This window comes from Thioalkalivibrio sp. XN279 (assembly GCF_011089885.1).
GTDB lineage: Bacteria > Pseudomonadota > Gammaproteobacteria > Steroidobacterales > XN24 > XN24.
The window spans coordinates 1-113,556 of sequence record NZ_JAANBD010000006.1 but is presented as its reverse complement, the minus strand read 5'-3'; the positions used below and the strand labels follow the sequence as shown (position 1 = coordinate 113,556).

Annotated in this window: 99 protein-coding genes (1 of these 99 only partly in view); 45 read left to right on the top strand and 54 right to left on the bottom strand. The window is 69.3% G+C overall.

What is annotated here, in order from left to right:
• The 3 genes from G8346_RS00770 to G8346_RS00760 all read right to left on the bottom strand — a co-directional run.
• Positions 1-913, bottom strand: the 5' portion of a protein-coding gene (locus tag G8346_RS00770; protein WP_166047220.1) for an AarF/ABC1/UbiB kinase family protein. The gene continues 425 nt to the left of window position 1, outside the view; only the first 913 of its 1,338 coding nucleotides appear in the window; it begins with the start codon at positions 911-913; its stop codon lies beyond the left edge, outside the window.
• Positions 914-1,230: 317 nt separating this feature from the next.
• Positions 1,231-2,265, bottom strand: a complete 1,035-nt coding sequence (locus G8346_RS00765) for a TGS domain-containing protein (protein WP_166047218.1) — start codon at positions 2,263-2,265, stop codon at positions 1,231-1,233.
• A gap of 9 nt (positions 2,266-2,274) precedes the next feature.
• Positions 2,275-3,063: a DUF2189 domain-containing protein gene (locus tag G8346_RS00760; protein WP_370520506.1), complete on the bottom strand. Its 789-nt coding sequence runs from the start codon at positions 3,061-3,063 to the stop codon at positions 2,275-2,277.
• Between the two features lie 149 nt (positions 3,064-3,212).
• Between G8346_RS00760 and G8346_RS00755 the strand changes: the two genes are divergently transcribed.
• The 5 genes from G8346_RS00755 (at position 3,213) to G8346_RS15040 (ending at position 8,621) form a co-directional block, all read left to right on the top strand.
• A complete protein-coding gene (locus tag G8346_RS00755) occupies positions 3,213-5,474 on the top strand; it encodes a hypothetical protein (RefSeq protein ID WP_166047216.1) in 2,262 nt (753 codons plus the stop codon).
• A 73-nt stretch (positions 5,475-5,547) separates the two neighbouring features.
• Positions 5,548-6,132, top strand: coding sequence for a glycine zipper 2TM domain-containing protein (locus G8346_RS00750; RefSeq protein WP_166047214.1), 585 nt, complete (start codon positions 5,548-5,550; stop codon positions 6,130-6,132).
• A gap of 69 nt (positions 6,133-6,201) precedes the next feature.
• Complete coding sequence (locus G8346_RS00745) at positions 6,202-6,528, top strand: PepSY domain-containing protein (protein WP_166047213.1); 327 nt, start codon at positions 6,202-6,204, stop codon at positions 6,526-6,528.
• Positions 6,529-6,565: 37 nt separating this feature from the next.
• Positions 6,566-7,252: a response regulator transcription factor gene (locus tag G8346_RS00740; RefSeq protein WP_166047211.1), complete on the top strand. Its 687-nt coding sequence runs from the start codon at positions 6,566-6,568 to the stop codon at positions 7,250-7,252.
• 7 nt (positions 7,253-7,259) lie between these two features.
• A complete protein-coding gene (locus G8346_RS15040; RefSeq protein WP_166047209.1) occupies positions 7,260-8,621 on the top strand; it encodes an ATP-binding protein in 1,362 nt (453 codons plus the stop codon).
• 19 nt (positions 8,622-8,640) lie between these two features.
• Here G8346_RS15040 and G8346_RS00730 read toward each other — a convergent pair whose 3' ends face one another.
• The 5 genes from G8346_RS00730 to G8346_RS00710 all read right to left on the bottom strand — a co-directional run bounded on the left by G8346_RS00730 (position 8,641) and on the right by G8346_RS00710 (position 12,894).
• Positions 8,641-8,889 (bottom strand): hypothetical protein, encoded by a 249-nt coding sequence (locus G8346_RS00730; RefSeq protein WP_166047207.1) that lies wholly within the window; start codon positions 8,887-8,889, stop codon positions 8,641-8,643.
• A gap of 53 nt (positions 8,890-8,942) precedes the next feature.
• Complete coding sequence (locus G8346_RS00725) at positions 8,943-9,605, bottom strand: DUF2064 domain-containing protein (RefSeq protein WP_166047205.1); 663 nt, start codon at positions 9,603-9,605, stop codon at positions 8,943-8,945.
• The gene (locus tag G8346_RS00720) at positions 9,602-10,303 is read right to left on the bottom strand and encodes a glycosyl transferase family 2 (RefSeq protein WP_166047202.1); all 702 of its coding nucleotides are present in this window, start codon (positions 10,301-10,303) and stop codon (positions 9,602-9,604) included. The genes G8346_RS00725 and G8346_RS00720 overlap by 4 nt, the downstream gene beginning before the upstream one ends.
• On the bottom strand, positions 10,288-12,438 hold the full coding sequence (locus G8346_RS00715) for an FAD-dependent oxidoreductase (protein ID WP_166047200.1): 2,151 nt from the start codon (positions 12,436-12,438) through the stop codon (positions 10,288-10,290). Before G8346_RS00715 ends, G8346_RS00720 begins: the two co-directional genes overlap by 16 nt.
• Before the next feature lie 69 nt (positions 12,439-12,507).
• A complete protein-coding gene (locus tag G8346_RS00710; RefSeq protein ID WP_166047197.1) occupies positions 12,508-12,894 on the bottom strand; it encodes a hypothetical protein in 387 nt (128 codons plus the stop codon).
• A 94-nt stretch (positions 12,895-12,988) separates the two neighbouring features.
• Here G8346_RS00710 and G8346_RS00705 point away from each other — a divergent pair, with 94 nt between their 5' ends.
• A complete protein-coding gene (locus G8346_RS00705) occupies positions 12,989-13,975 on the top strand; it encodes a YafY family protein (protein ID WP_166047195.1) in 987 nt (328 codons plus the stop codon).
• Between the two features lie 101 nt (positions 13,976-14,076).
• Entirely contained in the window at positions 14,077-14,685 is a 609-nt protein-coding gene (gene msrA / locus G8346_RS00700) for a peptide-methionine (S)-S-oxide reductase MsrA (protein WP_206202519.1), read from the top strand.
• Between the two features lie 27 nt (positions 14,686-14,712).
• Here the strand turns inward: msrA and G8346_RS00695 are convergent, their stop codons facing one another.
• From G8346_RS00695 to G8346_RS00680, 4 genes are all read right to left on the bottom strand, one after another.
• Complete coding sequence (locus G8346_RS00695) at positions 14,713-15,396, bottom strand: hypothetical protein (protein WP_166047191.1); 684 nt, start codon at positions 15,394-15,396, stop codon at positions 14,713-14,715.
• Positions 15,397-15,456: 60 nt separating this feature from the next.
• Entirely contained in the window at positions 15,457-17,061 is a 1,605-nt protein-coding gene (locus G8346_RS00690; protein WP_240901208.1) for an ammonia-forming cytochrome c nitrite reductase subunit c552, read from the bottom strand.
• Positions 17,062-17,155: 94 nt separating this feature from the next.
• Complete coding sequence (nrfH, locus tag G8346_RS00685; RefSeq protein ID WP_166047189.1) at positions 17,156-17,647, bottom strand: cytochrome c nitrite reductase small subunit; 492 nt, start codon at positions 17,645-17,647, stop codon at positions 17,156-17,158.
• 148 nt (positions 17,648-17,795) lie between these two features.
• On the bottom strand, positions 17,796-19,172 hold the full coding sequence (locus G8346_RS00680) for a sodium-dependent transporter (protein WP_166047187.1): 1,377 nt from the start codon (positions 19,170-19,172) through the stop codon (positions 17,796-17,798).
• A 148-nt stretch (positions 19,173-19,320) separates the two neighbouring features.
• Here G8346_RS00680 and G8346_RS00675 point away from each other — a divergent pair, with 148 nt between their 5' ends.
• Positions 19,321-19,941: an FMN-dependent NADH-azoreductase gene (locus G8346_RS00675; protein WP_166047185.1), complete on the top strand. Its 621-nt coding sequence runs from the start codon at positions 19,321-19,323 to the stop codon at positions 19,939-19,941.
• Positions 19,942-19,962: 21 nt separating this feature from the next.
• Here G8346_RS00675 and G8346_RS00670 read toward each other — a convergent pair whose 3' ends face one another.
• On the bottom strand, positions 19,963-20,523 hold the full coding sequence (locus G8346_RS00670) for a DUF882 domain-containing protein (RefSeq protein ID WP_166047183.1): 561 nt from the start codon (positions 20,521-20,523) through the stop codon (positions 19,963-19,965).
• Positions 20,524-20,641: 118 nt separating this feature from the next.
• On the opposite strand from G8346_RS00670, the gene G8346_RS00665 reads away from it, so the two are divergent.
• Positions 20,642-22,201 carry a L,D-transpeptidase family protein gene (locus G8346_RS00665; RefSeq protein WP_166047181.1) on the top strand — a complete coding sequence of 520 codons (1,560 nt, stop codon included), beginning with the start codon at positions 20,642-20,644 and terminating at the stop codon, positions 22,199-22,201.
• On the opposite strand, the gene G8346_RS00660 is transcribed toward G8346_RS00665, so the two are convergent.
• From G8346_RS00660 to G8346_RS00625, 8 genes are all read right to left on the bottom strand, one after another.
• Entirely contained in the window at positions 22,198-22,383 is a 186-nt protein-coding gene (locus G8346_RS00660; RefSeq protein ID WP_166047179.1) for a CPXCG motif-containing cysteine-rich protein, read from the bottom strand. The genes G8346_RS00665 and G8346_RS00660 overlap by 4 nt on opposite strands.
• A 6-nt stretch (positions 22,384-22,389) precedes the next feature.
• On the bottom strand, positions 22,390-24,036 hold the full coding sequence (locus G8346_RS00655; RefSeq protein ID WP_206202517.1) for a bifunctional GNAT family N-acetyltransferase/carbon-nitrogen hydrolase family protein: 1,647 nt from the start codon (positions 24,034-24,036) through the stop codon (positions 22,390-22,392).
• A 103-nt stretch (positions 24,037-24,139) separates the two neighbouring features.
• Positions 24,140-24,550 carry a TrkA family potassium uptake protein gene (locus tag G8346_RS00650; RefSeq protein WP_166047175.1) on the bottom strand — a complete coding sequence of 137 codons (411 nt, stop codon included), beginning with the start codon at positions 24,548-24,550 and terminating at the stop codon, positions 24,140-24,142.
• On the bottom strand, positions 24,543-25,925 hold the full coding sequence (locus G8346_RS00645) for a TrkH family potassium uptake protein (protein WP_166047173.1): 1,383 nt from the start codon (positions 25,923-25,925) through the stop codon (positions 24,543-24,545). Before G8346_RS00645 ends, G8346_RS00650 begins: the two co-directional genes overlap by 8 nt.
• A gap of 59 nt (positions 25,926-25,984) precedes the next feature.
• A complete protein-coding gene (locus G8346_RS00640; protein WP_166047171.1) occupies positions 25,985-26,239 on the bottom strand; it encodes a Trm112 family protein in 255 nt (84 codons plus the stop codon).
• A 19-nt stretch (positions 26,240-26,258) separates the two neighbouring features.
• Positions 26,259-27,071 (bottom strand): metal ABC transporter permease, encoded by an 813-nt coding sequence (locus G8346_RS00635; RefSeq protein ID WP_166047169.1) that lies wholly within the window; start codon positions 27,069-27,071, stop codon positions 26,259-26,261.
• Positions 27,071-27,850, bottom strand: a complete 780-nt coding sequence (locus G8346_RS00630) for a metal ABC transporter ATP-binding protein (RefSeq protein WP_166047168.1) — start codon at positions 27,848-27,850, stop codon at positions 27,071-27,073. Before G8346_RS00630 ends, G8346_RS00635 begins: the two co-directional genes overlap by 1 nt.
• Positions 27,847-28,755: a metal ABC transporter solute-binding protein, Zn/Mn family gene (locus tag G8346_RS00625; protein ID WP_166047166.1), complete on the bottom strand. Its 909-nt coding sequence runs from the start codon at positions 28,753-28,755 to the stop codon at positions 27,847-27,849. The genes G8346_RS00630 and G8346_RS00625 overlap by 4 nt, the downstream gene beginning before the upstream one ends.
• A gap of 76 nt (positions 28,756-28,831) precedes the next feature.
• Between G8346_RS00625 and ttcA the strand changes: the two genes are divergently transcribed.
• Positions 28,832-29,635 (top strand): tRNA 2-thiocytidine(32) synthetase TtcA, encoded by an 804-nt coding sequence (gene ttcA, locus G8346_RS00620; protein ID WP_166047164.1) that lies wholly within the window; start codon positions 28,832-28,834, stop codon positions 29,633-29,635.
• Between the two features lie 109 nt (positions 29,636-29,744).
• Here the strand turns inward: ttcA and G8346_RS00615 are convergent, their stop codons facing one another.
• Both G8346_RS00615 and G8346_RS00610 read right to left on the bottom strand, forming a co-directional pair.
• Positions 29,745-30,008: an RNA-binding protein gene (locus G8346_RS00615; RefSeq protein ID WP_166047162.1), complete on the bottom strand. Its 264-nt coding sequence runs from the start codon at positions 30,006-30,008 to the stop codon at positions 29,745-29,747.
• A 107-nt stretch (positions 30,009-30,115) separates the two neighbouring features.
• Complete coding sequence (locus G8346_RS00610; protein ID WP_166047160.1) at positions 30,116-32,704, bottom strand: mechanosensitive ion channel family protein; 2,589 nt, start codon at positions 32,702-32,704, stop codon at positions 30,116-30,118.
• A 235-nt stretch (positions 32,705-32,939) separates the two neighbouring features.
• Between G8346_RS00610 and G8346_RS00605 the strand changes: the two genes are divergently transcribed.
• On the top strand, positions 32,940-33,752 hold the full coding sequence (locus G8346_RS00605; RefSeq protein WP_166047158.1) for an SDR family NAD(P)-dependent oxidoreductase: 813 nt from the start codon (positions 32,940-32,942) through the stop codon (positions 33,750-33,752).
• A 12-nt stretch (positions 33,753-33,764) separates the two neighbouring features.
• Here G8346_RS00605 and G8346_RS00600 read toward each other — a convergent pair whose 3' ends face one another.
• Positions 33,765-34,151 carry an Arm DNA-binding domain-containing protein gene (locus tag G8346_RS00600; protein ID WP_166047156.1) on the bottom strand — a complete coding sequence of 129 codons (387 nt, stop codon included), beginning with the start codon at positions 34,149-34,151 and terminating at the stop codon, positions 33,765-33,767.
• Positions 34,152-34,260: 109 nt separating this feature from the next.
• Between G8346_RS00600 and G8346_RS00595 the strand changes: the two genes are divergently transcribed.
• On the top strand, positions 34,261-35,664 hold the full coding sequence (locus G8346_RS00595; RefSeq protein WP_166047154.1) for a hypothetical protein: 1,404 nt from the start codon (positions 34,261-34,263) through the stop codon (positions 35,662-35,664).
• 13 nt (positions 35,665-35,677) lie between these two features.
• A complete protein-coding gene (locus G8346_RS00590) occupies positions 35,678-37,039 on the top strand; it encodes an AarF/ABC1/UbiB kinase family protein (protein WP_166047152.1) in 1,362 nt (453 codons plus the stop codon).
• A 69-nt stretch (positions 37,040-37,108) separates the two neighbouring features.
• On the opposite strand, the gene G8346_RS00585 is transcribed toward G8346_RS00590, so the two are convergent.
• Genes G8346_RS00585 through G8346_RS00570 form a run of 4 tightly spaced genes read right to left on the bottom strand, consistent with a single transcriptional unit; the run spans position 37,109 to position 40,274 of the window.
• Positions 37,109-37,609 carry a hypothetical protein gene (locus G8346_RS00585; protein WP_166047150.1) on the bottom strand — a complete coding sequence of 167 codons (501 nt, stop codon included), beginning with the start codon at positions 37,607-37,609 and terminating at the stop codon, positions 37,109-37,111.
• 17 nt (positions 37,610-37,626) lie between these two features.
• Positions 37,627-38,541, bottom strand: a complete 915-nt coding sequence (locus G8346_RS00580; protein ID WP_166047148.1) for a DMT family transporter — start codon at positions 38,539-38,541, stop codon at positions 37,627-37,629.
• 13 nt (positions 38,542-38,554) lie between these two features.
• On the bottom strand, positions 38,555-39,010 hold the full coding sequence (locus G8346_RS00575) for a DUF6231 family protein (RefSeq protein ID WP_166047146.1): 456 nt from the start codon (positions 39,008-39,010) through the stop codon (positions 38,555-38,557).
• A 13-nt stretch (positions 39,011-39,023) separates the two neighbouring features.
• A complete protein-coding gene (locus G8346_RS00570) occupies positions 39,024-40,274 on the bottom strand; it encodes a DUF819 domain-containing protein (RefSeq protein ID WP_166047144.1) in 1,251 nt (416 codons plus the stop codon).
• 102 nt (positions 40,275-40,376) lie between these two features.
• On the opposite strand from G8346_RS00570, the gene G8346_RS00565 reads away from it, so the two are divergent.
• On the top strand, positions 40,377-41,660 hold the full coding sequence (locus G8346_RS00565; RefSeq protein WP_166047142.1) for an NADH:flavin oxidoreductase/NADH oxidase family protein: 1,284 nt from the start codon (positions 40,377-40,379) through the stop codon (positions 41,658-41,660).
• Between the two features lie 36 nt (positions 41,661-41,696).
• Positions 41,697-42,137 (top strand): DUF3144 domain-containing protein, encoded by a 441-nt coding sequence (locus tag G8346_RS00560; RefSeq protein WP_166047140.1) that lies wholly within the window; start codon positions 41,697-41,699, stop codon positions 42,135-42,137.
• Positions 42,138-42,168: 31 nt separating this feature from the next.
• Here G8346_RS00560 and G8346_RS00555 read toward each other — a convergent pair whose 3' ends face one another.
• From G8346_RS00555 to G8346_RS00545, 3 genes are all read right to left on the bottom strand, one after another.
• A complete protein-coding gene (locus G8346_RS00555; protein ID WP_166047138.1) occupies positions 42,169-42,834 on the bottom strand; it encodes a class I SAM-dependent methyltransferase in 666 nt (221 codons plus the stop codon).
• Positions 42,812-45,553, bottom strand: a complete 2,742-nt coding sequence (locus G8346_RS00550) for a pitrilysin family protein (protein ID WP_166047137.1) — start codon at positions 45,551-45,553, stop codon at positions 42,812-42,814. Before G8346_RS00550 ends, G8346_RS00555 begins: the two co-directional genes overlap by 23 nt.
• A gap of 127 nt (positions 45,554-45,680) precedes the next feature.
• On the bottom strand, positions 45,681-47,831 hold the full coding sequence (locus tag G8346_RS00545) for a M3 family metallopeptidase (RefSeq protein WP_166047136.1): 2,151 nt from the start codon (positions 47,829-47,831) through the stop codon (positions 45,681-45,683).
• Between the two features lie 100 nt (positions 47,832-47,931).
• On the opposite strand from G8346_RS00545, the gene G8346_RS00540 reads away from it, so the two are divergent.
• The 3 genes from G8346_RS00540 to G8346_RS00530 are packed head-to-tail and all read left to right on the top strand — an operon-like array spanning position 47,932 to position 51,584.
• Entirely contained in the window at positions 47,932-50,004 is a 2,073-nt protein-coding gene (locus G8346_RS00540) for an ATP-dependent helicase (RefSeq protein WP_166047134.1), read from the top strand.
• Between the two features lie 10 nt (positions 50,005-50,014).
• A complete protein-coding gene (gene ppgK / locus G8346_RS00535) occupies positions 50,015-50,749 on the top strand; it encodes a polyphosphate--glucose phosphotransferase (protein ID WP_166047132.1) in 735 nt (244 codons plus the stop codon).
• 7 nt (positions 50,750-50,756) lie between these two features.
• Positions 50,757-51,584 (top strand): alpha/beta hydrolase, encoded by an 828-nt coding sequence (locus tag G8346_RS00530; protein ID WP_166047130.1) that lies wholly within the window; start codon positions 50,757-50,759, stop codon positions 51,582-51,584.
• A gap of 4 nt (positions 51,585-51,588) precedes the next feature.
• Here G8346_RS00530 and G8346_RS00525 read toward each other — a convergent pair whose 3' ends face one another.
• The 5 genes from G8346_RS00525 to G8346_RS00505 form a co-directional block, all read right to left on the bottom strand.
• Positions 51,589-53,736 carry a VTT domain-containing protein gene (locus G8346_RS00525; protein WP_166047128.1) on the bottom strand — a complete coding sequence of 716 codons (2,148 nt, stop codon included), beginning with the start codon at positions 53,734-53,736 and terminating at the stop codon, positions 51,589-51,591.
• A gap of 54 nt (positions 53,737-53,790) precedes the next feature.
• On the bottom strand, positions 53,791-55,917 hold the full coding sequence (locus G8346_RS00520) for a prolyl oligopeptidase family protein (RefSeq protein WP_166047126.1): 2,127 nt from the start codon (positions 55,915-55,917) through the stop codon (positions 53,791-53,793).
• A 14-nt stretch (positions 55,918-55,931) separates the two neighbouring features.
• Positions 55,932-57,089: an acyl-CoA dehydrogenase family protein gene (locus tag G8346_RS00515; RefSeq protein WP_166047124.1), complete on the bottom strand. Its 1,158-nt coding sequence runs from the start codon at positions 57,087-57,089 to the stop codon at positions 55,932-55,934.
• 298 nt (positions 57,090-57,387) lie between these two features.
• Positions 57,388-57,894 carry a transcription elongation factor GreB gene (gene greB, locus G8346_RS00510; protein ID WP_166047122.1) on the bottom strand — a complete coding sequence of 169 codons (507 nt, stop codon included), beginning with the start codon at positions 57,892-57,894 and terminating at the stop codon, positions 57,388-57,390.
• Entirely contained in the window at positions 57,891-58,136 is a 246-nt protein-coding gene (locus tag G8346_RS00505) for a winged helix-turn-helix domain-containing protein (protein ID WP_206202507.1), read from the bottom strand. Before G8346_RS00505 ends, greB begins: the two co-directional genes overlap by 4 nt.
• Before the next feature lie 132 nt (positions 58,137-58,268).
• Between G8346_RS00505 and G8346_RS00500 the strand changes: the two genes are divergently transcribed.
• Entirely contained in the window at positions 58,269-59,768 is a 1,500-nt protein-coding gene (locus G8346_RS00500) for an NADP-dependent isocitrate dehydrogenase (RefSeq protein ID WP_166047118.1), read from the top strand.
• A gap of 18 nt (positions 59,769-59,786) precedes the next feature.
• Here the strand turns inward: G8346_RS00500 and G8346_RS00495 are convergent, their stop codons facing one another.
• Complete coding sequence (locus G8346_RS00495; protein ID WP_166047117.1) at positions 59,787-61,844, bottom strand: toll/interleukin-1 receptor domain-containing protein; 2,058 nt, start codon at positions 61,842-61,844, stop codon at positions 59,787-59,789.
• 34 nt (positions 61,845-61,878) lie between these two features.
• A complete protein-coding gene (locus G8346_RS00490; protein ID WP_166047115.1) occupies positions 61,879-63,597 on the bottom strand; it encodes a hypothetical protein in 1,719 nt (572 codons plus the stop codon).
• A gap of 141 nt (positions 63,598-63,738) precedes the next feature.
• Between G8346_RS00490 and G8346_RS00485 the strand changes: the two genes are divergently transcribed.
• The 3 genes from G8346_RS00485 to G8346_RS00475 all read left to right on the top strand — a co-directional run bounded on the left by G8346_RS00485 (position 63,739) and on the right by G8346_RS00475 (position 66,115).
• Positions 63,739-64,791, top strand: coding sequence for an NAD(P)-dependent alcohol dehydrogenase (locus tag G8346_RS00485; RefSeq protein WP_166047112.1), 1,053 nt, complete (start codon positions 63,739-63,741; stop codon positions 64,789-64,791).
• A gap of 22 nt (positions 64,792-64,813) precedes the next feature.
• Entirely contained in the window at positions 64,814-65,500 is a 687-nt protein-coding gene (locus tag G8346_RS00480; RefSeq protein ID WP_166047110.1) for a zinc metallopeptidase, read from the top strand.
• A gap of 120 nt (positions 65,501-65,620) precedes the next feature.
• Positions 65,621-66,115 (top strand): carbonic anhydrase, encoded by a 495-nt coding sequence (locus tag G8346_RS00475; protein ID WP_166047108.1) that lies wholly within the window; start codon positions 65,621-65,623, stop codon positions 66,113-66,115.
• A 30-nt stretch (positions 66,116-66,145) separates the two neighbouring features.
• Here G8346_RS00475 and G8346_RS00470 read toward each other — a convergent pair whose 3' ends face one another.
• Positions 66,146-67,831: an iron ABC transporter permease gene (locus tag G8346_RS00470; protein ID WP_206202506.1), complete on the bottom strand. Its 1,686-nt coding sequence runs from the start codon at positions 67,829-67,831 to the stop codon at positions 66,146-66,148.
• Between the two features lie 27 nt (positions 67,832-67,858).
• The gene (locus G8346_RS00465) at positions 67,859-68,941 is read right to left on the bottom strand and encodes a Fe(3+) ABC transporter substrate-binding protein (RefSeq protein WP_206202505.1); all 1,083 of its coding nucleotides are present in this window, start codon (positions 68,939-68,941) and stop codon (positions 67,859-67,861) included.
• Between the two features lie 111 nt (positions 68,942-69,052).
• Here G8346_RS00465 and lipA point away from each other — a divergent pair, with 111 nt between their 5' ends.
• The gene (gene lipA, locus G8346_RS00460) at positions 69,053-70,057 is read left to right on the top strand and encodes a lipoyl synthase (RefSeq protein WP_166047106.1); all 1,005 of its coding nucleotides are present in this window, start codon (positions 69,053-69,055) and stop codon (positions 70,055-70,057) included.
• 164 nt (positions 70,058-70,221) lie between these two features.
• Positions 70,222-71,286 (top strand): PA0069 family radical SAM protein, encoded by a 1,065-nt coding sequence (locus G8346_RS00455; protein ID WP_166047343.1) that lies wholly within the window; start codon positions 70,222-70,224, stop codon positions 71,284-71,286.
• 248 nt (positions 71,287-71,534) lie between these two features.
• On the opposite strand, the gene G8346_RS00450 is transcribed toward G8346_RS00455, so the two are convergent.
• Positions 71,535-72,557, bottom strand: coding sequence for a histone deacetylase family protein (locus G8346_RS00450; RefSeq protein ID WP_166047105.1), 1,023 nt, complete (start codon positions 72,555-72,557; stop codon positions 71,535-71,537).
• A gap of 104 nt (positions 72,558-72,661) precedes the next feature.
• Between G8346_RS00450 and G8346_RS15035 the strand changes: the two genes are divergently transcribed.
• Entirely contained in the window at positions 72,662-75,028 is a 2,367-nt protein-coding gene (locus G8346_RS15035) for a tetratricopeptide repeat protein (protein WP_166047103.1), read from the top strand.
• Positions 75,029-75,104: 76 nt separating this feature from the next.
• Complete coding sequence (gene sohB, locus G8346_RS00440; RefSeq protein WP_166047101.1) at positions 75,105-76,094, top strand: protease SohB; 990 nt, start codon at positions 75,105-75,107, stop codon at positions 76,092-76,094.
• Between the two features lie 34 nt (positions 76,095-76,128).
• Here sohB and G8346_RS00435 read toward each other — a convergent pair whose 3' ends face one another.
• Complete coding sequence (locus G8346_RS00435) at positions 76,129-76,965, bottom strand: SDR family oxidoreductase (RefSeq protein WP_166047099.1); 837 nt, start codon at positions 76,963-76,965, stop codon at positions 76,129-76,131.
• Entirely contained in the window at positions 76,962-78,431 is a 1,470-nt protein-coding gene (locus tag G8346_RS00430; RefSeq protein WP_166047097.1) for a CFI-box-CTERM domain-containing protein, read from the bottom strand. Before G8346_RS00430 ends, G8346_RS00435 begins: the two co-directional genes overlap by 4 nt.
• A gap of 119 nt (positions 78,432-78,550) precedes the next feature.
• On the opposite strand from G8346_RS00430, the gene G8346_RS00425 reads away from it, so the two are divergent.
• From G8346_RS00425 to G8346_RS00410, 4 genes are read left to right on the top strand one after another with little or no spacing between them, the layout of a single operon-like run.
• The gene (locus G8346_RS00425; protein ID WP_166047096.1) at positions 78,551-79,399 is read left to right on the top strand and encodes a CHAD domain-containing protein; all 849 of its coding nucleotides are present in this window, start codon (positions 78,551-78,553) and stop codon (positions 79,397-79,399) included.
• A gap of 37 nt (positions 79,400-79,436) precedes the next feature.
• Positions 79,437-80,111 carry a rhomboid family intramembrane serine protease gene (locus G8346_RS00420; RefSeq protein ID WP_166047094.1) on the top strand — a complete coding sequence of 225 codons (675 nt, stop codon included), beginning with the start codon at positions 79,437-79,439 and terminating at the stop codon, positions 80,109-80,111.
• Positions 80,108-81,055, top strand: coding sequence for a DMT family transporter (locus G8346_RS00415; RefSeq protein WP_166047092.1), 948 nt, complete (start codon positions 80,108-80,110; stop codon positions 81,053-81,055). The genes G8346_RS00420 and G8346_RS00415 overlap by 4 nt, the downstream gene beginning before the upstream one ends.
• The gene (locus tag G8346_RS00410) at positions 81,052-82,149 is read left to right on the top strand and encodes an FAD-dependent oxidoreductase (RefSeq protein ID WP_166047090.1); all 1,098 of its coding nucleotides are present in this window, start codon (positions 81,052-81,054) and stop codon (positions 82,147-82,149) included. The genes G8346_RS00415 and G8346_RS00410 overlap by 4 nt, the downstream gene beginning before the upstream one ends.
• Before the next feature lie 3 nt (positions 82,150-82,152).
• Here G8346_RS00410 and G8346_RS00405 read toward each other — a convergent pair whose 3' ends face one another.
• Complete coding sequence (locus tag G8346_RS00405) at positions 82,153-83,244, bottom strand: pyridoxal-phosphate dependent enzyme (RefSeq protein WP_166047087.1); 1,092 nt, start codon at positions 83,242-83,244, stop codon at positions 82,153-82,155.
• Positions 83,241-83,456 (bottom strand): hypothetical protein, encoded by a 216-nt coding sequence (locus G8346_RS00400; RefSeq protein ID WP_166047085.1) that lies wholly within the window; start codon positions 83,454-83,456, stop codon positions 83,241-83,243. Before G8346_RS00400 ends, G8346_RS00405 begins: the two co-directional genes overlap by 4 nt.
• Positions 83,457-83,556: 100 nt before the next feature.
• Here G8346_RS00400 and G8346_RS00395 point away from each other — a divergent pair, with 100 nt between their 5' ends.
• The 3 genes from G8346_RS00395 to G8346_RS00385 are packed head-to-tail and all read left to right on the top strand — an operon-like array spanning position 83,557 to position 86,432.
• The gene (locus G8346_RS00395) at positions 83,557-84,267 is read left to right on the top strand and encodes a DUF3429 family protein (RefSeq protein WP_166047083.1); all 711 of its coding nucleotides are present in this window, start codon (positions 83,557-83,559) and stop codon (positions 84,265-84,267) included.
• Positions 84,268-84,324: 57 nt separating this feature from the next.
• Entirely contained in the window at positions 84,325-85,905 is a 1,581-nt protein-coding gene (locus tag G8346_RS00390) for a hypothetical protein (RefSeq protein WP_166047081.1), read from the top strand.
• Entirely contained in the window at positions 85,902-86,432 is a 531-nt protein-coding gene (locus tag G8346_RS00385) for a gamma-glutamylcyclotransferase family protein (RefSeq protein ID WP_166047079.1), read from the top strand. The genes G8346_RS00390 and G8346_RS00385 overlap by 4 nt, the downstream gene beginning before the upstream one ends.
• Here G8346_RS00385 and G8346_RS00380 read toward each other — a convergent pair.
• Positions 86,429-86,740 carry a hypothetical protein gene (locus G8346_RS00380; protein WP_166047077.1) on the bottom strand — a complete coding sequence of 104 codons (312 nt, stop codon included), beginning with the start codon at positions 86,738-86,740 and terminating at the stop codon, positions 86,429-86,431. The genes G8346_RS00385 and G8346_RS00380 overlap by 4 nt on opposite strands.
• A gap of 44 nt (positions 86,741-86,784) precedes the next feature.
• On the bottom strand, positions 86,785-90,372 hold the full coding sequence (locus tag G8346_RS00375; protein WP_166047075.1) for a hydantoinase B/oxoprolinase family protein: 3,588 nt from the start codon (positions 90,370-90,372) through the stop codon (positions 86,785-86,787).
• Between the two features lie 58 nt (positions 90,373-90,430).
• Between G8346_RS00375 and G8346_RS00370 the strand changes: the two genes are divergently transcribed.
• Genes G8346_RS00370 through G8346_RS00355 form a run of 4 tightly spaced genes read left to right on the top strand, consistent with a single transcriptional unit; the run spans position 90,431 to position 95,205 of the window.
• Complete coding sequence (locus G8346_RS00370; protein ID WP_166047073.1) at positions 90,431-91,831, top strand: sodium/proline symporter; 1,401 nt, start codon at positions 90,431-90,433, stop codon at positions 91,829-91,831.
• Entirely contained in the window at positions 91,828-93,318 is a 1,491-nt protein-coding gene (locus tag G8346_RS00365; protein ID WP_166047071.1) for a GTPase, read from the top strand. Before G8346_RS00370 ends, G8346_RS00365 begins: the two co-directional genes overlap by 4 nt.
• Positions 93,245-94,645, top strand: a complete 1,401-nt coding sequence (locus tag G8346_RS00360; protein ID WP_370520504.1) for a DUF697 domain-containing protein — start codon at positions 93,245-93,247, stop codon at positions 94,643-94,645. The genes G8346_RS00365 and G8346_RS00360 overlap by 74 nt, the downstream gene beginning before the upstream one ends.
• A 53-nt stretch (positions 94,646-94,698) precedes the next feature.
• Positions 94,699-95,205 (top strand): alpha/beta fold hydrolase, encoded by a 507-nt coding sequence (locus tag G8346_RS00355; protein WP_166047067.1) that lies wholly within the window; start codon positions 94,699-94,701, stop codon positions 95,203-95,205.
• 504 nt (positions 95,206-95,709) lie between these two features.
• On the opposite strand, the gene G8346_RS00350 is transcribed toward G8346_RS00355, so the two are convergent.
• On the bottom strand, positions 95,710-96,513 hold the full coding sequence (locus tag G8346_RS00350) for an SDR family oxidoreductase (protein ID WP_166047065.1): 804 nt from the start codon (positions 96,511-96,513) through the stop codon (positions 95,710-95,712).
• Positions 96,514-96,588: 75 nt separating this feature from the next.
• Between G8346_RS00350 and G8346_RS00345 the strand changes: the two genes are divergently transcribed.
• Together G8346_RS00345 and G8346_RS00340 are read left to right on the top strand one after the other, a co-directional pair.
• Entirely contained in the window at positions 96,589-96,795 is a 207-nt protein-coding gene (locus G8346_RS00345) for a hypothetical protein (RefSeq protein ID WP_166047063.1), read from the top strand.
• A complete protein-coding gene (locus G8346_RS00340) occupies positions 96,795-97,460 on the top strand; it encodes a trans-aconitate 2-methyltransferase (RefSeq protein ID WP_166047061.1) in 666 nt (221 codons plus the stop codon). The genes G8346_RS00345 and G8346_RS00340 overlap by 1 nt, the downstream gene beginning before the upstream one ends.
• 42 nt (positions 97,461-97,502) lie before the next feature.
• On the opposite strand, the gene G8346_RS00335 is transcribed toward G8346_RS00340, so the two are convergent.
• The 3 genes from G8346_RS00335 to otsB are packed head-to-tail and all read right to left on the bottom strand — an operon-like array spanning position 97,503 to position 101,417.
• Complete coding sequence (locus tag G8346_RS00335) at positions 97,503-98,873, bottom strand: trehalose-6-phosphate synthase (protein ID WP_166047059.1); 1,371 nt, start codon at positions 98,871-98,873, stop codon at positions 97,503-97,505.
• Positions 98,870-100,672, bottom strand: a complete 1,803-nt coding sequence (locus tag G8346_RS00330) for a glycoside hydrolase family 15 protein (RefSeq protein ID WP_166047057.1) — start codon at positions 100,670-100,672, stop codon at positions 98,870-98,872. Before G8346_RS00330 ends, G8346_RS00335 begins: the two co-directional genes overlap by 4 nt.
• A complete protein-coding gene (gene otsB / locus G8346_RS00325) occupies positions 100,656-101,417 on the bottom strand; it encodes a trehalose-phosphatase (RefSeq protein WP_166047055.1) in 762 nt (253 codons plus the stop codon). Before otsB ends, G8346_RS00330 begins: the two co-directional genes overlap by 17 nt.
• Before the next feature lie 98 nt (positions 101,418-101,515).
• On the opposite strand from otsB, the gene plsB reads away from it, so the two are divergent.
• The 5 genes from plsB (at position 101,516) to G8346_RS00300 (ending at position 111,277) form a co-directional block, all read left to right on the top strand.
• Entirely contained in the window at positions 101,516-103,972 is a 2,457-nt protein-coding gene (plsB, locus tag G8346_RS00320) for a glycerol-3-phosphate 1-O-acyltransferase PlsB (protein WP_166047053.1), read from the top strand.
• Positions 103,973-104,229: 257 nt separating this feature from the next.
• On the top strand, positions 104,230-106,311 hold the full coding sequence (locus G8346_RS00315) for a DUF1302 domain-containing protein (RefSeq protein ID WP_166047051.1): 2,082 nt from the start codon (positions 104,230-104,232) through the stop codon (positions 106,309-106,311).
• Between the two features lie 20 nt (positions 106,312-106,331).
• The gene (locus tag G8346_RS00310) at positions 106,332-107,711 is read left to right on the top strand and encodes a DUF1329 domain-containing protein (protein WP_206202504.1); all 1,380 of its coding nucleotides are present in this window, start codon (positions 106,332-106,334) and stop codon (positions 107,709-107,711) included.
• A gap of 89 nt (positions 107,712-107,800) precedes the next feature.
• Positions 107,801-108,916 (top strand): YCF48-related protein, encoded by a 1,116-nt coding sequence (locus tag G8346_RS00305; protein ID WP_166047049.1) that lies wholly within the window; start codon positions 107,801-107,803, stop codon positions 108,914-108,916.
• A gap of 3 nt (positions 108,917-108,919) precedes the next feature.
• Positions 108,920-111,277: an RND family transporter gene (locus tag G8346_RS00300; protein WP_166047047.1), complete on the top strand. Its 2,358-nt coding sequence runs from the start codon at positions 108,920-108,922 to the stop codon at positions 111,275-111,277.
• Between the two features lie 36 nt (positions 111,278-111,313).
• On the opposite strand, the gene G8346_RS00295 is transcribed toward G8346_RS00300, so the two are convergent.
• The 3 genes from G8346_RS00295 to cysQ are packed head-to-tail and all read right to left on the bottom strand — an operon-like array spanning position 111,314 to position 112,678.
• A complete protein-coding gene (locus tag G8346_RS00295; protein ID WP_166047045.1) occupies positions 111,314-111,532 on the bottom strand; it encodes a YdcH family protein in 219 nt (72 codons plus the stop codon).
• A gap of 28 nt (positions 111,533-111,560) precedes the next feature.
• The gene (locus G8346_RS00290) at positions 111,561-111,881 is read right to left on the bottom strand and encodes a DUF3301 domain-containing protein (protein ID WP_166047044.1); all 321 of its coding nucleotides are present in this window, start codon (positions 111,879-111,881) and stop codon (positions 111,561-111,563) included.
• Positions 111,878-112,678 carry a 3'(2'),5'-bisphosphate nucleotidase CysQ gene (gene cysQ, locus G8346_RS00285; RefSeq protein WP_370520503.1) on the bottom strand — a complete coding sequence of 267 codons (801 nt, stop codon included), beginning with the start codon at positions 112,676-112,678 and terminating at the stop codon, positions 111,878-111,880. Before cysQ ends, G8346_RS00290 begins: the two co-directional genes overlap by 4 nt.
• Before the next feature lie 42 nt (positions 112,679-112,720).
• On the opposite strand from cysQ, the gene yrfG reads away from it, so the two are divergent.
• Positions 112,721-113,416 carry a GMP/IMP nucleotidase gene (yrfG, locus tag G8346_RS00280; protein ID WP_166047042.1) on the top strand — a complete coding sequence of 232 codons (696 nt, stop codon included), beginning with the start codon at positions 112,721-112,723 and terminating at the stop codon, positions 113,414-113,416.
• Positions 113,417-113,556 lie beyond the last annotated feature (140 nt).

Here is a 113,556-nt window from a genome sequence, read left to right as displayed (position 1 = left end):
CATGACGGTACAGGTAGTTGGCGAAGTTCGGGTCCGTCTGCATGAAACGGAACACGTAGAGCTCTTTGAAAGTGAGGTCCTGGATCGCTTCCGCGATGTGGTTGCGGACATCCTGCGGCACGACGTCGTGCACCAGCTGGTCCAGCGATTCGCCCTCGACCCAGTCCATGGCGAGAATGCGCTGCGTGCTCAGTTCACGGTGCACCCGCGGAATGACGAAGCGATCGTCGTCGGCCAGCAGCTTGCCGTAGCGCTCCAGGTTCGCGGCTTCCGTGAGGTAGTCGGCCTCCTGGCGCAGCTGCTTCTTGGCTTCCTCCACGATGTCGGACACGTCCAGTTCGCGCGGCAACACGCGCGCCATGTTGAGGAACATGGCCAGGTTGTCCACGTCGCTGTCGATGCTCTTGGCGACGCCGGGATACTGGATCTTCAGCGCGATGTCCCTGCCCTTCGCGGTTCGCGCGCGGTGCACCTGCCCGATCGAGGCCGAAGCCGCCGGCTCGAACTCGAAATGCTCGAAGCGCGCCTCCCAGCCCTTGCCGTACTCCCGCCCCAGCAGCCGCTTCACCTGGGTCTGCGGCATGATGTCGGCGGACGCCCGGAGCACCGACAGCGCCTCGGCAAATTCCGGCGGCAGCACGTGGCTGCTTTCCATCGACAGCAGCTGGCCCAGTTTCATCGCCGCGCCGCGCATATGCGCCAGGCGTTTCGCCAGCCGGGTCGCATTCGCGCCCGACAAGAGCGCCGAGGCCGCCTTGTCCGAGGCGCCGCCCGTCGCCCGGCGCAGGCCTTCCGCCAGGCCGCCGACCGCCATGGTCCCGGCCGTCAGGCCCATGCGGAACAGGCGCCCGGTCCGGGTCACGGGGACGCGCGACTGGCGGCGGCGGGGCGGGGTCTTGGGCTTGTCGGTCACGGGCGGCAGATTACCACGCGCCGTCGCCCACATCCCGACCGCACCGGGACCCTTGCCTTGAAGACCTGACCGCGGGGCCGGGCCGTGCAAGGCGCCCTTCGTTCGGAAATCTTTATCTCACTCAGTGCGCCTTGCACGTCCCGACCCCGCTGCCGGGTTGCCTTCGTGGCCAGGGCGACGGCGGACCCGGCCGACACCGGGAAGACATGCCGCGCTGGGACCTTGGCGGCGCGCCGCGGCGGGAAGACCCGTGACTGGCGCAGCACCGGGTCCCGGTGTGGTCGGGGACGGAGCAACGGTCCGGCCCTGCGGTCGGGTCAGCGGGAGTGAAGTTCGACGACGTCGCCGTCGCTGACGGGCTGCTCCGCCCCGACCTGCTGGCCGTCGAACACCGCCGCGCCCCACATGCGCGCGAAGCGGAAACCCTCGGCGATGTCCTTGTGCACCAGCCGGGCGACGTCGAGGACCGTGTCGCCCTGGCGTACCGTGAACGGGCGGTCGCGCTCGACGTCCTTGCCCGGCGCCTTGGTGTAGACGCGGACCACGCCGAGGGCCTTGAACAACCAGGGCGCCAGCTCGCCCAGCCCCTGCCCGGTCTCGGCCGAGACGCGCAGCGTCGGGTAGTGCACGTCCAGCAGCTCTTCGAGCACCGCAACCTCTTCCGGGTCTGGCAGCAGGTCGCTCTTGTTCGCCACCAGCAGGGTCGGCAGTTCGATGCGGAAGGGGTCGTCGAGCGTGTCGCTCTCGCCCGGGCCCTCGTCTGCGCCGGATTCCAGCGCGGGCCAGTCGGCAACGAGGCTGACCTTTTTGCCTTCCAGGGTGTCGAGGATGAACTGCACGTTCTCCACGCAGGCCGGGTCGGCCAGGTCCACCACCAGCAGCGCGGCGTCGCAGCTCTGCAGGCTGGAGGCGATCCACGGCGGGCTGTGCTCCGGCGACATGGACGGGAGGTCGAGCAGCTGGAACGCGACGTCCTCGAAGGGCAGCATGCCCGGCTCCGGGAACTGGGTGATGAACGGTCCGGGTCCGGATTGCGCACGCGAGCCGGTGAGCCTCAGGTGCAACGCCGACTTGCCGCTGTTGGGCGGCCCGAGCAGGGCGAGCTGGGCGGCGCCCTCGGGTCGAATGGCAAGCGCCGGGCCGCTGCGCTTGCCGCCCTTCTTCGGGCCGGCGAGTTCCTCGGTGAGGTCCTTGATGCGACTCTTGATGTCCGCCTGCAGGTGCTCCGTGCCCTTGTGCTTGGGGATGGTCGAGAGCATCTGTTTCAGGCAATCGAGCCGATCCTTCGGCTCGCGCGCCTGGCGATAGGCTTCCTCCGCCTTCTTGTACTCCGGCGAGACGTTGGTGGGCATCCGGTGGACTCAGTTGTCGTGCTGCGGCCAGGCCGAGGCGTCGATGGTCTCACGATAGGCATGCCAGGTGGCATGGCCGAGCAGGGGAAACAGCACGAGCAGCCCGACGAAGGCGGTGGCGAAGCCGATGCCGGTGAGCACCACGATCAGCCCCAGCCAGACCGCCATGGCCGGCTTGTTGCGCAGGGCGGCGTTGGCGCTGCTGATCACGGCCGTGATGGTGTCCACCTCGCGGTCGACCAGCATGGGCAGGGAGAAGGCGCTGGCGGCGAATGCGATCGCGGCAAAGATGGAGCCGACCGCGGAGCCGATGGCGAGGAAGCGGACCAGCTGGATCATCTCGGGGCGGGACTCGATGGGGAAGAACACGTGCACCATGGAGCCGGCGCGTGCCCAGACGAGAAAAATCACCAGCAGCACCAGGGCGAACACCATGCTGTCGCCGAGGCGATCGCGCGCGGTGCGGACGCTGAGGTCGAAGGTCGGGACGCGGCCGAGCTCCAGCTGCCAGCTGATGGTGTAGAGCGCGATGGCGAGCAACGGGCCGATGAACACGAAACCCGACAGCAGCGACAGCATCATCACCCAGCTGCCGAGCCACAGGGCGAGCAGGCTGACGGCCCAGGACAAGGCGAGCACGATCAGTCCCCAGCCCAGGCTCTGTCCCGGCGCTGCGCGCATGTCGCGCCAGCCGGCCGCCAGCCAGCGCAGCGGGGCGCCCGGCGCGATGTCGCGGCAGGGCGCGACGAAAGGCCGTGCCGCAGCACCGTCATCTGCCGGCGGATCTTCCCGATTCACGGTGCAACCAACCTCCCTCTTGCCGCGTCTTCTATACCACAAGGCGCCGCAACCGTTCACGGCCGCGTTGGCGTTGGGCCGGTGACGCCTGTACGCTTGTGCGGAAATTCGACGGAGTGACAGGCCGCAAGCGGATCCGGGGTCGAGACATGAGTTCTTTCTTCGCCGAGCTGAAGCGCCGCAACGTCATCCGCATCGCCCTGTTCTACGGCGCCGGCGCCTGGCTCGTGTTGCAGGTGGCCGACGTCCTGCTCGGCATCATCGAGGCGCCCGAGGGTTCGTTGCGCTTGCTCGCCATCGTGCTGGCGCTGGGCTTTCCGTTCGCGCTGGTGTTGTCCTGGGCGTTCGAGATCACGCCGGAGGGCATCAAGCGCGACCGCGACCTGCCGGACGATGGCCGCGCATCTGCCGAGGCGGCGCGCAAGCTCAATATCGCCACCATCGTGCTGCTGCTGCTGGCCATCGCCCTGCTGTCCTGGAACATGTTCGGGAACCATGCCGCGCCCTCGGCGGAGCGGGCGGCTACGCCCGCCGTGTCGCCGCCGCCGCCGCCCCCGCCGGCTGGCACGCAGGACCTTTCCATCGCCGTGCTGCCCTTCGTCAACATGTCGCAGGACCTGGCCAACGAGTATTTTTCCGAGGGCCTGTCGGAGGAAGTCCTGAATGTGCTGGCCCGCATCGACAATTTCCGTGTTGCCGGGCGCACCTCCTCCTTTGCCTTCAAGGGCCAGAACCAGGACCTGCGCGCGATCGGTGAGCGGCTGGGCGTGGCGAACATCCTCGAGGGCAGCGTGCGGCGCCAGGGCGACCGCGTGCGGGTGACGGCGCAGCTGATCGATTCCCGCACCGGCTATCACCTCTGGTCGGACACTTACGACCGCCAGCTCGACGACATCTTCGCCATCCAGGACGACATCGCCACCGAGGTGGTGCGGGCACTGCGCCGTACCCTGCTGCCGGGGGACGAGGCGGTCATCAGCCAGAGCGCCAAGGGCGATGTCGAGGCCTACAACCTGTTCCTGCGCGGCCAGTTCCACGCCCGGCTGCGCACGCCGGAAGGGCTGCGCCGGGCACTGGAGGAATTCCAGCAGGCGGTGCTGGTCGACCCGGACTACGCGCCGCCCTACGCCGGCATCGCGATGGTGTATGCCCTGCTGGACAACTACAACTACCGCAGCCTGGAGGAGACCGGACCGCTGGCCAACCGGGCGCTGGAGCGGGCGCTCGAGATCGATCCCAACAGCGACGAGGCCTGGGCGGTGAAGGGCCTGCTGCTCAGCCAGGGGCCGGATGCGAAAGAGCGCAATAGCGAGGCGCGGGCCGCACTGGAGCGCGCGGTGGAGATCAACCCCAACAACGCTTTCGCGCACCTGTGGCTCAGCGGCACCCTGCTGCCGGACCTGGTGGCCGCCCGCAGCGCCCTGCAGCGCGCCTACGCCGTCGACCCCTTGTCGCCGGTGATCGTGTATCGCCAGGTGATGTGGTCTTTGCAGGGCGGGGAACAAGCGGATATCGAGCGCTACCTCGGCGAGTTGCGCGAGGTGGCGCCGGAATGGTTCATGACGTGGTTCGCCATCGGCACCGTGGCCATGCAGGAGGGCCGGGTCGCCGACGGCGCCGTGGCCTTCGGTCGCGTGCGGCGCCTGAACCCGGAATACCTGGGCGCGGTGAGCCAGGAAGCTTTTGCACTCGAGATGCTCGGCCAGGCCGACGCCGCCGGCCGCCTGCTGGCGGACGCGCTGGAACGCCGCGGCGGCGAGGAGCTCGGGATCGCGCTGGCGGGACACCGCGCGCGACGTGCGATCGCGGAGCAGGGACTGGAGGCGGGCCTGGCCGTGTACCGGGAGGAAGTCGAGCGACGGCAGATAAGCAACCTGGAGGCGCTCGGCGACCTGGCCTTGTTCGAAATATCCGCTGGTGAGCCCGAGGCCGCCGAGCGCCGCGTGCGCGACATCCTGGGCATCGGGCCGGAAGAGGTGCCGGATTGCCACTTCTCCGAGATGACGCCGTGCATCGCCCTGGTCATGGCGTTGAACAGCCAGGGCCGGCGTGACGAGGCGGTCGAGACGGGTGCGCGACTCAGGACGATGATCCAGACCTTGCGCGGCCAGGGTTTCCAGAACCCGGTGATGCTGCTGATCGAGAGCTACCTGGGACACCTCGCGGGGGAGGGCGGCAACCTGGAGACGGCCATGGCCGCGGCCATCGAGCAGGGCTGGCGGGTGCCGCTGCCGGTGATCAGCTGGCTCTTCGCCGGCCATGTCGACGCTGCCGAGTTGGAACGCCTCACAGGGTTGATGGACGCGGCACTGGCGCAGGAGCGCGTGCGCTACGAGGCGCTGCAGGCCGCGCCCGACGGCGGCATCGCCAGCTTGTTCTCGTTCAGCTTCGGTTCAGCCGTCCCCGCCTAGCCTGTACTCGAGGCTGCCGGACCACCCCGCGAGGGCGACGGCAGACACGACTACCAAGGCGAGGAGCATGGCCATGAAAACGAACCTGAAGCTGAAGCTGGCGCTGGCGGGATTGATGCTTGCGGTGGCCGGTACCGCCACGGCCGATCCGAGAGTCCGCTCCGGCGGCGTCGAGTACGCCCGCGTCGTGGACGTCACCCCGATCGTGCGCCAGGTCCGCATCGAGACCCCGGCGCGCGAGTGCTGGCAGGAAACCGAGTACCAGACCATCCGGCGCCATGACGACTATTATCGCGGCGGCCGTGTGGACTCCCCCGTGCCGACCATCGCCGGCGGGATCATCGGCGGTGTCATCGGCCGCCAGTTCGGCAGCGGCAGCGGCCGCGACGCCATGACCGCCGTGGGCGCGCTGGTCGGCGCCTCCATTGCCACCGAGGCGGCGCGAGACGATGGTTACCGGCGCGGCAGCTCGTACGAGCGTCGTCCGGTCACGGTGGAGCGCTGTGAAACCCGCGTGTCCTACCATGAGGAAGAGCGCATCGAGGGCTACCGCGTGACCTACGTCTACGCCGGTCGCGAGTACATGACCACGATGGCGTCGCCGCCGGGCAATCGTATCCCGGTGCGCGTGAGCGTGGTGCCGACGGGCCGGCGCTAAGCAGGTCCTTGCATTCGCGGGGCGGTGATTTCACCCTTGTGCACAGCACAGACAGGAAGTGAGCCGCCCATGTACCAGCCCACCAGCACGCGCCGCCGCCACGGCCACCGACTCGCCGGCCTGGCGGTGGCGCTTTTTTGCGCTCTCGCGCCCCTGGGCAGCGGGGCCGCGCCCGCGGTGACCTCGTCTCCGCAGGTGCTGCGCATGGCGCAGGCCGCGGAGAAGGTCAGCCTGGCCGAAGCCACCCGGATGGTGCAGGAACGCACCGGCGGGCAGGTCTTGCGCGCGGAGACCAAGCGCGACAAGGGCCGCGCCGTGCACCGCATCCGCGTGCTCACCGAAGACGGCCGCGTGCGCACCATGCACGTCGATGCCGAGACCGGGCGGATGTACTGATTCCCCGCGCCGCAGGGCGTGATGGCGGAGGAAAGAGATGCGTGCACTGCTGGTCGAGGACGACGAAACCCTGCGCCATGGCCTGGCCGCGGCCCTGCGCGCGGCGGGCTGGCAGGTCGACGAGGCGGCGGACGGGCGCGAGGGGCTGTACTTTGCCGAAGAGATGTCGCCCGACGTGGCGGTGGTGGACCTGGGCCTGCCGCAGATGTCCGGGATGGACCTCATCACCGCGCTGCGCGGGCACGGCCGCGACCTGCCGGTCCTGATCCTGACGGCGCGCGACCGCTGGCAGGACAAGGTGGCCGGCCTGAAGGCGGGCGCCGACGACTACATGGTCAAGCCGTTCCATACCGAGGAGCTGCTGGCGCGCCTGGAGGCGCTGGTACGGCGGGCCGCGGGATGGTCGCAGCCGGTGCTGGATTTCGGCGTCATCAGGTTCGAGCCGGGCGCGCAGCGCGTGGAACGTGCCGGCGAGCCGGTCGAGCTCACCAGCTTCGAGTACCGACTGCTGGAATGCCTGGTGCTGCGCGCCGGGCAGGTGGTGTCCCGCGCCGAGCTCATCGATCGCCTGTATGAACAGGACTACGATCGCGACAGCAACACGGTCGAAGTGTTCGTCGGCCGCCTGCGCCGCAAGCTCGACCCGGACGGCACGCTGAAGCCGATCGAGACGCTGCGCGGGCGCGGTTACCGCTTTGCCCTCAAACCGGTGAGCGGGGATTGACGGCGGCGTGACCAGGAACTCGCTGCGCTCGCGTGTGCTGTTGAGCCTGGCCGTGGCCCTGCTGGTTTTTTTCGGTGCCACGGTGGTCGTGCTGGAATGGAGCCTGGACGCGAGCCTGACCAGGGCGCGCGACCAGGTGCTCGAGGCCCAGCTGCTGGCGATGATTGCCGTGGCCGAGCCGGCGCCGGACGGGCCGGGCCTGGTGTTGCCGGAGCCCCCCGATGGGCGCATGTTGCGGCCGGGCTCCGGGCTCTATGCCGAGATCCGCGACGGGGCCGGGCAGCCGGTGTGGCGCTCGCCCTCGGCGCTCGGCCTGGAGCTGGAGCTGCCGCCGGCCGGCGCGCCCGGCGCGCGCGATGGCTGGGTGCAGGCGCAGCCGGACGGGCCCGGCCTGGCGCTGAGCAGCCTGGTGATCGAGTGGGAGTTCGACGACGGGCACACCGAGTCCTATCGCTTCGTCGTGGCCCAGGGCCTCGAGACCTGGCTGGCGCAACGCCGCGCGTTCCGTTTCGGCCTGGTGAGCTGGTTCGGTGCCCTGGCCGCCGCAACCCTGGCGCTGCTGGCATTCGTATTACGCCGCGTGATGCGTCCTCTTGGGCGCATCGAGCAGGAAATCCATGAAATGGAGACGGCACAACGCGACCAGCTCTCGGCCGGCTGGCCGGAGGAGCTCAGCGGTGTCGCGGACAACCTGAACACGCTGCTGCGCCACGAGCGGGAGCGCCAGCGACGCTACCAGGAAAGCCTGGGCAACCTGGCGCACAGCCTGAAGACGCCGCTGGCCGCGGTGCGGACGCTGCTGCCGGCACACGGCGCTGCCGCCGGTGGCGAGGTGGATGCCGTGCGAACGGAACTCGAGCGCATGGATCGCATCATCGGCTGGCAGTTGCGCCGCGCGGCGGCCGCCGGCAGCGCCGGGCGGGTGGGGCTCGCACCGGTGCCGGTCGCGCCGGTGGTGCGAGACCTCGCCGCGATTCTCGACAAGGTTTACCGGGAGCGCGTCACCCGCTGCGACATCGATGTGCCGGAAGGCTTGCGCTTCCGCGGCGAGGAAGGCGACCTGCAGGAAATCCTCGGCAACCTGCTCGACAACGCCTGGAAATACGGCCGCACCCGGGTGCGCGTGAGCGGCCATGCGGGCGCGCCGGGATCGATCCGGCTGCGGGTGGAGGACGACGGGCCCGGCATGGCGCCGGAGCGCGCGGAAGAAGCGCTCACCCGCGGCGCCCGCCTGGACGAGAGCCACCCCGGGCAGGGCATCGGGCTCGCCGTGGCGCGCGAACTGGTCAAGGCTTACGGCGGCGAGATCTCGGTGGAGCGCTCCGACCTCGGCGGAGCCGCCATCAGCCTGCGGCTGCCCGGCGCCTGAGGGCGGCCGGGCACTCGCCTCAGGCCTTGCCTTTGCGCGAGACGGCGCGCCGGGCGCCGGCCTTTTTCGCCGCGCCGCGCGCGGCCTCGTGCTCCTCGATCATCTCGATCAGCTGGCGCCAGGAGTAGCGCCGGGACGGCTCGCGCGCGCTCTTGCGGAAGTAGTACAGGCTGCCGGCGGAGATCAGAAAGCGGCCGCGCAGGTTTTCTTCGCTGTCGGTCACCTTGACCACGATGTCGAGGCCGGCCTTGCGTTGGGTCTTTGCCATCCCGCGCTCCTTCTTGTTCCGGGTGACTGCTTCGGTGCGTGCAACCTGGAAGACTAACCGATGTAGGCGCGCGAGGCATCGGCAAGCAGCTGCTGCGCCGGCAGCGGCGCCGCCAGTTGCGCCAGTTCCGCCAGCATCGGCGCCAGGTCCGCACGCTCGTCGACGTCGGTCAGGGGGGGGAGTTCCAGCCATGCGCCGGCGCCCGCCATGGCGGCGCGAAACCCGGCCGCCGTCTCGGCGGTGCCGCAAGGGGCTTCGGTCCATGCCGTCTCGTCGAGGAGACGATTGGCGCCGATGAGCCAGAAGCCGCCGTCGCGTGCCGGGCCCATGACGAGGTGCGGCGCGGGATCGTCGAGCCATGCGGCGGCGCGGGCCAGCACGGCCGGATCGAGTTGCGGCGTGTCGGCGCCGAGCAGCAGGCCGGCGCCGTGGCGCTCGACCAGCATCGTGTGTACGCGGCCCATGCGTGCGCCGAGATCACCCGCGCCCTGCGCCAGCAGCGGCAGCCCGGGCCAGGCGCTGCCGCTCGCCGCCGGATCCTCGGCCACGGCCCAGTACGGGGCGAGCGTCGCGACGCGCTGGGTCACGGCGCCCGTGGCTGCCGCGGCCGCGCGGTACCACGCGGTGGCGGCCGCCGTGCCGATGGCCGCCGCCAGCCGCGTCTTGAGCGGCGACAGTCCGGGCGTCTTGACGAAAATGGCGGCGCCGACGCTCATCGTCCAGCATGCTTGCGCACGGCCATGGCGCGGAAGCGCCGGGCCTGGGACAGCGTCAGCCCGGCATGCCGCAGGGTGGTGCGCAGCCAGCCCTGCTCGCGGTAGCGGCGCGCGCTGCTGTGGACAGGCTGGCCCAGGTCCACCAGCGCAATCCCCGCGACGCGCGCCGTCCATACCAGCGCATGGTCCTCGCCGGCAGGCAATGACTCGTCGAAGCCGCCCAGGCGCACAAAGGTGCTGCGCGACAGGATGAAGCCCTGGTCGCCGAAGGGCAGCCCCGCCCAGCGGCTGCGCACGCCGGCGCCGAAGCCATTGAGCCGGGCGGCCCACGGACCGTCGTCGAGATAGTGCAGGCGGAAGTAGCCCAGCGCGTCGTCGCGCGCGAAACCGAGTGCCGCGTCGAGGGTGCGCGCCGGCAGGCGGGAATCAGCGTGCAGGAACCAGAGTACGCCGCCGGCCGCAGCCGCGGCCCCCGCATTCTGCTGGCGCGCCCGGCCGGCCGGCGCCTCGAGCCAGCGCGCCGGAACGCGCAGGCCGTAGGCTCGTGCGTCGAAGCCGGGCGGCACAGCGCCGGTGGGCGCCACGAGGATGATTTCCGCGTCGGCCGCGAGCGCCGCGAGGTCGCGCAGCAGTCCCGTCCAGGCTCGGTCGCCGGGACCGACCGGGACGATGACGGACAGCTTCAGCCGCGCCGCCATGCGAAGAAACGCGCGGCGAAGCGCAATGCAGCGGCGGGCGCGTGCGCGCGTTTCCACGCCCCGGCAGCGTACTTGTTGGCTTCCATCAGGGTCGGATAGATATGGATGGTGCCGAGCAGCTTGTTGAGACCGAGCCCGTGCTTCATGGCGAGGACGAACTCCGCGACCAGGTTGCCCGCCTCCGGGCCGACAATGGTGGCGCCGAGAATCTTGTCCTTGCCGGGGGGCGTCAGCACCTTCACGAAACCCCGGGCCGTGCCGTCCGCGATGGCCCGGTCCAGGTCGCCGATGTCGTAACGCGTGACCTCGTGCGCCACGCCCTGCGCCCTGGCCTCGTCTTCCGAGAGCCCGACGCGCGCCACCTCGGGGTCGGTGAAGGTGGCCCAGGGAATCACGCGGTAGTCGGCACGGAAGGACCAGAAGGGCGACAGGAGGGCGTTGACCGCCGCATACCACGCCTGGTGCGACGCCACGTGCGTGAACTGGTAGGGGCCGGCGACGTCGCCACAGGCGTAGATGTTGGGGAAATTGCTGCGCAACAGGCGGTCGACGGCGACGGTGTTGCGCTCGCCCAGCGTCACACCCAGCGCCTCGAGGCCGAAGCCCTCGGTGTTCGGCCGCCGGCCCAGCGCGATGAGCAGGCGGTCGAAGGGCAGGGCGACTTCGCGGCCGTCATGCTCGCAAAGCAGTTGATGCGCCCCGTTCGCCGTCTCCACGCGCACCGCGCGGTGACCCGTCGCCAGCTTGAGCCCCTCGGCCTGCAGGGCCGTGGCGAGCAGCTGCGCGGCGTCCTCGTCCTCGCGCGGCAGCAGGCGCGGCGCCATCTCGACGATGGTCACCTCGCTGCCGAAGCGCTGGAAGCATTGCGCCAGCTCCGCGCCGATGGGCCCGCCGCCGAGCACCACCAGGCGCTGCGGTAACTCGCGTAACGCCCAGACGGTGTCGCTGGTGAGGTAGTCCACCTGGTCGAGGCCCGGCAGCGCCGGCACCAGCGGGCGCGCCCCGGTGGCGATGACGATGTTGCGCGCCGAGATGCGCCGGCCGTCGACCTCGATCTCCCACGGCGACACCAACCGGCCCGTGCCCTGCACCACGTCGACACCGAGTCCGGTGTAGCGCTCCACGGAGTCGTGCGGCTCGACCTGGCGCACCACGTCCTGCACCCGGTCCATGACGCGGGCGAAATCGAATTGCACTTCGGCCTTGTCGATGCCGTAGTGCCGTGCATCCCGGGCGTCCGCGACCAGGCGCGCCGAGCGGATCAGCGCCTTGGAGGGCACGCAGCCGGTGTTCAGGCAGTCGCCGCCCATGCGGTGCTTCTCGATCAGCGCGACCTTCGCCTTGACGGCCGCAGCGATGTAGGCCGTCACCAGCCCCGCGGAGCCGGCGCCGATCACGGCCAGGTTGTAATCGAAGCGTCGCGGGCGGCGGTGGCCGCGATAGACGCGGCGTCCCTGCAGCCAGCGCGCGAGCCACCGCGTCAGCAGCGGCATGACGCCGATGAGGGCGAAGGCGGCGACCAGCCCGGGCGAGAACACGTCGCCCGGGGACTCGATGCGCGCCAGCTGCGTGCCGGCGTAAACATAGACCGCGGTGCCCGGAAGCATGCCGACCTGGCTGACCCAGAAAAAAGTCCAGGTGCGCAGGCCGGTCAGTCCCGCGAGCAGGTTGATCATGAAAAAGGGAAACAGCGGCACCAGGCGCAGCGTGAACAGGTAGAAGGCGCCGTCGCGGTGAATGCCCGCGTCGATGGCCTCGAGCCGCTTGCCATAGCGCCGGCGCAGCGGTGCGCGCAGCAGGAAGCGGGCGACCAGGAACGCCAGCGTGGCGCCGAGGGTGCTGGCGAACGAGACCAGCACCAGGCCGTGCAGGAAGCCGAACACGGCGCCGCCGGCCAGGGTCATCACCGCGGCTCCGGGGATCGACAGCGCCACCACGGCGATGTAGAGCAGGCCGAACGCCAGCGAAGCCACCAGCGGTCGCGCCTCGGTCCAGTCCTGCAGGGCGACCTGTTGCGCCTTGAGTCGCTCCAGGGTGAGCGCGTCGCCCGCGCCGGAGGCCCACAGCACGATGAGCACGGCCGCAATCAGCCCCGCTGCGATCCAGCGCCAGTAACTCCTGCCGTTAGCTTTCATCTTGTCTCCGGACTGTCGGGTCGTACGTGTCATGAGACCCGGCAAAGTCGCGGAACATTACCGGAACGCTCAGCGCATGTGCGGCGGCTCGTTCCTGATCACCGGGTCGAAGACCCGCGGCGGCTCGCCCTTCTTGGCCTTCTTGAGCTTGTACAGCAGGCCGTATTGCCACGAGCCCTCAGTCTGGTTGCGGTCCGTGACCAGGATGCGGTCTTTTTCGTGCAGCCAGTCATGGAACTCGTCCGCCGGGGGCGTGCCGTCGCCGCACCAGCAGGTGCCCACCAGGCGCCACTTCTGCCGTGATTCCGCATCGAGCTTCCAGCGGATGCGCTGGTCGCTTTCCTGGACCGTCAGGCAGTCCGGTGTCACCTGCACGGCGCCGGCTGCGTTGATGCTGACGGTGACTTCCAGGGGCTTGTTGCTGGTCGCCTTCTTCGCGCTCTTCTTGTCAGGCATGTTCTCTCCTCCACGTGGCGTTCCGCTGCAGTGCACGGTACCCGTTACCGGCCGGGCCCGGCTATGATGCATCAAACGGCTGATGCACGGGGCCATGGATCGTTCCGAGCGCTTCCACAAGATCATCCGCCTGCTCAAGGAGCGGCGGGTGGTGTCGCGCGACGCCTTTCTCGAGGCGCTGCAGGTGTCGCGTGCGACCTTCAAGCGCGACCTCGAATACCTGCGCGATCGCATGGACGCCCCGATCCTCTGGGACGCCGAGGCCGGTGGCTACCGTCTCGCCGCCGACGACGGGGAACACCAGAACTACGAGCTGCCCGGCCTGTGGCTGAATGCCGGCGAGATCTATGCCCTGCTGGCGATGGAGCAGCTGCTCGACGGGCTGCAGCCCGGCTTGCTCGGGCCCCACGTGCGGCCCTTGCGGGACCGTATCCGGCGCCTCATCGAGGTCGGCGAGCATTCGGCCGAGGACGTGGGGCATCGCATCCGCGTCCTCGAGGTCGGCAGCCGTCCGGTGGAGCCGGAGTGCTTCCAGGTCCTGGCCTCGGCGGTGCTCTCCCGCAAGCGCCTGCGCATCCGCCACTACAGCCGGGTGCGCGATGAGACCACTGAGCGCACCCTCTCGCCGCAGCGGCTGGTGCACTATCGGGACAACTGGTACCTGGACGCCTGGTGTCATGAGCGGCAGGCGCTGCGCACGTTCTCGGCCGACGCCATCGTGGACGCCGAGATGCTGGAGCGCAGCGCGCGCGAGATCTCGGAGGCACGGCTCGACCGTCACCTCGGCTCCGGCTTCGGCATTTTTTCCGGGGCGCGTACCGAGACCGCGGTGCTGCAGTTCACGCCGGACCGCGCCCGCTGGGTGGCGCGCGAGAGCTGGCACCCGGAACAGGAAGGGCAGTTCCAGCTGGACGGTTCCTACCTGCTCAAGGTCCCGTACAGCGATCCGCGCGAACTGGTGATGGATATCCTGAAGTACGGCCCGGACGTCGAGGTCCTGGCCCCGGAACCCCTGGCGCGCCTGGTGTCCGACCGTCTCGCCGAGGCGCGCGCCCGCTACGAGGTGCGTGGCGGGTACTGAATCCCGCTGCAACCCCGCGGCGAAAATCTTGTCTGACGGTTCATCTACGCCTCGAGGAGCTACCGCACGTGCTCTCCGCCCTGCTGGAAAAAAAGACCCGCATGATCACGCCCGAGGAGGCGCTGCCCGGCCGCGCCGAGCCGCTGCCCGTACCGGCGAGCCATTTCGTCAACGGCCGCCCGATGCAGCCGCCTTATCCGCCCGGGATGGAGGTGGCGGAATTCGCGCTGGGCTGCTTCTGGGGCGCCGAGCGCCGCTTCTGGCAGGCCCCCGGCGCCTGGGTCACCGCGGTGGGCTATGCCGGCGGCTTCACGCCGAACCCCACCTACGAGGAAGTGTGCTCGGGTCGGACCGGCCACGCCGAGGTGGTGCGCGTGGTGTTCGATCCCCGCGAAACCAGCTACGCGGAGCTGCTGAAGGTGTTCTGGGAGGTGCACGACCCGACGCAGGGCATGCGCCAGGGCGGCGACGTGGGCACCCAGTACCGCTCGGCGATCTACACCCATGGTGAAAGCCAGCAGGCGCTGGCCGTAGCGTCCGCGGCGGCCTACCAGGAGGCGCTGGCAGCGGCGGGACGCGGCGCCATCACCACCGAGATCCGTTCCGCGCCGGCGTTTTATTTCGCCGAGGACTACCACCAGCAGTACCTCGCGAAGAACCCGGGTGGCTATTGCGGGCTGGGTGGCACCGGGGTGTCCTGCCCGGGCTGAGGCAAGCGTGCCGAGGGTGACTTCGGCCTAGCGGACCAGGCCGTCCTTGCGCAGGCGGTCTGCGATCGCTCCGGACACCTCGGCGAGCCCGCCGGCGCGCGATTCCAGGTCGTGCGCGGTCGTGACCAGTTCGTAGACCAGGGTGGCGCCGGCCGTCTCGTACAACCTGCTGGCGATCTCCACCGAGCCCTGCACGGTGGTGATCGGGGGCGCGGTGCGGAATTCGCCGTAAACGACCGGCACGCCATAGACGCCGTAGCTGCGGTAGGCGCCATAGCCGCCGTAGTAGCCGGTTTCGTAATCAAAGCCCGTGGGCTTGTAGTAGCCGTCGCCGCGGGTTTCGCTGCTGCCGCCTTCACTGGCTTCGACCTCGGCGGCGATCAGGAAGGTGGCAAGCACGGCATCCGCGTTGCGCTCAGCGATCGCGCGTTCGACATTCTCGCGCGTCAGCGGCTCCTTGCTGGAGAGCACTCGGCAGCTGGTGAATACGGTCGTGGCCTCGCTGCGCACCTGGTTGGCGACGAAGCCTTCGAAGGCGCAGCGCTGGTTGTAATCCGGGCTGACCCCGACCACGAGCACCCGCTCGAAGGACTGGTCGCGGGGCACTCCTTCCTGCCACTCGCCCTGCACCTTGACGGGCTGGGCGCAGCCGGAGAGCGTGGCGGCGCCCGCCAGCAGGAGCAGCACCGCAGGGGCAGCGCGCCGGGTCATCCTTCCATGTAACAGCCTGGCCCGCATGGCGCGCTCCCCAAAAGCGCAGATTACACCCGACTATTCTCCCGGCGTCACGCCCTGCACCGGCTCGGTGGGCAGGTCCTCGGTGCTGGGCGCCTCGGGCGCGCGCCAGCGCAGCGCGGCGGCCTGGGCCTGGCGGCTGAAGTCCATCGACTCCGCCAGGATCCGGGCTGCCTCCTGGTCGGCATGGAAGCCCTTCGAGTTCTCGCTGCTGATGTAGTCCAGCCGCCACATGGCCTTGCGCTGCAGGTCGAAGACTTCCTCCAGGTCGGCGTCGGTGGCGCCGGCGGCCTTGGCCTCCATGATGGCGTCGAGCATCTCGGTCACCGCCTCGCCGGCGCGGTTGGTCAGGGACACGGTGCGCGCCTGGATGGTCTCTACGCGGTTGCGCAGTTCGTCCTCGCTGACGTTGTGGCAGGTCTGGCAGGCGCCATTGATGTTTTCCATCGGGCTGCGCACGTTGTGGTTGCTGACCTTCATGGCGCCCTCGCGCTCATAAGGCATGTGGCAGTCCGCGCAGCTCACGCCGCTGCGGGCATGGATGCCCTGGCTCCACAGCTCGAACTCCGGGTGCTGCGCCTTGAAGGCGGGCGCGCCGGTTTCGCCGTGCTTGTAGTCGAAGAACGGCGTGCCGTCCGGGAATACCTTCTCGCTCCAGACCTGCTCGAGGTCCTCGACCGCCAGGCCCTCCCCCCAGGGGAAAGTCAGCGTGTCCTTGTTGGCGCAGTAGTACTCCACGTGGCACTGCCCGCAGGTGAAGGAGCGCATCTCCTGGCGCGTCGCCAGCTTGTTCGGGTCGTAGGGCTCGGCACGGCTGCCCGCGCGCCACTTCTCCACGCTCGGCAGGTGGGACGCATCGCCGTCGCCCGCGGCGAGGTCCGCGATGCCCTGCATGAAGCCGGGACGAGTGATGCGGATCGACATGGTCTCCGGGTCGTGGCAGTCGATGCAGGTCACGGGATGCGCCTCGCCGATCATCTCGTGGCCTTCCGGCAATTGCTGGCCGGCATATTCGCCGGTGAAGCCGCCCGTCGGGGCCATGGGGAACACCGGCTCGTTTTCGCCCGGCGTGCCGTCAGGCGTGGCGTAGAGCATCGCCAGCACTTCCTGGTAGGGCTTCCGGCTCAGTTCCTCGAAGCCGCGGATCACCGCGGGCATGTTGAAGTCTGCCGCCAGCTTCTCTTCGGTCACTTCCTCGCCCATCGCCTCGAGTCCGACGCGGCGATACAGCACCGTGGTCGAAGCATGGCAATGCAGGCAGGCGCCGGCCTGCGGCTTCTGCGTGACGCGCTCGGTCACGCCCTGGTCGTAAAGCATGTAGGCATGGCCGCGCGCCTCGCGGTAATCGATGCTGAAGGCATAGCCGGCATAGAGGCGCTTGAGCCAGGGCTGGTGGTCGAGCTTGCTTTCGGGCAGGGCGCTGCTGCCGCCGTAGAACTCGTCGCCTGCGGTCGACTTCCAGCCGTCGAACTGGCGCGGCCAGTTCTGGCCCCAGGGCTCCGGGTCCGTGCTGATCTCGCTGACCTCGGTCACGCGCACGAAAGGCTGGCGCGCGTCCTGCTTGTGGCTGAACATCGTGACCAGCACATAGGTCACCAGGATCGTGGCGACGATCGCGACCACGAACACAAGGCCGAGCAACAGGGTGTTCCCGCGTTGAGTGTCCGCCGTTCCATGGCTCGGTCGGCGGCTGTTCCCGGGTGCTGTCTTCATCATCATGGACCTCAAGGTGTGTCTAGCGCCGGCCCGCATGGCCGACGTCGCTATGGCAATGCACGCACAGCTGCATGTCGCCGCCGTGCTCTGCCGGGAGCAGGGCGTTGACCAGTTCGCCGTGGCAGGAGAGACACGCGTTCTGGGTTACGCGCCGGTTGCGTGCCTTGATCTGGATGGGTTCGTGGAAGTCACCGGTGGTGAACGCCAGCGCATGGAAGAACCCGTTGTCGGCCTTGGTGAACCACTTGCCGACGAAGTCGTGCGGCAGGTGGCAGTCGCCGCAAGCCGCCACGTCGTGGTGGCTCGATTGCACCCAGGAATCGAAGTGATCCTGCATGATGTGGCAATTGGCGCAGGCCGTCGGATCCTTGGTCAGGTACGACAGGCCGTCGCCGTAGCCGAGGGTGAATACGCCGAGCCCGCCCAGCACGCCGATGGCGATTGCGGTGGCGAAGGCAAGAACGCGGAATCCGGAAGTCTTGGAGGAAGCGGCGGGGGGAGGCACGCTCATAATTCACGCATATGAAATATATCTTTACTGCGCCCAGTTTTACGAAGAAGCGCCGGACCGGCAATACGCAGTATCCGAAGAATAGTTCATATTTCCCGGCTTGCCAGTCGCGCGAGTGGCGCAGGGACGCCGCGAGAAGTGTTTTCGATCAGGCCAGGCTGGCGAACAGCACCCAGCCGACGCCGAGCGGCGCGATGTAACGCAGCGCGAAGCGCCAGGCGCGAAAGCCCCAGCCTTCGTGCACACCCACTTCCTGGCGCGTGGTCTCGGCAGACAACACCCAGCCGACGAACACCGCGATCAGCACGCCGCCGAGCGGCAGCAGCAGGTTGGAAGTGAAGTAGTCGATCAGGTCGAACACCGTGGACTCGCGGAAGCGTTCGAAGCGGCCCAGAGGGAACCATCCGGCCCAGAGGTTGAATGAGAACACGGTGGCCAGGCCGACCACCCAGGCCAGCGCGCCGGCGGCTATGGCGGCCGGGCCGCGCTTCAGCCAGGCATGCTCTTCGGCCCAGGACACCATGGGCTCGAGGATGGCGATGGAAGAGGTCAGCGCAGAGACCAGCACCAGCAGGAAGAACAGGGCCCCGAACAAGGCGCCGGCCGGCATCTGGCCGAAGGCGATCGGCAGGGTGACGAAGATCAGGCCCGGGCCCTCGGCGGGATCGAGGGCATTGGCGAACACCAGGGGGAAAATGGCCAGGCCGGACATCAGGGCGACGAAGGTATCTGCCCCAGCGATGTAGATGGCGGAGGAACCGAGCCGCGTCTCCCGGTCGAGGTAGGCGCCATAAGTGATCAGAAGCCCCATGGCGACGCTGACCGAGAAAAATGCCTGGCCGATGGCCTGCAATACGACGCCCGAGTTGATCTTGGAGAAGTCCGCCTGGAACAGGAAGCGCACGGTTTGCGCCATGTCGCCCTCGATCGCCGCGTACAGCACCAGCGCGATCAGCATCAGCAGCAGTGCCGGCATGAGAAAGCGCACGGCGCGCTCGATGCCGCGTTTCAGGCCCACGGCCACGATGCTCACCGTCAGCGCCATGAACAGGCCGTGCAGCAGCGCCAGCGTGCCGGGCGAGCCGAGCAGTGCGGAGAACTCCGCCGCGACCTGGTCCGTTGAGGCGCCACGAAAATGCCCCAGCGCGAGCTTCGGCACATAAGCCAGCGCCCAGCCGGCGATGACGCTGTAGAAGGACAGGATGAGAAATACGGCGAGCAGGTTCATCCAGCCGACGAAGCGCCAGCCGGGACTGGCGCCGGCCTCGCGCGCCAGGGCGAGGAAGCTGTTGGGCGGGCTCATGCGGCCGCGCCGGCCGATCATCAGCTCGGCGATGACCACCGGCACGGCGACCGCGGCCACTGCCACCAGGTAGACCAGCACGAAGGCGGCCCCGCCGTTGACGCCGGCGGTGTAGGGAAACTTCCACAGGTTGCCCAGGCCGACGGCCGCCCCGACGGCCGCCATGAGGAACACCAGCCGCGATGACCAGTTCTCATGCGGTCCGCCGTTCCCCTGTTGCATCACCTTCTCCCCTCGCTCCCCGGGCCTGCGGCCGGTCTGGCGCCGGCTCCAAGCGCCGGATAATAGCGAATACGGGGCTGCATCGTCGCGCCCGAGGATTTACCCTAGTGCCCTGCCGGCCCCGCCCGGCCTGTTTCGTGAGCCTCCATTGCCCACCTTGTTGCACATCGATTCCAGCCCGCGGCTGGAAGAAAGCGTCACTCGCAGCCTGAGCGCGTACTTCGTGCAGCGCTGGTGCGAGCGCGTGCCCGCGGGCATCGTGGTCCGGCGCGATCTCGGCCTGTCGCCCCCGCCGCATCCGGATGCCTTCACGCTGGAGGCGGCAGCCGTGATCGAAGCAGCCCGGGATGCGCGCCAGCAGGCTGCGGCGGCGCTGTCCGACCGCTTGCTGGAGGAGCTCGAGGCCGCGGACGTCGTGCTCGTCGGCGCCCCCATGTACAACTTCTCCGTGACCTCGGGGCTCAAGGCCTGGTTCGACCTCGTGAGTCGCCCGGGCCGCACCTTTCGCTATGGTCCCAACGGCCAGGAGGGGCTGCTATCCGGGAAGATGGTGGTGGCGGTGACCGCGCGCGGCGGTTTCTACCGGCAGGGCGCCGGGAATACCACCGGTGAGGACCTGCAGGAGGCGCAGATCGACAGCTTCTTCCGCTTCATGGGCCTGGACGACATCCACTTCGTCCACGCCGAGGGCCAGGCCATCGATGCCGCCACGGCGGCTGCGCAGCAGGCGCAGGCCCGGACTGAGATCGACCGCCTGCTGGCGGCCTGAGCGCTGCGCCGCGAGGTGCGGCTACCAGTAGCGGACGCGGCCCGTGTCGACGTGCACGAAGTCGGAGTCGCGGTAGTAGCCCACGCCCCCTGCCTGCAGCCCGAGCGCCGCTTCGCGCAGCTGGCGGGTGTCGACGCCGCGCAGGCGCACGTCGATGGCCTTGCCTTCCATGTGCAGGCTGCGCTGCGCCACGCCGCTGCTGTTGTTCCTGAGCATCTGGTTGGTTTGCGGCGAGCGGTAGGCCGAGATGATCTCGTACGGACCGCGGCCGCCGGTCAGCTCCTGCACACGGTGCAGGATGTCGAGCACGCCAGGATCGATGGGATGCGCCTCCCCGCTGCGGAAATCGCGCAGGAAACGACTGATCTCCTCCAGCGCGTCGGGCAGGTGGTGATTGCCCTCGGCGTAGGTGACGCGAAGCTTCTCGCCCGTGTGCGTATGATAGAGCTCAAGAGCGCGCGGCCGTGCGGCCAGTGCCGCTGCCGGGGCCAGCAACAGCGCACCGGCGGCTGCGCCTCCGAACACGAGGCGACGGCGCGTGTGCCCGTGGCCGCCCAGGATGTCATCACACTGTTCACACATGGCTCTGTCTCCGTCACCGACTCCGCTGGCCCTGGTCGGCATAATCAGTCTTCGCGCCATCGCGGTGGCGTTGGGGGCGCTAATTTACCCCGGCATGGGGTCGGTAGCGCAAGCTTTTGTGGCGCCGCCCAGCCCCTCGATCGAGCTGCGCGCCGCGCTGGTGGACCTGGCCGCAGAACCCATGATCGCCGGGCAGCCGCTCTCGGACCTTGAACTGCTTGGCGTTTTTTACCAGCGCCGGGACTATCGCCCGGCATGGGATTCCGGCCCCAGGCTGGATGCACTGCTCGAGGCCATTCGCGCCAGCTTCGAGCACGGCCTGAGCCCGGAGGATTACCACCTCGAAGCCCTCGAGGCCCTGCGCGGGGCTTCCCTTGGCCGTGTCGATCACGTCCAGCTGGACCTGCTCGCCACCGCTGCCGTTGCGCGCCTGGCGGCGCACCTCCGGTTCGGCAAGGTGGATCCCGAAAAGTTCCACGCCAGCTGGAACTTCAATAACAGGCTCAATGACTTGCAGCGTGTCGCGCTGCTCGAGCAGGTGCTCGGGGCCGCGCACCCGGGGTCCGCCCTGGCGGCCCAGGCTCCTGACAGCGATTACTACCGCGGACTCATGCACCATCTCGCGCACTATCGTGAACTGGCTGCCCTGGGCGGCTGGCCGCCGGTCTCCCCGGGAGAGACGCTCCGCCCGGGCATGACCTCGCCGCAGGTACCGGAGCTGCGCGCGCGCCTCGCTGCCAGCGGCGACCTGGCCGTGGTGTCCACGCCCGCGGACCCTTTCCTGTTCGACGCGGAGCTCGAGGCTGCCGTCCGCCTGTTCCAGCTGCGCCACGAGCTGCAGGTCGACGGCGTGGTGGGGAAACGCACGCGCGCGGCCATGAACGTCCCGGTGGAGGCGCGCATCGACCAGCTGCGGGTGAACCTGGAGCGCGCACGCTGGGTTTTTCGCGATCTCGACGAGCGATTCCTGCTGGTCAACATCGCCCGCTTTCGCGTGCTGCTGCGCGAGGGCCATGAACTGCTCTGGACCACGCGTGCGGTGGTCGGGCGGCCTTACCGCCAGACGCCGATCTTTCGCGCCACCATGACGCACTTGGAGGTGAACCCGACCTGGACCGTGCCGCCGACCATTTTCCGGGAGGACCTGTTGCCGCAGATCCGCCGTGACCCGGGCGTGCTCGAGCGCCGCAACATGCAGGTGCTGGACTTCGGCGGGCAGATCATCGACCCCTGGACCGTGGACTGGCAGCGCGTGTCCGGCACGCGTCCGCCTTATTTCATCCGCCAGGCGCCCGGGCCGAACAACGCCCTGGGGAGGGTGAAGTTCATGTACCCGAACCCCCACCAGGTGTACATGCACGACACGCCGGAGCGCGAGTTGTTCTCGCGCGCCGAGCGCAGTTTCAGCTCGGGCTGCATTCGCATCCAGCGCCCGCTCGAGCTGGCAACGATCCTGCTGGACGGGAACGAGGTGGAGCAGCAGCGCATGGACGCGGCGCTAAGCAGCGGGAAGACGGTGACGATTGCCCTGCCGCGGCCGATTCCCGTGCTGACCCTGTACGGGACGGCCGTTCCGGAAGACGGCCGGATCCATTTCGCCAGTGACGTTTACGAGCGGGACCCGGCGGTTCTGGCGGCGCTCGACGCGCCTTTCCCTGGCGCGCGGCTGGCGGACTAGCCGTTCTCCGGCTCGGCAGCCACGCTGGGTTCCCCGTCGGGCGCAACTGCGACATGCAGCAGGATGGGCTGGCAGCACACCATGCAGTCCTCGACGTAGGACTGCTCTGCCACTGAGCAGTCGACCAGGATCTCGATCGCTTCCCCGCAGTAAGGGCAATCGATAGTGCAGGTCTCGAGCACGCCCCTTCAGTCCTCGTGCGAGGCCGCTTTCAGCGCCTCGGCGGCATCCACTGCAGCCTGTTCGTCGGCCTCGTCCTGGTCGGAAACGATTTGCGCTAGCTCTTCGCGGCGCCGCTCGGCCTCCAGGTCGCTGTCCGCCAGCGGCGCCTTGAGGACGATCTCGTACAGGTCCTTGCGCCGGTCCTTGAGGTTGGTGACGCTGCCGATCTCGTGCAACTCCTTGAGCAGGTCCATGTCGAGGTCGGCGATGATGGTCATCTCCGTGTTCGGCGTGGCCTCGGCCTTGATGGAGTTGGTGGGGAAGGCGAAGTCGGCGGGCGTGAAGATCGCCGACTGCCCGTATTGCACGTCCATGTTGTGGACCTGGGGCAGGTTGCCGACCGAGCCGGCGATGGCCACGTAGCACTCGTTCTCCACTGCGCGCGCCTGGGAGCACAGACGCACGCGCATGTAGGCGCTCTGCGTGTCGGTGAGGAAAGGCACGAACAGGATATGCATGTTCTGCTCGGCACAGATCCGCGCCAGCTCGGGAAACTCCGAGTCGTAGCAGATGAGGATGCCGATGCGCCCGCAGTCGGTGTCGAACACCGGGACCCGATCCCAGCCCGACATGCCCCAGATGGAAATCTCGTCCGGCGTGGGGTGGATCTTGCGCGACTGGTCCCAGGTACCGTCCCGGCGCAGCAGGAAGCTGACGTTGTAGAGCCGCTCGTGCTCCACCAGCGGCATGCTGCCGGCGATGATGTTGATGTTGTAGGACACGGCCAGCTCGAGGAAGCGCTGGCGGATCCAGTCGGTGTGCCTGGAGACCTCGCGGATGGCCTTGGGCTCGTCGAGGTTGTTGTACTCCGCCATCAAGGGCGCGTTGAAGAATTCCGGGAAGAGGATGAAGTCCGCCTTGTAGGCGGAGATGGCGTCGACGAAGAACTCCACCTGGTCCATCAGCGCCTCGCGGTCCTTGAACAGCCGCATCTGCCATTGCACCAGGCCGACGCGCACCACGCTGCGCGGACGGTTGATGAGCTTCGGCTTCTCCTCGTAATAAATGTTGTTCCATTCCAGCAGGGTGGCGTAACCGAGCGACTGGGTGTCGCGCGCCAGGTAGTTGCGCAGCAGCTTCTTGACGTGGAAACCGTTGGAGAGCTGGAAGGTCAGGGTCGGGTCATAGATGTTCTTCAGGTGGACCTGTTCGATGTACTCGCGCGGCGTCATGCGCTCGGCGTATTTCTCGTAGTTCGGGATGCGGCCGCCGGCCATGATGGCGCGCAGGTTGAGGTTCTCGCACAGCTCCTTGCGAGCGTCGTACAGCCGCCGCGCCAGGCGCATGCCACGGTATTCCGGGTGCACGAAGACCTCGATCCCGTAGAGCACGTCACCCTCGGGATCGTGGGTGTTGAAGCTGTAGTTGCCGGTGACGTCGCGAAAGGTGTGGCGATCACCGAACTCTTCATAATCGATGATGAGCGAGAGCGCCGAGGCCACGACCTTGCCGTTCACCTTCACGCACAGCTGGCCTTCCGGGAACAGGTCCAGCAGGCGGGCGATGGCCTCGTGCGGCCAGTAGTCCCCGCCGATGCCGGCGTAGGCCTCTTCCATCGCCTTGCGCAGTTCCTGGTAGTCCTCGAGCTTGAGATGCCCGAGTTCGATCTTCATGCCGGATTCTTCGCTCACGCGGTGGTTGCTCTTGTCGCAGAATAGCCCACAAGGGTACTGCCCGGGCGGACGGGCTGCCAGTTGGGTCGGTGCTGAACGAGATTCAGACGACGTGGTCGGCGATGTAGCGCGCCATGGCTTCCTCGGCGAAGAACACCTCCACCTTGCCCAGCTTGCGCAGGATCTTGGCGTGCAGCGCGTCGATGCCCTTCACCATCACGCGCTGCGCACCGAGCTCCAGCGCAAACATGGTGGCGACGATGCTGCGATTGGCATGGTCGCCCAGCGAGATGAATACCGCCGCGGCGTTGGGCAGGTCCAGCGTTTTCAGCACCTCCTCGTCGGCGCCGTCGGCGACCAGCGCGTTGGCGAGGCAGTCCTCGACGGCCTGCACTGCCTCCTCGTCGACGTCCACGCCGGTGACCCGGTGCCCGTTCTTCGCCAGCCGTTTTGCCAGGGCGGAGCCGAAGCGCCCCAACCCGATGACGACGAACCTGGAATGTTTCTCAGCCAACGATCACCTCGCTTTCCGGATAACGGATTTTCGGCCCCTGCGGCCGCTGCAGCAACATGGACGCCATGGCCAGCGGGCCCACGCGCCCGAGCAGCATCATGAGCACCAGCACGATGCGCGAGCCCTCGCCGAGCTCGGCAGTGATGCCGGTCGACAGCCCGACCGTGCCCAGCGCCGAGGTGGCCTCGAACATCAGGTCCATGAAATGCCCGCCGCCGCCGGAGTGCGCCAGGTTGTGTGACTCCAGGATCAGCAGCAGCATCAGGCCGGCCAGCAGTACCAGCGTGTAGACGGAGAGCACGGCCATCGCCGCGCCGATCATGCGGTCCGGCACGCGGCGGCCGAACGCAGCGGCCTGCCACTTGTGCCGCGCCAGGGCCAGCCCCTGCAGCGTCAGCACGCCAAAGGTGGACACCTTGATGCCGCCGGCGGTGGAGCAGGCGCCGCCGCCGACGAACATCAGCAGCAGCAGCGCAAACAGGGACGGATAGGCCAACGCCTCCATCGGCAGGGTGGAGAAACCCGCGGTGCGCGCCGTCACGCTCTGGAACAGGGCGGCGAGCGCGGTCTCGCCGGCCGACATGCCGGCAAAGGCGCCGTTGCGCTCCACCCCCCACAGGAACAGGGCCCCGCCGACGACCAGCACCGCAGAGACGACGAGCACCAGCTGGGTGTGGAAGCGCAGGCTGCGCCGGTCCTGCGCTTCACGGCGCAGGTGCAGCAGGTCCAGCAGCACCGGGAAGCCGAGGCCGCCCGCGACGATCAGCGCGGCCATGGTGAGAATCACCGCCGGGTCGCCCGACCACGGCGCCAGGCTGGCGTCCTGCAGTGAAATCCCGGCGTTGCAGAAACCCGAGACGGCATGGAACACGGCCCACCACAGGACTTCCGTCATCGGCCCGTCGCCGAGTCGTGCAAGGAACAGGGCCACGGTACCGACGGCCTCCATCACGAGCGTCACGGCAATCACCATGAGGATCAGCCGGCTGATGTCGGCGCCCAGCGGCGCGCCCAGCGTTTCCTTCGTCAGCACGTGGAAGCGCACCGGCTGGCGCCCGGTGATGCTGACGAACAGCAGCGTGCCGATGGACATGACGCCGAGCCCGCCGAGCTGGATGAGGCCCAGCACCACGGCCTGGCCGGTGAAGCTGAGCTGGGTCTCGGTGGAAATGACCATCAGGCCGGTCACCGATGCGGCGCTGGTGGCGGTGAACAACGCCTCGGTGAAGGTGAACGGGTCTGCGCCGGCCGCGCGGCATGCAGGCAACAGGAGCAACAGCGTGCCGGCCAGCATCAGCGCCCCGTACCAGGCGAACAGGGTGTGCGCCGGGTAGGCCGCCAGCGTGCCCGCGAACTTCACGAAATGGCGTTGCATGGCGGCCTAAGTGTAGTCCCTGCCGCGGGCGGTGTCGGCCGCCCCCCGCCCGGGCGAAGTCAGGCCTGCGGCCGCGTGATCGCCTCGTCGGCCAGCATGATGGGGATGCCGTCGCGCACCGGGTAGACGCGGGCGCCGTCTGCCGTTTCCAGACCTTCCTCCAGCGGCGCCTCGACCTTGCGGCCGTCGGCGTGCGCGAGCTCGCCGGCCTCGATGGCGGCGTTCAGCTGGCGCAGGCGGTCTTTCGGCAGGATGCTGAGCGCCTCGCGGCTCACCGGGCAGCGCAGGATGGCGACGAGCTTGGGATCGATCATGGTCAGGCTCCGTTCGGGTTCAGCGGGCGCCGCGGCGTAGGAAGGCGGCGACCAGGTAGCTCAAGCCGGCGAGCACGATGATAACCGGCCCGGAGGGCAGGTCGGGGGCGTAGGACAGCGCCAGCCCGCCGGCCGTGAAAGCCATGCCGAGCAGCACCGCCAGCCCCATCATGCCGGCCAGGGAATGGATGAAGCGCCCCGCGATGGCCGCCGGCAGGGTCATCAGCGCGATCACCAGGATCAGGCCCACCACCTGGATCAGCATCACCACGGTGAGCGCCACCAGCACCAGCAGCAGCAGGTAGTAACGCTCGACATGCAGCCCGCGCACGCGCGCGAACTCGGGGTCGAAGCACACGGCGAGGAACTGGCGGTAGAACAGCCCGACCAGACCGATAATCACGAGGTCCAGTGCGAGGATGAGCTTGATGTCGCTGCTCGACATCATCAGCAGGTTACCGAACAGGTAGCCCATGAGGTCGACGCTGTAGCCCGGCGTGCGCGCGATGAAGAGGATGCCGACCGCCATGCCCAGCGCCCAGATGGCGGAGATGGCGGTGTCCTCGCGCTCGGCAAAGCGCAGCTTCACCCAGCCGATGACCAGGGCGGCGATGACCGCCGCGATCAGCGCGCCGATGATCGGCTGGGCGCCGAAGTACCAGGCGATGCCCATGCCGCCCAGCACGGCGTGGGCAATGGCGCCCGCCAGCAGGCTGATCCGCTGCACCACCACGTAGCTGCCGACGATGCCGCAGCCGATCACGGCGAGCAGGCCGCCGGCCAGCGCGCGCTGCAGGAAGTCGTGCTCCAGCAGGGCAGTGAAGAACTCCATCACTTCACGTCCGGGCGTGGGTGGGCCTGGGCGTGCCCATGACCGTGTTCGTGGCCGTGCTCGTGTTGCACGGCGCGCACGGGATGGCCGTAGAGCTCGTTGATCACCTCCCCGCTCAACTCGGAGGTGCCGTGGCAGATGAGGGTGCGGCTGATGCAGGCGACGCGATGCACGAAGTCCGTGACGAAGCCGACGTCGTGGGAGACCAGCACGATCGCCATGCGGTCGCTGAGCCGTCCCAGCAGGGTGAACATGTCTTCCTCGGCGCGCTGGTCGAGGTTGGAGGTCGGCTCGTCCAGCAGCAGCAGGCGCGGCTCGGCCGCAAGAGCGCGCGCGATCAGCACCCGCTGCAACTCGCCGCCGGACAGGGCGCGGATCGGCCGTTCGGCGAGGGCGCCCAGCTCGGTCTCCTCGATGGCGCGGGTGGCGGCCGCCCGGTCCGCCGGACTCCAGCGCAGCCCGAAGCCGCTGCCGATGCGCCCGAGCAGCACGGATTGCGCCACGGTGATGGGAAAGTCGCGCGCGAAGTGCGCGAACTGCGGTACGTATCCGATCTCGTCGCGCGCCTCGTGTGGCGGGCGGCCGAACACGCGCACCTGTCCCTGGCGCGGTTTCAGCAGGCCGGCGGCGAGCTTCAGCAGCGTGCTCTTGCCGCCGCCGTTGGGACCGATGAGGCCGATGACCTCGTGCTCGCCGATCTCCAGGTCCACGTCCTGCACCACGTCGGGGCCGTCGCCGAAGGCGAAGCTGACCTTGCTGAAGGACAGCGCGACGGTCATGGCGCGGCGCCCTCGGGCGACAGCGCCTCGAGCATGCGCCGGGACACGGCACGCAGGTTGTCGATGTAGTCGAGCGCCAGCGGGTCGGCCTCGACCACCTCGGCGCCGATGGCCTCGGCCACGGCGCGGGCGCTGCGCTGGCTGAACTGCTGCTGCACGAAGACGACCCGGGCATCAGCCTCGCGGCCCCGCGTGATGAGCTCCGCCAGACCGCGCGGGCCGGGCTCGCGGCCGCCGATCTCGATGGGCAGCTGGCGCAGCCCGTAGGCGTCGGCGAAGTAACCCCAGGAAGGATGGAACACGATGAATGCTTCGCCCTGCACCGGCGCCAACCGCGCGGCAATCTCCTCGTGCAACTCGAGCAGCTCGGAGCGCAGCGCCTCGACGCGCGCATGGAACAAGTCCGCCCCGTCCGGATCGAGCCGCGCCAGGGTCTCGGCGATGCGCACGGCCATGCGCGCGGCGAGGCGTGGGTCGGTCCAGGTGTGCGGGTCGGGCAGGCCGGCATGGTCGTGGTCGTGGGTTTCGCCGTGCTCGGGGCGCCCGGCCGTCCAGCTCGCCTCCACCGCGCGCAGCGGCAGCCCCGCCGCCAGCGAGACCACCTCCAGCGCCGGGCGGTCGCGGGTGATTCGCTCCAGCCACACCTGCTCGAAATGCACGCCGAGAGTGAACCACAGCCGGGCCGCGTCCAGCGCGGCCAGGGTGGCCGGCCCGGGCGAGTAGGTGGCCTCGTTGTCGCCCGGCTGCACCAGCGTCAGCACCTCGACCCGGTCCCCGGCAATCCGCTCGACCAGGTATTGCTGCGGCAGGACGCTGACCACGATCTGCAAGGGCGAGGATTGCGCCGCGGCGGGGCCGGACACGAGCAGCAGGACGCAGAGCAGGAACAGGGGCTTGGCAGGCATCCCGCTATTCTACCCCCGTGCCCGGCTGCCGGGTGCCGCGTATCCGTTACAATGCGCGCCCTGCACAGGAGGCCCCATGAGCGCTTTGCCCGAGATCTCCGCCACCGCCCGTCGCCTGGAGTCGCGGCTGCGTACCCAGGTCGGCAAGGCGATCGAGGACTACGGCATGATCGTCGACGGCGATCGCGTCATGGTGTGCCTGTCCGGCGGCAAGGACAGCTACGCCATGCTCAGCCTGCTGCTGGCGCTGCAGCGCGCCGCGCCGGTGTCTTTCGAGCTGGTGGCCGTCAATCTCGACCAGAAGCAGCCCGGTTTCCCGGCCCACGTGCTGCCGGATTACCTGACGGCCCTGGGCGTTCCGTTCCACATCCTGGAACAGGACACTTACAGCGTGGTGAAGCGGGTGATCCCCGAGGGCAAGACCACCTGCGGACTGTGCTCCCGCCTGCGGCGCGGCGCGCTGTACACCTTCGCTGCGGAGAACGGCTTCACCAAGATCGCGCTCGGACACCATCTCGACGACATCATCGAGACGCTGTTCCTGAACCTGTTCTTCGGCGGTACGCTCAAGGCGATGCCGCCCAAGCTGAAGAGCGACGACGGGCGCAACGTGGTGATCCGGCCGCTCGCCTATTGCCGCGAGCGCGAGCTGGCGCGCTACGCAACGGCGAAGGAATTCCCGATCATCCCCTGCAACTTGTGCGGCAGCCAGGAAACGCTGCAGCGCAAGGAGATCAAGGCGATGCTGGCGGAGTGGGAGCGGGCGCACCCGCGCCGCATCGAGTCGATCGCCGCGGCGCTGGGCAACGTCGCGCCCTCGCAGTTGATGGATACCGGATTGTTCGATTTTGCTGCGCTGGCTCCGAGCCCCCGGCCATGACAGGACGGGATTCCACCGGCAGCGAGAGCTAAAAGAAACTGGCCGCCGGCGTGTGCGGCGGTGGCAGCATGAGGGCCGGAGCCGGAAGCCCTTGCGAGCTTCCGCCCGATCAGAACCGCGGGGCCCGAGGCGCCCGCGGACGAGCCTCGTTGATCTTCAGCGCACGACCACCCATCTGGTGGCCCTCCAGGGCCTTGATGGCGTTGTCGGCTCCATCGTCGGCCATGTCGACGAAGGCAAAGCCGCGCGGCCGCCCGGTCTCGCGGTCGGTGATGATCTTCACCGATTCCACTTCGCCAAAGGGAGAAAAGAGGCCGCGCACTTCGTCTTCAGTGGCGGAGAAGGGCAGGTTGCCCACGTAGATTGACTTCATCTCAACAGGCTCTCAGGGACTTCACGGATACCAGCCGTCAAGCGACGGCACGGCCAAAGCATACGACAGCCGGCGCGGCACGCAAAGCGCCGCGCGGCGACCGCGCTTCAGCCCGGCTTGGGCGGACTTTCTTGCTGCGTCGCGGCATCCGCGGCCTGCTGTTCGCCGCCGTTCCCATCTGCGCCGACCGGGGCCTTTTCCACGGGGCCGATGCGCGCGACGGCTGCGGGGTCGATGGAGCGCAGGTGAAGATCGCGTTGCGGGAAGGGGATCTCTATACCCGCAGCGTAGATGGCGTCGTGCACGGCCAGCGTCAGGTCGCTCTTGATGATGAGGTATTCGTTGAAGTCGTCGGTCCACGCGCGCAACGAGAAATCCAGCGAGCTGTCGCCGAAGCCGAGGAACAGCACTGTCGGCTCGGGATCCGCCAGGATCCGCTCGTCGCTCCGCGCCACCTTGAGCAGCAGTTCCAGCACCTTGTGCGGGTCCGTGCCGTAGGCCACGCCGACGAGGATCTCGATACGCCGGCGCATGTCCGACAACGTCCAGTTCGTCACCTCGTTGGAGATCAGGTTGGCATTGGGCACGATCACCTCGGCGCCGTCGAAGGTGCGCACCGTGCTGGAACGGACACCGATGCGCGAAACCTTGCCGAACATGGTGCCGAATTCCACCGTGTCGCCCGATTGCACCGGTCGCTCGAAGGCGAGGATCAGCCCGGAGACGAAGTTGTTGATCACGTTCGTGAGGCCGAAGCCGATGCCCACCGACAGCGCGCCGACGATGATGGCGAGGCGATCCAGCTGGATCCCCGCAGCGGCCACCGCCATCACGACGGCGATGCCGATCACGGTGTAGTTGACCAGCATCAGGATCGTGGCGGCGACGCCGCGCGGCAGCGTGATGCGCGGGAACACGTCGATCTCGAGCATGAAGCGGACGAAGCGCGACAACAGCAGACCGACCCAGATCGCGATGCCGAAACTGAGAACGTCTGCCAGGGAGATCTCGATGGTGCCGATGCGAGCGGAGCTGTGGAGCAGGGCGTCCAGCCAGCTGCCGAGGGTGGAATCGACACGGAAGACGCGGGCGACTGCGGTGATCCAGCCCACCAGCGCCGCCAGCGGCAGGATGCGCATGATCCAGCGTTCCAGGGTGGCCGCGTGCCAGCGGACCATGTTGAACCGCTGCAGCGCGCGCGTCTGGAACAGGGCCACGAACATCGAGCGGGCCACGACCACGCCCGCAAACAGGACGATGGCGATGAAGGCGCTGACAATGACCCCGTTGGTCAGCAGCCCGGACAGCGCGACGAGGCCGCCAACATTGGCAATGATTGCCGCCGCCAGGAGCAGCATGCTTAATCGTGCTGCCAGCCGCGCGGTGCTCCACCACCGCCCGGCATCGAGGCGGCCCCCGGGGCCCGAAGGCCTGAACACCCGGAATACCACCATCGCGCTCGCCGCAGCGAGGAGCAGCAGGGCGTAGCGCTGGAACTCCAGCCCGGGACTCAGCAGGCTGCTCATGCGAACCAGCAGGTAAAGCGCCGCAACGGCATACACCGGTTGCCGCAGGGAGGGTGTCACCACCAGCTGCATGACTCGCAGCAGCGGCAGCAGCAGCACCAGGCCCAGGGCCTCGTCGAGCGCCTGCGGCGCATCCGGATAGAACCACGGCGCCGCCAGGATGGTCAGCAGCAGCGCGGAAGCCAGGGGGTGTTGGAAAACCACCAGGTCCTGCGCAATCTGCGGCTTCTGTTCCACCCATCTGCGCAATTTGCCCGCCAGCAGCCAGAACCCGGCGAGCAGGAACACCAGCATGCCGATGTGCGCCCAGACAGCGCCGCTGTTGGCGTAGATGTATTGCTGCGCCGAGCGCCACTCGGCGAGCCAGGCATCGCGTGAAGCGGCGAAGTCCGGCATGCTGAACCCGACCCCCCAGATCGGCGGCAGCTCGGCATGGAACAGCGCGCTGCGTGCCTGGTCGAAGCGTTCCTGGATCGCCACCAGCCGTTCGTCCAGCAGCGACACCCAGCCGCTGAACTTGGCTTGCAGCGCCAGGACCGACTCCTGCTGCCGGGAGACGGACGTCCGCGCCCCCTCGAGGCTGTTCAGCACTTCCTCGATACTGCGCAGCACTTCGCCCGGCACCGCCTCGGCGTTGAACGACTGCTGCGTGAGACGCCACGATTCCTGGTGCCTGGCGATCTCGGCGGCGGCGCCGGCCAGCTGGCCGCTGCGACGGCTGAGTCTCGATTGCCAGTCACCGATCGTCCTGCGCATCGCGGTGACCTGTGCGAGTTCCGCCTCCAGGCTGCGCAGGTCGCGTGCGCTACGCAGCGTCTCCGGCTGGAGCGTGTCCACTGCCGCGATGCGTGCCGCCATCGCATCCGTTTGCCGGCGGATTTGCTCCACATCAGGGCGCGGACGCGCGGTTTCCAGCGTTCGCCGCACCAGGGCGCGCGAGCGGTCCAGCTCGGCCGGCAACTGCTCGATGGCGAAAGCGGCGGCGGCCGGCGCCGCCTCGGACGGGGCTGGATCCTGCTCTTCCGCGGCGGCAGCACTCCGCCCCGGCAGGAGTTGCGCCGCGGCCGGCGCGGCTGCAAGCAGCGCAAGACCGATCCACGCTACGCGCATGAGGTTGTGCCATGCGCCCGGCCCGGGGCGAAAGCGACGGCGCGAATCGGCTGCAGTCATGGCCTGTTCCTGGGACTCATGGTGTCACCCGCTGGTAACGATTGCCCGCTAGCGTAACGCCCCGGCCGATCTTTCTCACGCTGCGGCTCGCATGGTCCCGGCGGAGTTGGTCTTGCTGAAGTTCGCCCGGCCTCGTGCCGGGCGCTTTTTTACATGCCCGCGCCGGCGTGCAGGGCATCCGTCCCGGGCCCGCTCGCGAATACCAGGGCAACCCCAGCGATTGAATCCCCTGCCCATGCCGCCCAACCAGCCGCCAGCCAGAAACCACGACGGGGAGTCCGTCCTGTCGAGATTCCAGCGCCCGGTCACCGCACTGGTTACCGGCGCCAGTCGCGGGCTCGGACTCGCGTTCGTGCAGCGGCTGGCCGCAGAAGTCGGCGTGCGCCGGGTCTGGGCCGGGTGTCGCAACCCCTCCGCGGCCGCCGAGCTCGCCGCCATGGCAGGAGCCGACGGGCGCATCCGCCCGCTCGGCCTCGACGTGACCGACGAGGGACGGCTGGCCGGGGCGGCCCGGATCGTCGCCATGGAGGCCGAGCCGCTCGACATGGTGATCAACTGCGTCGGCGTCCTGCATGAACCCGAAGGCATGCAACCCGAGCGCCGCCTGGCCGAGGTAAGGGCGGACTGGTTGTTGCAATCCTTCGCCGTGAACGGCGCCGGCCCCCTGCTGCTGGCGAGGTATTTCGAGCCCCTGCTCCCGCGTCGCGAGCGCGCTGTGTTCGCCAGTCTCTCGGCGCGAGTCGGCAGCATCTCGGACAACCGTCTCGGTGGCTGGTACGCTTATCGCGGCGCCAAGGCGGCGCAGAACATGTTCATGAAAACGCTCTCGATCGAGCTGGCGCGGCGCGCCCGCGGCATCGTCTGCGTCGCCCTGCATCCCGGCACCACGCGCACCGGCCTGTCGCAGCCGTTCCGCGGCAGCGTGCCCGAGGACAGGCTCTTCAGCCCGGAACGCGCCGCGGAGCAGCTGCTGCGCGTGATCGACGGACTCGGCAGCAGCGAGAACGGCGGCTTCTTCGCGTGGAACGGTGAGAAGATTCCCTGGTAGCCGGGGCGTCGTTCAGCCGAACAGCCAGACCACCAGCAAGCCGAGGGCGGCGGCGAAGCCCATGCCCAGGGCGACGGCCAGGTAGGGACGCCCCTGCACCAGCGTCGCCAGCCAGCTGCGTCGTCCCGAGGCGGCAGTGGACTCGCCGTAGCGCGCCAGCTCGGACTCCGCCGCCAGGATGCGCTGTGCCTCGGCCGCGGCTTCCCGGGCACGGTCGAGCTTCATCTCGGGGAACAGTCCGAGGGTGCGCCGCCGCGCGAACCCGGCCACGGTATAGACGAGCACCCAGCACTTGGTGCCATTGGGGAACACCGAGAACACCAGGCCCTCTTCCACCGGCGTGTCGTAACGCCGCGGTTGCGGAGGAAGATCGCGGAAATGGTCGTCGCTGAGTCTCATGATCGCTGCGGTCCGCTGCGGCTGCCCGGGTGGCTTATTATGTTGGCATATACGGGCGCGCTGCGCGGAGGCGCGGGCGCTCGCGTCCCCAGGCAAAGGAGGCGGGCAAATGGACTATGAAATGGCGCGCCGCTTCGAGCCCTGGCTGCTGGCTGTCGCGGGGGTCGCATGGCTCGGCTACGGTGCCGACGCCGGATTCTTCGCGCTGGTTGCGGCGGCCGTTCCGGGCGCGCTGATGCTTGGCGCCGCGGTGGCGACGATGTTCTTCCCCGGCGACCGGCTGATCCCGCGCACCGGCGCCGCGGGCGCCCTGGTGGGCGTGCTGTATGCGCTGGCCATGTTCCTTTTTGCGCCGCTCGGCGCGCTGTTGCTGGGGGCGCTGTCTGCGCTCGCGGCGCTGGCCGCCGCCCGCCTGGCGGCCGACGACCTCGCGGTGCCGGAAGGCCAGGAGGTGCCGCCCAGGGACGACCTGCGGGTGCTGGCTGAAATCGCCGTGGACGAGGCGGTGCTCGGCAGCCTGACGACGGTGATGGGGGTCTACAGCGAGCCGGTCCAGCCGCGCGTCGGTCGCGAACTGGACGAGACGCTCGACTGGCTGCGGGCGAACGGGTGGCTCGACGCGCCGGCCTCGTTCCATGAAACACCGCCGCCCATCGGTCCCGCCGCGATCGGTCCGGCGCGCACCGCGGGCATCGACTACGAGGTCATGCGCTTCGACAGCGAATTCGAGCCGCGGCCCGGGGCACCGGGCCGCGAGCGCTGGCTCGGCTACCGCAACAACCGCACGGCCGAGGTGCGCATCGTGCGCACCGCCCGCAGCCGCGACTGGCTGATCTGTGTGCACGGGCTGGCCATGGGGCGTACCTGGCTCGACCTGCGCGCCATGGGCGCGGGCTGGCTGCATCGCCGCGGCCTGAACCTGGCCTTTCCCGTGCTGCCGCTGCACGGCCCGCGCGCCAACAACGCTGTCAGCGGCGCCGGTTTCATCAGCGGCGACGTGGCCAACACGCTGCATGCGCTGACGCAGACGGCGTGGGATATCCGTCGCCTGGTGGCCTGGCTGCGCGAGGAAGGGGCCGAGCGCATCGGCATCGCCGGCATGTCGCTGGGCGGCTATTCCACGGCGCTGGTGGCCTCGCTCGAGGACGGCCTTGACTGCGCCATCGCCGGCATTCCGCCCTCCGAGTTCGGCGCCATGACCTGTTACCACGCCAGCGCACGCGCCCTGGCGCTCGCCGCGGCCGAGGACATTACGCCCGAGCGCATCGGCACGGCGCTGCGCCCGGTCTCGCCGCTGGCGCTGCAGCCGCGCATCCCGCCGGAGCGGCGCTTCATTTTCGGCGCCCTCGCGGACCGCTTCGTTTCGACCGACCAGGTGGACATGTTGTGGCGGCACTGGGACGAGCCGCAGATCCTCTGGTACCCGGGCGCGCACCTCGGGTTCCGTTTCCATCAAGGCGTGCGGGATTTCGTGGACGGCGCACTGCGCCGCAGCTTGCTGGGGGATCGTTGAGGAGGATGCGGGAATGAACGCCGCAACCGAGGCGCTGGGCCTCACCGTCAAGGGCGCATTGCGCCTCGGGCAGACCGGTCGCGTGCTTGCCGGCACCGGCATCGGCTGGCTGCTGGGAGACCGCCCGCCGACGCCGAAGCTGGTGCGCCAGACTTTCGAGCGGCTCGGCGCGACCTACATCAAGCTGGGCCAGCTCATCGCCAGCTCCCCGTCGATGTTCCCCGAGGCGTGGGTGGAGGAGTTCCAGCACTGTCTCGACCAGACCAGTCCATTGCCCTGGCGCACCATCCGCCGCGCGCTCAGGGAGGAGCTCGGCGCCAGGCTCGAGTCCGAGTTCGAATGGGTGGACCCCGAGCCGCTGGCCTCCGCCTCCATCGCCCAGGTGCACGCGGCGCGGCTGAAGACCGGCGAGGACGTGGTGCTGAAGGTGCGCAAGCCGGGCGTGCAGACAGTGATTGTCACGGACCTCAACCTGCTGCACCTGGTGGCCAAGGTCGTCGAACGAGTCACGCCGGGCGCGGCGCACGCCTCGCTGGCGGCGATCGTGGAGGAGATCCAGGGCTCGATGATCGAGGAGTGCGACTTCATCCGCGAGGCCGCCAACATCGAGGCCTTCCGCCAGTACCTCGACGACACGCTGAACGAGCAGGCCGTGGCGCCGCGGGTCTACCCGGAGCTGAGCACGGCGCGGGTGCTGACCATGGAGCGGTTCTTCGGCGCCTCGCTCACCGACCCGGTGGGGCTCAAGCGCTGCACCGACGATCCCGAGGGCCTGCTGGTGAACGCGCTGAACACGTGGTTCGGCAGCCTGATGCACTGTCGGACCTTTCACGCCGACCTGCACGCCGGCAACCTCATGGCGCTGCGCGACGGCCGCATCGGCTTCATCGACTTCGGCATCGTCGGCCGCATCCGCGAGGAGACCTGGAAGGCCATGTTTGCGCTGGCCGACGGCCTGCCGCGCGGCGACTTCAAGGTGGTGGCCGAGGGGCTGGCAGTGATGGGCGCGACGAAGGAGGGCGTGGACACGGCGGCGCTGGCGGCCGACCTCGAGGACCTGTTCCGCCGCCTGGACCTGGTGCCGGGCGCGGCGGAGCAACCGGTCGGCGGCGCTGGGGTTGGCGGATATGCTGCGAGCCGGCCGGGCGACGGCTGGGGCGAGGTTTACCCGCCAGAGGCGCCGGACGACGACGACCTCAACCGTGCGCTGATGGACCTGGTGCGCGTCGGGCGTCGCCACGGCATCCGTTTCCCGCGCGAGTTCACCCTGCTATTGAAGCAGTTCCTCTATTTCGACCGCTACATCCGCATGCTGGCGCCGGGGATGACGCTGTTCGGCGACGAGCGGCTGACGGGGTTGCCCGGGCCCGGATAACGCCCCGACAATTTATCCCTGCAAATCTGGAGCGCTGCTCCACGATTCCGAGGCTGTTTTGACGCGGCTTTAGTTGCCCTCGGCTCCGCAATCGGGCGCGGCGTACTCGACGTACCAAAACAACGCTTCGCGGTCGACGATCAGGGCGCGGGCCTTCGGCTCGAGCTCCCTGGGACCGACGAAAAGAAAGCTCAGGTAGGGCAGGCGTTTCTCCTCCAGGCGGGCGGCAAGTCTCTCCAGCATGGGCTCGAGAACTTCACGAACGCCCGCGAGAGTGACGCTGACCGGATCATGAGCGCCTTTCTCGAGCGTAGTGGCAATGAGGTCGATCATCACGTCCGCTTCTCCGTCCTTGACGCCTTGGGCAAAGCGTTCGTCAAACTCCTTCCCCTTGGAAGAAAAATGGAACGTATGAAAGGTGCCCGGCAAGTGCTCGCGCGACAAATCGAAAACCCACATCTCCGAGCATGGCAAGGGCTTCCCGGCTTCCAGCCTCAACTCTGCGCCGGCCGCATTGGCCGCCGCCAAAGACAGTGCCAACGCGGTTGAGAGTCTGAGAGTCCTGCGCATGTCTCCCCTCCGTAGGATTAAAACTTGGCCCGCACCCGCGCCCCGGTGATCGGTCGCCGGCGGCTTTCGCGCCAGATGATGAGCGCGTTGGACGCGATCACGATGGCGGCGCCCGCCAGCACGTGCGGCAACGGCCAGTCGTTCCAGATCAGCCAGCCGAACAGCGTGGCCCAGACGATGCCGCTGTAGTTGAACACCGTGACCACCGCCGCCGGCGCATTGCGGAAGGCCGTGGACAGCAGCCATTGCGCCGCCGCTCCCGACAGCCCGACGCCGAACAGCAGCGGTATCTCGTCCAGCGTCGGCGTCACGGCGACGAAGGGCAGCGGCAGGGCGGTCACCAGCGTGCCGATCACCATGAAGTAGAACGTCACCGTCTCGGGGCTCTCATAGCGGCCGAGGTAGCGCAGCACGACCTGCAGCGAGGCATGCATCAGCGCGGCGACCAGCGCGATCGTCACGCCCAGCATGTTGACCGCACCCGTCGGACTGGCCATCACCGCCACGCCGGCGAAGCCGATCACCACTGCGGACCAGCGCCAGGGGCCGACCTTCTCGCCGAGCACGAACACGCCCAGCACCGGCAGGAACAGCGAGGCCGTGAACAGCAGCACCGTGGTCTCGGCCATCGGCATGAGCGAGAAGGCGAGGAAAGTGGTCATCAGCGAGACCGCGCCGAGCACCGCGCGCAGCCCGACCAGCGACGGCTTGCTGCGAATCACCAGGATCTCGCGCCGGCCGAGCACGAAGACCATGAACAGGAAGGGCAGGCTGGCGATCAGGTTCCGATAGAAGGCGATCTCTATGACGGAATGGTTTTCGCTCAACAGCTTGGCGAACACGTTCATCACCGTGAACATGAAGAAAGCGCCGAGCGCGGCCAGCATGCCGCGCACGATGTGTTCCCGGTGGGCGAGGGCTTCGGAATTCATGATTCCCGTTACGCTACCAGCGGAACCGGTCGAAGTTCTCCGGGTTGGCCCAGTCCTCGGGGTTGTTCCAGCGCCGCTCCGGGTTGTAGCGGTCGAGGTCGTAGCGCCAGGCGACACGGCCGTCGGCCAGGTGTTCGAACGGGGCCAGCGCCAGCGCCAGCAGGGCGTCGTGCCCAAGGCAGGCCCGCGCCGGGTCGGCCAGCAGCAGGAAGCGGCTGGTGTGCAGGTTCTTCAGCCGCCCGAGCACGGTCTCGGCGTCCGCGGCTTCCAGCGTCTCGAGCAGCCCTGACACGAGCGCAAAGTCGAAGCGCCCGAGCTCTTCCAGTTTCGCCGGCGCCTCGCTGGCCGCCACGCGTGTCACTTCGGCCACTGTCTCCGGCATCGGCACCGCATCCCCGATCACCAGCACGCTCCCCGGCGCATACTCGGCCAGCAGCGCGGCGATGCAATCCGCGGCGGAAACAGGCATCAGCCGGGCGTCCTCACCCGGCCGCGATCACGCGCAGGATCTGGCCGCACAGCCAGGCGCCGTAGGTGCCGACGGCATAACCCAGCACCGCCAGCAGCACGCCCACCGGCGCCAGCGAGGGATGGAAGGCCGAGGCCACCACCGGCGCCGAGGCCGCGCCGCCGACATTCGCCTGGCTGCCGACCGCGAGGTAGAACAGCGGCGCCTTGATCAGCTTGCCGACGATCAACAGCAGCGCGGCGTGGAAGCCGATCCAGATCATGCCCACGGCAAACAGGCCCGGGTTGGACAGCACGGCGGTGATGTCCATTTGCATGCCGATGCTGGCGACGAGGATATAGAGGAACGCAGAGCCCACGGTGGACGCGCCGGCGCCCTCGAGCTTGCGCGCCGGGGTGAAGGACAGTACCAGCCCGCCGGTGGTGGCGATCACCACCAGCCAGAAGAAGCCGCTGGTGAGGCTGAAGCGGTCCAGTCCCGGCGCCGTCGCGGCGATCCAGGGTGCAAGGGTGTCGGCGCCGAGGTGCGCCACGGCGGTGACGCCGAAACCGATGGCGGCGAGGAACATCAGGTCGGCGAGGCGCGGGATGCGCGCATGCTGGGCGTGGTACAGCTCGATGCGATGCTTGAGGTCCTCGATGGCCGTGGTGTCGGCGCCGGTGCGGGCGTCGATCTCCTTCGCCCGCGAGGCGAAGAACAGCAGGATGGCGAGCCAGACACTGGCGCACAGCACGTCCACCGCGATCATCTGGCCGAACAGGTTGTCGCCGACGTCGAACACTTCTTTCATCGCCGCCTGGTTGGCGCCGCCGCCGATCCAGCTCCCCGCGATGGTGGTCATGCCGCGCCACACGGCATCCGGGCCGTCGCCACCCACCGTCTCAGGGGAGATCGCGCCGACCACCAGCAGCGCCAGCGGGCCGCCGACGATGATGCCGAAGGTCCCGGTGAAGAACATGATCACGGCCTTGTTGCCGAGGCGCGCCACGGCCGGCAGGTCGATGGACAGCGTCAGCAGGACCAGGCAGGCGGGCAGCAGGTAGCGCGAGGCGACGAAGTACAGGTTCGAGGCCTTGCCGTCGATGATGCCGAAGGTGTTCAGCAGCGAGGGCAGGAAGTAGCACAACAGCAGCGCGGGGACATAGGTGTAGAAGCGCTGGAAGAAGGGGATACGGCTTTGCTGGGTCCAGAAAACGCCGCCGAGGATCAGGGCCAGCAGCCCGAGCACGACGGCGTCGTTGGTGATCAGTGGTCCGTCCGACATCGCTTCCCCCTCGAGCGCGTGGTCGGGCGATTCTACCTGAGCGATGCCACGGGAGCGCCCGGCGCGGTATGCTGCCGCGGCCCGAGCGACGAGACCGAACCCATGCCCGAACTCGCCGATCCCCTGCGCCTGCCGTGCGGCGCAACCCTGCCCAACCGCATTGCCAAGGCCGCCATGACCGAGGGCCTGGCGGCAGCCGACGACCAGGCCAACGAGCGCCACGCGCGCCTCTACCGCCGCTGGGCGTCCGGCGGCGTCGGACTCTCGATCACCGGCAACGTGATGGTGGACCGGCGCTGGCTGGAGCGGCCGGGCAATGTGGTCATCGAGGACCGCCAGGGCTGGGCGGCGTTGGCGGCCTGGGCGAAGGCGGGGACGGCGGCCGGCAACCACTTGTGGATGCAGATCAGCCATCCCGGACGCCAGTGCTCGAAGATGAGTTCCTCGCAGCCGGTCTCGGCCTCGACCGAGGGCCTGGACCTGCTCGGGCTGTTCGCGCGCCCGCGCGCGCTCACCGGCGCGGAGATCCAGGACGTCATCCAGCGCTTCGCCACCACCGCCGCCATTGCGCGCGAGACCGGCTTCACCGGCGTGCAGGTGCACTCCGCCCATGGTTATTTGCTGGCGCAGTTCCTCTCACCGGTCACCAACAAGCGCGAGGACGAGTGGGGCGGGCCGCTGGAGAACCGCGCCCGGCTGTTGCTCGAAATCGTGCGCGCCACGCGCCGCGCGGTTGGCGACGACTTCCCGGTGGGGGTGAAGCTCAACAGCGCCGACTTCCAGAAGGGCGGCTTCGACCTGCCGGATTGCGTGCAGGTGGCGCGCTGGCTGGCGGAGGAGAAGATCGACCTGCTGGAAGTCTCCGGCGGCACCTACGAGCAGCCCAAGCTGTTCGGTTACGAGGGCCGGGCCGAGACCGCGGCCGAGCCGCAGCGCGCCAGCACCCGCCGGCGCGAGGCCTACTTCCTCGACTACGCGCGCGAGATCCGCGCCGCCTATCCGCTACCCATGATGGTCACCGGCGGGTTCCGCACCCGCGCGGCCATGGCCGAAGCGCTGGCCGCGGATGAGCTGGACGTGGTGGGCCTGGGCCGGCCGGTCTGCATCGACCCGGATCTGCCGGGGCGCCTGGCCGCCGGCACGGTCGAGGCCGCCACGCCGCCGCCGTCGCTGCGTTTCGGCCAGTCCCGCTGGGCCGGGCCGGCCAGCCCGCTGATGCTGATGAAGTTCATGAACGTGCAGGGCGAGATGGCCTGGTATTACCGCCAGATCCTGCGGCTGGCCGACGGGCTGCCGCCGGACCCGTCCATCAGCATCGGCGCCGCGCTGGCGGCGCATGCGCGCGACGAGCTCAGGCTTTCGCGCGCCAGGGGCCGGCACGGTTAGAATGCGTCCATTCAGAATCTTTCCGGAGCCCATGCCATGAGCCAGGACGACAAGGACAAGAATGCGCTGAGCGCGCAGATGAAGGCGATCATGAATCGCTACCAGTCGCTGGGCGACGTGCCCGGCGGCGCGGCCGGCCAGGGCCAGCACGGCCAGCTCAAGTTCCGCATGGAGAAGCCGCCGGCGGAGGAGGACCAGCGCGAGCAGGAAGAGATCGACCGCGAGTTCCGCGCCGTGGTCGACAAGTTCATAGCGCTCGCCAACGAGCAGATGGAAAGCGTGAAGCGCGAGCACGTCAGCATGGCGCTGCTCTATGCCGCGGCCCGTTTCAACTCCTTCGTGGTCGCAGCGCATGCGGGCAACCTGGACAAGTACCGGACCGATCGCCCGACGGCGATGAAGTTCTTCAAGGGCGAGTACGACCGCATGCTGGCGGAGAACCTGCAGGACTACGAGCGGATCTTCGAGCACGGCTGACGATCCCGGCCGGCAGCCTCTGCCGGTAATTTCACCCGGCCAGGGGCTTGCGCAGCAGCGCCACGTCGTCGCCGAGCAACTCCAGCTCGGCCTGCCAGCGCGCCGCCAGCCAGGCGAAGCTTTGCTCAGCAAAGAACCCGATGTGCGTGGGGTCGCGGCGGTAATGCCAGTGCGCGAACTCGGCCAGCGCGGGCACCCGCCGGGTCATGACGGCGAGCCAGCCGCCCGGGCGCAGCAGGCTCCACAGGCGCCCGAGTTCCGTCGCCGGCTGGTGCAGATGCTCCAGCACCTCGGTGGCGGTGATGAAATCCCACTCGCGCGAGAACACGCTCGCATCCGGCGCGAACTGCGGGTCGTACAGGGACACCGAGAAACCGGCCTCGGCCAGCATCGCCGCCAGCGCGGGCTCGGGGCCGCAGCCGAAGTCGAGGCCCGACGCCGGCGGCTGCAGCCGTTCCAGCAGGGGGGTCGCGAGATGGGAGAGCCAGGTGCGGTAACCGGGATCGTCCACGGCGTTCCGGTGCGTGAGGTAGTAGGCGCGCTCGGCCTCGAGGGGAAGTCGCTGCGCCGCGGGCACGTGGACGAAGCCACAGTGCCCGCAGCGCAGATAGTCCCTGCTGCCGTCAGCGAACCACGGCGCGGCGACGCCGCCGCACAGCAGGCAGACGTCGCCGTTAAAGGGGACGCCCGTCGGCATCCAGCACGGTGACCTCGCCGAGGTCCAGCGCCCGCACCTGTGGCTCGATCTGCTCCAGGTCGCCGACCACCACCCAGGTGAGCGTGTCCACGTCCAGTGTCTTCGCCGCCTCGCGCACCTGCTCCAGCGTCATGGTCTGGATGCGCTCCTGCTCGCGCAGGACCTGGTCGTCGGGCCAGCCGTAGGCTTCGATGCTGCTAAGGGCGCCGAGCACCGCTGAGGCGGTCTCGTACCGCCCGGGCAGGCTGCGGATGCGGTTGGCACGGATCTTCTCCAGCTCGTCGGCCTCGGCCGGGCGCTCGCCGGTGAAGGCCTCCAGCTCGGCGATCAGTTCGCGGATCGAGTCGCCGGTGCGCGCGATCTCTACCGGCGCCAGGATGTACCAGGGCCGCTGGCCCCTGGCGCCGGAGGTCGAGCTGCGCACGCCGTAGGACCAGCCCTTGTCCTCGCGCAGGTTCATGTTGATGCGCGAGGTGAAGGAGCCGCCGAAGACGCCGTTGGCGATGTCGAGTTCCAGCGACGCCGGGTCGGCGGAGGAAATCACCAGCTGCGCGGCGATGATGTTGGCCTGGGGCGAGCCCGGCTGGTCGACCAGGAACACGCGCGGCCGGTCCGGCCGTGCCACGGTGGCGATGTTCTTCTGCGGCAGCGGGGCGGCGGGCGCCTCCCAGTCACCGAAGTGCTTCTCCAGCAGCGGCACGATTTCGCCCATGGTGATGTCGCCCACCACGATGAAACGCGCGTTGTCGGGCCGCATCCAGTCGCGGTGGAAGCCGACAAGGTCTTCCCGCGTGAGGCTGGCGATCGCCTCCTCGGTGCCTGTGCCGCTGAAGGGAATCGCGTAGGCGTGGCCCTCGCCGTACAGCAGCGGCGGCACCAGGCGCAGCGCGACGCTCTGCGGACGGGTCTTCTCCTGGGCGATACCGGCCAGCCACTGGCGGCGCACGCGTTCGATTTCGGCCTCGTCGAAGCGCGGCCGCAGTGCCACGTCGGCAAACAGCGCCAGCGAGGGATCGAGGCGATCCTTAAGGGCGTTCAGCGACACCGAGGCGGTGTCCAGTCCGGCGCCCGCGCCGATGAAGGCCCCTTCGGACTCGATGGCCGCCGCCAGCTCCAGGGTGTCACGCTTGCCCGCGCCCTGGTCGAGCATGTTCATTGCGAAGCTGGCAGTGCCCAGCTTGCGCCCCACGTCGGCGGCGTAGCCGGCGTCGAACTGCAGCTGCACCTGTACCACCGGAATCTCCCGGCGCTCGGCCAGCACCACCTCGATGCCGTTCTGCAGCGTGGCGCGCTGCAAAGCGGGGAAGCTGACCTGCGGAAATTCGGTGACCTCGGGTACGCCCTGGCTGCGGTCCACGTCGCTGCTCACGGCGGCGTGCTGCGCGAAGGGCAGGATGGTCAGGGTGTGGTCGCCCTGGGCGAGACGTGCGCGGGCGGCTGCGCGCACATCGGCGGTGCTCGCCGCCTGGATGCGCTCGGCGCTGGCGCGGAAGCAGCCCGGGTCGCCGGTGTAGACGGCGCAACCGGCGAGCACGTCGGACTTGCCCCCGAAGCCGCCGACGCGCTCCACGCCGCGGATGAAGCCCGCCTGGAAGCGGGTCTTGGCCTGCGCCAGCTCGGCGCGGGTCGGGCCCTGGTCGAGGAACTTCGCCACTTCCTCGTCGATGATGGCCTCGACCTGCGCAGGGTCGACGCCGTCCTTGGCGGTGGCCACGATCATGAATACGCCGGACAGCTCCAGCGGCATGGCGCTGGCATACACGCCGGAGACCAGCTGTTCCTGGTGCACCAGCCTGGCCTGCAGGCGCGACGAGGCGCTGCCGCCGAGGATCTGCGCCGCGAGGGCGAGGTGATCGGCCTCGGCGCTGCCGTAGTTGCCCATGTTCCAGGTGCGGTAGATACGCGCCTGGGCGACGCGGTCCTGCATGGTCTCGCGCGTGGACTCGGTGCGCGCGGCGATCCACTTCTCGGGACGTGTCAGCGGAGGGCCGGCCGGGATGTCGCCGAAGTAACGCGTGACCTTCTCGCGCGCCGTCGGCACGTCGATGTCGCCGGCCAGCACCAGCACCGCGTTGTTCGGGCCGTACCAGGTCCTGAACCAGTCCTTGACGTCGTCCAGGGTGGCGGCGTCGAGGTCCTCCATGGAGCCGATGGGCATCCATGAATAGGGGTGACCCTCGGGATAGCCGGCCTCGAACAGCCGGTCCCAGGACTGGCCGTAGGGCTGGCCGTCGCGCTGGCGCTTCTCGTTCTTCACCACGCCGCGCTGCTCGTCCAGTCGTTCCTGCGTGATCGCGCCCATGAAATGGCCCATGCGGTCCGATTCCATCCACAACGCCATGTCCAGCGCCGTGGTGGGCACGTTCTGGAAATAATTGGTGCGGTCGAAGCTGGTGGTGCCGTTCTGGCCGGTGGCGCCGACCTGCTCGAAAGGCTTGAAGTACTCGTCGTTGTAATTCTCCGAGCCCTGGAACATGAGGTGCTCGAAGAGATGGGCGAAGCCGGTGCGACCCTCGGGCTCGTTCTTGGAGCCGACGTGGTACCAGATGTTCACCGCCACGATCGGCGCCTTGCGGTCCGTGTGCACGATGACGCGCAGCCCGTTGTCGAGGGTGAACTCTTCATAGGGGATGTCTACCGCGGGCGCGGCGCCGGCTGCCAGCGGCAGCGCCAGCGACAGCGCCAGGACGGCCAGGAGGCGGTTGAGCCTGGTAACCATGGCAACACTCTCTCGGATCAGAATTTGACTGTGCGGGGCGTTTCGTCGCTCCGATGGCGGCCGGATTCCTCCGGCCGGCCGGAACCGGGACGGGCGCCGCCTTGCGGCGACGCCCGTCCGGCAGGGATCACTCGCCCGCGGTCAGGCCGCGGCGCTCGAGCAGGTGGCGAATCTCGGGATCACGACCCGCGAAATCACGATACAGGTCCATCGCTTCCTTGCTGCCGCCACGGGACAGCAGGGTGGCGCGGAAGTGCTCGCCGTTCTCGCGCTTCATGCCGCCATTCTCCTTGAACCAGGCTACGGCGTCGGCATCCAGCACTTCGCTCCAGATGTAGGAGTAGTAGCCGGCGGAGTAGCCGCCCATGATGTGAGAGAAGTAGGTGCTGCGATAGCGCGGCGGCACCGGCGCGAAGTTCATGCCCGTCTCGGCCAGCACCTGCTTTTCAAACGCTATGGTGTCGGTCGGGACCTTGCCCGCGGCACGCTGGTGCCAGGCCTGGTCGAGCAGCGAGGCCGCCACGTACTCGGTGGTGCGGTAGCCCTCGTTGAACTGTTGCGCTTCCAGCGCCTTCTGCAGCATCTCCTTCGGCAGCAGTTCGCCGGTCTCGTAGTGCCGCGCGTAGTTGGCCAGCACTTCCGGCCAGTCCGCCCACATCTCGTTCACCTGCGAGGGGAACTCGACGAAGTCGCGCGGCACGCTGGTGCCGGAGAAGCGCGGGTAGCGGACGTTGGAGAACAGGCCGTGCAGGGCGTGGCCGAACTCGTGGAACATCGTGGTGACCTCGTCGAAGGTCATCAGGGTGGGCTCGCCCTCGGGCGGCTTGGGGATGTTCTGGTGGTTGGCGACCACGGGCATCGTGCCCAGCAGGCCCGACTGCGGCACGTAGGCGTTCATCCAGGCGCCGCCCCGCTTGGAGTCGCGGGCATAGAAGTCGCCGATGAAGATGCCCAGCGGCTTGCCGTCGGCCTCGAACACTTCCCAGGCGCGCGCGTCGGGGTGGTACAGCGGCAGGTCGGGGCGCGGCTTGAAGGTCAGGCCGAAGACCTTGTTGGCGGCATAGAAGACGCCGTTGTTGAGCACGCTCTCGAGTTCGAAGTAGGCACGCAGCTCGGCCGGGTCGAGGTCGTAGCGGGCCTGCTTCACCTGCTCGGCGTAGAAGTCCCAGTCCCAGGCCTGCAGCTGGAAGTCGCCGCCCTGGGCGTCGATCAGCGCCTGGATGTCGGCTGCTTCCTTGCGGGCGTTGGCGACCGCGGCCGGGGCCAGGCCGGCGAGCATCGCGTTGACCGCCGCCGGCGTGCCGGCGGTGGCGTTTTCCAGCACGTAGGCTGCGTGGCTGTCGTAGCCGAGCAGTGCGGCGTGCTCCGCGCGCAGCGCGGCCACGCGCGCCACGACCGGGCGATTATCGTGCTCGTTGTCACGCGCGCCGCGGTTCACCGAGGCCTCGTGGATACGCTGGCGCAGCGCGCGGTTGGTGAGCAGCGCGAGGGGCGGCTGGCCGGAGGTGTTCTGCAGCGAGATGAGGTACTTGCCCTCGTGGCCGCGGGCAGTCGCAGCGGCGGCGGCGGCGCGGATCTGCGCGTCGGAGAAGCCGTCCAGCTCCGCGGCGGTGTCCACGATGACGGCCGAGTCCAGGGTCTCGCGCAGCACGTTCTGGGCGAAGGTCGTGCCCAGCGAGGCGAGTTCGGCGTTGATCGCGCGCAGCTTGTCCTTGTCCTCCTCGGAGAGGCGGGCGCCGGCGCGCACGAAGTCGATGTAGTAGCGCTCCAGGAGGCGCAGTGACTCGGGGTCCAGGCCCAGCTCGTCACGCTCGGCGTGCAGTGCCTCTACGCGCGCGAACAGCTTGGGGTTGAGGAAGATGGCGTCGCGGTGCGCAGCGAGCTGCGGCGACACGGTCTTCTGCACATCCTGCATGGCCGGGTTGGTATGGGCCGAGTTCAGGTTGAAGAACACGCGCGACACGCGGGCGAGGACCTCGCCGGTCTGCTCCATCGCGACGATGGTGTTCTCGAAGGTCGGCGCCTGCGGGTTGTTGGCGATGGCCTCGATCTGGGCCAGTTCTTCCGCCATGCCGCGCTCGAAAGCCGGCAGGTAATGCTCGTCGCGGATCTGGTCGAACGGCGGCACCTTGTAGGGCAGGGTGCTCGCGGCAAAAAACGGGTTGGCGGCGGCCGTGTCGACCGCGGCCGGCTGCTCGGCCGCAACGACGTGCGTGGCGCCGGCGCCGAGCACGGCGGCTGCGGCGAGAGCGAAGGGAAGCGCGAAAAGTCGGCTCATGCGTGGTCTCCTGAAGTGGTCCCGGGTCTTGGCGCCCGGCGCGGAAAAACGGCCATTCTAACCGCTCGAGGCTGTTTTTCCCTCTGTTATAGTCGGCGCCATGTCCCCTGCCGCCGTCCTCGAGGGCCTCAACGAGGCCCAGCGCCGTGCCGTGACTCATGCTGCGCCGCAGCGTGAGGGGCGCGACCTGGGCGCGGGGCCGTTGCTGGTGATCGCCGGCGCGGGGACCGGCAAAACCATGACCCTCGCGCATCGAGTCGGACACCTGGTGCTGGCGGGAGTTCCGCCGGCCCGCATCCTGCTGCTCACCTTCAGCCGCCGCGCCGCCCGCGAGATGACGCGGCGCGCCCGGCGGGTCGTGGGCCAGGCGCTGGCGGACGAAGGCCGGGGCGAGCTGGTGAAAATGCCCTGGGCGGGCACCTTTCATTCCGTGGCCAACCGACTGCTCAGGGAATACGCATCCAACCTGGGGCTGGACGCCGGGTTCTCGGTGCTGGACCGGGGTGATGCTGCCGACCTCATGGACGTGGCGCGCCAGGACCTCGGGCTGGCGGACGGGCGGCGGCGCTTCCCGCGCAAGGACACTTGCCTCGCCATCTACTCGCGCGTGGTCAACTCCCGCGCCGGGCTGGCGGATTGCCTCGAGGCGCACTGGCCCTGGTGCACGGAATGGGCCGACGAGCTGCGCACGCTGTTCGGGCGCTATGTCGAGCTCAAGCAGGCCGGCAGCCTGCTGGACTACGACGACCTGCTGTTGTGGTGGCACGCCCTGATGGCATCGTCGGCGCTGGCGGCGGCGGTGGGCGAGCGCTTCGACCACGTCCTGGTGGACGAGTACCAGGACACCAACGTGCTGCAGGCGGAGATCCTGCTGCGACTGAAACCGGACGGCCGCGGCCTCACGGTAGTCGGCGATGACGCCCAGAGCATCTATTCCTTCCGCGCAGCCGAGGTGGAGAACATCCTGCGTTTCCCCGGCCAGTTCGAGCCGCCGGCGGAGGTCGTCGCGCTGGAGGAGAACTACCGCTCGGTGCAGCCGGTGCTCGATGCCGCCAATGCCCTGATGCGCGGCGCCGAGCGGCAGTTCCGCAAGGCGCTGCGCTCGGCGCGACCTTCGGCGCAGAAGCCGTTCTACGTTACGGTGCAGGACGACGAGGCCCAGGCCGATTACGTCATCAAGGCCATTCTCGCTGCGCGCGAGGCCGGACAGCTGCTGCGGCACCAGGCCGTGCTGTTCCGCGCCAGTCATCACAGTGACCGGCTCGAACTGGAACTCGTGCGGCAGAACATCCCCTTCGTGAAATACGGCGGACTGAAGTTCCTCGAGGCCGCGCACGTGAAGGATCTCCTCGCCGTGCTGCGCTGGGCCGACAACCCGAAGAACCGGATTGCGGCCTTCCGCTGCCTGCAGCTGTTGCCGGGCATCGGCCCGGCCATGGCGGCGAAAGCCTTCGGCTGGCTGGAATCGCACGGTTTCGCGCCGCAATCGCTGGCATCATGGCCGCCGCCGCCGGCCGCGGCGCCCTACTGGGGCGGGCTGGTGGCGCTGCTGGCCGAGGCCGGGGCGGGCGCCGGCGACTGGCAGGCACAGGTCGGACGCGCGCGCGAGTGGTACCGGCCCCAGCTGGAGCGCATCTACGAGGAATGGCCGGTGCGCCTCGGCGATCTCGAGGCGCTGGAGCAGATCGCGGCGAAATTCGCCACGCGCGAGCAGTTCCTCACCGAGCTGTCGCTCGACCCGCCGCAGGCTACCGGCGACCTCGCCGGGCCGCCGCTCATGGACGAGGACTACCTGGTGCTGTCGACCATCCACTCCGCCAAGGGCCAGGAGTGGGACTCGGTGTACATTCTCAACGTCGCGGACGGCAACTTTCCCTCGGAGTTCGCCACCGGCAAGCCGGCGCTGATCGAGGAAGAGCGGCGGCTGTTGTACGTGGCCATGACGCGCGCGAAGTCGGCGCTGCACCTGGTCGCGCCGCTGAAGTACTGGGTGCCGCAACAGCCGCGGCACGGCGACCGGCACGTGTATGGTGCGCGCAGCCGGTTCATCGACGAGGCGATGATGGCGACCATGGAGGCGCGCTTCCATGGCGGCGCGGAACCCGGGACCGGCGCGACGGCGCGGCCGGCGGAAGTGATCGACGTAGCGGCGCGCATGCGCAATATGTGGTGAGGACGACACTATGAGCATTCTCGGCATCGATGTGGGCGGCTCCGGCATCAAGGGCGCGCCCGTGGACCTGGCCAGCGGGAGCCTCGTGACGGAACGGCACAAGATGCTCACGCCGCAGCCCGCCACGCCGATGGCGGTGTCCGCCGCGGTGGCCGAGGTCCAACGCCGCTTCGGGCCGGCCGCGCGCGTCGGGGTGGCCGTGCCGGCGGTAGTCAAGCACGGCGTGGCGTACACGGCGGCAAACATCGATCCCGAGTGGGTCGGCTGCGACATCCAGCGCCTGTTCTCGGTCGCCCTCGGGGCCCCGGTCACCGTGCTCAACGACGCCGACGCCGCCGGCCTGGCGGAGATGCGCTACGGCGCCGGGCGCGAAGTGCAGGGCACGGTGGTCATGCTGACGCTCGGCACCGGCATCGGCAGCGCCGTGTTCCTCGACGGCCGGCTGGTGCCGAACACGGAGTTCGGCCACATGGAGATCCGTGGCGATGAGGCGGAACATCGCGCCTCGGCCCAGGCGCGCAAGAATGATCACCTGTCATGGACCAAGTGGGCTGCGCGCGTCTCCCAGGTGCTGGTCGCGCTCGAACAGTTGGTGTGGCCGGACCTGTTCATTATCGGTGGCGGCGTCAGCCGCAAATCCGACAAGTTTCTCCCGCTGCTCAAGTGCCAGACCCGCGTGGTGCCGGCGGCGCTGGGCAACGACGCGGGGATCGTGGGCGCCGCGCTGGCCGCCGCGGAGAGCTGAACGCGGGATGAAAGGGCTGGCCGCAGTCTTGTTGCTGCTGGTCGCAGGCTACGCTCTGCTCGTCGCCATGCTATGGATGCGGCAGGGAAGCATGCTTTTTCTTCCCTCCATACCGTCTCGTGAAATGGCGGCCACGCCGGCTGCCGTGGGGCTCGAGTATGAGCCTGTGGAGATCGCGACCAGTGACGGCGAGACCCTGCACGGCTGGTTCCTGCCCGCATCCGGGGAGCGCGCCGTGGTGCTGTTCTTCCATGGCAATGCCGGGAACATCTCCCACCGGCTGGAGTCGCTGCGAATCTTTAATTCCCTCGGCTTGTCGGTGCTGATTTTCGATTACCGCGGCTATGGCCTGAGCTCGGGCCGCCCGTCCGAGCAAGGGACTTACCAGGACGCGCACGCCGCCTGGCAGCATCTTGTCGATCACCGTGGGGTCGACCCGCAAAGGATCATCCTGTTCGGACGTTCGCTCGGGGGCGCAGTGGCCACCTGGCTGGCGGTGCAGCAAACGCCGCGCGCGCTGATCGTCGAGTCGACGTTCCGCTCCGTGCCGGATCTTGCTGCGGAAATCTACTGGTTCCTTCCTGTGCGCCGGCTGGCTCGGATCGAGTATCCCGTCGAGCGGCTCATTGGCGAGGTGAGCGCACCGGTGCTCATCGCGCACAGCCGCGATGACGAGATCATCCCCTTCAGTCATGCCGAGGCGTTGCATGCCGCGGCCGGCATGCGCAGCCAGATGCTGGTGTTCGGCGGCGATCACAACACGGGTTTTCTGCGCCACGAGGCTCGCTACCGGGCGGGGCTGGACGAGTTCCTGTCCCGCCTCGGACTGCGGTAGTTGCTCAGCTCGCCGATCCCGAGGCTCGCTTGCCGGTGTGCCGCCGGCGCAGGGTGCGGCGCAGCCATGCCATGCCCGCAACGATGAGCACCACCACTATGGTGAGCAGTCCGAGGGTGCCCGGCTCGGGGTTGCGCAGGGTGGCGAGAATGCGGTCGATGAACACCGCGATGGCGATGATGCCCGGGCCCATGCCGAGGACCGTGCCGAGCAGGTAGTCGCGCAGGCTGATGTGCGTCGCGCCGGCGACCAGGTTGATGATGGTGAAAGGCGCTACCGGGAGCACGCGCACCGTGGTCACCGCCAGCACGCCACGCTTGCCCAGTGCGCGGCTGAGGCGGTCCAGCCGCGAGCCGGCGATGCGCCGCACGGTCGCGCGACCGATGAGCTGACCGATCCAATAGGTCACGCCCGCACCGAGCAGAGAGCCGATGGCGGCGTAAATCGCGCCCTCGACCGGTCCGAACACCAGCACCACGACCGCGATCATCAGCGTGACCGGGACCACCAGCAGCGTGCCGAGGACGAAGGCGCCGACCACCACCAGCGGCGCGGCGGGCATGGCCTTGATTGACTCCACGAGGCCGGCGAGCCTCGACGGCGCCAGCCATTCCCCGAGCTCGGTCCAGCGCCAGGCGGCCGCCAGGGTGATGAACAGGGCCAGCAGGCCGCCCGCGAGCAGCACGCGCCCGATCTTGGAGGCCTGGGTCTCCGAGGGCAGCAGCCGCGCGGCCAGCCTGGCCGGCTCGATCGGCGTCTCGGGATCGATTATGTGGCCTTCGGGGATGACGGCGTCCATGCTCTCTGAAAGCTCGGGCTCCAGGGGTGCCAGGGTCCGGCCCTCGCCGCTGAGCGCACTGATGCTACGCAGGAGCGAACCGGTTTCCTGCTCCGTTCGCGCCACCTCGTCCGCAGAGGTGTCCAGATGCTCTGCGAGCAGGCGCTGGCGCAGTCTGCGGATGGCGCGCCGGATGCGTTCTTCGCCGCCGGACTCGATGGCGAGATTGCACTCGGTGTCGAAGCCCATGGAACGGTTGTTCAGGTTGGCGGAGCCGATGCTGAGCAGGTCGTCGTCCATCACCAGCACCTTGGAATGGACGTTGAGGTAGCCGTCCCCAGGTCGTCCGAGATCCGGGTAGTAGGTGCAGTAGCGATCCTCGGGCGCCGTTTCGCGTAGTTGGCGGTGCAGTCGCGCGCGCATCACGCCGATGGTGAATTCTTCCAGCCAGCTGTTGTCGTCGCTGCGCGTCACCAGCGCGATTTCCGGCCCCTCCGGCTCGGCCAGGCGCTCCGCCATCGCGTTCGCCAGCGAGGCGGCGCTGAAGTACTGGTTCTCGAGGTACAGCTGCTTGCGCGTGGCGGCGATGGCATCGAGGTGCAGTTGCTTGATTTCCTGCACCTCCTCCCAGTCCTCGTACCTCGGCTCGGTGCGCGCGATGGCCACCTCGACGTCCTCGACATCCGGGACCAGCGTGCCGGGCCAGCGGTCCGGTGCGCGCTTTACCCGCGGCCGCTTGAGCTGCTTGCCCGTGGCGCGGCGCCAGCGCTCTCGCGCCAGTTCGCCCAGCGCCGCCGCCGCCTGGCCGTCGACCGCCATCTGCACGTCGTGAAATGGCGGGCAGGGATCGCCCGAGGGATGGCGCCGGCACGGATCGTCCGCGCGATGCTCGGGCGTGTCCCAGCGGCAGTGCGTCAGGTCCAGCCCGCCCACGAAGGCGACGGCGTCGTCCACGACCACCACCTTCTGGTGGTGCGAGGCGCCCACGGGGTGGCAGCCATCGAGCTCGAAATGCACCCGGCGATGGGAGCGCCAGCCGAGCTTGTAGCTGGGCAGGACCTCGCGATCGGGTGCATACAGCATCGCGAAGTCCCAGTTGAGGATATGGATGTGCAGCGAGCGCCGGCGCCGGGCCAGCGCGTCGAGGAACTCTCCGAGGGGTTCCGGCAGGCCGTCGTCCGCGCCCTCCGGGACCAGCCGCATGCGGCTGTCGATGTCCCAGGCGAGGATGTAAATCGAGCGCTCGGCTCGAGCCGCCGCGGCGCGGACCGCGGCGAAGTAATCGGCACCATCCACCAGGAACGCCACGCGATGCGCGTGTTCCTTGCGCCAGCAGTTTCTACCCGGAACGAGCAGCCCGGACTCGGCAGTCATGCCGACATTATAGGGGCTGGAAGGGGCGCCCATGCGGGGACCGCCCCTGTGCCGTTACATGTCGAGTGCCCAGGCGAAGAAGGCATACAGCTCCGCGAACTCGTCGATCAGCATGTGGCGCGGCTTGGCGCCGCCCGCGGCGTGGCCGGCACGCGTCTCGGTGCGCAGCAGGACCGGCTTGTCGCAGCCCTGGGCAGCCTGCATGGCGGCAGCGAACTTGTAGCTGTGCCATGGCACCACGCGATCGTCGAACTTCCCCGTGTGGATGATGGTGGCGGGGTAACAGGTGCCGGGCTGCACGTTGTGCACCGGTGAGTACGCCCGCTGCGCCCGGTAGTCCGACTCGATTTCCGCCAGGCCGTAGTCGCCCAGCCAGGCGCGCGCGTTGGCGCTCGGGGTGTGATAGCGCAGCATGTCGAGCACGCCGACCGCGGGCCCCGCCGCGGCGAACAGTTCCGGCCGCTGCAACTCTACCGCGCCTACCAGCAGGCCGCCGTTGCTGCGACCATAAATGGCGAGCTTTTCTGGCGCGGTCCAGCCTTCGGCGATCAGCCACTCGGCCGCGGCGATGAAATCGTCGAACACGTTCTGCTTGCGCTCGCGCGTGCCCGCCACGTGCCAGTCGGCGCCGTACTCCCCGCCGCCGCGCAGGTTGGCAATGGCCAGCACGCCGCCCAGGTCCAGCCAGCCCAGCAGGCGCAGGTCCCAGCCGGGCAGCATGGAGACGCCGAACCCGCCGTAGCCGTACAGCATGGTCGGGTTGGCGCCGTCGAGCTCAATGCCCTTGCGATGCACGATGAACATCGGCACCCGGGTGCCGTCCTTGCCGGCGAAGAAAACCTGCTTCGTCGCCAGCGTGTCGGTGTCGAGCGCAGTCGACTTCTGGTGGAAGCTCGTCACCGCGCCGGTGTCCGGCCGGAAATGGAACACCGTGCCGGGGTTGCTGAAGCTCTCGAAGGCAAAGAAGGTCTCGCTAGAGGCCGGCGAGCCGGTGAAGCCCGAGACCTTGCCGATCCCGGGCAGGGCCAGCGTTTCGCGGCTGCCGCCGTCGAGCGCGAACAGGTCGACGCGGCTCTTCGCATCTTCGAGGTAGTGCACCACGATCGTTTCGCCGACGACCGATGCGTCCTCGATCGGCAGCTCGGACTCGGGCACGACATCGCGCCAGTCGGCGGGCTCCGGGTCGGCAATATCGATCGCCACCACGCGGCCCTTCGGCGCGCCGATGTTGGTGTGGACATAAACCGTGCCGCCGACCGTGCCGAGGTAAGACGACACGCCATCCCAGCTGTCGACCAGCCGGATCACGCCGGCGCCGGGCACGTCCAGGGGCAGCAGGTAGATCCCGTTGCTGCGGTTGTTCTCGTAGACGGACAGCACGAGGTGACGGCCGTCCGAGGACATCTGGGGAAAGGGCGTGCGCGTCGGATGGTCCGTCACGGAGAAGACGTGCACGTCCTCCGCCTGCGGCGTGCCCAGAGCGTGGAACCACACCTCGGCCTGCTGGCGGTCGTCCCACTCGCCGGCTGCGTTCTGCGGATAGCGGGCGTAGTAGAAACCGGTGTTGTCACGGCGCCAGGCGGCGGAGGTGGACTTCGTTCCCTCCAGCACTTCGGGCAGGTCCTCGCCGGACTCCACGTTGCGAACGCGCCAGCTGGTCCAGTCGGAACCGCCCACGGTGGCGGCCCAGGCGATGTGCCGCGCGTCGCGGCTGACGTTCCAGCGCGCCAGCATCGTGGTGCCGTCCTCCGATAGCGTGGCCGGGTCGAGCAGCACGCGCCACTCCCCCGCCAGCCCGTCGGTCATCATGAGCCGGCTTAGCGTGGCGGTGCCGTCGTTGTACTCGAAGAAGAACCTGCCGCCGTGAACAAGTGGTGTGGTGAGGCGCTCGGTACGCCAAAGCGCGTCCAGGCGCGCGCGGATGCGGTCGTAGTCCGGCAGCTGCTGCACGAACCCGGCGGAAAACTCGTTCTGGGCGTCGATCCAGGCGTCCAGCTCCGCCGTGCCGAGATTCTCCATCCAGCGGTACGGGTCGGCCACGTCTTCGCCGAAGTACTGGTCGACGTGGTCGATGCGCCGCGTCTCCGGATAACCGGGCTGCAGCACGCCCTCGCCAGTCCCGACCGTTGCGCAACCCGCGAGCGCCAGCCCCAGGCCGACAGCAATTGCTTGCGTGAACATCAGTGTGCTCCGCCTCAGCGCAGGCCGGTTTCCTGCCTGGCGATGACCATGCGCTGGATCTCGCTGGTGCCCTCGTAGATCTCGGTGATCTTGGCGTCGCGGAAATAGCGCTCGATGGGCATTTCCTTGCTGTAGCCCATGCCGCCGTGGATCTGCACCGCCGCGTGCGTGATGAACATCGCGGCCTCGGAGGCGAACAGCTTGGCGCAGGAGGACTCGGTGGTGTTGCGCAGGCCGGCTGCGGCCGCGACCTTCTTGTTCCAGGCCGCCTTCAGCGTCAGCAGGCGGGCGGCCTCGAGGCGCATCTTCATGTCGGCGACCTTGGCCTGGATCATCTGGAAGCTGCCGATCGGCGTGCCGAAGGCATGGCGCTCGCGCACGTACTGCAGGCTCGCCTCATACGCGGCGCGGGCGATGCCCACGGCCTGGGCGGCGATGCCGATGCGGCCGGCGTCGAGGATGCTCATGGCGATCTTGAAGCCATCGCCCTCGTTGGCGATGCGGTCCTCGACCGGGCAGCGGTAGTCGGCCAGCTCGATCTCGCAGGTGGCCGAGGCGCGGATGCCCAGCTTGGGCTCGATTTTGCCGCGGTGGAAGCCGTCCTTCTCGGTGTCGATCATGAACGCCGACACGCCCTTCGGGCCGGCGGCCGGGTCGGTCATGGCGAACAGGAGGATGTACCTGGCCACTGGGCCGGAGGTGATCCAGGACTTCTTGCCGTTGATGACGTAGTGGTCGCCGTCGCGCACGGCACGGGTGCGCATGTTGGCGGCGTCCGAGCCCGACTGCGGCTCGGTCAGGGCGTAGGCCGCGAAGACCTCGCCCGAGGCCACTGGCGTCACGTACTTCTGCTTCTGCTCCTCGGTGCCGTACTGCAGGATGCCGTTGCAGTAGAGCGAGTTGTGCACCGAGATGATGGTCGAGTGGGCGGCGTCGGCGGCGGCGATCTCTTCCATCATCAGGGCGAAGCCGACCGCGTCCAGCGCCGAGCCGCCGTATTCCTCCGGCACTTCGACGCCCATGAAGCCGAGTTCGCCGGCCTTGCGCAGGGTCTCTTCCGGGAACTTGCCGCTGATGTCGAACTCGGCCGCGATGGGGACGATCTCGCGCTGGGCGAAGTCGCGGGCGGCTTCCTGGATCATGAGCTGTTCTTCGGTGAACGAGAAGTCCATGGCGGGGTCTCCGGAACGGTCGCTAAACAAGCGTTCGATTTTAACCTACGGAGGGGTCGGGCCGTGCACGGCTCCCCTCGCTCAGGAAATCTTTATATCGCTCGGTGAGCCGTGCACGTCCCGACCCGGTGGCTAGTCAACATATCGGGCGCTGGCCAGCGCTCCCGGAGACCGCATGGCCAGGTGAGTGCGAGGCCCGAGGGGGTGACGCTCGGCAGGCCGCGACGCTCGGCGGGCGCCACCTGGCGCACCCTGCTAACGACGCAGTGGCCGGGCGGACGGCTGGGCGCCTGGGGGGTCAGTCCGGCGCCTCGTAAGTGACCTCGAGCAGCAACCAGGTCTTGCGCCCCGCCGCCAGCTCCAGCGTCACCTCGTCGCCGGGGCTGCGCTTGAGGAGCGCGCGGGCGAGGGGCGCATCCATGCTGATGTACTCGGGCGCCTGGTCGAACTCGTCCGGGCCGACGATGCGGAAGCGCGCCTCTGCACCGGTCTCGTCCTCCACCGTGACCCAGGCGCCGAAGAACACCTGCTCGGTGCCGGCGGGGGTGCGGTCCACGACTTTAAGCACTGAGAGTCGCCTGCGCAGGAAACGGATGCGCCGGTCGATCCCGCCCAGCTGCTTCTTGCGGTAGATGTACTCGGCATTCTCCGAGCGGTCGCCCTCGGCGGCGGCGTCCGCCAGCGCGCGCACCACCTCGGGGCGTTCCTCGCGCCACAGCCGGTCGAGCTCGGCGCGCAGGCGGGCCGCGCCCTCGGGCGTGATGTAGGGCGAAGATTTCGGCGCCGGCGGGCGGTAGCGACTCATGCCTCGGGCGGCGTGACCGAGCGCAGCAGTTCCCCCACGGTGCAGTGGCGCTCCAGCGGATGGCGCAGCGGCGCGTCGAGGTTGAGGTGGTAGCGGTTGCGCCGGCCCTGGCGCTCGCGCCGCACCACGCCCCCGGCTTCCAGCTCCGAGACGATGCGCTGCACGGCGCGCTCGGTGATGCCGACCTGCTGGGCGACCTCGCGCAGCACCTGGTCGGGGTTCCTGGCCAGGCACACCAGCACGTGCGTGTGATTGCTGAGGAAGGTCCAGCCGGCGGCTTCTGCGGATGGAGCGCTTGCGGCGGGGGGCTTGCTTCCCCTGTTATTTTGCGTTTTACTATTCACGAAATCTACTTCGTATATATGGAGCTGCCCATGTCTGCTGTACTCGCCCCGCTCAGCTACGCCCCGATCCCGCAGAACCTGCCTGCCCGCACCGTGGCGGTCGCCGCCGGCGACGGCATCGGCCCCGAGATCACCGCCGCCGTGCTCGGCGTGCTCGCCGAGGCGGACCCGGCCCTCAGCTTCCAACAAGTCACCGTCGGGCTCAAGGCCTACGAGTCCGGCGCGGCCTCCGGCTTCGGTCCTGAGGCCCTGGATGCGGTCACCGAGCACGGCGTGATCCTGAAGGGCCCGGTGATGACCCCCTCCGGCGGCGGCTACAAGAGCGTCAACGTGTCCTTCCGCAAGCTGCTCGGCCTGTATGCCAACGTGCGGCCGAGCATCGCTTACCACCCCTTCGTGCCTTCCATGCATCCGGCCATGGACGTGGTCGTGATCCGAGAGAACGAGGAGGACACCTATGCCGGCATCGAGCACCGCCAGACCGGTGAGGTGGTGCAGTGCCTGAAGCTCATCACGCGGCCGGGCTGCGAGCGCATCTGCCGCTATGCCTTCGAGTACGCGCGCGCCCACGGCCGGCGCAAGGTCACCTGCATGACCAAGTCGAACATCATGAAACTGACCGACGGCCTGTTCCAGCAGGTGTTCGAGGAGACCGCGCGCGATTATCCGGAGATCGCCGCGGAGCACATGATCATCGACATCGGCACTGCGCGCATGGCCTCGCGCCCCGGGGGCTTTGACGTCGTGGTGACGCCCAACCTCTATGGCGACATTCTTTCCGACGTCGCCGCCGAGGTCTCCGGCTCCATCGGCCTCGCGGGCTCGGCCAACATCGGCCGCGACTGCGCCATGTTCGAGGCGGTCCACGGCTCGGCGCCCGACATCGCGGGGCGGGACATCGCCAACCCCTCCGGGCTCCTGCTCGCCGCGGTAATGATGCTGCATCACCTCGGGCGCCATGCCCCGGCGACGATGATCCACAACGCCTGGCTGCGCACGCTCGAGGACGGCATTCACACCAGCGACATCTTCCGCCCCGGCATCAGCAAGCGCCGGGTCGGCACCCAGGCCTTTGCCGCCGCGGTGAGCGAGCGGCTCGGACTGCAGCCCCACCACTTGCCGGCCGCCCGCGCCGCCGAGGCCATGCCGGCGCTGCATGTCGACAAGGTCATGGCGCCCGCCCGGCAGGCCACCAAGGAACTCGTCGGCCTCGACGTGTTCCTCCATTGGGACGAGGCGGGGCGGGATCCCGCGGTACTGGGGCGCCGCCTGGAGACGGTCCGGGCCGGCGGCCTGCAGTTCGAGCTCATCACCAACCGCGGGGTCAAGGTCTACCCGGGCGGCTGCCCGCAGACGCTGCGCTCCGACCACTGGCGCTGCCGCTTCTCCGGCGAGGCTGCTGGGGTCTCGGCGCGGGATGTGCCCGCGCTGCTGCTGCAACTGGCCGCGGCCGGACTGGACGTGGTGAAGACCGAGAACCTCTACACCTTCGACGGAGAGCCCGGCTTCTCCAGGGCGCAGGGCGCCTGAGCGGCGCCCTGACCCGCCTCAGGGCTCGTTGCTGCCCGGGTCGGGCAGGGGATGCCTTGGATCGGCCCAGCCGAGGGCGGCCAGTTCGGCGGCGACGCCCTGTGCCTCGGCCGCGCGCCCGAGCCGGGTAGTGAGCCGTGCATAGAGCGCCTTCTGCATCAGGTTCCTCACCTCGGCCTCGGGCAGCGCATCGAGCGCGGTCTGCCAGGCTGCGTGCGCCCGCTCGAGCTCGCCTGCCGCTGCCGCCGCCGACCCCAGGGTTTCGCTGACCAGCGCCGCATCCGTACCCTGGGTTCCAAGGTCGGTCTCGCCTGCCGCCAGCACGTCCCGGGCGCGTTGGGCCTGGGCCAGGGCGAGCTCGGGCCGGTCCGCCGCCAGTTCGACCAGTGCCTGCACGCGCAAGGCCAGCGCCAGCTGCCGCCGTGGCCCGGCGGCCGACGTGTCGAGTTCGACCAGTCCGTCCAGGCCGCTGATGACGGCCTGCAACTCGGCCCGGTCGGGTCCCGCCATTGTCGTGGCCACGGCGACTTCGGCGAGCTTGCGCCGCGTGCGGTAGAGCGCCAGCTCCCAGCGGGCGTTGGTCGGGTCGTGTCGAGCCAGTTCCTCGTGAATCGGCAGCGACTCGCGGAAGCGCTGCAACGCCGGCTCCACCTTGCCCTGGTACAGCAGCGTGTCGGCCAGGAAGGTGGCCATGTCGCTGGCCTGCTCGCGGTCCAGCGGGCTATCGCTCAACGCATACGCCGCCGTGGCAAATCCCATGGATTTTTCGAAGGCCGCTTCGGCCTCGGGCAGGCGCGCGAGATCCTCCAGCGTCGAACCGATCCATGACCAGCCCTCGCTGAGCATGGTGAGCAGGCGTGCGTTGTCCGGGTCGGCGTCGGACAGCACTCGCGTCGCCCCGACCGAGTCCTGGAAATACTGCAGTGCGCGCGGGAACTCGCGTTGCTGGCGCGCGATCGCGCCCAGGTTGGACAGGGCGTAGGCGAGCTCGAGCCGGTAGTCGGGATTGGCGGGGTCGCGCTCGAGCAACGTGCGCGTATGCGTCATGTAGGTCTGCATGCCCTGCGCCGCCACGTCGAGCCGGTTCTGCTCCCATCCCACGTAGCCGACCCAGAATTCGGCCTGGCCCAGTTCGAAGAGGTACCGGTCCTGCTGCGGATAATGCTCGTGCAGCGCCGCGGCGATGTCCCGCGACTCGTTGAAGGCGTCCAGCGCCTCCTGCAGCTGCCCGCGGTGAAAGCGCACTTCGCCGATCTGGCGCAGCGCCATGGCGCGCGCCAGCACCTCTTCCTCGCTACCCTTGTCGCCGAGCTCGGCGAAGTACTGCATGGCCTGTGCGCCGACGGCGTCCAGCATGTCGAGCTGGCCGAGCGGCTCGAGTCGCGCGCGCAGGTCGCCGAGCATGAAGCTGATCAGGCCTTCGGCCTGTCCGCGCCGCAGCTCGGCTTCCTCGCGCGCGAGCTGGGCATTGATCGCGAGGCCGATGGTGAGCAGCGCCACGACCGAGGCCAGCGCGGCCACGCCCGAGGCGACTCGCACCCGGCGTTGCTGGTCGCGCTGCCGCAGGGCGTCGACGCCCACGCCGAGCAGCCCCGCCGCGATCTTGAGCAAGGCCCCGCGGCGCCCGTCGGCGTGCTCGCGCGGATCGGCGGCGAGCGGCTCAGGCAGCACGGCGCCCTCGTCGTCGCGGCGCAGCGCGGGCGGGAAGGCGCAATCGCCGCTGGCGGGGTCGGGGTCGCCGGCGACCATCAGGCACAGCACCGGCCGGCCGGGTGCGAGAGAGCGGAACAGCCGGATCTCCTCGTTCACCCACCGCGACGCCGCGGCGGCGGGCGAGCAGACCACGACCAGTGCCTCGGCGCGCGCCAGCGCCGTGCGGATGGAGTCTCCGAGGTCGCCGCTGGAGGCCAGCTCTTCGCGATCGCGGAACACGGGATACAGGCGGCGCGGCAGTTCCGGCCGGGCGGCCCTGAGGCGGCTGGGTACCCGGTATCGCTCCAGTCCGCGCTGCAGCCAGCCTGCCCAGGCCTCGTCCTCGTGGCTGTAGCTGATAAATGCCCGGTAGGCGTCGCTCATGGCCTGTTGCCTCCGTATTGCGGCGTCCTGGCGCTCAGAGCTTGCCGTGCTCCGGCGGCCGCTCGCGGTGCATCAGGATCCACTCGGTGTGCTCGTCCAGCGCGGCGTCGCCTAGTGCGCGCAGGATGCCGCGCCGCTCGGCGTCGTTGCTGGCCGTGTCCAGCCGCCGCCGGGCGTTGGAAAAAATGCGGTGCATGAAGCGGTATTGCTTGACCAGTTCCTTGTCCGCGGTGCGGAAGGCGTAGGCCTCGCGCACGGCGGCGGAGAGCGTCAGCGCACCGACGCTGAACAGCAGGATGTCGTGCCAGATCTCGGGCAGCCGCGCCGCGATGACGGCGAGCACGCCTGCCACCCCGATACCGGTGCACAGGGCGATGCGCCCCACGCGCTCGGTGAGCACATTGCGGCGCGAGCGCTGCAGCGCGCGGTTCGCGTAGTAGCCGATCTGACCGCTGTCGGGCCGGCCGACCCATTCCCGGATGGCGAATTCGACGCCGTCGGGCGAGGGCGGCCGCACGCCGGCGGGATCGGCGTCGCTCGTGATCGCGGCATTGCGCATGACGTGGCGGATCCAGGACAGCTCCACGTCCTGCTTCTGCAGGAAGACGTCGTGGGCGAAGCGGCCGCCGCCGGGGCTCGAGAGTCCGGCCATGCTCCAGTACACCTGGACGCGCAGGCCCTCGGCGAGGGCGCGATAGTCGAGGTAACGCCGGTGCCAGGCCCCGCGCTCGGCCTGGCGGTGCAGGTAGACACCCGTCGCAAACAGCGCGAGGAAGGCCCACAACACCCAGCGGGCCGGGTAGAGGTCCGAATACAGCACGAAGGCGAGGCCCATGAAGAAACCCAGCGTGTAGAGCGTGCGCAGCGAGCGGCTGACGCGCTTCTGGTAAATGTTCGCCAGCCAGTCGGCGGTGGCAAAGAGCTGGTCGACGTGCTCCACCGCCGGCGGAAAAGGCCGGTTCTCCAGCAGCGAGCGGCCATGCTGCGCGATGGCGGTGCGATGCTGCAGGCATTCGCCCGCGAACGACTGCATGTGGTTGAAGATGTTGCGGTAGTGGAGCGGCAGGTCGCTGGTGCGCGGCTCATATGGATCGTCGGTCAACCAGCCGACTTCGCCCGGAACCCGCCCGGCGACCGGGCTGCCGTCCGGTTGGGCGCGTGAGCACGCAATGTGGTAGACGAGGTCGTTCTCGTTGTCCGCCAGCAGGTCCTCGGGCCCGATCCCTTCCGGGTCGGAGCCCGGCAGGTAACCGGTGATGCGGTAGCTGACGATGTCCGCGGTGCCGCCACGATGGATGGGCGGCTTGCCGTCCCACAGGGCGACCAGCACCTGGCAGTGGCTGGCGATAAAGACGCCGGCGGCCGCATAGCGGCCCTGGCGACCGGTCTCCGTGCCGGCGGGCGGCAGCCCCTTGGGGGCCGCCAGTTCCATTACCTCGGATTGCCCCAGCAGCTCGTGGAACTTGGCGCGCGACGCCGCTGCGGTGAAGTCCTGCTCGTACTCCGCGACCGGCATCGGCAGCACCGCGACCAGCGGGATGCCCCGCTCCAGGGCCACTTCGGCGAACAGCCGGTCGGCGCCTTCGGCCAGTGAGGACAGTCCTTGCAGCGGCAGTCCCGGGAACTCGCGGGCCATGTAATCCAGCAGTTCCGCGATGCGGGCCCGCAGCACGGGCAGCTCCACGTCGACCAGGTCGCGGTGGCCGGTGACCCCGATGGCCAGCGAAATAGGCGGCCGTGGTTGTTCGCTCAATGCTGGTCTATCCCCGCGCAGCAGGCGTTGCCATCGCCCGAGGCTACCACGCGCCGCTGCCGGCGACGATGGCGCTGGGGAGCGTCATGCGCGAGGTGGCATAATCAGCACCCTTGCCTATTCGCTTCCAGGAGTCCCGCCATGCCCCAGGTCAAAGCCTACGCCGCCCAGTCGCCGGATTCCGGGGTGGCGCCGTTTCCCATCGAGCGTCGCGCGCCGCGGCCGGACGACGTGCTGATCGAGATCGAATATTGCGGGGTGTGCCACAGCGACCTGCACACGGCTTACAACGACTGGGGCATCACCACTTATCCCATCGTGCCCGGCCACGAGATCGTCGGCACCGTAAAAGCAGTGGGCGACGCGGTCACCGGCTTCAAGCCCGGCGACCGGGTCGGCGTCGGCTGCCTGGTGGATTCCTGCCGCGAATGCGGATCCTGCGAGCACGGGCTGGAACAGTACTGTGAGCAGGGCTGGGTCGGCACCTACAACGGCGTCGACCGCCACGACGGCACGCCGACCTACGGCGGCTACTCGGAGCAGATCGTGGTCAGCGACCGCTTCGTGCTGCGCATGCCGGAGAGTCTCGACCTCGCCGCGGCGGCCCCGCTGCTGTGCGCGGGCATCACCACCTGGTCGCCGCTGAAGCACTTCGGCGTCGGCAAGGGGCACCGCGTCGGCGTGGTCGGCATGGGCGGGCTCGGCCACATGGGCGTCAAGTTCGCGCGCGCGCTCGGCGCCGAGGTGACGGTGTTCACGCGTTCCGCGGCGAAGGTCGAGGAGGCGAAGAAGCAGGGCGCGCACCACGTCATCGTGTCCACGGACGCCGCACAGATGGAAGCCGCTGCGGCGAGCTTCGACTTCATCCTCGACACCGTGCCGGTGCCGCACGACCTCAACCCCTACGTCAACGTGCTGAAGCGCGACGGCACCCTGATCATCGTGGGATTGCTCGGGCCGGTGGAGCCGGCGCTGCACACCTTCCCGGTGGTCCTGGGGCGCCGCCGCATCGCCGGCTCGCTCATCGGCGGGCTGCCGGAGACGCAGGAGATGCTGGATTTCTGCGGTGAGCACGGCATCACCTGCGATATCGAGATGCTCGACATCAAGAACATCAACGCGGCCTACGAGCGCATGCAGCGCAGCGACGTGCGCTACCGCTTCGTCATCGACATGGCGACGCTGAAGGACTGATCAGGGGAGCGCGGCCGGCAAGATGCACCTGCTGATACTCATCGCCGTGCTGGCGGCCGTGGTGTTCGGCCCGTCGCTGTGGGTGAAGCGCGTGATGGAGAAGTACGCCAGCCCGGCGGATCGCTACGGCGGCACCGGCGCCGAGCTGGCGCGCTTCCTGCTCAGCCGCGAAGGCATCGAGCACGTGCGCGTCGAGGAGACGCAGCAGGGCGACCACTACGATCCGGTCGAGAAGGTCGTGCGCCTCAGCCCGGACAACTTCGGCGGCTGCTCGCTCACGGCCATCACTGTCGCCGCGCACGAGGTCGGCCACGCGGTGCAGGATCACACCGGCTACGGACCGCTGCGGCTGCGCCACCAGCTGGTGCGGCTCATGTCGCCGATGGAACGCGTCGGCGCGGGCATCCTCATGGCCTCGCCGTTCATCGGCATGCTCACCCGTGCGCCGTCGCTGGGGATGGTCATGCTGCTGGGCGGCCTGCTGACACTGGCCTCCGCCACCCTGGTGCACTTCGTCACCCTGCCTACCGAGGTCGACGCCAGCTTCGGCCGTGCCCTGCCGCTGCTGGAGAAGCACAACGTGCTGTTCGAGGGCGATGCGCCGCATGCGGCGCGCATCCTGCGGGCGGCGGCGATGACTTACGTCGCCGCCTCCCTGATGAGCCTGCTCAACGTCGCGCGCTGGTGGGCGATCCTGGTGCGCCGCTGAGCGGCGGCGCGTCGACTAAATCACTCGCGGTAATGGCGCCCAAATAAAAGCGTATTTCACGCCAGCGCAAACTCCGGGTAGCTTCGGGCCGAGTATTCAATACACAGCCCGGAGAGTGCGATGTCCGCAACGGAAGAATTCCTGGAAGCCAACCAGCGCTACGCTGAGACCTTCAGCAAGGGCGACAAGCCCATGCCGCCAGCCAAGCGGGTCGCAGTCGTGGCCTGCATGGATGCACGCATCGAGACCGGCCGCCTGCTGGGGCTCGAGGAGGGCGATGCCCACGTCATTCGCAACGCCGGCGGCGTCGTCACGGATGACGTCATTCGCTCGCTGGCGATCTCGCAGCGCCTGCTCGGCACCCGCGAAATCGTGCTCATCCACCACACCGACTGCGGCATGCTGACTTTCAAGGATGAAGCGCTGAAGTCCGAGGTGGAGAAAGACACCGGCCTGCGCCCGCCGTTCGCTTTCGAGGCCTTCGCGGACGTCGAAGATGACGTGCGACAGTCGATCAGGCGTGTCAGAGCCAGCCCTTTCGTGGTGCACAAGGACAGTATCCGGGGCTTCGTCTACGAGGTCGAAACCGGGCGACTGAGGGAGATCGACGCCTAGCGCCGGCGTGCCGCAGCGGCAGCCCCGGCTTCAGGCGGGCGCCGTGGCCTCCATCAGGCGCGGCGTGTCGCTGCGCTCACGGCGCTTGACGGGTTTCGAGACCTGGCGTGCCAGCAGGATCACGGGAATCAGCCCGGCGACCACGATGGCCAGCGAGGCGGTCGAGGCCTCGGCGAGTCGTTCGTCCGCGGCCAGCTTGTAGGCCTGCACCGCCAGCGTGTCGAAATCGAAGGGCCGCAGGATCAGCGTGGCCGGCAGCTCCTTCATCACGTCCACGAACACGATCAGTCCCGCGGTGAGCAGGTTCACGCGCAGGATCGGCAGGTGCACGCGGCGCAACGTGCGCCCGGGACCGTCGCCCAGCGCTCGCGCGGCGTCGTCCATGGCCGGCGTGATGCGTGCGAGGCCGGCGTCGACGCTCTGCAGCGACACGGCGAGGAAGCGCGCCAGGTAGGCGAACAGCAGCCCGAGGATGCCGCCGGTGAGCAGCAGGCCGGTCTCGATGCCGAACCACGACGACAGCAGCCCGCGCAGCCCGTGGTCGGCGGCAGCCAGGGGAATGAGCACGCCGACCGCGATCACTGAGCCGGGAATTGCGTAGCCCAGTCCGGCGATGCGGTGCACGCCGCGCATGAGGCGCCCGGGTTGCAGGCGCAGGCCGTAGCTCACGATCACCGCTGCCGCCACCGCCACCACGGCGCTGACCCCGGCCAGGCTGACGCTGTTCCACAGCAGGCCGAGGTAACGCGTGCCGAACTGCGCGTCACCGCCGACCCAGGCCAGCCAGCCCAGCCGCGCCGCCGGCAGCAGGAAGCCGAAGCCCAACGGGATCATGCAGGCGAATACTGCGAGCGACGCGCGCCAGCCGCGCAGCTGGTAAGGCTTGTGCTGGGCGGCGGGGGCGCCCAGCTGGTGAAAGCGCATGGCGCCGCGGTTCCAGCGCTCCAGCGCCACCAGCGCCATGACGAAAGCCAGCAGCACCGCCGAGAGCTTGGCGGCGGACACGGGGTCGCCGAGGGAGAACCAGGCGCGGTAGATGCCGGTGGTGAACACGGGCACGCCGAAATAGGCCACGGTGCCGAAGTCCGCCAGGGTCTCCATCAGCGCCAGCAGCAGGCCCGCCACCAGCGCCGGCCGCGCCATCGGCAGGGCCACCTTGAAGAATGCGCCCCAGGGCCCGCAGCCGAGCGTGCGCGCCGCCTCCAGTACCCCGCTGGACTGCTGCACGAAGGCCGCGCGCCCGAGCAGGTAGACATAGGGATAGAGCACCAGCGACAGCATCGCCACCGCGCCACCGAGCGAGCGGATCGGCGGGAACCAGTATTCGCGCGCCGACCAGCCGGTGATATCGCGGATCCAGGTTTGCACCGGGCCCGAGACCTGCAGCAGGTCGGTGTAGGTGTAGGCGATGACGTAGGCTGGAAAGGCCAGCGGCAGCACCAGCGCCCATTCGAACAAGCGCCGGCCCGGGAAACGGCACACCGACACCAGCCACGCCGTGGTGAGCCCGAGCGCGATCACGCCGAATGCGGTGCCCGTCACCAGCAACAGCGTGTTGCGCAGGTAATCGGGCAGCAACACGTCGACGATGTGGCGCCAGGCGCCCTCGTCGGGCAGCACCACGTGCAGCGCCACCGTCAGCACGGGCAGGGCCACGAGGCCCGCCACGAGCAGCGCGGCGAGCGGCAGCGACAACAGCCGTCGGTTACCGCTCACCGCGCATGAATCCGCGCACGAAGCCGCTTATTTCCAGCCGGCGCGGTCGAGCGCGCGCTGCGCCTCGGCCTGGTTGATGCCGTACAGCGTGGCGTCGATCGGGTCGGCCTTGAACTCGCCGAGCGTCTCCAGCGCGGGGTTGTCCAGCGCCGCGCCGGGCACCACCGGGTACTCGTTGTTGCCCTGCGCGAAGCGCGTCTGCGCCTCGGGGGAGGCGAGGAACTCGAGGAACTTCAGCGCCCCGGCGGCGTTCGGCGCGTTGGCGACGATGCCGGCGCCGGAGATGTTGACATGCGTGCCGCGGTCTTCCTGGTTCGGGAACACCCAGCCCACTTTTTCGACCACCGCCTGGTCCGCCGGGTCGTCCGAGGTCATCAGCCGGGCGAAGTAGTAGGTGTTGGCCAGCGCGATGCCGCACTCGCCGGCGGCCACGGCGCGGATCTGGTCGGTGTCGCCGCCCTGCGGGTCGCGCGCGAAGTTGGCGACCACGCCGCGGGCCCAAGCCTCGGCAGCCTCCAGCCCGTGCGCCTCGATCAGCGAGGCCATCAGCGACAGGTTGTAGATGTTGCCGCCGGAACGGATGCAGAGCTCACCCTGCCAGCGCGGGTCGGCCAGGTCCTCGTAGCGGGTGATGGCGCCCGGCTCGACGCGGGTCTTGTCGTAGAAGATGATCCGGGCGCGGGTGGAGAAGCCGAACCACTTGCCCTCGGGATGCCGCAGCTGGGCCGGGACGCGCTGCTCGAGAACAGGCGAGGAGACGGCCTGGAACACGCCGGCTTCCTCGGCGCGCCACAGGCGGCCGGCGTCCACCGTGAACAGGATGTCGGCGGGCGAGGCGCTGCCTTCCTGCAGGATGCGCTCGATCAGCGCGTCGTCCTTGCCTTCGATGCGCTGTACGCGGATACCGGTGGCATCGGTGAAAGCCTGGTACAGGTCGTCGTCGCTCTGGTAATGGCGCGCGGAATAGATGTTGATCACGCCGCCGTCGGGCCTGGCATCGGCCTGGGCCTGGGGCTCGGGGGTGTTCTCCCGGCTGCAGCCGTACAGCGCCAGCGCCGCCAGCATGATCGCGAGGACGGGGGCGAGGAGATTCTGGAAACGGGGGGGCATGACGACTCCTGCAAGTCTCGGGTGACAGGGCTCAACAGAATAATGCGAATCGTTCGCATTAACAAGCAGCTGGCTCCCCGTCCCGGCTGGCGCGTGCGAGAATTGCGCGCCATGGACACCAACTTCAAAGGCATCCCCATCGTGCAGCCGGCCCGCGTGCCCAGCGGGACCAAGTTCCGCACCGAGCAGGGCTTTGCCGCGATCAAGAACGGCGTGAAGCAGAACCCGCGCGCCGAGGCCGCGCCGCACGGGCGCAAGCCGCCGTGGCTGCGGGCCAAGATGCCGAGCGGCGAGCGCTTCGCCAAGGTGAAGCAGAACGTGCGCGAGCACCGCCTCGCCACGGTGTGCGAGGAATCGATGTGCCCGAACATCGGCGAGTGCTGGAACAACGGCACCGCGACGCTGATGATCATGGGCTCGGTCTGCACCCGCGCCTGCCGGTTCTGCGCGGTGGACACCGGCAACCCGCGCGGCTGGCTGGATGCCGAGGAGCCGGCCAACTCGGCGCGCTCGGTGCAGCTGATGGGGCTGCGTTACGTGGTCATCACCAGCGTTGATCGCGACGACCTCGACGACGGCGGCGCGGCGCACTACGCCGCCTGCGTGCGGGAGATCAAGGCGCTCAATCCGGACACGGCCGTCGAGGCACTGACGCCGGACTTCCGCGGCGACCTGGCCGCGATCGAGACGGTGGTGGACTCCGGCCTCGAGGTCTACGCCCAGAACCTCGAGACGGTGCGGCGGCTGACCCACCCGGTGCGCGACCCGCGCGCCGGCTACGAGCAGACCCTCGACGTGCTGGAGCACGCCAAGCGCCACCGGCCCGAAGTGCTGACCAAGACCAGCCTGATGCTCGGCCTCGGGGAGACCGAGGCCGAGATCCTCGAGACGCTCGAGGACCTCAAGGCGCGCAACGTGGATATCGTGACCTTCGGCCAGTACCTGCGGCCGACCGCCAACCACCTCCCGGTGGAGCGCTTCGTCACGCCGGAGGAGTTCGCCGAGTACCGCCGCATTGGGCTGGAGATGGGCTTCCTCGAGGTGGTGTCCGGCCCGCTGGTCCGCTCCAGCTATCGCGCCGACCGGGTGTTCGAGCAGAACAACGTCGGGTTGTGACGGTGGCTGGGGCCACGCGCCGCAGATGAGCGTTTTCGGGGACGCTGTGAATACGTCCCTGTACGCTCGCTCGCGCACGTCCTGTGCGCGAGCGCCCCGAAAACGCCCATTCTGCGTCGCGCGGCCCGAGACACCCCGCCATGTCTGAGCCGAAGGGGAACTCGATGGGTCGCGGTGCCTTTAAAGGCCGCGGCGCAGTCTCGAATCCCCAGGGACGGTTCGAGCAGGTGGCGCGCGAAGCGGTCGAGGATGGCTGGTTCCCGGACCCCGAGGATGCGCCGGGGCGCCCGGCGACGACGGTGACGGAGGAGCGGGCGCGCAGCATCGTCTCGCGCAACCAGTCGCCCGACATCCCCTTCGACGCTTCCATCAACCCCTACCGCGGCTGCGAGCACGGGTGCGTGTACTGCTATGCGCGGCCCAGCCACGCCTTCATCGACCTCTCGCCCGGGCTGGATTTCGAGACCAAGCTCTACGCCAAGACGAATGCCGCCGAGCTGCTGCGCGCCACGCTGTCGAAGCGCGGCTACCGGCCGACGCCGATCAACCTCGGCGCCAACACGGATCCCTACCAGCCGATCGACAAGCGCTACCGGGTGACGCGCGAGCTGCTCGAGGTGCTGGCCGAGGCGCGCCATTCCTGCACCATCATCACCAAGAGCGCCATGGTGGAGCGCGACCTCGACCTGCTTACCGCCATGGCGCGCGACGGGCTGGTGGCCGTGCTGGTGTCGGTCACCAGCCTGGACAACCGGCTGTCGGCAAAGCTCGAGCCGCGGGCCTCCGCGCCGGCGCGGAGGCTGCGCGCCATCGCGACCCTGGCGGCGGCCGGCGTGCCCGTCGGGGTGCTGGTCTCGCCGGTGATCCCCGCCGTGACCGACATCCACCTCGAGGAGATCCTGGCGCAGGCCGCGGCGGCCGGCGCCACGCGTGCAAGCTACGCCCTGTTGCGGCTGCCGCACGAGGTGGCGCCGCTGTTCCGGGAGTGGCTGGACGAGCACCTGCCTGAGCGGGCGAGTCACGTCATGAGCTTGGTACAGCAGATGCGCGGTGGGCGCGACAACGACAGCCGGTTCGGCGTGCGGCTGCGCGGCGAGGGCGTGTTCGCCGACCTGATCGCCCGGCGCTTCAAGGTGGCGGTGCGGCGCCACGGGCTGAACCAGGGCGAGGGTTTTGGCCTGCGTGAAGACCTGTTCCGCGCGCCGGACGGCCAGGGCGAGCTTTTTTGAATAACAGGTCCGGCCGCGAGGCCATGCGACGCGATGACGAGCTGCCGCATCTCTCCAAGTAAGGGAAGGGAAAAGCAGAGGAGAGATGCCATGAACAGGATCCAGCAGCTCAGTTGCAATATCGCGCGCAGTGAGGCGCGCGCCAGGCCCTGGCGGCCGACGCCGAGCCACGCGGTGTCGACGGGTTGTAAGTCACTGCCGCTCCGCATCCTGTGCTTGTCGGAGCGCGCGGCGCATCGCGACCAGGATCAGGCGGAGGCGAAACCTTCGAGAAACTCCGCCACGTTGTCGCCGATCGATTCGACCGCGTAACCGCCTTCCATGACGATCACCGTCGGCAGGCCGAGCGCACCGATGCGCTGGCCCATGCGGCGGTAGTCTCCGGTCTGCAGCTTGAAGCTGGAGATCGGGTCGCCGTCCCAGGTGTCCACGCCGAGCGAGACCACCAGCGCGCCCGGATCCTGTGCCTCGATCCGCGCCAGCGCAGTTTCCAGCGCCGGCGCATAACCGGCCCAGTCGGTTCCCTTGGGTAGCGGGATATTGAGATGCGTGCCGCCCTCGGTCTCGTCCGCATGGCCGAGGAAGAAGGGGAAACAAAAGCTCGGGTCGGCATGCAGCGAGACCGTGAACACATCCGGCCGGCCGGCGAAGATCTGCTGCGTGCCGTTGCCGTGGTGGTAGTCCACGTCGAGCACGGCCACGCGCTCGATCCCGGCGTCGCGGAAGCCCTGTGCGGCGATCGCCGCGCCATTGAGGAAGCAGTAGCCGCCGAAGAAGCGCGAGCCGGCGTGGTGGCCGGGCGGGCGCGTCAGGGCGAAGGCGGCGCGACTGCCGGCGCTGACCCGCGCCCGGGCCGTGTCCGCGGCCTGCGCTGCTGAGTACGCGGCGCGCCAGGTCCCCGAAGTGATCGGCGTACCCGCGTCAAACGACCAGTAGCCGAGCCGCCCGTCGATGCGCTCGGGCTCGCGGTCCTCGCGCATGCCCGGCGCGCGCCAGCTCAGCGGGAGTGCGTCCCCTCCCGCTCCGTGCGCAGCCACCCATTCATCCCAGGCGCATTGCAGGAAGGCGACGTAGGCCGGGTCATGCACTGCGGTGATGGGGTCCAGCCCGCGGTCCTGTGGCGGCAGCGGCGTCGCGAAGCCGCGCCGGGCCAGCGTCGCGAGGACGGCGTCGAGGCGTCCCGGGTGCTCGTACACGGGTACCAGCCGGCCGTCGGTCAGTTCGGCGCGGCCGTGCTGCAGGTGATGGTCGGGGCTGAACACGATGTCCATGGATTGTTCTCGTCTGCGTCGGAAACGGTGGTGCCGAAGCTGTGCAACTATTGCGCGGGCGCGATCATTTCTCCACCCTTGCGTAGGAATATAGAGGGGCAGCCGTGGGTCTCATCGCCGAACTCAAGCGCCGCAACGTTATCCGGGTCGGGCTGCTGTACTGCGTGGCCGCCTGGCTCCTGCTGCAGGTGGCGGACGTGCTCTTCGGCCTCATTGGGGTGCCCGACTGGTCGCTGCGGCTGGTATTCGGCCTCCTGCTGCTCGGTCTTCCCCTGGCGCTGATCTTCGCCTGGGTCTTCGAGCTGACTCCGGAAGGCTTGCGCCGCGAGCGACCGAACGCGGAATTCGGGGCAGACGCGGCGCGGGCGATGCCGCAGGTCCCGCGGCGCCTGGATGCTGCGATCGTCGTGCTGCTCGGCCTGGCGCTGGTGGCACTGGCGGTGGACCGCTGGGTTATCCCCCGCGCGCCGCAGCCTCCCGTTGCAGCATCCAGCGACACGCCCCGCGAAGCCACGCCGGCACCGGAGAGCGTGACCCCTGCACAGGCTGAGCCGCGCTCGGTCGCCGTGCTGCCTTTCGTCAACATGTCGGGCGATCCGGAGAACGAGTATTTCTCGGACGGCCTGACCGAAGAACTCTTGAACGCGCTCGCGCAGGTGGAGGGCCTGCGGGTGGCGGCGCGCACCTCGTCGTTCCGCTTCAAGGGCCAGGTGGGCGACATGGCGGAGATCGCCCGGCAGCTGAAGGTCGGCCATCTCCTCGAGGGAAGCGTGCGGCGCGCCGGCGACCGCGTGCGGATCACTGCGCAGCTGATCAATCCCACGGACGGCTTCCACCTCTGGAGCCAGACCTACGACCGGCAGCTGACGGACATCTTCGCGATCCAGGACGACATCGCCGCCGAGGTGGCGCTCGCACTGCGCGTGCAGCTCTTGGGCGAGGCCATGCCCGCAGTGGCCCGGCCCCCGACCGGCGATCTGGCGGCTTACACCGCCTACTTGCGCGGCAAGCAGGCGCTGCGCAGCACTGGGTACGCCGCGTACGAGCGGGCCGACGCTGCCTTCCGCGAAGCCCTTGCACTGGACCCGGAGTTCGCGGCGGCTCATGCGGCGCTGGCGGAGACCTGGCGCCGGCGTGCCGCCTGGGGCATCGTCCCGTGGCCGGATGCGCTCGAGCAGATCAGGGAGGGCGTGGCCCGGGCGCTGGCACTCGATCCGGACCAGGCGCTGGCCTGGACGCTGGACGGCGTGCTGGCCATGGATGACGAGGACGAGATCTCGTGGGCGGCACGCATGGAGCGGGCCGAGCGGTCGTACCGGCGCGCGCTCGCGCTGGAGCCGGGCCAGCCGGAGGCGAGCGAGATGCTGTCCGGGCTCCTGCGCACCCGCGGGCGACACGAGGAGGCGCTGACAATCCTGCTGGCCGCGCTGGAGCGCGATCCGCTGTCGGCCCGGGCGCACCTGCTGGTCGGCAGTCACTATCGCTTCGTGGGCCAACTGGCGGAGGCAGGGGCCCGCTTCGAAGCCGCCATGGAGCTGGATCCCGAGAACCCCCGGCCGCCTTCCGCCTTGGCCTTGTTGCGCGCCGAGCAGGGCCGCATCGGCGAGGCGATCGTGCTGCAGGCGAACAAGCTGCCGCTGGACCCGCTCGATCACGAGGGACCGTTGCAGGTGGCTCGCCTGTTACTCGAGCTGGGCATGACCGAGGCCGCGCTGCCCTGGATCGGGGCAGGGGAACGAATGGCGCCGGACGCGACCACCACACGAATGTTTCGCGCCATGTGGCACTGGCGGCGCGGCGAACGGGCGGAGGCGGCCGCCCTGGCGGAAGCGGCCCTCGATGCGGAGCTGCCCGCGCGATGGGGATCCAAGTACATCTTCGAGTCGATGTTCGTCACGCACGAGACGTCGGCGGGACGACACGAGCGCGTGATTGCGCGCGTGCTGGCGGAGTTCCCGGCGGCACTCGACCCGCCCGTTCCGGATGAACCGATGGACTCGGAGGCGTTTTTTGCGAAGCTCCAGGCCCTGCCTGTCCTGCGTCGACGGGTCGGGAATGCAGCGGCGATGGTGCGGGCGGAGGAGATCCTGGCGGAACTCGAACGCCAGGCGGATCGCCTGCCCCCAGAGTGGGTCGCGCAGGGGCGCACGGTGCTGTTCTGGGTGCTCGGGCGACCGGCCGACGCCATCGCACAGCTGCAGCTACTCGATCGAGGCCGCTACGCCGTAGACAACTGGTTCTGGACCGAGGTGGACCTGTTTTTCTTGTCGGACCCGGACACCCCTGCAGTGCAAGCCTACCTCGCCGATCAGGAAGCGGTGCGCGAGCGCGAGCGCGCCTGGCTCGCAGTCCCGGGCCGCATGCCCGATCCCGAGGCCGTGCTCATGGAGATGGCGCGCGCGGCGGGCTCCGCGGGCGCCCCCCGTCTTGCCCCCGAGGACGATCGCGCGCCGCACCTCGGGCCGCGCTGAGCAAAAGCCCTCGGCGGTGGCTGTTCGGGCTGCGCTACCATAGCGCCCAACTCAAGTCGCCGGAAGAGAGCACCCCGTGAGCGAGGCCCTGCTGGAATACGCACTTTTCTTCGCCAAGACCGTCACGCTGGCGGCGGCCGTCCTGTTCGTCGCCGCGGCGCTGGTGAACCTGAAGCGGCGCGCGCGCGAGTCGGAGGGCATGAAGGTCACCAACCTCAACCGGCGGCTGCGCCAGGCGGCCGACGGCCTGCGCCACGCCCTGTTGCCCAAGCCCGAGCGCAAGAAGCTCGCCAAGGAGCGCAAGCGCGAGGCAAAGGCGGAGAAGGAACGGCGGCGCCCGCGCGTTTTCGTGCTGGACTTCCGCGGCGACATCCGCGCCAGCGCCACGGCCTCACTGCGCGAGGCGGTGAACGCGGTGCTCGCGGTTGCGGAGGAGGGCGACGAAGTGTTGCTGCGGCTGGAGAACGCCGGGGGCCTGGTGCATGAGCACGGGCTCGCAGCGTCGCAGCTGGTGCGCATCCGGGAGCGCGGCATCCCCCTGACCGCGGCAGTCGACAAGGTGGCGGCCAGCGGCGGCTACCTCATGGCCTGCGTGGCTGACCGCATTCTCGCCGCCCCGTTCGCCATCATCGGCTCCATCGGCGTGCTGGCCCAGGTGCCGAACTTCCGCCGCCTGCTGGACGAGCACGGCATCACCGTGGAACAGGTCAAGGCCGGCCGCTTCAAGCGCACGGTCAGCATGTTCGGCGAGGTGACCGACGAGGACCGCGACAAGCTGCGCGAGGAGCTGGAGGAAGTGCACACCCTGTTCCGGCAGATGGTGGTGCGCTACCGGCCGCAGCTGGACATGGAGCGCGTGGCGACCGGCGAATACTGGTACGGCAGCCGCGCGCTGGAGCTCGGGCTGGTGGACGAGGTGGGCACCAGCGACGACTGGCTGCTGCAGGCGGTCGAGCGCGCGGACGCCTGGAAGGTCGAGTGGCACGGGCACAAGCGCTTCATGGACAAGCTGGCGGCGGCGATGGAAGAGGGCGGGATCGCCGCGCTGCTGCGGCGGGGTGCCTGACGGCCAGGCCGCCGGCCACGCTCAGCGCCTGGTTTCAGCGCCAGATCTTGGCGGCGATGGTCTTGTCGCGCAGGCCGTCCGGCAGCCGGGTGAGGAGCTTGAGCGCCTTGGCATCCTTGCCCACCAGGTAGCGGTTCTTCGGCTTGGCCGACTCCAGCGCCTCGGTCACCACCTCCGCCAGCGCCTCGGGTGGCAAGCCGCCCGGCTTGGCGTTCAGCTTTTCCAGCAGCCGCACGAGGGGCGCGTACAGCTCACGCGTCTCCGCGGTGCCGCGGTCCTCGCGGGCCGCCGCGTCGCGCTTGGCGCCCTTGTCCCAGATCGGCGTCTTCACGCCGCCGGGCTCGACCGCGATCACCTTGATGCCGAAGGGTTGCAACTCCACGCGCAAGGCATCGGTGACGGCCTCCACCGCGTGCTTGGACGCGGCGTAGACGCTCACGCCGGGCATGGCGATGAGGCCGGAGATCGAGCTGATATTCACTATCCGGCCCGGCGCGGCGCGCAACAGCGGCAGGCAGGCGCGGGTGAGGAGCAACAGGCCGGTGACGTTGACGTCGAGGGTCTTGCGGATCTCGTCCGGGCGCATCAGTTCCAGCGGCCCGCCCAGGTAGACGCCGGCGTTGTTCACCAGGCCGTGCAGCTCGCCGCCGGTCTGCTCCGCCAGCAAAGCAGTGGCAGAGTCGATCGAGGCCTCGTCGGCGACGTCGAGCAGCACAATGTGCACCTCGCCTTCGGCCTCGCGCTTGAGCGCTTCGCCGTCGGCCTCCTTGCGCACGCCCGCAAACACGCGCCAGCCGCGGCGGGCCAGCTCGAGTGCGGTGCTGTGGCCGATGCCGGTCGAGGTGCCGGTAACCAGTACGTTCTTCATCATGCCCCTTGCGTTCGTGCCCGACGGCGACGGAGATTCAACGCGGCCAGCAACGCCAGGCCGAGGCCGAGCAGCGTCGCCAGCGGATAAGTCACACCCAGCACCAGCGGGGTGAGGAGCGTGCGAGTCAGCGCCCGCAGGCCGTCGTGGCGCGAAATGAACTCGGCCACCGGCGGCGAGTGCCGGTAATAGAAGGCGACAAAGCCCCGGCCCGGCGCACTCTTCATGAGCACGTCGTCGCGGAAGGCGCGCAGCGTGCCGACGTGCGGATGCATCCAGCTGCCCCAGGCGGCGGTGGCGATGAAGCATTCGCAGAAGCCCTTGCAGTCGTCGCCTGCACCGGCGTCGGCGGCAATGGTCACGGTGGCTGCGCGGCCCTCCGGGTCGACACCCGCCAGCGCCGAGGGCGCCGCCAGCGCGACCTGGAAGCTGCGCTGTCCCCGGTCCTCTTCGCCGGCGACCAGTTCCACCGCCAGGGTCTTGCGCGTCTCGCCGTCGGCGAAGGCCAGCGTGCCGGCCGCGGCGACGTAATCACGGCCGGCGATGGCGGCATTGCTGCCACTGCCGTCCACGGTGACCCAGTTGACGGTGGCTGCGCCGGTGCTGCCCCGGTTCCGGTCCACGGTGAACACGACGCTGCCGTCGGCTTCTTCCACGTCGGCCGTGTCGGTGAAAATGGAAAATTCGCCGGCCCGATCGGCGACGGGCTCCTCGATCACCACCAGCGGGCCGAGGCCGGTGAAGGCGGCATCCCCCTCCGGCTCGGGCGTGGCCAGCACCACGCTCAGGGTGCGCGGGAACAGGGGCTCGGCGCGAGCGATGGTGGACAACAGCACCTGCTGCGTGTCTTCGCCGGCGGCGAACTCGACCGTGGTGGTCAGGTCGCTGAAATCGATGCCCAGCCCTGCCGTCCCCGGGACTGCCAGCAATACGGCGGAGACGACCTCCTGGTCGAGCCCTGTCCGCGCCACGTCGATCGGCAGCTCGCTGCCGACGGTCACCCGGCGCACGGCCGGCCCGGGCAGGGTCAGGTCCGCTGTTGCGGTTTCATCGTCCTCGACCTGGAGCAGGAGGGCGGTCTCCCGGCCCAGCGTCGCGCCGCCCGGATTGGCCAGGGTCAGCGTCGCGTAGCGCGTGCCGTCCACCGCGGTGTTCTGCAGCGTTTCCAGCGGCACGCGCGCGAACAGCGCGCCGGCGGGCACCCGCACCACGCCCAGCGGGAGCTCCACGGTGAAATCGTTGCCCAGGGTGGCGGTGCCACCGAGGCTGACGTTGAGCACAGCGGTGGCCTCAGCGCTGGCGTCGCCGCTGCGCAGCACCGTGATTTCGCCGCTCGCGCCTTCCACCAGGTCGAGGCGCGGCGTGGCAAACTCCAGCACGCCGGAGGCCAGGCTCGCCGGGCTCCAGGCGCTGGCAAGGAGCCAGAGTGCCCACCCCGCGGCACGGCGGGAAAAGCGGTTCTTGGACATGTGCACGCAACCTCCTCAGACCCTCTACCGCGCCATCATGCGTCGGGGCCGTATTTACCGCAAATACGGCCCGCTGCAGGCGGCCTGCGTGCTAGAGTTGGCGCCCGTCGGGAGTCAACATGGACAGCGAAATCAAAACTGGCGCCGGGGCTGAGGTCCCCGAGGAAGCGGCCTTCGTGGCGGCGGAAAACGCCGGCGGGACGATCAGTGCCCTGCTCGACCGCTCCATTGCGCGCCTGGAGGATGCGGCCCTGCCGCCGGCCTGGGTGGTGCACGAGGTGCGCAAGGATCTCAAGCGCACGCGCGCCATGCTCCGCCTGTGCGAGCAGGAACTGTCCACACGCGCCGCCGAGAAGCGTTGCGGCGCGGCTGCACGGGCGTTGTCCCACCTGCGCGACGCCGACGCGGCGCAGGAGACGGTGTCGCGCCTGCGGCCCCGCGCCGGTACCGCCGAGTTGCACGCACTCGATGAGCTCAGTGCCTGGATCGCATGCCAGCGCGAGACGCGGGACGGCTCGGGCGGCCTGCCGCGAGCGATCGCCACGCAGGTGGCGGAGAGCCTGCGCGAGGTTCGCACCGGGCTGGATACGCTGGCGTTCGGGCGCATGGACGCCTCGGCCCTCGACGCCGGGCTGGCCGCCACCTGGTCCGATACTGCGCGCGCCTATCGGCGTGCCGCCCGCAAACCGAAAATCGAGCGCTTTCACGATTTCCGTAAGGCGGTGAAGCGCGAGCTCTACCAGCGCGAGCTCTGCGGCCGCCCGCTGGAACGCATGGAGCGCGCGACGCTGAAAAAGCTGGCGGATGTGCTCGGCGAGCTGCAGGACCTCGAGGTGCTGCACGGCACGGTACGCGACGCCGGCCGCTGGCGCGGCCCGCTGAAGAAACTGATCAAGCGGACTGCACGCGAGCTGAAGGGTCGGGCGCTGCGCCTGGGCGAAGGGCGTTACGCGCGGCGGGCCTCCTGAGTCCCGCGCCTTTCGCCATCTTCCAGGCAGGTCTCGCATGATCCCGCTGCGCGACGAGAACCCGGTCCGCATAGTCCCTTTCGTCACCTGGACCGTGCTGGCGGTGTGCGTGCTGGCCTTCGTGGTCCAGTTTTCGCTCGGCGCGGAGGGATTCAACCGCGTCATCTTCGGGCTCGGCGTGATTCCCGCGGTGCTGTTCGGGCATGCCTACCTGCCGCCGGAAATCGCCCTGGTGCCGCCGGCGGTGACCGTGGTCAGCTCGATGTTCCTGCACGGCGGCTGGCTGCACCTCATCGGCAACATGCTGTACCTGTGGATTTTCGGCGACAACATCGAGGAACGCATGGGCCACCCGCGCTTCCTCGTGTTCTATCTTGCCTGCGGCGTGGCCGCGGTGTTCGCCCAGGCAATCCCGGCGCCCGAGAGCGTGGTGCCGATGGTCGGCGCCTCCGGCGCCATTTCCGGGGTGCTGGGCGCCTACCTGCTGCTGTTTCCCCGTGCCCGGGTGCTGGTGCTGGTGCCGCTGGGCTTCGTGCTGCAGGTCATCAGGCTGCCGGCGGTATGGGTGCTCGGGCTGTGGTTCCTGGTGCAGCTGCTGTCGTCGCTCGTCGCGCCCGAGGGCGAGGGCGGCGTGGCGTTCCGCGCCCACCTCGGTGGTTTCGTCGCCGGGTTGCTGCTGGCGCCGGTGTTCCTTCTCGGGAGAGCACGGTGACCGCGGGGGTCGCGCCTGTGCTGTTGCGCCAGGGACCGGCCGAGTGGGGCCTGCTGCTGGCCCTGGTCGCCCTGTGGGGCAGTTCTTTCATGCTGGTGCGCGTTTCCCTGGACGCCTTTACGCCCGTCGCCGTGACCGCCGGCAGGCTCCTCATCGGCGCCGGCGTGTTGCTGCTGGTGCTGCTGGCAACGCGCCGGCGCCTGCCCCTGGGCGCGCGCACCTGGGTGTTCTTCACCGTCATGGCGGTGGTCGGCAACGCGCTGCCGTTCTTTCTCATCGCCTGGGGCCAGGCCAGCATCCCCTCCGGACTGACCGGCATCCTCATGGCGGTCATGCCGCTGGTGGTGCTGGTGCTGGCGCATTTCTTCGTCGCCGGGGAACACCTGAACGCGCGGCGGCTGGCAGGTTTCGTGCTCGGCTTCGTCGGTGTGGTGGTGCTCACAGGCCCGGAAGCCGTGGCTGCGCTGGTGGGTCGGGAGGCGTCGCTGCTCAGCCAGCTGGCGGTGCTCGGCGCCGCGGTGTGCTACGGCGTCGCGGCCATCGTGGCGCGGCGCGGGCCGGTGCTGAACCCGGTGGTGACCGCGGCGGCGGTGTTGTCCATCGCCGGGATCCTGGTCGGCCTGGGACTGCTCGCCGGCATCGCGGGCAGTGGCGCCGCCGGCGCGCTGCATGCGCAGGTCGGCCTGGCGCCGGGCCTGGCACTTGCCGCGCTGGGCGCGCTCTCCACCGGCCTCGCCACCGTGGTGTATTTCAGCCTGGTGGCCCGCGCCGGCCCGACCTTCCTGTCCTTGATCAACTACCTGATCCCGGTCTGGGCCGTCGTGCTGGGCGCGCTGGTGCTGCACGAAAGGCTGCCGCCGCGGGCGTTCGCAGCTCTCGGCCTGATCCTTGCGGGCGTGGTGATCGCGCGCTGGCAGTCCCTGCGCCGCCGGAGTCCGGCGTGAGGGTCGTCGTGGTCGGCGGCGGTTACGCGGGGCTGTCGTGTCTCGCCCGCTTGGCGCGCGTGTTGCCGGATGCCGAGCGACACCTGGTCGACCCGGGGCGCTGGCACCTGCGTCGCACCCTGCTGCACGAGACCCTGCGCAAGCCGCTGTACGAGTTGCGGGCGAGCTTTGGCCCGATTGCGCGCACCTGGGATTTCCAGCATCACGCCATCGAGCTCGACTGGACTCCCGAGCACCTGGCGCGCTGGTCGCGCGAGGGTCGCCTGCCGCTGGGTGATCGCGAGCTTGCCTTCGACGCGCTGGTGCTCGCCACCGGCCTGCCCGGCCTGCGCGGGCGTGCCTCGCGCAGCCAGACACCGCCCGTGTTGCTGGAGAGCCTGGCCACGGGCGCGGGGGTGAACGCCTTCAAGCGGCTGGCCGCCGCGGAGGGTACGGCCTGGGTGGTCGGTGCCGGCGCCAGCGGCCTGCAGTGCCTGTTCGAGCTCGCGGCCGCACGCCCGGAGGGCGCGCCGCTGGGCCTCATCGAGGCCTCCGGCACGATCCTGTCCAAGGAGCCAGGCCGCTTGCGCCGCATCGTGCTTAAACGCCTGGAGGCGCTCGACGTGCAGGTGCTGATGGACACGCGTTACGAGGGCGCCGGGCGCGGGCGGGTGCGCGTCAGCGGCCCGGACGGCGAGGACTCGCTGCCCGCGGGCGGCGTGCTGTTGTGCACCGGGCCCTCGGCACGGCCCCTGCCCGCGGATGCCTCGGGGCGCGTGCTGTCCCGCGGGCGGCCGCTGCCGCGCATTTACGCCGCGGGTGATTGTGCCCGCTGGCGCGACGTCCCCTTCGATGCCGCCACCGCGCAGACGGCAGTGCGCAAGGGCCGCCACGTCGCCGAGACCATCGCCCGCATCGCACAGGACCGCGACCCGGAGGCGTGGGACGACAGGCAGCTCGGCTACATCCTCAGCCTCGGGCCGAGCGATGCCGTCGGCTGGGTGTTCGCCCGCGCCGCGCTGTTGCACGGATTGCCGGCGGTGGCCGCGCGCGAAGCGGTCGAGGCGCGCTGGGACTTGTTGCTCGCCGGCGTCGACAGTTTCGGCGCGCTTTAGGCCTCAGGCTTCCGGGTCGAGCGGCTGGTAGGGCGCCTCGAAGTAGCGGTGGAAGGGCGTCGGCAGCGTGCGGTAGTCGAGCGCCAGTGCCGCGGCCGGCATGGGTTGCCCGTTGTAGGTGTTCCAGAACAGCGCGTGCTGTCCGGCCAGCCGGCCCGCGCGCAGGTCCGCCAGCAGCGCGGCGAAGGCCTTGCCGGTGTAGGTGCCTTCGAGCCCGATGTCGAAGGCGGCGCGCGCCTCGCCGAGTGCCGCCATGCCCGCCGCGGTAAAACGGGCGTAGCCCGGGCCGATGAAATCGTGGCGCACCTCGATGCGCGCGCGTTCCAGGGGCCGCAGCGGGAAGCGCGGGTCGGCGCGATGCAGCAGCCGTGCAGCGCCGTGGTAGAGGGCGCGGAAACGCTCCGGGCTGGCGATGTCCTGGCGCACCACGCGCACCAGCACCAGCCGCGTCTTCAGCCCGGCTGCGGCGAGTCCCAGCGCCAGGCCGGCCGCCGTGCCCATGGTGCCGAGAGCAACATAGATAGCGTCGGGTGCCGGTAACAGGCCCGCGCGCACCTGTGCCGCGAGTTCCAGTCCCGCGTTGACGAAGCCGACGGCGCCCAGCGGCGACGAGCCGCCGCCGGGGACGCGGTAGAACGCAGGCTGCGGCCCGTGGAGTTCGAGCGCGCGTGCGGCGTTGCGCGCCGCAGCCTCGGTCGGGCAGTGCACGTGCCTGGCGCCCGCCCAGCGTCCCATGCGCAGGTTGCGCCCGACGAACGAGGAGTTGCTTTGCGGTGTCAGCAGCAGACGCGCCTCGAGCCCCAGCGCCGCGGCATACACCGCAGTCGCCAGCGCGTGGTTGGAGCCGGCGACGCCGAAGGTGAACACGCCACGGCATCCCTGCTCGAGAGCGGCGCCGAGCAGGAACTCGAGCTTGCGCACCTTGTTGCCGCCGTAGGGCTCGGCGCAACGGTCGTCACGCTTGAGCCACAGCCCGGCACAGGCCTCGCCATGGAAGCCAGGATCGGCCTGTTGCACCGGCGTCGGCCAGTCCCCCAGCGCACGCCATGGCAGGGTGTCGACGAGGCGCGGGTAGCGCGCGAACAGTTCGATCACGGCTGGCCTTCCGGCTGACCGCCACGGTCGCCTGCCGTGCTGCTGCGCAGGCGTCGCGCCTCGGCGAGCAGGAACTCCTCGTCCAGGGGCGACAGGTCGAAACGGCGGCAGGCTTCTTCCACCGCCGCTGCATCATGCCGGCCCTCGGCCGACAGCCAGCGCAAGGCATCACGCAATCCCTGCCCCGCCGGTTTGCTGCCTCGCTGTTCCATCTGCCGCGCCGCCCTCGATGTCTTTCCGGGGATGAAGTTACAGTCGCTTCGGCTATTATCATCGCAGGATTCGCGCGGCGCGCGCAGGAGCAGGAGCCACATGAGCGGCACGGATCACCTGGATGCACTACGGCGGGACGCGGGCAGTGCGCCCGTGGTGCTGTTCGCATCCCGCCTCACCGATGTGCGCGAGCTGGAGCGGCGCCTCGATGAACTCGGTATCGAGTACCGCGTCGTGACCATGTCCATGGCCGACGGCGCCGCGCGCGACCGCTTCCATGTGCTGGAAGAATGGACCGGCCATCACACCCTGCCCCAGGTCTTCCTCGACGGGCGCTTCATCGGCGGCCCCAGCGAGCTGCTGGCGCATGCGCGCCTCGCGGGCGGCGTGCCGCAGGCGGGGCAATGGCTGGGCTACGCGGGCCTGATCCCGTTTCTGGCCGCCCTCGCCGGCTTCATGCTCAGCGATGCCGTGCGGCAAGAGTATTTCGCGCAGCAGTTCCTCGCCTATGGCGCGGTCATCCTGTCTTTCGTCGGCGCCGTGCACTGGGGTGTCGCGCTCGGCGGCGGCCGCTTGCGCATGATGCGCATGGCTATCAGCGTGCTTCCTGCGCTGCTCGCCTGGGCGGCACTGTTGCTGCCGCCGGCGGCCGGCGCGTGGCTGTTGCTGGCCGGTTTCGTCGGCCTGCGCGCGTGGGAGGCGAGCCCGCCGGTGGCGGAGACCCTGCCGGGCTGGTATCGCAACATGCGCACGCGCCTCACGGCCCTGGTCGGCCTGCTGGTGCTGCTGTTCGCCTTGGCGGCAGCATGACTGCGCTGTTAGCCTTCGTTTCTACGGCGCGCGTGCGCCGCTGCGCTGGAGTACGGCATGGCTGATGCGCTCGCTCCGGGAATACTCGTCGAGGAATTCCCGGGCCGCGAGACTCGGCTCGAAGTCTTTCCCTACGGTGCCACCGCTTTCGTCGGCGCCGCGCGTCGCGGCCCCCTCGACAAGGCTGTCACCGTCGAAGACATCGAATCCTATGAGCGCGTCTTCAGCGTCGCGGGCGCCGACCACCCCATGGACCGCTGCGTGCGCGACTTCTTTCATGCCGGCGGTCGCCGTGCCATCGTGGTGCGCGTCGCGAATGCCGCGCGGGCATGCACCATCCGGCTGCCCGGCCGCGAGGGCACGCTGGTGCTGGAAGCGGTGAGCCCGGGGCGCGCGGAGTACCTCAGGGCCTCGGTCGACTACGACCAGATCGGCCCGTCCGACGACGTCACTTTCAACCTCGTGGTCCAGCGCCTGCGCGCACCGGCTTCCGAACGCGTGGTGGAGCAGGAGATCTACCAGCGGCTCTCGCTGCAACCGGCAGCCGAGCGCTACGTCAGCGACGTCCTCATGGAATCGAGCCTGGTGCGGGTGCGCGGCCTGCTGCCACCGAGCCGCCCGCACGCCACGGTCAGCACGGCGCCGGGATACCCCGTCGCCTGGGTCGAAGCCGATGACGACGGCAGCGACGGCAGCGCCCTGACGGACTACGACCTGGTGGGGTCCTCGGGACGAAGCACCGGCCTGTTCGCACTCGACGGCGCCGGGCCGATCGACTTCCTCTGCCTGCCGCCGGCGCCGGACGGCCGTATCGCCGGGCCCGCACTGCTCGTGGCTGCGCTGCGATACTGCCGTCGCCGCAGCGCCATGCTGCTGCTGGAACCGTCGGCCGGCACGCACGACGCAGACCAGGCGATGCACTGGCTGCGCGGCCTGAACATTGCCGGCGAGAACGCGCTGGCGGTCTTTCCCCGCCTGGCCGGGGAGGGGCGTGATTCCAGTCGCTCGGCGCTCGGCGCGGTGGCAGGGGCGCTGACGCGTGACCCGACGGAAGAGGCGCCGGCGCTGGGGAGCGGCTTCCGGCCCACCCACGAGCTGCCGCCGGAGCTGCGGCACCGCCTGCGGTCGGCCGGGCTCAATATCCTGGAACGCGCGCCGGGCGGCCGTTTCCTGTGCGCGGGCGATCGCACCCTGGCGACGTCTGATTGCCCGGTGCCGGCATGGCGTTCCCTGTCGGCGCGTCGCCTCGGCCTGATGGTCGAGCGCACGCTGCTGCACGGCACGCGCTGGGTCGTGTTCGAGCCGCCTGGCGACGGCCTGGCCGAGCGGCTGCGGGACCAGCTGTCGGGCTGGCTCGAGTCATTGCGTTTTTCGGGCCGCCTCGCCGGAGATCCGTCCGAGGCATGGTTCATCGACGTCAACGAGATTCCCCTGCCGCAGCGGCCGGCGCGCGTGGAGTTCACCGTGGGTTTTGCGCCGCACCGCCCGCGGGACTTCATCATCTGCCGCGTGAGCCAGGGCCTCGACGGCGCGCGCCTGGCGTACCTGTCTGCGGAGCGCTGGGCCATCACCCAGCCGCGCGGCATCGCGACGGCGCTCCCGGGCGTGCTGCCGCGGGGCATCCGGCAGGCAGGATGAGCGCAGCGGGCGAGCGGGTCCTGTACTTCGCCTACGGGGCGAACGTGCATCCGGGCTGGCTGAGAAGGCGCATCCCCGACGCCGAGCTGGTCGGCGCCGCGGCGCTGCCAGGTCATCGCCTGGCGTTCCGCAAGCGCGGGCGCGACGGCGCGGCCCGGTCTGACGCAGAGCCCAGCGGCACGCCGGGCGACGTCCTGCCGGGCGTCCTCTATGCCGTGCGGCGCGAGGCGCTCGACCAGCTCGGCGCGGCGGGGGCCGGATACCGGATGGAAGAGGTCGAGGTGCTGGTCGCTGGCGCGCCGAGAAGGGCCTTGACTTGGCGCGCCGAGGACAGCGCCGTGGCTGCGGGCCTGGATCCGCCGGACTGGTACGTCGACCTCATCCGCGCCGGCGCAGCCATGCTGGAATTGCCGGCTGCGCACCGGCGCTGGCTGGCGTCAGTGACAGTGAAAGTGGACCGGGACAGCGCGCAGTCCCGCGTCGCCCGGACCCTGCTCGCGGCCGGTACGGAGAGCGGCCCGGGCTAGCCGCGGCGGGTGAGGTTGCGCGGGCGCTCGTTTCGCGCCAGGCGCTGCGCGTGCTGTGCGCGGACGGCCTCGTCCAGCGCCACCGTCGCCGCCTCCACGCCCTTGGCATGTGCGATCAGGAGCAGCGCGTCCTGCAGGAAATCCGGGTAATCGGCGATGACCTCGCAGAACTCGGCCAGCAGCCCGCGCTCGATGTGGCCGCTCGAAACCGACACATCGGCCACCTTCACCGGGTGCCGGTGCAGCAGGATCTGCCAGACGGCGTAAGGATCCCAGTCGTCGCGATCGGGTGGCTGGCGCGTATCCATGAAAAAAGCCTATCAAGCCGCTCCAGCCGGGTCCGTGACCTCGCTCACGAAGAGGCGCCGAATCCACCGCCGCCCGGCGTCATGATCTCCAGCTGGTCGCCCGGCTCGAGCCCCAGCTCGACGATGCCGGGTAACACCTCGATCGAGCCATCCCGCCGGATGACGCGATTCACGCCCGGCGCACCGCATGATCCGCCCGCCAGGCCGAAGGGCCCGTGCCGCCGTCGATTGGAGATCAGTGCGGCCGTCATGCCCTCGTTGAACAGCAGGCGACGGATCACGCCGTCGCCGCCGCGCCAGCGGCCCGCGCCGCCGGAGCCGCGGCGCACGGCGAAAAGTTCCACCCGTACCGGGTGGCGCAATTCCAGGATCTCCGGGTCCGTGAGGCGGCTGTTGGTCATGTGTGTATGCACCGCCGAGGCGCCGGCGAAGCCGGGCCCGGCGCCGGCGCCGCCGCACAGCGTTTCGTAGTACTGGTGCCCGGCGTTGCCGAAGCTCAGGTTGTTCATGGTGCCCTGCGAGGCGGCGACCACGCCGAGCGCGCCGAACAATGCGTCCACCACGCTTTGCGAGGTCTCGACGTTGCCGCCGGCCACGGCCGCGGGCCAGCGCGGGTTGAGCAGGCTCCCTTCCGGAATGCGCAACTCGAGCGGCTCCAGGCAGCCCTCGTTGAGCGGAATGTCGCGTTTCACCAGGCAGCGGAACACGTACAGCACGGCGGCGCGGCACACTGCGGCGGGGGCGTTGAGGTTCCCCGGCGACTGCGGCGAGGTGCCGCTGAAGTCGATGACGGCGCGGCGCGCGACCCGGTCGATGCGGATGGCGACGCAGATCTCTTCGCCGCCGTCGCCCCGCCAGCGGAAGGTCCCGTCCTGCAGTCCGGCCAGCGCCTCGGCCACGGCTTCGGCCGCATTGCGCTGGATGTGGCCCATGTATGCGCGCACCACCGCGGGCCCGAACTCGGCGCGCATCTTCTCGAGTCCCGCCAGGCCGCGCCGGTTCGCCGCCAGCTGGGCCTTGAGGTCGGCCAGGTTCTGGCGCGGATTGCGCGCCGGCCAGCGTCCCTGACCGAGCAGCGCGAGGACCGCGTCCTCGTCGAAGCGGCCCGCCGTGACGATGCGCTCGGGCGTGAGCAGCACGCCCTCTTCGTCGATGTGGTGGCTGTCCGCCGGCATCGAGCCCGGGGTGCGGCCGCCGATGTCGGCGTGGTGCGCCCGTGACGCCACGTACAGGGCCGGCCGTCCGTCGTCGCCGCAGAAGGGCGTCACCACGGTGATGTCGGGCAGGTGGGTGCCGCCCTCGTAGGGGTCGTTCAGCACGAAGCTGTCGCCGGGGGACATCGCGTCGCCGAAACTGCGCATCACGGCGCGCACGCTCTCGCCCATGGAGCCGAGGTGCACCGGCATGTGCGGCGCGTTGGCCACCAGCCCGCCGGTGGCGTCGAACACGGCGCAGGAGTAATCGAGCCGCTCCTTGATGTTGACCGAGCTCGCCGTGTTCTGCAGCACGGCGCCCATGTCCTCGGCGACGTGCATGAAGCGGTTGTTGAACACTTCCAGCAAGACCGGATCGGCGGCGGTGGAGACTTTCCTGGCGCGGCGGCGCGCGGCGCGCTCCAGCAGCAGGTTGCCGTCGCCGTCCACGCGGGCATGCCACCCGGGGGAAAGCCACGTGGTGGCATTGCGCTCCGGCAGCAGCGCCGGGCCGGCCAGCTTCTCGCCGGGCGCGAGCGCCTGGCGTGGCACCAGCGGGACTTCCCGCCATGTCCCGTCGACCCAGGCGCGGCAACTCGAGCGCGGCGCCGGCTCGACCGCAGGTGCGCGCCCGGGCTCACCGTGGCCGCCGCGCGCCTCGGCTTCCACCGATTCCAGCACCAGCGCTGCGTCGGCATGGAAGCCGAAGCGGCGCTCGAAGGCGGTCGCAAAAACCGCACGGACTTCGCTCTCCGTGCCGAGCGGAACTTCCAGTACGGTGTCGCTGCCGATACAGCGCAGCCGCAGCCGCGCGCTCAGCAGGCAGCGTTGCGCCGCCAGGCCCTGGGCCACGAGCTCTGCGGCAGCCTCCCTGCCGAGCTGCGCCAGGGTGTCGTGCGCCCGGGCCAGCGTCGCAGCATCGAGCGGCTGCTGCACGGGTGCCTGGCGCAGCGCCACGAGGTCGGCGAGGCCGATGCCCCACGCCGAAAGCACGCCAGCGAACGGCGGCAGCAGGACCCGGCGGATGTTCAGCGCGTCCGCCACGTCGCAGGCGTGCTGGCCGGCAGCGCCGCCGAAGCCGCACAGCGTGAAAGCGCCGGGGTCTGCGCCGCGCCGCACCGAGACCTGTTTCACGGCCCGCGCCATGCGCTCCACCGCGACTTCGAGGAAGCCGGCGGCCGCGGCCTCGATGCTCATCGCGGGCCGGCCGGCCGCGGCCACGGCCGCCGTGATCTCTTCCAGCCGTGCCGCGGCGGCGGCACGGTCCAAGGGCTGGTCCCCGCTGCGACCGAATACCCGCGGCAGCGCCTCGGGCTGCAGGCGGCCGAGCACCAGGTTCGCGTCCGTGACTGCGGCCGGTCCGCCGAGGCCGTAGCACGCCGGCCCCGGCTGCGCCCCGGCCGACTCGGGACCGACCTGGAAGCGGCCGTCGCGAAAGGCGAGGACGGAGCCGCCGCCGGCGGCCACCGTGTGGATGCGCAGCATCGGCGCCTGCAGCCGCACGCCCGCGACCAGGTTGTCCTGGCTGCGCTCGAACTCGCCTTCATAGAGACAGACGTCCGTCGAGGTGCCGCCCATGTCGAAACCGATGAGGCGCTCGATGCCTGCGCGCCGGCCGGCCGCCGCCATGCCCACCACGCCGCCGGCGGGCCCCGACAGCACGCTGTCGCGGCCGCGGAAGCGCTCGGCCTCGGCAAGGCCGCCGTTACTCTGCATGAACAACAGGCGGTGTCCGCCCAGCGGTTGCCGCAGCCGCGCCACGTAACGGTCGAGCACCGGCGAGAGGTAGGCGTCGGCCACGGTGGTCTCGCCGCGCGGCACGATGCGCGGCAGCGGACTGACCTCGTGCGAGACGGACACTTGCTCGAAGCCGGCTTCCCGCGCCAGCCGCGCCGCCGCCAGTTCGTGTGCCGGGAAGCGGTAGCCGTGCAGCAGCACCACCGCGGCTGCCCTGAAACCACGTGCGCGAGCCGCACGCAGGGCGGTCGCGAGGGCGTTCTCGTCGAGGGGGCGCAGCACCATGCCGTCGGCCGCGAGGCGCTCGTCGGCCTCGATGACCTCGGCATACAGCGGCTCCGGCAGCCGGATGTCGAGGGCGAACAGCTCCGGGCGTTGCTGGGTACCGATGCGCAGCACATCACCGCAGCCGCGCGTCACCACCAGCACGGTCGGCTCGCCGCGCCGCTCCAGCAGCGCGTTGGTGGCCACCGTGGTGCCCATGCGCACGACCTCGATCGGCGCCTCCGCCAGCGCCGCGGCATCCGGCAGGCCGAGCATGCGGCGCATGCCCTCGATGCCGGCGTCGGCATAATGCTCCGGCGCTTCCGACAACAGCTTCAACGTTTCCAGCCGGCCGTCTGGCCGGCGCGCCACGATGTCGGTGAAGGTGCCGCCGCGGTCGACCCAGAAGCGCCAGCCGGCGCCTGCCTGCTCGTTCATGCGGCCATTGTAGGGCCTGGGGCCCCTGTTACACTCGGCGCGGGTCGCGGGGAGCGCCATGTCGCGGGCGGACGCCATTCTCTACACGCTGGTCGTCTACAAGCTGGTGCTCGTCGGCATCGGCCTGTGGGCTACGCGCCGCACCCACGACACCAGCGATTTTTTCCTCGGCGGGCGCCGGCTCGGCGGCTGGGTGGCGGCCATCAGCGCCTCCGCGTCGTCGTCATCGGCATGGACGCTGGTGGCCGTGAGCGGCATGGCTTACTTGTGGGGCCTGCCGGCGCTGTGGTTGTTTCCGGCCACGCTCTCCGGCTTTCTCATCAACTGGCTGTGGGTCGCGCCGCGGCTGATGCGGCAGAGCCGCGCTTCGGGCGCGATCACCTTGACGGAATTCATTGCCGGACCCGATGCGGACAGCGGATGGCCGCGGCGCATCGTGCTGCTGGCCTCCGGGGTGGTGCTGTTCTCCTTCACTTTCTACGTGGCGGCGCAGTTCCAGGCGGCGGGGAATGCCTTTGCCAGCGCCTTCGCGCTGGAGATGCACACGGCGGTGATGATCGGTGCCGCGGTGGTGCTGGTGTACACCCTGCTCGGCGGCTTCTGGGCGGTGAGCGTGACTGACACGCTGCAGGGAATGGTGATGGCCTTCACCGCGCTGGTGCTGCCTGTGGCCGCGGTGGCTGCGGCCGGCGGCCCGGGCGCCGTGTGGGCGTCCCTTGCCGAGTTGCGCGCGGCCGGCGCCGGGCCACCCGTCGCCGGGATCGCCGCGGTGGGGTTTGCACTCGGCACCCTCGGCATCGGCCTGGGTTACCCGGGCCAGCCGCACGTGGTGAATCGCTTCATGGCGCTGCGCGACACGCGCGCGCTGCGCGACGGCCGCATCATCGCGCTGACCTGGGCCGTGATCATCTACGCCGGCATGATCACCCTCGGTTTCGCCGCGCGCGCGCTGTACGGTCCGACCGTCGCCGACGAGCAGGTGCTGTTCGAAACGGCCAACCGGCTGTTCCCGCCGGTGGTGGCCGCGGTGATGATCGCCGCGGTATTGTCGGCAATCATGTCTACTGCCGACAGCCAGTTGCTGGTCGCCGCCTCGTCCGCCAGCCATGACCTGCCGCGACGCGGACGCGGCAGCCTGTGGGTGTCGCGCCTGGTGGTGGCGCTCATCAGCCTGCTTGCGGTGGTGATCGCGCTAGCGCTGCCCCAGACCATTTTCGCCCGCGTGCTGTTCGCCTGGGCCGCGCTCGGCGCAGCGTTCGGGCCGCCGCTGCTGGTGCGGCTGGCAGGGCTGGCGGTGCCGCCGGCCGCCGTCTTCGCAGCCATGGCGACCGGCTTTGCCGGCACGCTCCTGTTCTACTGGTTGCCTGACACGCCCGGCGACTGGCTGGAGCGGCTGGTGCCCTTCGGCGCCGGCCTCGCGATCTGCCTGGCGGCGGCGCGCCGGAGCGCGCGCTCATGAGGGGGGATCGCCGCATCCGCACGCTGCTCGCAGCGGTGGTGCTGGTGGCGCTGGTGCTGTTCGCCGGCGCGCTGCTGGCGGTCGCGGACACGGTGCTGTCCATCCTGCAGCGGTTGCAGGACGGTCCGGCGGCCATCTACTACGGCTTCCTCGCCGTGCTGGCGACCGGCGGTGCGCTCGCAGCGTGGCTGCTGTGGTGGCTGCTGGCGCCGGTGCGCCGGCGTCCAGCCCGCGCTGCGGTCCCGGAGCGGCCGCCGGACGAGGCGTCCCTGCGGGCGCAGCTCGATGCGGAGCGGGCTGCCAGCGGCGACGTTGCCGCCATCGAGCAGGAGCTGGCGGAGCTGGCGCGGCGCCGCGAGGGCGGTCGCCTGTTCATCGCCATGTTCGGCGATGCGAGCGCCGGGAAGAGTTCCCTGGTGCAGGCGCTGGTGCCCGAAGCCCGGCCGCAGACGGCCGTGACTGCCGGCACCACGCGCGCAGTACAGCACTACGAATGGCACCTGCCCTCGGGCGACGTCGTTAGCCTGGCGGACGTGCCCGGCAGCGGCGATGCCGAGATGCTCGGGGAGATGGCGTTGGCGGAGGCGATGCGGGCGCACCTGGTGATCTACGTCTGCGAGGGCGACCTGAGCCGCAGCCAGCACGACGACGTGGAGACCCTGGCGCGCGTCGGCAAGCCGCTGGTGGTCGCGGTGAACAAGGCCGACTGGTACGCGGAGGGCGACCTGCAGCGCATCGTGGCGCGACTCGCCGAGCGCCTGTCCACCCTGAAGCCGCCCCCCGCCGTGGTACCCGTGGTGGCGGGCGGGGCCGAGCGCGTGCTGCAGGCTGACGAGACCGGCCGCGAGAGCGAAATCGAGCGTCCGCGCGCGCCGCGCGTGGAGATGCTGCGCGAGGCATTGCAGGCCCGGCTGGACGACGACCCGGGCGCGCTGGACGCGCTGCGTGACGCCTCGGTGTTCCGCCTCGCCTCGGCCCGGCTCGAGGACGCCGCAGCGCGGCGGCGGCGTGAACAGGCGGCGAAGGTGGTGTCGGACTACACCAAGAAAGCCGTGGTCGGCGCGCTGGCGGCGGTGAGCCCGGGCACTGACGTGCTGATCCAGGGCTACCTCGGCACCTCGCTGGTGAAAGCCTTGTGCCGGCTGTACGGCGTCCCGGCGCGGGAGATCGACATCCAGCGTTTCCTCGACATTGCGCAGGGCTACGTCGGCCGCGCCGTGCCGCTGGTGCTGGCGATCTCGGGCAACGTGTTGAAGGCTTTCCCGGGGGCGGGCACCGTGGCCGGGGGGCTGGTCCATGCCGTCGCCTACGGCATCATTTTCGACGCTATGGGCAAGGGGCTGGCACACAGCCTCGAGACCACCGGAGACCTCCGCCCGGCTGCGGCCGCACGCGAGGTGGGAGACCAGTTTGGTGAAGACATCGGGAAGAAAGCCCGGCAGCTGGCGCGGCTGGCCCTGGAAGCGCGGCGCGAAAACCGCGACTGAGCGGCCGGACGAGGGTGCGCGCGCCGCGGCGCCGGCGGGCGAGCGCCACCTGGCGCTGGCGCAGGACAGCCTGCGCCGGCTGCTGGACGATCCCGCGTTGCCCAGCGGCATGCGCGAGGCGCTGGCGCCCGAGTTCGCCGAGGTGGAGCGCATGCTGCAGAAGCTGGAGCAGGGCGAGATCCACATCGCCGTGCTCGGCGAGGTCAGCGTCGGCAAGTCGTCGCTGTTGAACGCACTGCTGGGCGAGGCACGCTTCGCCACCAGCGCGTTGCACGGCGAGACCCGCGCGGCGGCCGAGGCGCACTGGCAGGAGGCGCGCTCCGGGCAGGTGTGCCTGCTCGACACGCCCGGCATCAACGAGGTCGGCGGCGAGGAACGCGAGACCATGGCCCGCGACGTGGCGGCGCGCGCCGACCTGGTGCTGTTCGTGGTGGACGGCGACCTGAACTCGGCCGAGCAGGCGGCGCTGGACCGGGCGCTGGCGCCGGGCACGCCGGTGGTGCTGGTGCTCAACAAGGCGGATCGTTACACCGCCGAGGAGCGCCGCGCGCTGGTGGCGCGCCTGGTGGAACGCACGCAGGGGCGGTTGCCCGCCGAGCAGGTCGTCGCCGCCGCGGCGGACCCGGCGCCGGTGACGCGCATCGTGCGCGGCGCCGACGGCGCCGAGCGCGAGGAGAAGGTCGTGCGGCCGCCGGACGTCGAGCAGCTGCGCGAGCGCCTGTGGCAGATCATGGAGCGCGAAGGGGAGACGCTCTCGGCGCTGACCGCCGGCCTGTTCGCGGGGCAGGTGAGTGAAAAAGTCGGGCGGCGCGTGGTCGAGTTGCGGCGCGCGGCTGCGGAACGCCTGGTGCGCCAGTACTGCATCGCCAAGGGCGTGGCGGTGGCGGTCAACCCGGTGCCCGCAGCCGACCTGCTGGCGGCCGCGGCGCTCGACGCCGGGCTGGTGTTCCACCTGTCGCGCCTCTACGGCCTGCCGCTGAGCCGCGCCGAGGCCGGTTCGCTGGTCACGGTGATTGCGACCCAGATGACCCTGCTGATGGGCACCGTCTGGCTGGCGCACGTCGTGTCCGCCGCGCTCAAGGCCACCACCGGCGGCTTGTCGACGGTCTTCACCGCCGGCGCGCAGGGCGCGGTGGCCTACTACGGGACCTACATGATCGGCCGGGTCGCAGAGGAGTATTTCGCCCGCGGCAAGTCCTGGGGCCAGGGCGGGCCCAAGGCGGTGGTGCAGGAAATTCTCGAGAGCGTCGACCGCGATTCCGTGCTGGCCCAGGCGCGCGAGGACCTGGCCGCCCGCCTGCGTCGCGGCGACAGTCCGCGCCCGTAGCCCTGTTAAGATTCGTTCCCTGCAGCCAATAACAACGAACCAGAAGAGGCAGCATGTCCCGCCAACCCTATGTCTGTTTCTCGCACGGCAAGGAGAGCGGCCCCTGGGGCAGCAAGATTTCCGCCATGGCCGACCTGGCGCGCGACCGCGGCCTCGAGGTCGAGAGCATCGACTACCGCGGCATGGACGACCCGGCGGCGCGGGTGGCGAAGCTGGTGGCGCATTGCCAGCCGCTGCAAAAACCGCTGGTGCTGGTCGGTTCCAGCATGGGCGGACACGTGGCGGCCGCGGCCTCGGCGCAACTCCCGGCGGTGCGCGGCCTGTTCCTGATCGCGCCGGCGTTCTACATGCCGGGCTACGAGGCGCTGACCCCGACACCACGCGCCGCCAGGATCACCATCGTCCACGGCTGGCGCGACGACGTGGTCCCGGTCGACAACAGCATTCGCTTCGCGCGCGAGCAGCGCGCCGGGCTGCATCTCATCGATGGCGACCACCGCCTCACGGACCACATCTTCGAGATCAATCGATTCTTCGACTGGTTCCTCGACGACGTCTGACGGAGCCCTGACCGCGGGGCCGCGCCGTGCAATGCTCCCCTCGCTCAATGAAATCTTTATATCGCTCGGTGAGCATTGCACGTCCCGACCCCGCTGCCGGGTCGCAGATAGCGGGGTTCGATAGCGCAGAGGCGCTTCGGGGTCGTTGCGGACACGTCCGCAAGACCCGGTGCTGCCTCTGTCACGGGTGCGATGGTCGCGTCGCGCCGCCGGGATGTCAGCCTTGCCGGTCTTCCCGGCGTCGGCCGGATCCGGCGCGGCCTCGGCCACGAAGGTCGCCGTCATCCGACTGAGCCACGCGCGGCAGCGTCGGCGCCGACCCCCGAGCCTCAGTGCCCCCCAGGACCCCGCGCCCTGCAACGCCGCAGCGGGGTCGGGACGTGCAAGGCGCACTGAGTGAGATAAAGATTTCCGAACGAAGGGCGCCTTGCACGGTCCGGCCCCGCGGTCAGGTCCCGAGGTCGGCAGGGTCCCGGTGCGGTCGGGGGCGAGGTGGCGGCCAGGTTACTTGCGGTCGGCGATCGCCTTGGCCGCGATGCGGTCGATCAGTCCCGGCGCAAAGATCTTCAGGAAGCGCCCCAGCTTTCCCCGGCGCGAGGTGATGAGCATGCGCTTGCGCTGCGCCATGGCGGGGATCATGAGCTCGGCGCACTGGGCTGCGGTCATGATCCTGGACTCCTGCATCGGGGTCACGCCGAGCGGCCGTCCCTTGCCGTCCAGGGCACGACGATGAATCTCGGTGACGACGAAGTCGGGGCAGATGGTGGTGACGGTGACGCCGCTGTCCCCCAGTTCGATGCGCAGGGAATCGAAGAACCCGATCAGCGCATGCTTGCTGGCGCAGTAGCCGCTGCGCGACGGCACGCCGGTGAGCCCGGCGACGCTCGCCACGGGCACGATGCGGCCGCGCGAGGCTTTCAGGTGCGGCAGTGCGGCCATGGTCACATTCACCACGGAGAAGTAGTTCAGCTCCATGACCTCGCGGAAGATGGCCAGGTCCTCGATCTCGTCGACGCGCGCCCACATCGTCCGGCCGGCGTTGGCGACCAGCGTGTCGAGACGGCCGAAGTGCGCGATGGTGGCGGCGACGAGGCTGCGGCAGGCTTCTTCATGCGTCAGGTCGCCCGGGACCACCAGCACTTCGGCGCCGGCGGCGCGGCAGGTCGCGGCCAGTGCCTCGAGCCGCTCCTCGTTGCGCGCCGAGAGCACGAGCTTCGGGCCCTGGGGCGCCAGCGCCTCGCACAGCGCACGCCCGATGCCCTCGGAGGCTCCGGTGACGACGACGACGTTCCCGGCGAATTCGCTCATGGTTGCCAGCCCTTCCGTTGCGGGGCTGTTACGCTAACATCTCGCCAGGTCTTTGCGTCAGCTGCGAGGCAGCCAATGAAAACATTTTCCCTAGTGATGCTGGGCGCCCTCGCGCTCGTCGCCGGGTGCGGGGAACGACCCGAGCCGCCGCCGGTCGAGGACACCGTGTTCAAGGACCAGGTGCAGGCGCTGGACAAGGCGCGCGCGGTCGAGGAACAGGCGGAGAAGCGCAAGCGCGAGATCGACGCGCGTCTCGAGCGCGACAGCGGGGGCGGGAACTGATGCAGAGGATTCCCGAGCCCGAGCTCATGGACGACGAGGCGCAGGCGCAGGCCTATGCCGAGGCGGATTTCGCAGAGCCCAACAGTCACTTCGCCGCGCTCTACGACGAGTTCATCGGCCCGCTCGCGGAGGGTGCGGCGGTGCTCGACCTGGGCTGCGGCCCTGGCGACATCATGCTGCGCATCGCGGCAGCGCACCCGGAAATCGAGATCCACGGCCTGGACGGGTCCGGCGCCATGCTGGCTTTCGGCCGCGCGGCGCTGGCGACGCAGCCGGAACTTGCGGGCCGCGTGAGCTTCATCCAGGGACTGGTGCCGGACGCGCTCCTGCCGCGGGCGCGCTACGACGCCGTGATCTCCAACAGCCTGCTGCATCACCTGCACCACCCGGAGACGCTGTGGCGCACGGTCCGTGCGCGCGCGCGTCCGGGCGCGCCGGTGCTGGTGATGGACCTGATGCGGCCCGCGGACGAGGCCACCGCGCAGGCCCTGGTGGACCAGTACGCGGCGGACGAGCCCGAGGTGTTGCGCCGGGACTTCTACAATTCGCTGCTGGCAGCCTTCGAGCCTGACGAGGTCCGGCAGCAGCTGGCACTGGCCGGGCTCGGCCGGCTCGAGGTCATGGCAGTCAGCGACCGGCACATGCTGGTGCGCGGCCGCGTTTGAGCGTGCAACCCAGGCAGTAAGCCTGCTGGGCCCCGGTTCGGCTCAGTCGCCCAGGGCCTCGATGAAGCGCCGGCGCCAGGCGTGAATGTCGTTGTTGCGCAGCACCTGCATCATCATGGCGTGCTTCTCGCGCCGCTCCTGCGGCGGCATTTCCGAGGCCTTCAGGATGGCGTCGGCCACCCCGACGGGATCGTAGGGGTTGACCAGCAGGGCGCCGTCTCCCAGCTCGGCCGCGGCCCCGGCCAGGCGCGACAGCACCAGCACCCCTGGGTCGGCGGGATCCTGGGCCGCGACGAATTCCTTGGCGACCAGGTTCATGCCGTCGCGCATGGGCGTCACCAGGCCGATGCGCGCGACGCGGAAGTAGCCCATGAGCAGTTTCCGCGACAGGCCGCGATTGATATAGCGGATCGGGGTCCAGTCTGGCTCTGCAAAGCGGCCGTTGATGTGTCCGGCCGACCGCTCCAGCTCGTGGCGGATTTCCTGGTAGGCGCGCACCCCCGTGCGCGTCGGCGAGGCGATCTGCAGGAACACCAGCTGGCGGCGACTGCCCGGGTGGCGCTCCAGCAGGGTCTCGAAAGCACGGAAGCGTTCGGGCAGGCCTTTGCTGTAGTCGAGGCGGTCCACCCCGATCACCAGTTCGCGGTCGCCCAGGTCGCGCGCGAGCCGCTGCACGCTGGCGGATTCCATCGAGGCGGCGCCCTGTTCCGCCGCTTCCTCCACGTCGATGCCGATGGGGAAGGCATCCACCAGGATGCGGCGATCGAGGGCGGCGACGCGGCCGTCGCCGCATGGCGCCCCGCCCAGTCCCGCGCTGCGCAGCCCGCCGAGGAAGTTCTCGCAGTCCTGGCGGGTCTGGAAGCCGACCACGTCGAACTGCGCCATGGCACGGAGCAGGCCGCGGTAGCGCGGCAACGTGCGCAGCACGTCGAAGCTGGGGAAGGGCACGTGCAGGAAGAAGCCGATCGGCTGTTCTGCGCCGGCGCGGCGCAGCTCCTGCGCCAGCGGGATGAGATGGTAGTCGTGCACCCAGATGCGGTCGTCCGGCTGCAACAGCGGGCGCAGCTTGCGCGCGAACAGCTGGTTGACGCGCTGGTAAGCCTCCTGGGCCTCGCGGTCGTACTTGAGGATGCCGAGCATGTAGTGGAACAGCGGCCACAGCGTGCCGTTGCAGTAATCGTTGTAGTAGCCGTCGAAGTCGGCCTTGTCGATGTCCACCGTGGCAAAAGTGATGTTGCCGTGCTTTTCCAGCTTCGGCTCCGACGGTTCGCCGTGGCAGGTCTTGCCGCCCCAGCCGAACCAGATGCCGCCGCTCTGGCGCAAGGCGGCGAGGATGCCGACCGCGAGCCCGCCGGCGGTCTTGCCGCCCGAGGGCGCGGCGACGCGATTGGAGATGGCAATGAGGCGGCTCAAAATGCGTCCTCCCATGGCTTGCTGAGGCGGATCGCGCCCAGGATGATGCCCACCAGGCTGTAGGTCTGGGGGAAGTTGCCCCACAGCTGCCCGGTGCGGACGTCCAGGTCCTCGGAGAGCAGGCCGAGCCGGGTACGCCGGCTGAGCATCTCCTCGAACAACTCCCTGGCCTCGTCCTTGCGGTCGATCTGGGCCAGCGCGTTGATGTACCAGAAGGTGCAGATGTTGAAGGCCGTCTCGGGCTCGCCGAAGTCGTCGGCCTCGCCGTAGCGAAACATGTGCTGGCCGCGCAGCAGCTCGCGCCCGATGCATTCCACCGTGCTGCGGAAGCGCGGGTCGTCGGCTTCCAGGAAGCCGAGATCGCCGATCAGCAGCATGCTCGCGTCGAGGCTCTTGCCGTCGAAGCTCTCGGTGAAGCAGCCGCGCTCCGCATCCCAGGCGCGCGCGCAGATCTCGGCGTGGATACGGTCGGCGGCAGCGCGCCATTGCGCCGCCTTGGCGGTCTCGCCGAGGTGCGAGGAGATGCGGGCCAGGCGGTCGCAACCGGCCCAGCACATCATGCTGGAGAAGGTGTGCACGCGCGCTCGCCCGCGGTACTCCCAGATGCCGGCGTCCGGCTTGTCGAACAGTTCGACGGCGCGGCGGCCGACCTCTTCCAGCAGCTCCAGCTGTTCCGGCCCGGCCGGGGTGTCGAGACGGCGGTCGAAGAAAGCCTGCGCCGACGACAAGACGACCGCGCCGTAGACGTCGTTCTGTACCTGCTCGTAGGCCTGGTTGCCGACGCGCACCGGTCCCATGCCGCGATAGCCCGGCAGGTGCTCGACCACGGACTCGGACAGGTCCGCTTCGCCGCTGATGCCGTAGACCGGCTGCATCCCGCGGCCGTCGCCGCTGGCGGTGACGTTGAGAATCCAGCCCAGGTAGGCCTCCATGGTGCGGGTGGCGCCGAGACGGTTCAGCGCGTGGACCACGAAGAAGCTGTCGCGCAGCCAGCAGTAGCGATAGTCCCAGTTGCGCGCCGTCCCGGCGGCTTCGGGGATGGAGCTGGTCATCGCGGCGATGATCGCGCCGGTGTCCTCGTAGGAGCAGAGCTTGAGGGTGATCGCGGCGCGGATCACCTCGTCCTGCCACTCGAAGGGCACCGCGAGCCCGCGCACCCACTCGCGCCAGTAGGCGCGCGTCTGTTCGAAATGGAAGCGGCTGCTGCGCGTCACCGACTCGAGCAGGCTCTCGTCCGGTCCGAGGATGAAGCTCACCGGCCGGGTGAGGCGGAACGGACGCTCCTCGCGCACGTGCGTCAGGGAGGCATCCGTGGTGAGGCGCAGCGTCAGGTCCGGTAGCACGTAGCGGATGTGGTTGCTGCCAAAGGTCTGGCGTGCGTCTTCGGCGCCATAGTGTCCCGCCGGTCGCAACCGTACCGTGACGCGCGGATTGCCGGTGACGGTCTCGAGGTGGCGCACGAACATGTACGGGTGGAAAGTGCGCTCGAACTGCTGGTAGCGCGGCGCGAAATCCGTCACCTTGACGCAGCCGCCGTGGCGGTCGTACAGCCACGTCTGCAGGATCGGCGTGTTCTCGACGTAGGCCTGCTCGGCCCGTTCGAAGTCTTCCACCAGCACCTCGAACACGCCGCGCTCCACGGCGTCCTGATCGTCCATCAGCAGGGCGCAGAACACGGGATCGCTGTCGAAGCGGGGCATGCAGGCCCACACCATGCGGCCGAGTTCGTCCACCAGGGCGCTCACCTGGCAGTTCCCGATGACGCCGAGCTCCAGGGAGCTTTCAGGCCGTTGAGACATCGATTCTCTCCATGCTTGCGGACAGCCAGCGGCGGATCTCGGCGACATCGCCCGCCACGATGCCGGCCCTGGTGTCGGGATGGGCGCCGACGCGCACCGATAAGCCACCCAGCTCGTTGACGGCGCGGAACCCGTCCTCGTCCGTCAGGTCGTCGCCAATGAAAACCGGGACACGGCCCGAGAAAGGCGGCTCCGCCATGAAGGCGAGGATGGCCGTGCCCTTGTCATGGCCCGAGGGCTTGAGCTCCAGCACCATCTTGCCCTGCTGCACGTGGAAGTCCGCGCCGGCGGCGCGCAGCGCGGCGTCCATGTGCCGCCGGCAGGCACCCTCGAGCTGCGGCGCATTGCGGTAATGCAGGGCCAGCGCCGCGCCCTTGTCTTCCAGGAGCAGGCCCGCCTCCGACTGGACGAAGCCGAGCAGTTCCGCGCGGGCCGCGGCGATGCGCTCGGCGTAGCCGCCGGGGTAATGCACCCGCCCGTCGGCGTCGCGGCGCTCGAGTCCGTGCAGCCCGGCGGCGGGGAGGCAGAGCGGGGCGAAAATGCGGTCGAGGCTGGCGATGGAACGGCCGCTGACCAGGGCCAGGGCGCCGTCGAGGGCGCGGGTGGCCGTCACCAGCGTCCGTTTCAGCTCGGGGGCCGCACGCACCTGGTCCGGGTGGTGCTCGATGTCCACCAGGGTGCCGTCGACGTCCAGGAACATCGCCCAGCCCGTGTCCCAGTCCGGCAGGGCGGTCGTGTTGCTCATGGGTACAAGACTAAATGGCTGGGTCAGGAATACCAAACCCGGCAGGGCGCTCGTGCCACTGACGCAAAGGGCGTCCGGCAGTTAAACTCGCCAGCCTGATGTACCCATGGCACGGACTCTGGCGGCTCTCGCTCTGGCTCTCGAGGAAGCTGCTGTTCCTCTGGGTGCGCACCCGTACGCTCGATGCCCAGCTGGAGCGGCTCAAGGCGCTTGCCGACAAGCCCCTGTGCTACGTGCTCGAGCACCCCGGCCTGGCCGACATGGCGGTGCTGGAGCAGGAGTGCATCCGCCACGGCCTGCCGCGACCCGGCGACGGCCTGGCGCAGGGCGGCCTGAAGGAATGGCGCGCGGTCGCCTACCTGCGCCGCAAGCCGCGGCGCAGCCGCAAGGGCCGGCCGGGCCGGCTCGAGCGGCTCGCGGCCGCAGTACAGGCCGGGCAGGTGGACGACGTTGTCGTCGTGCCCGTCTCCGTGTTCTGGGGGCGTTCCCCGGACAAGGAACGCTCGGTGTTCAAGCTCCTGTTCTCCGAGGGCTGGGCGCTGGTCGGCCGCCTGCGCAAGCTGTTCATGATGGTGTTTCACGGCCGCAACGTGCTGGTCCAGTTCAGCGAGCCGGTGCTGATGTCCCAGCTGGTGACCCAGGAACCGAACCCCGCGCTGGTGGCGCGCAAGCTCGGGCGGGTCCTGCGGGTGCATTTCCGGCGCCTGCGCATCGCCACCATCGGCCCCGACCTGTCGCACCGGCGCACCCTGCTGAACCAGGTCGTCGCCTCCGACTCGGTGCGACGCGCCATCCGCCGCTACAGCGAGGTGAACAAGCAGCCGCTGCACAAGGCGGTGGCACGGGCGCGACGCTATGCCAACGAGATCGCCGCCAACTACAGCTACACCACGGTGCGCATCGGCGAGCGGGTGCTGACGTGGTTGTGGAACCGCCTCTACGACGGCGTCGAGGTCGGCGGGGTCGATCGCCTGAAAGCGGTCTCCGAGGGCAACGAGGTCGTCTACGTGCCCTGCCACCGCAGCCACATCGACTACCTGTTGTTGTCGTACGTGGTGTACCAGAACGGCCTCGTGCCGCCGCACATCGCCGCCGGAGTGAACCTCAACCTGCCGGTGATCGGCCCGATCCTGCGCACGGGCGGCGCTTTCTTCATGCGGCGCAGCTTCCGCGACGACCCGCTCTACGCCGCGGTCTTCCGGCGCTATTTCGCGCTCAACCTGGCGAAGGGCGTGGCGATGGAGTACTTCATCGAGGGCGGTCGCAGCCGCACCGGGCGCCTGCTGCCGGCGAAGCCCGGGATGCTGGCCATGACCGTGCGCGCCTACCTGCGCGAGCCGGTGCGCCCGGTGGTCTTCGTGCCCGTGTACTTCGGCTACGAGCGGCTGTTCGAGGGCCGCTCCTACATCTCCGAGCTGTCGGGGCGGCCGAAAGAAAAGGAGAGCGTGCTGGGGATTTTCAAGGCGCTGCGCCACCTGCGCCGGGAGTTCGGCCGCGTGCACGTGAACTTCGGTGCACCCTTCTTCCTCGACGGGATGCTCGAGCGGCATCGCCCCGGCTGGCGCTCGGAGCCGGTGGAAGAGGACGAGCGCCCGGGCTGGACCGGTCCCGTGGTGGAGGAGCTGGGCGAGGAGATCCTCAGGCGGATCAACGCCGCTGCTGCGGTCAGCCCGGTCAACCTGCTGGCCATGGTGCTGCTGGCCACGCCGCGCCAGAGCATGGTGGAGCAGCCGCTGGTCCGTTTGCTGGAGCTGTTTGCGGAGATGCTGCGCCAGGTGCCGTACGACGAGGGCGTCACGGTGACCGAGCTGGGCGGCGCGGAGATGATCGCCTACGGCGAGCGCCTCGGCCTGCTCGAGCGCCGCCCGCACCGGCTCGGCGACGTCATCATGCTGGCGCCCAAGGAGGCGCTGCTGGCCACGTATTTCCGCAACAACGTGGCCCACCTGTTCGCCATCCCCTCGATCATCGCGTGCTGTTTCATCGACAAGCCGGTGCAGGCGGTGGAGCGGGTGCGCGGGCTGGCGCGCATGGTCTATCCCTACCTGGGCGGCGAGCTGTTCCTCCACTGGACCCCGGAGCAGCTCGAGGTCGAGGTCGATCGCGTCATCGACATGATGGTGGGGCGTGGCCTGCTGCGGCGCGACAGCGAGGGGGAGCAGGCCTGCCTGCGCCGCCCGGCCCCGCACACCCCGGAGGCGATCCAGATGTGGATCCTGGCGCAATGCTCCGTGCAGACCTTGGAGCGCTTCTACATGACCGTGGCGCTGCTCGCCAAGCACGGTTCCGGCACCCTGCGGCCAGGGCAGCTCGAGGACTTGTGCCACCTCATGGCGCAGCGCATGTCCATGCTGTTCCAGTTCAGCGCGCCGGAGTTCTTCGACAAGAGCCTGTTCCGCGGCTTCATCGGGCGACTGCGCAAGCACGGCGTGCTGCGCACCGACGAGACCGGCTTGCTGGTGTTCGACCAGTCGCTGGTGCAGGCCATGGACGACGCGCGCCAGTTTCTCGGCGACCGCCTGCGCAACGATATCCTGCAGGCGATGAACCTCTAGTCCTCGCGCTGTTCTCACGCTGTCCGTGCGGGAATTTTTGCTGCAGCGCAATGCGCGCCCCGTTGGTGTGCGCCGTCCGTCCGGGCCGGCTTTGGTTTGCGCGCAACAACGCGTTTCCCTGTATTGCGCTTTCCGCGCGGTAATTGATCCAAGATGTTGTTTTCGAGTGACGAATTCTGTAAGAGTAGCGGGACGCGCCGGGGGAGTCCGGTTGCGGGGCAACGTGCAAAACACACACAAGAACTGGGGAGTCCTCAATGAGCACGCAACCCTCCAGGGCCCGTCCGGGCAACGGACGCATCCTGGCGACCGCGATAGCGGCCGCAATTGCTGCGAGCTATGCAGCACCGGCATCGGCGGTGCCGATCCAAACCGAGAACTGGTCGGGCAGCTGGGACACCACGCTGTCCCTCGGCGCCTTGTGGCGCGTTGAAAGCCCGGACTGCAGGCTGATCGCGAATGCCAACGGCGGCTGCGGCCGCAGCGCCAACGGCGACGACGGCAACCTGAACTACAGCAACGGCCTGGTTTCGAACGTGCTCAAGGCCACGACCGAACTCGAGCTGCGTTACCGCGACTCCTGGGGCCTGTTCGCACGCGCCACCGGCTTCACCGACTGGGAAGTCGGCGACACGCTGCGCACCCCGCTCTCGGACAGGGCGGAGGAGCTGGTCGAGCAGGACGTGAAGATGCTCGATTACTTCGTCTTCGTACCCTTCGACCTCGGCAGCATGCCGGCGGAGTTCCGCATCGGCAACCAGGTGATCAACTGGGGCGAAAGTACGTTCATCCAGGGCGGCATCAACGTCACCAACCCCTTCGACGTATCGCAGCTGCGCGTGCCCGGCGCCGAGCTGAGGGAAGCGCTTGTGCCCCAGGGCATGGCGTCCCTGAGTTTCTCGCCGACCCTGAACACCAGCATCGAGGCGTACTACCAGTACGACTGGGAGAAGGTCGAGCCGGACCCGGCCGGCAGCTATTTCTCCACCAATGACTTTGCCACCAAGGGCGGCACCCACGTCATGCTGGGTTTCGGCGCCTGGGGTGACCAGGGCACGGATTTCACGCCGCTGGGCGGCTCCTTCGACCCGGACTTCAACTTCGTGCCGCGCGACGACACCGAGCGGCCGGACGACGGCGGGCAGTACGGCCTGGCGTTCCGCTACTTCGCTGAGGACTTGATGGGCGGCATGGAGTTCGGCTTTTACTACATTCGCTACCACAGCCGCCTGCCCGTGATCAGCGGCCGCACCGGCACCCAGGCCGGCCTCGGCAACTCGGCGGCGGTCGCCACGGCGGCGCAGGCCACGGCCATCGGCCTGGCCTCCGGCCTGTCATTCGACGCCGCGGTGAACACCGCAACGGCGCAGGCGATGCTCACTGCCGCCAGCCTCGGCGGCGACATCAGCGAAGCCAAGGTGCGTGACCGGGCCATCGTGGCCGGCAACGTGTTCCTCGGCGGCGGCAACCTCTCTGGCCTGGCGAGTTCCTTCGCTTCGGACGAGCTGGCGCAGACCTCGCGCTACTTCGTGAACTATCCCGAGGACCTCGATCTGTGGGGCTTCAGCTGGAGCGGCTACCTGTTCAACACCGGCATCGCCTGGCAGGGCGAGGTGTCCTACAAGCCGGACGCCCCGCTGCAGGTAGACGATGTCGAGCTGCTGTTCGCGGCGCTGTCGCCGCTGGACGGCCTGTCGCCCAACCCGAGCCTGTGCCCGGACAACCCGAACGGCGCGGTCGGGGCCCTCGGGTGTTTCAACCAGCTGGGTCCGTACGGCCTGAACCAGATTATCGAGGGGGCGGTCGAGCTGGACGTATGGCAGGCGCAGACCACGTTCACCTACCTCTCCGGCCCGTTGCTTGGCGCGGATACCGGAGCTTTCGTAATGGAGCTGGGCATGAACCACGTGCCCGACCTGCCGAGCACCACGACCGGCGGCCCGAACGGCGTCGGCCTGCGCCTCGAAGGGCCGGGCACCGTGGTCTCGGGCAACGCCATGCTGGCCAGCAGCCACTTCGGCGAGGTGGATCCGCGCAGCGCCTTCCCGAGCAAGACCTCGTGGGGCTACCGTTTCCGCGGCGCGCTGATCTACAACAACGCCATCGGCCCGTGGACCCTGTCGCCCATCGCCAGCTACAGCCACGACGTCAACGGCGTATCCCCGGGGCCGGGCGGCAACTTCATCGAGGGTCGCACCGCCATGTCGCTGGGCCTGAAGGGCACGCTCCGCAACAAGTACGAAGTGGAGCTCAACTACGCCGAGTTCGGCGGCGCCGGCAGGTTCAACCAGGCCAATGACCGTGACTTCATCTCGCTCACGGGCAAGGTCTCGTTCTAGGAATTCCAGGAGAGTCACACATGACCCATATCAGAATTAAGCAGGCTCTCGCCGCGATGGCGCTGGTCGGACTGGCAGCCCCGGCGATCGGCCAGGGTCTTTCCGCCGACCAGGTTGCGCGCCTCGGTACTGAGCTGACGCCGCTCGGCGCCATCCGCGCCGGCAACGACGCGGGTACCATTCCCGAGTGGACCGGCGGGTTGCGCAGCCCGGCCGAGGCGGGCTTCCCGGACTTCGTGTCCGGCGGCCACCATCCGGATCCCTTCGCCGACGACAAGCCGCTGTACCGCATCACCGCGGCCAACATGGACCAGTACGCCGATATCCTCACCGAGGGGCACAAGGCCATGTTCCGGACTTATCCGGAATACTTCATGGACGTGTATCCCACGCGCCGCAGCGCGGCGGTGCCGGAGCGCATCTACGAGGCCACCAAGCGCATCGCCAGCTCGACCCACCTGATCGAGGGCGGCAACGGCTTCAGCGGCGGCGCGGAGGGCGTTCCCTTCCCGATCCCGCAGAACGGCCTCGAGGCGATCTGGAACCACATCGTGCGTTACCGCACCGACAGCGCGCGTCGCACCATCGGCCAGGCGCCGGTGACCCGCGACGGCAACTACACGATGGTGATGTTCACCGACGAATACCTCGGCGCCTACAGCCTCGAGGGTGCGCGCGAGGAAGACCTCGACAACGTCATCGTGTATTTCAAGCAGACCGTGACCGCGCCGGCCCGCCTGGCCGGCGAGGTGCTGCTGGTGCACGAGACGCTGAACCAGGCCAAGGAGAACCGCAAGGCTTGGCTGTACAATCCCGGCCAGCGCCGCGTGCGTCGCGCGCCCAACGTGGCGCATGACAACCCGCGTACCGCCGCGGACGGTCTTGCCACTTCCGACCAGCTCGACATCTTCAACGGCAGCCCCGAGCGCTACAACTGGGAGCTGGTCGGGCGCAAGGAAATCCTGGTCCCGTACAACAGCTACAAGCTGCACAGCAACAAGCTGAAGTACGACGACGTACTCAAGCCGCTGCACATCAACCAGGAGCACGCGCGCTACGAGCTGCATCGCGTCTGGGTGGTGGACGCGACCATCAAGGAAGGCACGCGCCACGTCTACAAGCGCCGCACCTTCTACATCGACGAGGACTCCTGGCAGGCCCAGGTGGTCGACTGCTACGACAACCGCGACCAGATCTGGCGCGTGCAGGAAGCGCATTCGATCAACTACTACGACGTGCCCAGCTTCTGGACCACGTTGGAGCTGACCATGGACCTGCAGTCGGGTCGTTACCTCGCCATCGGCCTCAACAACGAGGAGCCGCAGACCTACGACTTCAGCGCCAATTACACGCCGGAGGATTTTGCTCCGGCCACGCTGCGCAGGTCCGGCGTGCGCTAGCAGAAACCGGCCGGGGCGCCGTCAAGGCGCCCCGGTTGTTTCGCCCAACCTGACGACAACTACCAGAACAACCCCGGGGGCCGCCCGCCTTGTCCAGACTGGTGCATCTTCTCCTGATCGCCATGGCGCTCGCCGCTGTGCCAGACGCAGCACGCGCTGAGTGCGCCGACCCGGTGCCGGAGAGCGAGTGGTCGGTGATCATGCCGCTCGCGCCGCAATCCCTGATGCTCGACATCACCCGGGTCGGCAAGGACGTCGTGGTGGTGGGCGACCGCGGCCACGTGCTGGTGAGTGAAGACGAAGGCCGCAGCTGGGTGCAGAACCGCACCCCGACCCGTACCGTGCTGACCGGGGTGTGGTTCCACGACCGCAACCTCGGCTGGGCTGTCGGGCACGATGCAGTGATCCTGCGCACGGAGAACGGTGGCGAGACCTGGTGCCGGGTGCACTTCGCGCCGGAACTCGAGTTCCCCCTGTTCGACATCTGGTTTGCCGACGAGAACAACGGCTTCGCGGTCGGGGCCTACGGCTATTTCCTGCGGTCCTCCGACGGCGGGTTGAGCTGGGAGGAGGAGACGCTGGAGCTGGTCGAAGCGACGCCCGTGGCAGCCGATGACGTGGATGGCGCGGCGGACGAAACGGCGGATGATACGGCGGACGACGCAGCAGGCGATGCAGGCGACGACGCGGACGAGTGGGCCGACGATGAATGGGCGGACGACGAGATCGCGGCCGACCTGCACATGAATCGCATCATCAACGACAACGCCGGCCGCCTGTACCTGATGGCTGAGGCCGGCACGGTGTTCCGCTCCGACGACCAGGGCTTCACCTGGCAGGTGCTGGACCCGCCCTACGACGGTTCTTTTTTCGGCGGCCTTCCCCTGGCGGACGGTTCGCTGCTGGTGTTCGGGCTGCGCGGCAACATGTTCCGCAGCTGGGACGGGGGCGAGACCTGGCGCGACGTGAGCCTGCCAGTCGACACCTCCCTGTTCGGCGGCGCGCAGCGTCCCGATGGCGGCATTCTCGTGGTCGGCACCGCCGGCGTGATGCTGTTCAGTCGCGAAGGCGACCGCTTCCGGCTGGAGCAGCGGGACGATCGCAAGGCGCTGATGTCGGCGCTGGCCCTCGACGACGGCGCGCTCATCGTCATCGGTGAACCGGGCGTCGAGCGCATCGAGGCGGAAACAGTGGGACTGGAGTAGGGCATGTCAGCGCCGAAGAAGACCCCCGTCATCGATGCCCTGGAGAAGCTGGTATTCAGCCGGCGGCCGCTGGTCATCGCCATCTTCGCCATTATCACGGCGCTGCTCGCCTGGAGCGCCGTCACCGGGCTGCGCGTGGATGCCGGCTTCAGCAAGCAGCTGCCGCTGCAGCACGAGTACATGTCGACCTTCGTCGAGCACTACGAGGACTTCGGCGGCGCCGACCGGGTGCTCATCGCACTGGTGGACGAGAGCGGGGACATGTTCAACCCCGAGTTCTTCGAAGCCTTGCGCCAGGCCACCGACGCGGTGTTCTTCATCCCGGGCGTGGACCGCGCGCGCGTCACGTCGATTTTCACTCCCAACGTGCGCTACCTGGAGGTGACCGAGGAAGGCATCGAGGCGGGCGACGTCATCCCGGCGGATTTCCAGTACACCCTGTCCGATCTCGAGCGGGTGAAAGAGAACATCCTCAAGGCAGGCATCGTCGGCCGGCTGGTGGCGAACGACTTCTCGGGCGCGATCATCAGCGCCCAGCTGCTGGAGATCAACCCGGACACCCAGGAACGCCTGGACTATTTCGACGTCGCGAAGAAGCTCGAGGAAGAGGTCCGGGCCAAGATCCAGACCGACAACATCAAGGTCCGGATCATCGGCTTTGCCAAGGTGGTCGGCGACATCAAGGAAGGCGCCAACCGCATCGTGCTGTTCTTCGCGCTGGCGCTGCTGGTGACGACCGTGCTGGTCTACATCTACAGCCAGTCGATCAAGCTCACCATCGTGCCGCTGGTGTGCAGCATCTTCGCCGTGATCTGGGAGCTCGGGATGTTGCCCCTGCTCGGTTTCGGCATCGACCCGATGGGCCTCCTGGTCCCATTCCTGGTATTCGCCATCGGTGTGTCCCATGGCGTGCAGATGATCTCCGGCTACGCCTCGGAGGTCTTCGACGGGGCCGGCCCGGAGCAGGCCGCGCGCGCCACTTTCCGGCGCCTGTTGGTGCCTGGCGGCGTGGCACTGGCCTCGGACACCATCGGTTTCATCACCATCCTGTTCATCGAGATCCGCATCATCCAGGAGATGGCGATCATGGCCTCGCTCGGCGTGGCCTGCATCATCCTCACCAACCTGGTGTTGCTGCCGGTGCTGATCAGCTACGTGCAACCCGACCAGGGCTACAAGGAGCGCCTGCTGCGGCGCGCGCAGCAGATGCGACCGTTGTGGGATGGCCTTTCAAAGGTGTCCACGCGCGGCCCGGCGACCGTAATTATCGTCATTGCAGCCGGCCTGTTCGTCTTCGGCGCCTGGAAAGGCTCCCAGGTCAAGATCGGCGACCTGCATGCCGGCGTGCCCGAGCTGCGGCCGGACTCGCGCTACAACCTCGACACCAAGGACATCACCAAGCGCTTCTCCATCGGCGTCGACCTCATCAACGTCATCGTCGAGGTGGGTGAGAACGGCTGCATCGATTACCAGGTCATGGACCTGATCGACCGCTTCGCCTGGCACATGCGCAACGTGGAAGGCGTGCAGACGGTGATTGCGCTGCCGCAGGTCGCCAAGATCGTGACGGCCGGCTGGAACGAGGGTTATCCCGCGTGGCGCGCCCTGTCGCGCAACGAGCAGGTGCTGGTGCAGGCGCTGGCCCGGGTGGAGACCAGCACGGGCCTCCTGAACAGCGACTGCAGCGTGATCCCGGTGATGGTTTACACCGAGGACCACAAGGCCGGCACCATCGAGCGCGTCGTCGACGAGGTGAAGGCCTGGCGCGACGAGTTCGCGCCCGAGAACATGCAGTTCCGCCTCGCCACCGGCAACGTCGGCGTGATGGCCGCCATGAACGAAGAGGTGGCGGCGGCGCAGTTCCCCATCCTCATCTATGTCTTCGGCGCGGTGATTCTGCTGTGCTGGCTCAGCTTCCGCTCGCTGCGCGCGGTGGCCTGCATCGTGATCCCGCTGGCGCTGGTCTCCCTGCTCGCCTATGCACTGATGGCTTACCTGGAGATCGGCCTCAAGGTGAACACCCTGCCGGTGGCCGCGCTGGGCGTGGGTATCGGCGTCGACTACGGCATCTACATTTTCAGCCGCTTCCAGTACTTCCTGAAACAGGGCGCGAGCATCCAGCAGGCTTACGCGCACACCTTGCGCGTGACCGGCAACGCCGTCGTCTTCACCGGCATCACCCTCGCCATCGGCGTGTTCACCTGGGTGTTCTCACCGCTGCAGTTCCAGGCCGACATGGGCATCCTGCTCACCTTCATGTTCCTGGTGAACATGTTCGGCGCCATCCTGCTGCTGCCGGCGCTGGCCACCTGGATGCTGCCGGCCAAGTACCAGCACGAGCGGCCCGAAGAAAGGGCCTGACGGAGCAGGCGGGTCGGGAGCGCCGGAGCCCGGCGCCTAGGCGTTGAGGTCCGGAATCAGCTCGCTCTCGAGCCGGGCAATCAGGTCCTTCAGCATCAGCTTGCGCTTCTTCAGGCGCTTGAGCTGCAGCTGGTCTACTGCCGGGTCCTCCGACAGGCGGGTGATGACGTCGTCGAGGTCGCGGTGCGCGATGCGCAGCTCCTTGAGGCGAGTCATGTTGCCGAAGATGTAAGTATCGACCTTGTTGTCGTTCATGTTGGCCGTCGCCTGACTGACGCCAAGCTTAGCCAAGCCCGCCCGCGGCTGCCAGCCCCACCGATAGCACTTCCGCCCCGAGCATCACCACGAAGCCCTGCAGCCGGCGGTGGCCGTCGTCCGTGTACTCGAAGCCGTAGGTCCGCTCCAGGCGCAGCCGGCCGTTGCGGTCGCGCCGCGGCCAGGCCCGCGTGATCGCCACGGTGCCGTCCAGCATGACCAGTCGGAGTCGCGCGCAGGCTTCGCGCGCAGCGCGGTTGGCGGCCTCGCGGGCCGCCATGCTGGTGTACCAGGCCCAGCCGGCCGCCGCCAGCATGCCGGCGATCAGCGCCATGGAAAGGCTGCTCACGGCAGGTATTCAGTCCAGTCGCGCGGGTCGCCGCCGGAGGCGATGAACCAGGGATTGAGCAGGTCCGGGCCCTTGTTGTAGGCCATGGGCTGGCCGTTGCTGGCCACCACCCGGCCGCCCGCGGCGACCAGCACCGCCTCCGCGGCCGCCGTGTCCCATTCCGAGGTCGGGCCGAGGCGCGGATAGACGTCGGCTGCACCCTCCGCCACGACGCAGAACTTCAGCGAGGAGCCCATCGGCACCATCTCGTGGGCGCCGAGTCGCTCCAGGTAGCCGTCCAGGTCCGGGCCGCGATGCGAGCGCGAGCCGACCACGCGCACGGGACCCTCGCCGGGCAGGCGCACTGCGATCGCATGGCGTTCAGCCCCGGCGGCCGTCTTCCAGGCGCCGCGGCCGACGACGCCGCCGTAGGTCACGCCCGCCACCGGTACGTGCACCACGCCGAGGACCGGGCGCCCGGCGCGCACCAGCGCGATGTTCACCGTGAACTGGCCGTTACGCTGGATGAACTCCTTGGTGCCGTCGAGCGGGTCTACGAGCCAGTACTCCTTCCAGTGGCGGCGCTCCTCCCAGGGCACCGTGCGCGCCTCCTCCGACAGGATCGGGCGCTCGCCAGGCAGGCGCTCCAGTCCGGCGCGGATGACGTCGTGGGCGCGGCGGTCGGCCGCCGTGATGGGCGAATCGTCCGCCTTGGACTCGACGGCGAAGTCGCTGTCGTAGACTTCGAGGATGGCCCGGCCGGCGTCTTCGGCAATCCGGGTGATGGCGTCGAGCAGTTCCGGGTAGGCGTCGGTCACGGGCCGGGCTCCATGAATCAGGGCCGTATATGATACCCGCCCATGGACCTCGTCTCCCGCCACGCCTTCGACTGGGCGCTGTACGACACCGTGCTGCTCGACATGGACGGCACGCTGCTGGACCTGCGCTTCGACAACTACTTCTGGCAGGAGCTGATCCCGGCCCGTTACGCCGACCTGCACGGCCTGCCTCATGCAGAGGCCGTCGCGGTGCTGGAGCCGCGTTTCGCTGCCGCACGCGGGCGGCTGGAATGGTATTGCATCGACCACTGGAGCCGGGAACTGGGGCTGGACATCACGGCCCTGAAACGGGAGGCGGAGGACCACATCGACTTCCTGCCCGACGTGCCCGAGTTCCTGCAGGCCGTGCGGCAGCTGCAGAAGCGCGTGGTGCTGGTCACCAACGCCCACCAGCAGACGCTGGCCATCAAGCTGCGGCGCACGCGCCTCGACAACTACCTGGATGCGGTCTACTCCAGCCACGACCTGGGCCTGCCGAAGGAAGACCGCGCGTTCTGGGCGCGGTTACGCGAGCGGGAGCCTTTCGATCCGGAACGCACCATGCTGGTCGACGACAGCCTGCCCGTGCTGCGCTCTGCGCACGCTTACGGCCTGGCGCGTGTCATCGCCATACTGCATCCGGACTCCTCGCGCCCGCCGGCAGCGGCGGGCGAATTCCATGGCGTGCACAGCATCACCGAGCTGCTGCCGCCATTGCCGCGCAAGCCCGGGGCCTGAAGCTTACTCCGCGGTGCCGGACGGGTCGGTGGCCGGGCCTGCGCCCGCGCCCGGACCCTTGCTCTTGCGCCGCCGCCGGCGCCGCTTGCGCGGCGCGCCATCGACGGGCGCGGTCGACTGGCCGGCCGGGGCATCCGGGG

Bases quoted from the DNA above. Each gene is read 5' to 3' on its own strand.
- G8346_RS00615 (WP_166047162.1), bottom strand. From the start codon at position 30,008: ATGAAGTCAATCTACGTGGGCAACCTGCCCTTCTCCGCCACTGAAGAC.
- G8346_RS00705 (WP_166047195.1), top strand. From the start codon at position 12,989: ATGGATCGTTCCGAGCGCTTCCACAAGATCATCCGCCTGCTCAAGGAG.
- G8346_RS00540 (WP_166047134.1), top strand. From the start codon at position 47,932: ATGTCCCCTGCCGCCGTCCTCGAGGGCCTCAACGAGGCCCAGCGCCGT.
- G8346_RS00345 (WP_166047063.1), top strand. From the start codon at position 96,589: ATGAAAACATTTTCCCTAGTGATGCTGGGCGCCCTCGCGCTCGTCGCC.
- G8346_RS00310 (WP_206202504.1), top strand. From the start codon at position 106,332: ATGACCCATATCAGAATTAAGCAGGCTCTCGCCGCGATGGCGCTGGTC.
- G8346_RS00300 (WP_166047047.1), top strand. From the start codon at position 108,920: ATGTCAGCGCCGAAGAAGACCCCCGTCATCGATGCCCTGGAGAAGCTG.
- G8346_RS00295 (WP_166047045.1), bottom strand. From the start codon at position 111,532: ATGAACGACAACAAGGTCGATACTTACATCTTCGGCAACATGACTCGC.
- G8346_RS00655 (WP_206202517.1), bottom strand. From the start codon at position 24,036: ATGAAGATCGAACTCGGGCATCTCAAGCTCGAGGACTACCAGGAACTG.
- G8346_RS00330 (WP_166047057.1), bottom strand. From the start codon at position 100,672: ATGTCTCAACGGCCTGAAAGCTCCCTGGAGCTCGGCGTCATCGGGAAC.
- G8346_RS00435 (WP_166047099.1), bottom strand. From the start codon at position 76,965: ATGATGAAGAACGTACTGGTTACCGGCACCTCGACCGGCATCGGCCAC.
- G8346_RS00715 (WP_166047200.1), bottom strand. From the start codon at position 12,438: ATGAAAGCTAACGGCAGGAGTTACTGGCGCTGGATCGCAGCGGGGCTG.
- G8346_RS00730 (WP_166047207.1), bottom strand. From the start codon at position 8,889: ATGGCAAAGACCCAACGCAAGGCCGGCCTCGACATCGTGGTCAAGGTG.
- G8346_RS00740 (WP_166047211.1), top strand. From the start codon at position 6,566: ATGCGTGCACTGCTGGTCGAGGACGACGAAACCCTGCGCCATGGCCTG.
- G8346_RS00400 (WP_166047085.1), bottom strand. From the start codon at position 83,456: ATGGAACAGCGAGGCAGCAAACCGGCGGGGCAGGGATTGCGTGATGCC.
- G8346_RS00385 (WP_166047079.1), top strand. From the start codon at position 85,902: ATGAGCGCAGCGGGCGAGCGGGTCCTGTACTTCGCCTACGGGGCGAAC.
- G8346_RS00465 (WP_206202505.1), bottom strand. From the start codon at position 68,941: ATGCCCCCCCGTTTCCAGAATCTCCTCGCCCCCGTCCTCGCGATCATG.
- G8346_RS00755 (WP_166047216.1), top strand. From the start codon at position 3,213: ATGAGTTCTTTCTTCGCCGAGCTGAAGCGCCGCAACGTCATCCGCATC.
- G8346_RS00610 (WP_166047160.1), bottom strand. From the start codon at position 32,704: ATGACTGCAGCCGATTCGCGCCGTCGCTTTCGCCCCGGGCCGGGCGCA.
- G8346_RS00640 (WP_166047171.1), bottom strand. From the start codon at position 26,239: ATGATCGATCCCAAGCTCGTCGCCATCCTGCGCTGCCCGGTGAGCCGC.
- nrfH (WP_166047189.1), bottom strand. From the start codon at position 17,647: ATGAGCGTGCCTCCCCCCGCCGCTTCCTCCAAGACTTCCGGATTCCGC.
- G8346_RS00530 (WP_166047130.1), top strand. From the start codon at position 50,757: ATGAAAGGGCTGGCCGCAGTCTTGTTGCTGCTGGTCGCAGGCTACGCT.
- G8346_RS00710 (WP_166047197.1), bottom strand. From the start codon at position 12,894: ATGCCTGACAAGAAGAGCGCGAAGAAGGCGACCAGCAACAAGCCCCTG.
- G8346_RS00570 (WP_166047144.1), bottom strand. From the start codon at position 40,274: ATGTCGGACGGACCACTGATCACCAACGACGCCGTCGTGCTCGGGCTG.
- G8346_RS00355 (WP_166047067.1), top strand. From the start codon at position 94,699: ATGTCCCGCCAACCCTATGTCTGTTTCTCGCACGGCAAGGAGAGCGGC.
- G8346_RS00550 (WP_166047137.1), bottom strand. From the start codon at position 45,553: ATGGTTACCAGGCTCAACCGCCTCCTGGCCGTCCTGGCGCTGTCGCTG.
- G8346_RS00725 (WP_166047205.1), bottom strand. From the start codon at position 9,605: ATGAGCGTCGGCGCCGCCATTTTCGTCAAGACGCCCGGACTGTCGCCG.
- G8346_RS00430 (WP_166047097.1), bottom strand. From the start codon at position 78,431: ATGTCCAAGAACCGCTTTTCCCGCCGTGCCGCGGGGTGGGCACTCTGG.
- ttcA (WP_166047164.1), top strand. From the start codon at position 28,832: ATGAGCGCTTTGCCCGAGATCTCCGCCACCGCCCGTCGCCTGGAGTCG.
- G8346_RS00720 (WP_166047202.1), bottom strand. From the start codon at position 10,303: ATGGCGGCGCGGCTGAAGCTGTCCGTCATCGTCCCGGTCGGTCCCGGC.
- G8346_RS00750 (WP_166047214.1), top strand. From the start codon at position 5,548: ATGAAAACGAACCTGAAGCTGAAGCTGGCGCTGGCGGGATTGATGCTT.
- lipA (WP_166047106.1), top strand. From the start codon at position 69,053: ATGGACACCAACTTCAAAGGCATCCCCATCGTGCAGCCGGCCCGCGTG.
- greB (WP_166047122.1), bottom strand. From the start codon at position 57,894: ATGAGTCGCTACCGCCCGCCGGCGCCGAAATCTTCGCCCTACATCACG.
- G8346_RS00670 (WP_166047183.1), bottom strand. From the start codon at position 20,523: ATGTGTGAACAGTGTGATGACATCCTGGGCGGCCACGGGCACACGCGC.
- G8346_RS00555 (WP_166047138.1), bottom strand. From the start codon at position 42,834: ATGCCGACGGGCGTCCCCTTTAACGGCGACGTCTGCCTGCTGTGCGGC.
- G8346_RS00595 (WP_166047154.1), top strand. From the start codon at position 34,261: ATGGACTATGAAATGGCGCGCCGCTTCGAGCCCTGGCTGCTGGCTGTC.
- G8346_RS00370 (WP_166047073.1), top strand. From the start codon at position 90,431: ATGTCGCGGGCGGACGCCATTCTCTACACGCTGGTCGTCTACAAGCTG.
- G8346_RS00475 (WP_166047108.1), top strand. From the start codon at position 65,621: ATGTCCGCAACGGAAGAATTCCTGGAAGCCAACCAGCGCTACGCTGAG.
- G8346_RS00635 (WP_166047169.1), bottom strand. From the start codon at position 27,071: ATGGAGTTCTTCACTGCCCTGCTGGAGCACGACTTCCTGCAGCGCGCG.
- G8346_RS00630 (WP_166047168.1), bottom strand. From the start codon at position 27,850: ATGACCGTCGCGCTGTCCTTCAGCAAGGTCAGCTTCGCCTTCGGCGAC.
- G8346_RS00525 (WP_166047128.1), bottom strand. From the start codon at position 53,736: ATGACTGCCGAGTCCGGGCTGCTCGTTCCGGGTAGAAACTGCTGGCGC.
- G8346_RS00560 (WP_166047140.1), top strand. From the start codon at position 41,697: ATGAGCCAGGACGACAAGGACAAGAATGCGCTGAGCGCGCAGATGAAG.
- G8346_RS00515 (WP_166047124.1), bottom strand. From the start codon at position 57,089: ATGGACTTCTCGTTCACCGAAGAACAGCTCATGATCCAGGAAGCCGCC.
- G8346_RS00580 (WP_166047148.1), bottom strand. From the start codon at position 38,541: ATGAATTCCGAAGCCCTCGCCCACCGGGAACACATCGTGCGCGGCATG.
- G8346_RS00365 (WP_166047071.1), top strand. From the start codon at position 91,828: ATGAGGGGGGATCGCCGCATCCGCACGCTGCTCGCAGCGGTGGTGCTG.
- G8346_RS00340 (WP_166047061.1), top strand. From the start codon at position 96,795: ATGCAGAGGATTCCCGAGCCCGAGCTCATGGACGACGAGGCGCAGGCG.
- otsB (WP_166047055.1), bottom strand. From the start codon at position 101,417: ATGAGCAACACGACCGCCCTGCCGGACTGGGACACGGGCTGGGCGATG.
- G8346_RS00315 (WP_166047051.1), top strand. From the start codon at position 104,230: ATGAGCACGCAACCCTCCAGGGCCCGTCCGGGCAACGGACGCATCCTG.
- G8346_RS00575 (WP_166047146.1), bottom strand. From the start codon at position 39,010: ATGCCTGTTTCCGCCGCGGATTGCATCGCCGCGCTGCTGGCCGAGTAT.
- ppgK (WP_166047132.1), top strand. From the start codon at position 50,015: ATGAGCATTCTCGGCATCGATGTGGGCGGCTCCGGCATCAAGGGCGCG.
- G8346_RS00765 (WP_166047218.1), bottom strand. From the start codon at position 2,265: ATGCCCACCAACGTCTCGCCGGAGTACAAGAAGGCGGAGGAAGCCTAT.
- G8346_RS00420 (WP_166047094.1), top strand. From the start codon at position 79,437: ATGATCCCGCTGCGCGACGAGAACCCGGTCCGCATAGTCCCTTTCGTC.
- G8346_RS00680 (WP_166047187.1), bottom strand. From the start codon at position 19,172: ATGCAACAGGGGAACGGCGGACCGCATGAGAACTGGTCATCGCGGCTG.
- G8346_RS00625 (WP_166047166.1), bottom strand. From the start codon at position 28,755: ATGCCTGCCAAGCCCCTGTTCCTGCTCTGCGTCCTGCTGCTCGTGTCC.
- G8346_RS00565 (WP_166047142.1), top strand. From the start codon at position 40,377: ATGCCCGAACTCGCCGATCCCCTGCGCCTGCCGTGCGGCGCAACCCTG.
- G8346_RS00425 (WP_166047096.1), top strand. From the start codon at position 78,551: ATGGACAGCGAAATCAAAACTGGCGCCGGGGCTGAGGTCCCCGAGGAA.
- G8346_RS00545 (WP_166047136.1), bottom strand. From the start codon at position 47,831: ATGAGCCGACTTTTCGCGCTTCCCTTCGCTCTCGCCGCAGCCGCCGTG.
- G8346_RS00380 (WP_166047077.1), bottom strand. From the start codon at position 86,740: ATGGATACGCGCCAGCCACCCGATCGCGACGACTGGGATCCTTACGCC.
- G8346_RS00375 (WP_166047075.1), bottom strand. From the start codon at position 90,372: ATGAACGAGCAGGCAGGCGCCGGCTGGCGCTTCTGGGTCGACCGCGGC.
- yrfG (WP_166047042.1), top strand. From the start codon at position 112,721: ATGGACCTCGTCTCCCGCCACGCCTTCGACTGGGCGCTGTACGACACC.
- plsB (WP_166047053.1), top strand. From the start codon at position 101,516: ATGTACCCATGGCACGGACTCTGGCGGCTCTCGCTCTGGCTCTCGAGG.
- G8346_RS00390 (WP_166047081.1), top strand. From the start codon at position 84,325: ATGGCTGATGCGCTCGCTCCGGGAATACTCGTCGAGGAATTCCCGGGC.
- G8346_RS00500 (WP_166047118.1), top strand. From the start codon at position 58,269: ATGTCTGCTGTACTCGCCCCGCTCAGCTACGCCCCGATCCCGCAGAAC.
- G8346_RS00485 (WP_166047112.1), top strand. From the start codon at position 63,739: ATGCCCCAGGTCAAAGCCTACGCCGCCCAGTCGCCGGATTCCGGGGTG.
- G8346_RS00585 (WP_166047150.1), bottom strand. From the start codon at position 37,609: ATGCGCAGGACTCTCAGACTCTCAACCGCGTTGGCACTGTCTTTGGCG.
- G8346_RS00450 (WP_166047105.1), bottom strand. From the start codon at position 72,557: ATGGACATCGTGTTCAGCCCCGACCATCACCTGCAGCACGGCCGCGCC.
- G8346_RS00645 (WP_166047173.1), bottom strand. From the start codon at position 25,925: ATGCAACGCCATTTCGTGAAGTTCGCGGGCACGCTGGCGGCCTACCCG.
- G8346_RS00480 (WP_166047110.1), top strand. From the start codon at position 64,814: ATGCACCTGCTGATACTCATCGCCGTGCTGGCGGCCGTGGTGTTCGGC.
- G8346_RS00590 (WP_166047152.1), top strand. From the start codon at position 35,678: ATGAACGCCGCAACCGAGGCGCTGGGCCTCACCGTCAAGGGCGCATTG.
- msrA (WP_206202519.1), top strand. From the start codon at position 14,077: ATGATCACGCCCGAGGAGGCGCTGCCCGGCCGCGCCGAGCCGCTGCCC.
- G8346_RS00695 (WP_166047191.1), bottom strand. From the start codon at position 15,396: ATGACCCGGCGCGCTGCCCCTGCGGTGCTGCTCCTGCTGGCGGGCGCC.
- G8346_RS00495 (WP_166047117.1), bottom strand. From the start codon at position 61,844: ATGAGCGACGCCTACCGGGCATTTATCAGCTACAGCCACGAGGACGAG.
- G8346_RS00395 (WP_166047083.1), top strand. From the start codon at position 83,557: ATGAGCGGCACGGATCACCTGGATGCACTACGGCGGGACGCGGGCAGT.
- G8346_RS00520 (WP_166047126.1), bottom strand. From the start codon at position 55,917: ATGTTCACGCAAGCAATTGCTGTCGGCCTGGGGCTGGCGCTCGCGGGT.
- G8346_RS00455 (WP_166047343.1), top strand. From the start codon at position 70,222: ATGGGTCGCGGTGCCTTTAAAGGCCGCGGCGCAGTCTCGAATCCCCAG.
- G8346_RS00350 (WP_166047065.1), bottom strand. From the start codon at position 96,513: ATGAGCGAATTCGCCGGGAACGTCGTCGTCGTCACCGGAGCCTCCGAG.
- G8346_RS00600 (WP_166047156.1), bottom strand. From the start codon at position 34,151: ATGAGACTCAGCGACGACCATTTCCGCGATCTTCCTCCGCAACCGCGG.
- G8346_RS00745 (WP_166047213.1), top strand. From the start codon at position 6,202: ATGTACCAGCCCACCAGCACGCGCCGCCGCCACGGCCACCGACTCGCC.
- G8346_RS00605 (WP_166047158.1), top strand. From the start codon at position 32,940: ATGCCGCCCAACCAGCCGCCAGCCAGAAACCACGACGGGGAGTCCGTC.